The 115,343-nt window shown below is 73.1% G+C and carries 99 protein-coding genes and 1 riboswitch (1 of these 100 running past the window's edge); of the genes, 68 read left to right on the top strand and 31 right to left on the bottom strand.

Features of this window, described 5'->3' with window-relative positions; genetic code table 11:
• Positions 1-156 carry the 5' portion of a hypothetical protein gene (locus ABD358_RS12490; protein WP_344631017.1) on the bottom strand. 1,077 nt of this gene lie to the left of the window's left edge, so the window shows 156 of its 1,233 coding nt (coding positions 1-156); its start codon is at positions 154-156; its stop codon lies off the left edge, out of view.
• Between ABD358_RS12490 and ABD358_RS12485 the strand changes: the two genes are divergently transcribed.
• From ABD358_RS12485 to ABD358_RS12470, 4 genes are all read left to right on the top strand, one after another.
• Positions 146-835 (top strand): ATP-binding protein, encoded by a 690-nt coding sequence (locus ABD358_RS12485; RefSeq protein ID WP_425576311.1) that lies wholly within the window; start codon positions 146-148, stop codon positions 833-835. The genes ABD358_RS12490 and ABD358_RS12485 overlap by 11 nt on opposite strands.
• Entirely contained in the window at positions 832-1,959 is a 1,128-nt protein-coding gene (gene dprA / locus ABD358_RS12480; RefSeq protein WP_344631016.1) for a DNA-processing protein DprA, read from the top strand. The genes ABD358_RS12485 and dprA overlap by 4 nt, the downstream gene beginning before the upstream one ends.
• A gap of 269 nt (positions 1,960-2,228) precedes the next feature.
• A complete protein-coding gene (whiG, locus tag ABD358_RS12475) occupies positions 2,229-3,071 on the top strand; it encodes an RNA polymerase sigma factor WhiG (protein WP_344631015.1) in 843 nt (280 codons plus the stop codon).
• 53 nt (positions 3,072-3,124) lie between these two features.
• Complete coding sequence (locus tag ABD358_RS12470) at positions 3,125-3,682, top strand: TetR/AcrR family transcriptional regulator (RefSeq protein WP_344631095.1); 558 nt, start codon at positions 3,125-3,127, stop codon at positions 3,680-3,682.
• Positions 3,683-3,784: 102 nt separating this feature from the next.
• Here the strand turns inward: ABD358_RS12470 and ABD358_RS12465 are convergent, their stop codons facing one another.
• Positions 3,785-4,477: a murein hydrolase activator EnvC family protein gene (locus ABD358_RS12465; protein WP_344631014.1), complete on the bottom strand. Its 693-nt coding sequence runs from the start codon at positions 4,475-4,477 to the stop codon at positions 3,785-3,787.
• 359 nt (positions 4,478-4,836) lie between these two features.
• On the opposite strand from ABD358_RS12465, the gene rpsB reads away from it, so the two are divergent.
• From rpsB to ABD358_RS12440, 5 genes are all read left to right on the top strand, one after another.
• Positions 4,837-5,715 carry a 30S ribosomal protein S2 gene (rpsB, locus tag ABD358_RS12460; RefSeq protein WP_344631013.1) on the top strand — a complete coding sequence of 293 codons (879 nt, stop codon included), beginning with the start codon at positions 4,837-4,839 and terminating at the stop codon, positions 5,713-5,715.
• Between the two features lie 109 nt (positions 5,716-5,824).
• Positions 5,825-6,661, top strand: a complete 837-nt coding sequence (gene tsf, locus ABD358_RS12455; RefSeq protein WP_344631012.1) for a translation elongation factor Ts — start codon at positions 5,825-5,827, stop codon at positions 6,659-6,661.
• 184 nt (positions 6,662-6,845) lie between these two features.
• The gene (gene pyrH / locus ABD358_RS12450; RefSeq protein WP_344631011.1) at positions 6,846-7,616 is read left to right on the top strand and encodes a UMP kinase; all 771 of its coding nucleotides are present in this window, start codon (positions 6,846-6,848) and stop codon (positions 7,614-7,616) included.
• Between the two features lie 171 nt (positions 7,617-7,787).
• Entirely contained in the window at positions 7,788-8,345 is a 558-nt protein-coding gene (gene frr / locus ABD358_RS12445; protein ID WP_324920576.1) for a ribosome recycling factor, read from the top strand.
• A 13-nt stretch (positions 8,346-8,358) separates the two neighbouring features.
• Positions 8,359-9,489, top strand: coding sequence for a phosphatidate cytidylyltransferase (locus tag ABD358_RS12440; protein ID WP_344631010.1), 1,131 nt, complete (start codon positions 8,359-8,361; stop codon positions 9,487-9,489).
• Here the strand turns inward: ABD358_RS12440 and ABD358_RS12435 are convergent.
• The gene (locus ABD358_RS12435; protein ID WP_344631009.1) at positions 9,410-10,471 is read right to left on the bottom strand and encodes an aminoglycoside phosphotransferase family protein; all 1,062 of its coding nucleotides are present in this window, start codon (positions 10,469-10,471) and stop codon (positions 9,410-9,412) included. The two genes, ABD358_RS12440 and ABD358_RS12435, sit on opposite strands and share 80 nt — an antisense overlap.
• A gap of 562 nt (positions 10,472-11,033) precedes the next feature.
• On the opposite strand from ABD358_RS12435, the gene rlmN reads away from it, so the two are divergent.
• From rlmN to ABD358_RS12415, 4 genes are all read left to right on the top strand, one after another.
• Positions 11,034-12,140, top strand: coding sequence for a dual-specificity RNA methyltransferase RlmN (gene rlmN / locus ABD358_RS12430; protein WP_344631008.1), 1,107 nt, complete (start codon positions 11,034-11,036; stop codon positions 12,138-12,140).
• A 44-nt stretch (positions 12,141-12,184) separates the two neighbouring features.
• Positions 12,185-12,318: riboswitch (TPP riboswitch) on the top strand.
• On the top strand, positions 12,313-13,389 hold the full coding sequence (locus ABD358_RS12425; protein WP_344631007.1) for a thiamine ABC transporter substrate-binding protein: 1,077 nt from the start codon (positions 12,313-12,315) through the stop codon (positions 13,387-13,389). Its footprint overlaps the riboswitch before it by 6 nt.
• Positions 13,390-13,445: 56 nt before the next feature.
• On the top strand, positions 13,446-15,065 hold the full coding sequence (locus tag ABD358_RS12420) for an ABC transporter permease (protein ID WP_344631006.1): 1,620 nt from the start codon (positions 13,446-13,448) through the stop codon (positions 15,063-15,065).
• Positions 15,066-15,067: 2 nt separating this feature from the next.
• A complete protein-coding gene (locus ABD358_RS12415; RefSeq protein WP_344631005.1) occupies positions 15,068-16,129 on the top strand; it encodes an ABC transporter ATP-binding protein in 1,062 nt (353 codons plus the stop codon).
• A 34-nt stretch (positions 16,130-16,163) separates the two neighbouring features.
• Here the strand turns inward: ABD358_RS12415 and ABD358_RS12410 are convergent, their stop codons facing one another.
• Complete coding sequence (locus ABD358_RS12410; RefSeq protein WP_344631004.1) at positions 16,164-17,336, bottom strand: hypothetical protein; 1,173 nt, start codon at positions 17,334-17,336, stop codon at positions 16,164-16,166.
• Positions 17,318-18,052: an ABC transporter ATP-binding protein gene (locus ABD358_RS12405; protein WP_344631003.1), complete on the bottom strand. Its 735-nt coding sequence runs from the start codon at positions 18,050-18,052 to the stop codon at positions 17,318-17,320. Before ABD358_RS12405 ends, ABD358_RS12410 begins: the two co-directional genes overlap by 19 nt.
• 295 nt (positions 18,053-18,347) lie before the next feature.
• Between ABD358_RS12405 and ABD358_RS12400 the strand changes: the two genes are divergently transcribed.
• A complete protein-coding gene (locus ABD358_RS12400; protein ID WP_344631002.1) occupies positions 18,348-19,796 on the top strand; it encodes a gamma-aminobutyraldehyde dehydrogenase in 1,449 nt (482 codons plus the stop codon).
• 986 nt (positions 19,797-20,782) lie between these two features.
• Here the strand turns inward: ABD358_RS12400 and ABD358_RS12395 are convergent.
• Entirely contained in the window at positions 20,783-21,859 is a 1,077-nt protein-coding gene (locus ABD358_RS12395) for an adenosine deaminase (protein WP_344631001.1), read from the bottom strand.
• Positions 21,860-22,253: 394 nt separating this feature from the next.
• Between ABD358_RS12395 and ABD358_RS12390 the strand changes: the two genes are divergently transcribed.
• Positions 22,254-22,592 carry a DUF4190 domain-containing protein gene (locus ABD358_RS12390; protein WP_344631000.1) on the top strand — a complete coding sequence of 113 codons (339 nt, stop codon included), beginning with the start codon at positions 22,254-22,256 and terminating at the stop codon, positions 22,590-22,592.
• A gap of 43 nt (positions 22,593-22,635) precedes the next feature.
• Positions 22,636-23,493, top strand: coding sequence for a DUF4190 domain-containing protein (locus ABD358_RS12385; RefSeq protein ID WP_344630999.1), 858 nt, complete (start codon positions 22,636-22,638; stop codon positions 23,491-23,493).
• Here the strand turns inward: ABD358_RS12385 and ABD358_RS12380 are convergent.
• Both ABD358_RS12380 and gabT read right to left on the bottom strand, forming a co-directional pair.
• Positions 23,474-24,064, bottom strand: a complete 591-nt coding sequence (locus tag ABD358_RS12380) for a phosphatase PAP2 family protein (protein WP_344630998.1) — start codon at positions 24,062-24,064, stop codon at positions 23,474-23,476. The genes ABD358_RS12385 and ABD358_RS12380 overlap by 20 nt on opposite strands.
• Positions 24,065-24,386: 322 nt before the next feature.
• A complete protein-coding gene (gene gabT / locus ABD358_RS12375) occupies positions 24,387-25,739 on the bottom strand; it encodes a 4-aminobutyrate--2-oxoglutarate transaminase (protein ID WP_344630997.1) in 1,353 nt (450 codons plus the stop codon).
• 209 nt (positions 25,740-25,948) lie between these two features.
• On the opposite strand from gabT, the gene ABD358_RS12370 reads away from it, so the two are divergent.
• Positions 25,949-28,108, top strand: a complete 2,160-nt coding sequence (locus ABD358_RS12370; RefSeq protein ID WP_425576312.1) for an ATP-binding protein — start codon at positions 25,949-25,951, stop codon at positions 28,106-28,108.
• Positions 28,109-28,336: 228 nt separating this feature from the next.
• Positions 28,337-30,022 (top strand): PucR family transcriptional regulator, encoded by a 1,686-nt coding sequence (locus ABD358_RS12365; protein WP_344630995.1) that lies wholly within the window; start codon positions 28,337-28,339, stop codon positions 30,020-30,022.
• A 30-nt stretch (positions 30,023-30,052) separates the two neighbouring features.
• Here the strand turns inward: ABD358_RS12365 and ABD358_RS12360 are convergent, their stop codons facing one another.
• Complete coding sequence (locus ABD358_RS12360) at positions 30,053-31,384, bottom strand: M14 family metallopeptidase (protein WP_344630994.1); 1,332 nt, start codon at positions 31,382-31,384, stop codon at positions 30,053-30,055.
• Between the two features lie 244 nt (positions 31,385-31,628).
• Here ABD358_RS12360 and ABD358_RS12355 point away from each other — a divergent pair, with 244 nt between their 5' ends.
• The 3 genes from ABD358_RS12355 (at position 31,629) to ABD358_RS12345 (ending at position 34,324) form a co-directional block, all read left to right on the top strand.
• Positions 31,629-33,083, top strand: coding sequence for an aldehyde dehydrogenase family protein (locus ABD358_RS12355; protein WP_344630993.1), 1,455 nt, complete (start codon positions 31,629-31,631; stop codon positions 33,081-33,083).
• A gap of 97 nt (positions 33,084-33,180) precedes the next feature.
• On the top strand, positions 33,181-33,747 hold the full coding sequence (locus tag ABD358_RS12350; protein WP_344630992.1) for a TetR/AcrR family transcriptional regulator: 567 nt from the start codon (positions 33,181-33,183) through the stop codon (positions 33,745-33,747).
• Positions 33,748-33,757: 10 nt separating this feature from the next.
• Complete coding sequence (locus ABD358_RS12345; protein ID WP_344630991.1) at positions 33,758-34,324, top strand: DUF4865 family protein; 567 nt, start codon at positions 33,758-33,760, stop codon at positions 34,322-34,324.
• Between the two features lie 118 nt (positions 34,325-34,442).
• Here the strand turns inward: ABD358_RS12345 and ABD358_RS12340 are convergent, their stop codons facing one another.
• Positions 34,443-37,337 (bottom strand): glycoside hydrolase family 3 C-terminal domain-containing protein, encoded by a 2,895-nt coding sequence (locus ABD358_RS12340; protein WP_344630990.1) that lies wholly within the window; start codon positions 37,335-37,337, stop codon positions 34,443-34,445.
• A 318-nt stretch (positions 37,338-37,655) separates the two neighbouring features.
• Here ABD358_RS12340 and ABD358_RS12335 point away from each other — a divergent pair, with 318 nt between their 5' ends.
• From ABD358_RS12335 to ABD358_RS12310, 6 genes are all read left to right on the top strand, one after another.
• The gene (locus ABD358_RS12335) at positions 37,656-39,320 is read left to right on the top strand and encodes an extracellular solute-binding protein (protein ID WP_344630989.1); all 1,665 of its coding nucleotides are present in this window, start codon (positions 37,656-37,658) and stop codon (positions 39,318-39,320) included.
• A gap of 82 nt (positions 39,321-39,402) precedes the next feature.
• Complete coding sequence (locus ABD358_RS12330; RefSeq protein WP_344630988.1) at positions 39,403-40,524, top strand: ABC transporter permease; 1,122 nt, start codon at positions 39,403-39,405, stop codon at positions 40,522-40,524.
• A gap of 44 nt (positions 40,525-40,568) precedes the next feature.
• On the top strand, positions 40,569-41,450 hold the full coding sequence (locus tag ABD358_RS12325; RefSeq protein WP_344631094.1) for a carbohydrate ABC transporter permease: 882 nt from the start codon (positions 40,569-40,571) through the stop codon (positions 41,448-41,450).
• 57 nt (positions 41,451-41,507) lie between these two features.
• Positions 41,508-43,751 (top strand): 1,4-beta-glucanase, encoded by a 2,244-nt coding sequence (locus tag ABD358_RS12320; protein WP_344630987.1) that lies wholly within the window; start codon positions 41,508-41,510, stop codon positions 43,749-43,751.
• The gene (locus ABD358_RS12315; protein ID WP_344630986.1) at positions 43,748-45,814 is read left to right on the top strand and encodes a beta-galactosidase; all 2,067 of its coding nucleotides are present in this window, start codon (positions 43,748-43,750) and stop codon (positions 45,812-45,814) included. The genes ABD358_RS12320 and ABD358_RS12315 overlap by 4 nt, the downstream gene beginning before the upstream one ends.
• Before the next feature lie 47 nt (positions 45,815-45,861).
• A complete protein-coding gene (locus tag ABD358_RS12310) occupies positions 45,862-46,695 on the top strand; it encodes a GH12 family glycosyl hydrolase domain-containing protein (RefSeq protein WP_344630985.1) in 834 nt (277 codons plus the stop codon).
• A gap of 94 nt (positions 46,696-46,789) precedes the next feature.
• On the opposite strand, the gene ABD358_RS12305 is transcribed toward ABD358_RS12310, so the two are convergent.
• Positions 46,790-48,838: a glycoside hydrolase family 31 protein gene (locus ABD358_RS12305; protein WP_344630984.1), complete on the bottom strand. Its 2,049-nt coding sequence runs from the start codon at positions 48,836-48,838 to the stop codon at positions 46,790-46,792.
• Positions 48,839-48,882: 44 nt separating this feature from the next.
• The gene (locus ABD358_RS12300; protein ID WP_344630983.1) at positions 48,883-49,896 is read right to left on the bottom strand and encodes a LacI family DNA-binding transcriptional regulator; all 1,014 of its coding nucleotides are present in this window, start codon (positions 49,894-49,896) and stop codon (positions 48,883-48,885) included.
• A gap of 230 nt (positions 49,897-50,126) precedes the next feature.
• Here ABD358_RS12300 and ABD358_RS12295 point away from each other — a divergent pair, with 230 nt between their 5' ends.
• The 3 genes from ABD358_RS12295 to ABD358_RS12285 all read left to right on the top strand — a co-directional run bounded on the left by ABD358_RS12295 (position 50,127) and on the right by ABD358_RS12285 (position 54,084).
• Positions 50,127-52,043 carry an acyl-CoA dehydrogenase family protein gene (locus tag ABD358_RS12295; protein WP_344630982.1) on the top strand — a complete coding sequence of 639 codons (1,917 nt, stop codon included), beginning with the start codon at positions 50,127-50,129 and terminating at the stop codon, positions 52,041-52,043.
• 104 nt (positions 52,044-52,147) lie between these two features.
• Entirely contained in the window at positions 52,148-52,828 is a 681-nt protein-coding gene (locus ABD358_RS12290) for a hypothetical protein (RefSeq protein ID WP_344630981.1), read from the top strand.
• Complete coding sequence (locus tag ABD358_RS12285; RefSeq protein ID WP_344630980.1) at positions 52,825-54,084, top strand: hypothetical protein; 1,260 nt, start codon at positions 52,825-52,827, stop codon at positions 54,082-54,084. Before ABD358_RS12290 ends, ABD358_RS12285 begins: the two co-directional genes overlap by 4 nt.
• On the opposite strand, the gene ABD358_RS12280 is transcribed toward ABD358_RS12285, so the two are convergent.
• Both ABD358_RS12280 and ABD358_RS12275 read right to left on the bottom strand, forming a co-directional pair.
• Positions 54,081-55,034, bottom strand: coding sequence for a hypothetical protein (locus ABD358_RS12280; RefSeq protein ID WP_344630979.1), 954 nt, complete (start codon positions 55,032-55,034; stop codon positions 54,081-54,083). The two genes, ABD358_RS12285 and ABD358_RS12280, sit on opposite strands and share 4 nt — an antisense overlap.
• Positions 55,035-55,054: 20 nt before the next feature.
• Positions 55,055-55,465, bottom strand: a complete 411-nt coding sequence (locus ABD358_RS12275) for a hypothetical protein (protein ID WP_344630978.1) — start codon at positions 55,463-55,465, stop codon at positions 55,055-55,057.
• Between the two features lie 785 nt (positions 55,466-56,250).
• On the opposite strand from ABD358_RS12275, the gene ABD358_RS12270 reads away from it, so the two are divergent.
• The gene (locus ABD358_RS12270) at positions 56,251-56,799 is read left to right on the top strand and encodes a GNAT family N-acetyltransferase (protein WP_344630977.1); all 549 of its coding nucleotides are present in this window, start codon (positions 56,251-56,253) and stop codon (positions 56,797-56,799) included.
• Positions 56,800-56,945: 146 nt separating this feature from the next.
• Here the strand turns inward: ABD358_RS12270 and ABD358_RS12265 are convergent, their stop codons facing one another.
• Positions 56,946-57,443 carry a MarR family winged helix-turn-helix transcriptional regulator gene (locus tag ABD358_RS12265; RefSeq protein ID WP_344630976.1) on the bottom strand — a complete coding sequence of 166 codons (498 nt, stop codon included), beginning with the start codon at positions 57,441-57,443 and terminating at the stop codon, positions 56,946-56,948.
• 85 nt (positions 57,444-57,528) lie between these two features.
• On the opposite strand from ABD358_RS12265, the gene ABD358_RS12260 reads away from it, so the two are divergent.
• Together ABD358_RS12260 and ABD358_RS12255 are read left to right on the top strand one after the other, a co-directional pair.
• The gene (locus ABD358_RS12260; RefSeq protein WP_344630975.1) at positions 57,529-58,449 is read left to right on the top strand and encodes an EamA family transporter; all 921 of its coding nucleotides are present in this window, start codon (positions 57,529-57,531) and stop codon (positions 58,447-58,449) included.
• A 5-nt stretch (positions 58,450-58,454) separates the two neighbouring features.
• Complete coding sequence (locus tag ABD358_RS12255) at positions 58,455-59,099, top strand: NAD(P)-dependent oxidoreductase (protein ID WP_344630974.1); 645 nt, start codon at positions 58,455-58,457, stop codon at positions 59,097-59,099.
• 29 nt (positions 59,100-59,128) lie between these two features.
• On the opposite strand, the gene ABD358_RS12250 is transcribed toward ABD358_RS12255, so the two are convergent.
• The gene (locus ABD358_RS12250) at positions 59,129-59,656 is read right to left on the bottom strand and encodes a GNAT family N-acetyltransferase (RefSeq protein WP_344630973.1); all 528 of its coding nucleotides are present in this window, start codon (positions 59,654-59,656) and stop codon (positions 59,129-59,131) included.
• A 229-nt stretch (positions 59,657-59,885) separates the two neighbouring features.
• Here ABD358_RS12250 and ABD358_RS12245 point away from each other — a divergent pair, with 229 nt between their 5' ends.
• The 3 genes from ABD358_RS12245 (at position 59,886) to ABD358_RS12235 (ending at position 62,509) form a co-directional block, all read left to right on the top strand.
• A complete protein-coding gene (locus ABD358_RS12245; RefSeq protein ID WP_344630972.1) occupies positions 59,886-60,311 on the top strand; it encodes a hypothetical protein in 426 nt (141 codons plus the stop codon).
• Positions 60,311-61,372: a hypothetical protein gene (locus tag ABD358_RS12240; RefSeq protein ID WP_344630971.1), complete on the top strand. Its 1,062-nt coding sequence runs from the start codon at positions 60,311-60,313 to the stop codon at positions 61,370-61,372. The genes ABD358_RS12245 and ABD358_RS12240 overlap by 1 nt, the downstream gene beginning before the upstream one ends.
• Positions 61,373-61,933: 561 nt before the next feature.
• On the top strand, positions 61,934-62,509 hold the full coding sequence (locus ABD358_RS12235; RefSeq protein ID WP_344630970.1) for a hypothetical protein: 576 nt from the start codon (positions 61,934-61,936) through the stop codon (positions 62,507-62,509).
• Positions 62,510-62,761: 252 nt separating this feature from the next.
• Here the strand turns inward: ABD358_RS12235 and ABD358_RS12230 are convergent, their stop codons facing one another.
• Positions 62,762-63,010, bottom strand: a complete 249-nt coding sequence (locus tag ABD358_RS12230) for a Scr1 family TA system antitoxin-like transcriptional regulator (RefSeq protein ID WP_344630969.1) — start codon at positions 63,008-63,010, stop codon at positions 62,762-62,764.
• 63 nt (positions 63,011-63,073) lie between these two features.
• Here ABD358_RS12230 and ABD358_RS12225 point away from each other — a divergent pair, with 63 nt between their 5' ends.
• From ABD358_RS12225 to ABD358_RS12185, 9 genes are all read left to right on the top strand, one after another.
• Positions 63,074-63,613, top strand: coding sequence for a PadR family transcriptional regulator (locus ABD358_RS12225; RefSeq protein WP_344630968.1), 540 nt, complete (start codon positions 63,074-63,076; stop codon positions 63,611-63,613).
• A complete protein-coding gene (locus ABD358_RS12220) occupies positions 63,610-64,308 on the top strand; it encodes an ABC transporter ATP-binding protein (RefSeq protein ID WP_344630967.1) in 699 nt (232 codons plus the stop codon). Before ABD358_RS12225 ends, ABD358_RS12220 begins: the two co-directional genes overlap by 4 nt.
• 8 nt (positions 64,309-64,316) lie before the next feature.
• Positions 64,317-65,864 (top strand): ABC transporter permease family protein, encoded by a 1,548-nt coding sequence (locus ABD358_RS12215; RefSeq protein ID WP_344630966.1) that lies wholly within the window; start codon positions 64,317-64,319, stop codon positions 65,862-65,864.
• A gap of 63 nt (positions 65,865-65,927) precedes the next feature.
• Complete coding sequence (dxr, locus tag ABD358_RS12210) at positions 65,928-67,196, top strand: 1-deoxy-D-xylulose-5-phosphate reductoisomerase (protein WP_344630965.1); 1,269 nt, start codon at positions 65,928-65,930, stop codon at positions 67,194-67,196.
• The gene (locus ABD358_RS12205) at positions 67,193-68,497 is read left to right on the top strand and encodes a M50 family metallopeptidase (protein WP_344630964.1); all 1,305 of its coding nucleotides are present in this window, start codon (positions 67,193-67,195) and stop codon (positions 68,495-68,497) included. The genes dxr and ABD358_RS12205 overlap by 4 nt, the downstream gene beginning before the upstream one ends.
• A 215-nt stretch (positions 68,498-68,712) precedes the next feature.
• The gene (gene ispG, locus ABD358_RS12200) at positions 68,713-69,867 is read left to right on the top strand and encodes a flavodoxin-dependent (E)-4-hydroxy-3-methylbut-2-enyl-diphosphate synthase (protein WP_344630963.1); all 1,155 of its coding nucleotides are present in this window, start codon (positions 68,713-68,715) and stop codon (positions 69,865-69,867) included.
• Positions 69,868-69,951: 84 nt separating this feature from the next.
• Positions 69,952-70,797, top strand: a complete 846-nt coding sequence (locus ABD358_RS12195) for a GNAT family N-acetyltransferase (RefSeq protein WP_344630962.1) — start codon at positions 69,952-69,954, stop codon at positions 70,795-70,797.
• Between the two features lie 76 nt (positions 70,798-70,873).
• Positions 70,874-71,407: a GNAT family N-acetyltransferase gene (locus ABD358_RS12190; RefSeq protein WP_344631093.1), complete on the top strand. Its 534-nt coding sequence runs from the start codon at positions 70,874-70,876 to the stop codon at positions 71,405-71,407.
• Positions 71,408-71,535: 128 nt separating this feature from the next.
• Positions 71,536-73,245, top strand: a complete 1,710-nt coding sequence (locus ABD358_RS12185; protein ID WP_344630961.1) for a proline--tRNA ligase — start codon at positions 71,536-71,538, stop codon at positions 73,243-73,245.
• A 69-nt stretch (positions 73,246-73,314) separates the two neighbouring features.
• Here ABD358_RS12185 and ABD358_RS12180 read toward each other — a convergent pair whose 3' ends face one another.
• Genes ABD358_RS12180 through ABD358_RS12170 form a run of 3 tightly spaced genes read right to left on the bottom strand, consistent with a single transcriptional unit; the run spans position 73,315 to position 75,285 of the window.
• A complete protein-coding gene (locus ABD358_RS12180) occupies positions 73,315-74,217 on the bottom strand; it encodes an aminoglycoside phosphotransferase family protein (RefSeq protein ID WP_344630960.1) in 903 nt (300 codons plus the stop codon).
• Positions 74,218-74,245: 28 nt separating this feature from the next.
• Positions 74,246-74,758, bottom strand: a complete 513-nt coding sequence (locus ABD358_RS12175; RefSeq protein WP_344630959.1) for a ferritin-like domain-containing protein — start codon at positions 74,756-74,758, stop codon at positions 74,246-74,248.
• Positions 74,758-75,285: a hypothetical protein gene (locus tag ABD358_RS12170; protein WP_344630958.1), complete on the bottom strand. Its 528-nt coding sequence runs from the start codon at positions 75,283-75,285 to the stop codon at positions 74,758-74,760. Before ABD358_RS12170 ends, ABD358_RS12175 begins: the two co-directional genes overlap by 1 nt.
• A gap of 260 nt (positions 75,286-75,545) precedes the next feature.
• Here ABD358_RS12170 and rimP point away from each other — a divergent pair, with 260 nt between their 5' ends.
• The 8 genes from rimP (at position 75,546) to ABD358_RS12130 (ending at position 83,849) form a co-directional block, all read left to right on the top strand.
• Positions 75,546-76,097 carry a ribosome maturation factor RimP gene (rimP, locus tag ABD358_RS12165; RefSeq protein ID WP_344630957.1) on the top strand — a complete coding sequence of 184 codons (552 nt, stop codon included), beginning with the start codon at positions 75,546-75,548 and terminating at the stop codon, positions 76,095-76,097.
• A 2-nt stretch (positions 76,098-76,099) separates the two neighbouring features.
• Entirely contained in the window at positions 76,100-77,089 is a 990-nt protein-coding gene (gene nusA / locus ABD358_RS12160; RefSeq protein ID WP_344630956.1) for a transcription termination factor NusA, read from the top strand.
• Between the two features lie 76 nt (positions 77,090-77,165).
• A complete protein-coding gene (locus ABD358_RS12155) occupies positions 77,166-77,444 on the top strand; it encodes a YlxR family protein (protein ID WP_344630955.1) in 279 nt (92 codons plus the stop codon).
• Positions 77,445-77,611: 167 nt separating this feature from the next.
• Positions 77,612-80,638 carry a translation initiation factor IF-2 gene (gene infB, locus ABD358_RS12150; protein ID WP_344630954.1) on the top strand — a complete coding sequence of 1,009 codons (3,027 nt, stop codon included), beginning with the start codon at positions 77,612-77,614 and terminating at the stop codon, positions 80,636-80,638.
• A gap of 175 nt (positions 80,639-80,813) precedes the next feature.
• A complete protein-coding gene (locus ABD358_RS12145; RefSeq protein ID WP_344630953.1) occupies positions 80,814-81,107 on the top strand; it encodes a DUF503 domain-containing protein in 294 nt (97 codons plus the stop codon).
• A gap of 42 nt (positions 81,108-81,149) precedes the next feature.
• Positions 81,150-81,629 (top strand): 30S ribosome-binding factor RbfA, encoded by a 480-nt coding sequence (gene rbfA / locus ABD358_RS12140; protein ID WP_344630952.1) that lies wholly within the window; start codon positions 81,150-81,152, stop codon positions 81,627-81,629.
• A gap of 3 nt (positions 81,630-81,632) precedes the next feature.
• Complete coding sequence (gene truB, locus ABD358_RS12135; RefSeq protein WP_344630951.1) at positions 81,633-82,535, top strand: tRNA pseudouridine(55) synthase TruB; 903 nt, start codon at positions 81,633-81,635, stop codon at positions 82,533-82,535.
• Between the two features lie 375 nt (positions 82,536-82,910).
• On the top strand, positions 82,911-83,849 hold the full coding sequence (locus tag ABD358_RS12130; protein ID WP_344630950.1) for a bifunctional riboflavin kinase/FAD synthetase: 939 nt from the start codon (positions 82,911-82,913) through the stop codon (positions 83,847-83,849).
• A gap of 95 nt (positions 83,850-83,944) precedes the next feature.
• Here ABD358_RS12130 and ABD358_RS12125 read toward each other — a convergent pair whose 3' ends face one another.
• From ABD358_RS12125 to eccE, 3 genes are all read right to left on the bottom strand, one after another.
• Positions 83,945-86,536 (bottom strand): SCO5717 family growth-regulating ATPase, encoded by a 2,592-nt coding sequence (locus ABD358_RS12125; protein WP_344630949.1) that lies wholly within the window; start codon positions 86,534-86,536, stop codon positions 83,945-83,947.
• A 226-nt stretch (positions 86,537-86,762) separates the two neighbouring features.
• Positions 86,763-87,500, bottom strand: coding sequence for a hypothetical protein (locus tag ABD358_RS12120; protein WP_344630948.1), 738 nt, complete (start codon positions 87,498-87,500; stop codon positions 86,763-86,765).
• Positions 87,500-88,822, bottom strand: a complete 1,323-nt coding sequence (gene eccE, locus ABD358_RS12115) for a type VII secretion protein EccE (protein WP_344630947.1) — start codon at positions 88,820-88,822, stop codon at positions 87,500-87,502. Before eccE ends, ABD358_RS12120 begins: the two co-directional genes overlap by 1 nt.
• 193 nt (positions 88,823-89,015) lie before the next feature.
• On the opposite strand from eccE, the gene eccB reads away from it, so the two are divergent.
• From eccB to ABD358_RS12085, 6 genes are all read left to right on the top strand, one after another.
• Positions 89,016-90,524, top strand: a complete 1,509-nt coding sequence (gene eccB, locus ABD358_RS12110; protein WP_344630946.1) for a type VII secretion protein EccB — start codon at positions 89,016-89,018, stop codon at positions 90,522-90,524.
• A gap of 19 nt (positions 90,525-90,543) precedes the next feature.
• Entirely contained in the window at positions 90,544-91,827 is a 1,284-nt protein-coding gene (gene mycP, locus ABD358_RS12105) for a type VII secretion-associated serine protease mycosin (RefSeq protein ID WP_344630945.1), read from the top strand.
• Between the two features lie 151 nt (positions 91,828-91,978).
• The gene (locus ABD358_RS12100) at positions 91,979-92,401 is read left to right on the top strand and encodes a hypothetical protein (protein ID WP_344630944.1); all 423 of its coding nucleotides are present in this window, start codon (positions 91,979-91,981) and stop codon (positions 92,399-92,401) included.
• Positions 92,402-93,013: 612 nt separating this feature from the next.
• On the top strand, positions 93,014-94,129 hold the full coding sequence (locus ABD358_RS12095; RefSeq protein WP_344630943.1) for a S8 family serine peptidase: 1,116 nt from the start codon (positions 93,014-93,016) through the stop codon (positions 94,127-94,129).
• 71 nt (positions 94,130-94,200) lie between these two features.
• Positions 94,201-94,533, top strand: a complete 333-nt coding sequence (locus tag ABD358_RS12090; RefSeq protein WP_344630942.1) for a WXG100 family type VII secretion target — start codon at positions 94,201-94,203, stop codon at positions 94,531-94,533.
• A gap of 29 nt (positions 94,534-94,562) precedes the next feature.
• The gene (locus ABD358_RS12085; RefSeq protein WP_344630941.1) at positions 94,563-94,850 is read left to right on the top strand and encodes a WXG100 family type VII secretion target; all 288 of its coding nucleotides are present in this window, start codon (positions 94,563-94,565) and stop codon (positions 94,848-94,850) included.
• Between the two features lie 85 nt (positions 94,851-94,935).
• Here the strand turns inward: ABD358_RS12085 and ABD358_RS12080 are convergent, their stop codons facing one another.
• The 6 genes from ABD358_RS12080 to eccCa form a co-directional block, all read right to left on the bottom strand.
• Positions 94,936-95,169 carry a DUF397 domain-containing protein gene (locus ABD358_RS12080; RefSeq protein WP_031508379.1) on the bottom strand — a complete coding sequence of 78 codons (234 nt, stop codon included), beginning with the start codon at positions 95,167-95,169 and terminating at the stop codon, positions 94,936-94,938.
• A 335-nt stretch (positions 95,170-95,504) separates the two neighbouring features.
• A complete protein-coding gene (locus tag ABD358_RS12075; protein WP_344630940.1) occupies positions 95,505-96,290 on the bottom strand; it encodes a hypothetical protein in 786 nt (261 codons plus the stop codon).
• A 41-nt stretch (positions 96,291-96,331) separates the two neighbouring features.
• Positions 96,332-97,057, bottom strand: a complete 726-nt coding sequence (locus tag ABD358_RS12070; protein ID WP_344630939.1) for a hypothetical protein — start codon at positions 97,055-97,057, stop codon at positions 96,332-96,334.
• Between the two features lie 70 nt (positions 97,058-97,127).
• A complete protein-coding gene (locus ABD358_RS12065; RefSeq protein WP_344630938.1) occupies positions 97,128-98,558 on the bottom strand; it encodes a putative T7SS-secreted protein in 1,431 nt (476 codons plus the stop codon).
• Positions 98,555-98,908 carry a type VII secretion target gene (locus tag ABD358_RS12060; protein ID WP_344630937.1) on the bottom strand — a complete coding sequence of 118 codons (354 nt, stop codon included), beginning with the start codon at positions 98,906-98,908 and terminating at the stop codon, positions 98,555-98,557. Before ABD358_RS12060 ends, ABD358_RS12065 begins: the two co-directional genes overlap by 4 nt.
• 71 nt (positions 98,909-98,979) lie before the next feature.
• Positions 98,980-102,948 (bottom strand): type VII secretion protein EccCa, encoded by a 3,969-nt coding sequence (gene eccCa, locus ABD358_RS12055; protein ID WP_344630936.1) that lies wholly within the window; start codon positions 102,946-102,948, stop codon positions 98,980-98,982.
• Positions 102,949-103,192: 244 nt separating this feature from the next.
• On the opposite strand from eccCa, the gene eccD reads away from it, so the two are divergent.
• The 6 genes from eccD (at position 103,193) to ABD358_RS12025 (ending at position 110,345) form a co-directional block, all read left to right on the top strand.
• The gene (gene eccD, locus ABD358_RS12050; RefSeq protein ID WP_344630935.1) at positions 103,193-104,668 is read left to right on the top strand and encodes a type VII secretion integral membrane protein EccD; all 1,476 of its coding nucleotides are present in this window, start codon (positions 103,193-103,195) and stop codon (positions 104,666-104,668) included.
• 214 nt (positions 104,669-104,882) lie between these two features.
• Positions 104,883-105,170 (top strand): 30S ribosomal protein S15, encoded by a 288-nt coding sequence (gene rpsO, locus ABD358_RS12045; RefSeq protein WP_162466452.1) that lies wholly within the window; start codon positions 104,883-104,885, stop codon positions 105,168-105,170.
• A gap of 265 nt (positions 105,171-105,435) precedes the next feature.
• Positions 105,436-107,670 (top strand): polyribonucleotide nucleotidyltransferase, encoded by a 2,235-nt coding sequence (locus ABD358_RS12040; protein ID WP_344630934.1) that lies wholly within the window; start codon positions 105,436-105,438, stop codon positions 107,668-107,670.
• Positions 107,667-109,082 carry a M16 family metallopeptidase gene (locus ABD358_RS12035; RefSeq protein WP_344630933.1) on the top strand — a complete coding sequence of 472 codons (1,416 nt, stop codon included), beginning with the start codon at positions 107,667-107,669 and terminating at the stop codon, positions 109,080-109,082. Before ABD358_RS12040 ends, ABD358_RS12035 begins: the two co-directional genes overlap by 4 nt.
• Before the next feature lie 34 nt (positions 109,083-109,116).
• Positions 109,117-109,869 carry a 4-hydroxy-tetrahydrodipicolinate reductase gene (gene dapB, locus ABD358_RS12030; RefSeq protein WP_344630932.1) on the top strand — a complete coding sequence of 251 codons (753 nt, stop codon included), beginning with the start codon at positions 109,117-109,119 and terminating at the stop codon, positions 109,867-109,869.
• A gap of 5 nt (positions 109,870-109,874) precedes the next feature.
• Positions 109,875-110,345, top strand: a complete 471-nt coding sequence (locus ABD358_RS12025; RefSeq protein WP_344630931.1) for a hypothetical protein — start codon at positions 109,875-109,877, stop codon at positions 110,343-110,345.
• A gap of 54 nt (positions 110,346-110,399) precedes the next feature.
• Here ABD358_RS12025 and ABD358_RS12020 read toward each other — a convergent pair whose 3' ends face one another.
• Together ABD358_RS12020 and ABD358_RS12015 are read right to left on the bottom strand one after the other, a co-directional pair.
• Positions 110,400-110,960: a hypothetical protein gene (locus tag ABD358_RS12020; protein ID WP_344631092.1), complete on the bottom strand. Its 561-nt coding sequence runs from the start codon at positions 110,958-110,960 to the stop codon at positions 110,400-110,402.
• Positions 110,961-111,011: 51 nt separating this feature from the next.
• On the bottom strand, positions 111,012-111,251 hold the full coding sequence (locus tag ABD358_RS12015) for a hypothetical protein (protein WP_344630930.1): 240 nt from the start codon (positions 111,249-111,251) through the stop codon (positions 111,012-111,014).
• A gap of 244 nt (positions 111,252-111,495) precedes the next feature.
• Between ABD358_RS12015 and thyX the strand changes: the two genes are divergently transcribed.
• The 3 genes from thyX to ABD358_RS12000 all read left to right on the top strand — a co-directional run bounded on the left by thyX (position 111,496) and on the right by ABD358_RS12000 (position 115,050).
• A complete protein-coding gene (gene thyX, locus ABD358_RS12010) occupies positions 111,496-112,188 on the top strand; it encodes an FAD-dependent thymidylate synthase (protein WP_344631091.1) in 693 nt (230 codons plus the stop codon).
• 168 nt (positions 112,189-112,356) lie between these two features.
• A complete protein-coding gene (dapA, locus tag ABD358_RS12005) occupies positions 112,357-113,256 on the top strand; it encodes a 4-hydroxy-tetrahydrodipicolinate synthase (RefSeq protein ID WP_344630929.1) in 900 nt (299 codons plus the stop codon).
• Positions 113,257-113,364: 108 nt separating this feature from the next.
• Positions 113,365-115,050, top strand: coding sequence for a ribonuclease J (locus tag ABD358_RS12000; RefSeq protein ID WP_344630928.1), 1,686 nt, complete (start codon positions 113,365-113,367; stop codon positions 115,048-115,050).
• The last annotated feature ends 293 nt before the right edge of the window (positions 115,051-115,343 follow it).

The raw sequence follows: 115,343 nt of genomic DNA, 5'->3' as shown, positions 1-115,343 counted from the left end.
CACGTCCGCCAGTCGACGGCCAGTGAAGCTGAAGCCGAGACCGACCACGGTCCCGTGCCAGGCGTTGCCCTCCTTGCGCGCCGTTGCGATGCGCTGCCCGTTGCCGTTGGTGGCGAAGTAGTGCCCCGCTGCGGCCTTGTGCCAGGTGAGTTCCATCGTCAGTCCCCTTCGATCGGGGAGTAAGTCCGACTCACTCGACGAGGCCGCTGAATGCAGCGCACGGGTGCTCGACGCCCTCCGGCAGCCGCTGGAGTCCGGCCAGGTCGTCGTGGCCCGGGCCCAGGGCCTGATGCGCATGCCCGCCCGCTTCCTCCTCGTCCTCGCCGCCAACCCCTGCCCCTGCGGGCGGCACGGCTCCAGAGGAGGCGGCTGCGAATGCCGGCCCTCCTCGGTCCGGCGCTACCGCGCACGCCTGTCCGGACCGCTGCTGGACCGTGTCGACCTCCGGGTGACCGTCGAACCCGTCACCCGTGCCGAACTGACGAACCCCGGCGTCCACGGGGAATCCACAAAAGCCGTGGCGGCCCGCGTACGCGCCGCGCGGGAGCGCGCCGCCGCCCGCTACGCCGGAACCCCCTGGCAGACCAACAGCGAGGTGCCCGGACACGAACTGCGGACCCGGTGGCCGGGATCGCCCGGAGCGCTGGGCCGGGCGGAGGAGGACATGGAGCGCGGGCTGCTCACCGCGCGCGGACTGGACAGGGTCCTCAGGGTCGCCTGGACCCTCGCCGATCTCGCCGGGCACGACCGGCCCACCGCCGACGACGTCGACGGGGCACTGGAACTGCGCACGGGCGTACGGCGCGGCGCGGCACTCACCGGAGGCCGGCCATGACCGAGGAGGAACGCCTGGCCAGGGCGGCGCTCACCAGGGTCGGGGAACCCGGGGACGAGGCCGTGAACAGATGGCTCGACCGGTACGGCGCCGTGGACACCCTCAAGGCCCTCGGTTCGGAGACCCCGCTGCCCGGCGTGTCCCGGGCCCGCTGGGCCGGGCTGCGTCAGCGGGCCCGCGGACTCGACCCCGAAGCCGACCTGAGGGCCGTCGACGGAGCGGGCGGACGCTTCCTCTGCCCGGGCGACCCCGAATGGCCGAGCCAACTGGACGACCTGGGGGACGGGCGCCCCGTCGGACTGTGGGTGCGCGGCAGAGCCTCGCTGAGGCTGTGGGCGCTGCGCTCGGTCGCCGTGGTCGGCGCCCGGGCGTGCACGGACTACGGCGCCCACGTCGCGGCGACGCTCGGCTCCAGTCTGGCCGCCCGGGGGTGGACGGTGATCTCCGGCGCGGCGTACGGCGTGGACGGCGCGGCCCACAACGGCGCCCTGGCGGTGGACGGGGCCACCGTCGGGGTCCTGGCCTGCGGAGTCGACGTGGCCTACCCGCCGGGCAACGGGTCGCTGATCCACCGCATCGGGGAGCAGGGTCTGCTGGTCGCCGAACTCCCGCCCGGCGACCACCCGACCCGCAGCCGGTTCGTGCTGCGCAACAGAGTGATCGCGGCCCTGGCCCGGGGCACCGTCGTGGTGGAGGCCGAACTGCGCAGCGGGTCGCTGGTCACCGCCCGGCGCTCGCTCGCCCTCGGCAGGGTCACGATGGGCGTTCCCGGCCCTGTGACCAGCGGTCTGTCGGCGGGAGTCCACCAGCTCCTCCGCGGCGAGGGCATCGTCGTCACCGACGCGGCCGAGATCATCGAGCTGGTCGGCAGCATCGGTGAGCTGGCTCCCGAGAAGCGCGGGCCGATCCTGCCGCGCGATCTGCTGGCGCCGGAGGCGGCACGTGTTCTGGAGGCCCTGCCAGCCCGGGACGCGATCGGCACGGCGGAGGTGGCGCACGCCGCGGCCCTCACAGAGGAGCGCGCACTCGTCCGCCTCCAGGAGCTGAGGTCGCTCGGTTTCCTCGAACACAGCGGCGGCCGCTGGCAGCTGGCCCGACGGGCGAGCGGACACCCCAAAAGGTGACGAGGCGGTCCTTGAACCGGGGCGATCGGGTGAAAGGGTGAAAAGCATGATCGCTGAATGGTTCGTTCCGCAGGGTCTCACGGGCCGCTCCGACCGCCGGAATACCCCCGGAGCGCGGGCAGCGGAACGTATCTGCGTATGTCCGATCGACCACTCCTCGCACTGAGCGACACTTCGGTCACGCTACGCTCCGAAGGTTCCCACTTTCACGGTCCCAACGGCGTCAGTGCACAGATCACAGCTCACGGCAGAACGGCTCAAGACCAGGCATGCCCCACCACACCCCCGGGCCCGACCGCACGGCCATGGCAGAACCGACCGCAGCCGGCGACGCTGCGCACCCTGCCCCGCCCAGATCGCTCGACGAGCTGTGGCGGTCGTACAAATGCACGGGCGACGAGCGGCTGCGGGAACAGCTGATCCTCCACTACTCGCCTCTGGTCAAGTACGTGGCCGGACGCGTCAGCGTCGGCCTGCCCGCCAACGTGGAGCAGGCCGACTTCGTCTCCTCCGGAGTGTTCGGACTGATCGACGCCATCGAGAAGTTCGACCCGAGCCGCTCGATCAAGTTCGAGACCTACGCCATCACCCGCATCCGCGGGGCCATGATCGACGAACTGCGGGCACTGGACTGGATCCCCCGCTCCGTGCGGCAGAAGGCCCGTGCCTTCGAACGGGCCCACGCCGCACTGGAGGCGACCCTGCGGCGCACGCCCTCGGAGGCCGAGGTCGCGGACGAGATGGGGATCCCCCTGGAGGAACTCCACGGCATCTTCAGCCAGCTCCCGCTGACCAACATGGTCGCCCTGGAAGAGGTGCTCCACGCCGGCGGGGAGGGCGGGGACCGCCTCAGCCTCATGGACACCCTGGAGGACACGGCCGCCGACAACCCCGTCGAGATCGCCGAGGACCGTGAACTGCGACGGCTGCTGGCCCGCGCGGTCAACACCCTCCCGGAGCGGGAGAAGACCGTGGTCACCCTCTACTACTACGAAGGGCTCACCCTGGCCGAGATCGGGCAGGTCCTGGGGGTGACCGAGAGCCGGGTCAGCCAGATCCACACCAAGTCCGTGCTGCAGCTCCGGGCCAAGCTGGCCGACGTCAGTCGCTGAATCGGTACTCCCCTCCATAGAGTGGACCCGTGCCAAGGATTCGAGCGGCCTCCGTGGCCGAGCACCGGAGGATGCAGCGCGACGCCCTGCTGGAGGCGGCCAGGTCCCTGCTGTCCGAGGGCGGTACGGAAGCACTGACCTTCCCCGCCCTGGCCGAGCGCACGGGGCTGGCGCGTTCCTCCGTGTACGAGTACTTCCGCTCCCGCGCGGCCGTCGTCGAGGAGCTGTGCGCCGTCGACTTCCCGGTGTGGGCGGCCGAGGTGGAGGCCGCCATGGAACGGGCGGAAACCCCCGAGGCGAAGGTCGAGGCGTACGTACGGCGGCAACTGGACCTGGCGGGCGACCGCCGCCACCGGGCCGTCGTCGCCATCTCGGCCGGCGAACTGGACGCGGGCGCCCGGGAGAAGATCCGTGCCGCCCACGGGGGACTGATCACCATCATCGTGGATGCCCTCGAAGCCCTGGGGCACGACGAGCCCCGGCTGACCGCCACCCTGCTGCAGGGAGTCGTGGACGCCGCGGTCCGCCGCATCGAACTGGGCGCCGCGGAGGACCCGGAGCGGATCACCCGGGCCGCGGTGTCGATGGTGCTCCACGGCGTCGGGGCCTGACCCCCGCCCCGTCCTCCGCGTCCTGGTCGTCCGCCGGTGCGCCGGCCCGCGCCGACGTGCGGGAACACCACGGGTACGGGGCCGCCCGTGCTCCGGTCCGGCTCACGGACGCGGGTCCCCGCCGCGCGGGCGGGTGCGGCGGCGGTGGGCCCAGACGGCTGCCACGGCCAGCGCCGCCGCACCCGCGGCGGCCGTGCCGGCGGAGGAGGACTCGCCGGCCGCCGTCGGCCGGAGCGCATCCGTGCCGCCCGGTGCCGTTCCGGACTCCGGCGGCAGCGGAACACCCAGCACCGGAAGCAGCCGCGAAGGACCGCGCCGCAGCAGGGAGAGCGGATCCAGATAGGCGTCCCCGCGGCGCAGCCCCCAGTGGAGGCACCCCGCCGGGCAGTGGAGACCCTCCGGCTCCAGCACCCCCACCACATCCCCCGCCGCGACCCGGTCCCCAGCGCGGACGCCTGCCCGGACCGGCTCGTACGTCGTGCGCAGCGGCGGATCCCCCGTGGCCGCCAGCTCGATCGAGACCACCCCGCGCCCGGCGACCCTCCCCGCGAACGAGACCCGGCCCGCCGCCGCGGCGCGCACCGGATCCCCCGGACGCGCGGCGAGGTCCACACCGCGATGGCCCGCCGTCCACCGGACGGGCGGCGGCTCCCAGCCGCGCTCCACTGCCCCCGGCACCGGCCGGACCCGTCCGGCCGGTGCCGGATCGCCGCCGGGGGCCGCCCGGACCGGAGCCGCCCCGGCGGCCAGGAGCGGCAGACAGCACAGCAGCACCACACCGAGTCGAAGTCCCATGGGCACAGGGTGACGGCGCTGGGGGACCCGCGGGGATCCCGGCCGGGAGCTGTGGACCACCGGCCGGTTGTGGACAAGTCCGTCACCCGGCACACCGTCCGGCCGCCTTCTCCGCCGCCGTCCGGCACGGTGGCGCGTGCGGCCCATGCGTGTCGCCCGCCGGTTCCCCGGTCCCGTACACTTCTGGTGCGATCCGGGTCACCGGGTCGACTTCGCACGCCCCGCCACCCGTGTTCGGTGGCCGCGCATCTCGGTCCTCGGAGACGGTCCCCGGACCCATCCGCAGGCAGCGCGCCGGGGCGTCAGGAACGGCGGTCACCCGGCCGCCGCGGACAACCGAGCACCAAGGAGATACGGCCATGGCCGTCGTCACGATGCGGGAGCTGCTGGAGAGCGGCGTCCACTTCGGGCACCAGACCCGCCGCTGGAACCCGAAGATGAAGCGCTTCATCTTCACCGAGCGCAACGGCATCTACATCATCGACCTGCTCCAGTCGCTGTCGTACATCGACCGCGCCTACGAGTTCGTCAAGGAGACCGTCGCCCACGGCGGCTCCATCATGTTCGTCGGCACCAAGAAGCAGGCCCAGGAGGCCATCGCCGAGCAGGCCACCCGCGTGGGCATGCCCTACGTCAACCAGCGCTGGCTCGGCGGCATGCTCACCAACTTCTCGACCGTCCACAAGCGTCTGCAGCGCCTGAAGGAGCTCGAGCAGATCGACTTCGAGGACGTGGCCTCCTCCGGCCTCACCAAGAAGGAGCTGCTGGTCCTCTCCCGCGAGAAGGCCAAGCTGGAGAAGACGCTCGGCGGCATCCGCGACATGCAGAAGGTGCCCAGCGCCGTCTGGATCGTGGACACCAAGAAGGAGCACATCGCCGTCGGTGAGGCGCGCAAGCTCAACATCCCGGTCGTCGCCATCCTCGACACCAACTGCGACCCCGACGAGGTCGACTACAAGATCCCGGGCAACGACGACGCGATCCGCTCCGTCACCCTGCTCACCCGCGTGATCGCCGACGCCGTGGCCGAGGGCCTCATCGCCCGCTCCGGCGCCGCCGGCGAGGGCAAGGGCGAGAAGGCCGCCGGCGAGCCGCTCGCCGAGTGGGAGCGCGAGCTGCTGGAGGGCGACGCGAAGAAGGCCGCCGAGGGCGAGCAGACCGCCGAGGCCCCGACCGAGGAGAAGGCCGCCGAGGGCGAGCAGCCGGCCGAGGCCGACAAGCCCGCCGAGCAGGCCTGAGCACGCAGCACAGTGGTACGGCCGGGGGCGGTGCCATGAGCGCCGCCCCCGCCGTGCACCTGTAGATCGATCCATCCTCATCGACTTTTCGGGAAGAGATTCACCGACCATGGCGAACTACACCGCCGCTGACGTCAAGAAGCTCCGCGAGCTCACCGGCGCCGGCATGATGGACTGCAAGAAGGCGCTGGACGAGGCCGAGGGCAGCGTCGACAAGGCCGTCGAGATCCTCCGGGTCAAGGGCCAGAAGGGCGTCGCCAAGCGCGAGTCCCGCACCGCCGAGAACGGCGCCGTCGTCTCCCTGATCGCCGACGACCAGAAGTCCGGTGTGCTGGTTGAGCTCAAGTGCGAGACCGACTTCGTCGCCAAGGGCGAGAAGTTCCTCGCGGTCGCCGACGCCATCGCCGCCCACGTCGCCGCCACCTCCCCGGCCGACGTCCAGGCGCTGCTGGACTCCGAGATCGAGTCCGGCAAGACCGTCAAGACCTACGTGGACGAGGCCAACGCCGCGCTCGGCGAGAAGATCGTCCTGGACCGCTTCGCGCAGTTCTCCGGCGGCTACGTGGCCGCCTACATGCACCGCACCAGCCCGGACCTGCCGCCGCAGGTCGGTGTCCTGGTCGAGCTGGAGCAGGAGAACGCCGAGATCGCCAAGGACGTGGCGCAGCACATCGCCGCGTTCGCTCCGAAGTACCTCTCCCGCGAGGACGTCCCGGAGGAGACCGTCGCCAACGAGCGCCGTGTCGCCGAGGCCGCCGCCCGCGAGGAGGGCAAGCCCGAGCAGGCCCTTCCGAAGATCGTCGAGGGCCGCGTGAACGGCTTCTTCAAGGAGAACTGCCTCCTGGACCAGCCCTTCGCGAAGGACAACAAGAAGACCGTCCAGAAGGTGCTGGACGAGGCCGGTGTCACGCTGAAGCGCTTCGCCCGCTTCCGCGTCGGCGCCTGATCCGCAACGCCGTAACTTCCACGGCGGACCGGCCGTACCCGGCCAGGGACGGCCACGGGGCCCGTCCCGGTGCGTCGCCCACGGACGGACGACCGCAGTTGTGACGAGGAGGCCATTGCCGCTTTCAGGGACCGAGAGGAACCACCGGCGATGGCCTCCTCCGCATGTGCACGAGGAGATCAGCATGAAACAGGGCATCGACCCCGGAGGTACAGCCTCCGACAAACACCGCAACCGCCGCCGCTTCCTGCTGAAACTCTCCGGAGAGGCGTTCGCGGGCGGCGGAGGGCTCGGAGTCGACCCCGACGTCGTGCACAAGGTCGCCCGTGAGATCGCCGCCGTGGTGCGGGACGGCGCCGAGATCGCCGTCGTCATCGGAGGCGGCAACTTCTTCCGCGGCGCCGAGCTCCAGCAGCGCGGCATGGACCGGGCCCGCTCCGACTACATGGGCATGCTCGGCACGGTCATGAACTGCCTCGCCCTCCAGGACTTCCTGGAGAAGGAGGGCATCGACTCCCGTGTCCAGACCGCCATCACCATGGGGCAGGTCGCCGAGCCGTACATCCCCCTGCGGGCCGTGCGGCACCTGGAGAAGGGGCGCGTGGTGATCTTCGGAGCCGGCATGGGCATGCCGTACTTCTCCACCGACACCACTGCCGCCCAGCGCGCCCTGGAGATCGACGCCGAAGCACTGCTGATGGGCAAGAACGGCGTGGACGGCGTCTACGACTCCGACCCCGCCACGAACCCCGACGCGGTGAAGTTCGACGCCCTGGAGTACGGCGAGGTCATCGCCCGCGAGCTGAAGGTGGCCGACGCCACGGCCATCACCCTGTGCCGCGACAACAGGCTGCCGATCCTCGTCTTCGAGCTGCTGGCCGAGGGGAATATCGCGCGGGCGGTCAAGGGTGAGAAGATCGGCACGCTCGTGAGCGACCAGGGCTCCCGGGCCTGACCCCTCGCCGGCACGACACGACGTCCGTACGGCGACGCGGCCACCCACGGCGCCGTACGGCAACTCCGTGCCGCACGATGGGCACGGTACGGGGATGGACAACAACCTGCCGGTGGGACACCGTGCAGGAATCAGGGCTTTCCGGCTCAATCAGCGAACCAGGAGCACGTGGTGATCGAAGAGACCCTCCTCGAGGCCGAGGAGAAGATGGAGAAGGCGGTCGTCGTCGCCAAGGAGGACTTCGCCGCGATCCGCACCGGCCGTGCGCACCCTGCGATGTTCAACAAGATCGTGGCGGACTACTACGGCGCGATGACCCCGATCAACCAGCTCGCGTCGTTCTCGGTGCCCGAGCCGCGGATGGCCGTGGTCACCCCCTTCGACAAGAGCGCGCTGCGGAACATCGAGCAGGCCATCCGCGACTCCGACCTCGGCGTCAACCCCTCCAACGACGGCAACATCATCCGGGTCGTCTTCCCGGAGCTGACCGAGGAGCGCCGCCGGGAGTACATCAAGGTGGCCAAGGGCAAGGCCGAGGACGCCAAGATCTCCATCCGGAGCGTCCGCCGCAAGGCCAAGGAGGCCATCGACAAGGCCATCAAGGACGGCGACATCGGCGAGGACGAGGGGCGCCGCGCCGAGAAGGAGCTCGACGACACCACCGCCAAGTACGTCGCGCAGGTGGACGAGCTGCTCAAGCACAAGGAAGCCGAGCTGCTCGAGGTCTGAGGCTGCGATATTCGTGAATGACTCATCCTGGGGAGCACCACCGCCGAGTGCCGGGCATCCCGGCCACTCGGGATACTGGAGCCCCCCCGAACAGGGGTACTCCTCCCCGCTTCGCGCGGAGGTGGCGCCGGCACCGGCGGGTTCCGTGCACGACGGCGGCGATGCGTCGCAGACTCGGCGTATGCCCATCGTGCCCGATGCCCCCGGCGGTGACCAGGACGATCGCGACCATCGAGCGGCCGGGCGCCCGCCCGGAGGCCCGGTTCCCGGCGGCGACCCGTCCGAGCAGCAGACCGGTCCCGTGACCCCGGGGCGTGCGCGCGGCCGCAAACGGGCCGGCCGCAACCTGCGCGCCGCGATAGGGGTCGGTCTGGGGCTGGGCGCCGCCGTCGTCGCCTCGCTGTTCGTCTACAAGCACGCCTTCGTCGGCGTGATCGTGGTCGCGGTCGTGGTCGGGCTGTGGGAGCTCACCTCCAGACTCGCCGAGCACAAGCAGATCCGGGCCCCCCTGGTGCCGCTGGCGATCGGCGGCGCGGCCATGGTCGTCGCCGGATACGTCCGCGGCGCCGAGGGCGCCTGGGTGGCCGCGGCGCTCACCGCCCTGGCCGTGCTGGTGTGGCGGATGACGGAGGACCCCAGGGACTACCTGCGGGACGTCACGGCGGGCGTCTTCGCCGCCTTCTACGTCCCCTTCCTGGCCACCTTCGTCGCCATGATGCTCGCGGCCGACGACGGACCGTGGCGGGTGTTCACCTTCCTGCTGCTCACCGTCGTCAGCGACACCGGGGCGTACGCCGTCGGCTGGCGCTTCGGCCGCCACAAGCTCGCCCCGCGGATCAGCCCCGGCAAGACCCGCGAGGGGCTGCTGGGAGCGGTGTCCTTCGCCATGGCCGCGGGCGCGCTGTGCATGCACTTCCTCATCGACGGCGGCACCTGGTGGCAGGGCCTGCTGCTGGGACTGGCCGTGGCCATCAGCGCGACCCTGGGCGACCTCGGCGAATCCATGATCAAGCGGGACCTGGGCATCAAGGACATGGGCGCCCTGCTGCCCGGCCACGGCGGCATCATGGACCGGCTCGACTCCCTGCTGCCGACCGCCCCCGTGGTCTGGCTGCTGATGGTGGTCTTCGTCGGCGCCGGCTGACGGCCCCCGCCCCGGTGAGGGGCGCCGGTGACCGCTCCCGGCCCGGTTCCACCGGGAACCGGGCGCGCGGATCGTCACGGTGCGCCCGGGGCCCGGGGGCCGCCATCAGGGCGGCAAGGACCCGGCACCAGCCCAGGACCCGGTCGGGGGACAGCCCGGGGACCAGGTCCGCCGGCGCCGCGGCCCTCCGCTCCGGCCCAGCCGGGTCGGCTGCGCCGGTTGCGTCGGCTGCCTCGGCAAGGACCCAGTCCACCGCGTCGAAGTCGGGGTCCCCCCACGCCGGCCGCGGGTCGATCGCCACCATGCGGCCGCTGGGACCGGACAGCACGTTGGCCGGGTGGAGATCGCCGTGCACCAGCCCCACGGGGCCGCCGGAGGCGAGCTCCAGAGCGGCCGCCCGCGCCCGGCCGAGCGCCACCCCCCACTCCGGCGACCCGCTCGCCGCCGCTCTGCGGCCGGCCAGGTCGAAGAGGAAGCCGACCCGCTGCGGCAGCGGTCGCACCGCGGTGCACCGCCCCGGTGCGGGAGAGGAGGCCCTGAGGTCCCGGAGCAGCGCCGCGACCTCGGACAGCCGCCAGCCGGACCGCTTCACCGGCACTCCCGGCTCCACGCCCTCCAGCAGCAGGGCCCCGGCGGAGAGATCCTGCGCCACGAGGCCGACGACCGACGGGGTGCCCGCCCACGCGCGCAGGGCCTCGGCCTCCTCGGAGGCGACCCGGGGATCCGGGGTGAGCTTCAGCCACACGGAGGACCCGCTGCCGCGCCGCCTGCAGCGGAACACCCGCGAGGTGCCCCCTCCGCCCGCCTCGACGGGCTCCAGGTCCCACCGGACGGCGAGGTCGTCCACCAGGGCCGGCAGCGCGTCGCACCAGGCGTGCGCTCCGGCGCCGAACCGCACGGCGAGCCGGTCGCGGACCTCCGGTGCCACAAGGGCCAGGCCGCTCATCGCCTTCCCCTCTTCCTCGCGTCTTCCTCGCGGCACCGGAAGGAACTCCCCCCGCACCGGGAGAACCCGTGTGCCGGGAAGTGACGGTAGCCCCTCCGCCGGCGGGCTCTCCACGGGCGGGGAGCGGCGAGGAAGCCGACCGGGTGCGGTGCGGCCCTTCGGCGGGAAGGAGCGGCGACGAGCGTTCGCACACGGAAGCCGTGCCGCGACGACGAGATCGGCGGTCTCGTCCTCGAAGGCGCCGACGTGTCCCGGCACGACCGCCGGTTCGAGCCGTCAAGGGGCCCGCCCGCCGCCGGACCCCTCTTCGAGGCCGCTCGTGCGGCATGGGAGCGGGAGGACGCCGACGCCGCCCCGGAGGCCGGCGGAGCCGCCCGTGCGCCGGGTCTTGAACCGGCCCCGGAGGACGGGAGCGGACCCGTCACGGACGTCCCGCCGCGCATCGGCGGGGACCTCGCGCGGTTCCGGTACCGACGCCCGGACCGCCCCCGGGCCGTGCGGGGACGGACGAACGGCGACGGGGGACGGCCGGGGGCGACCACGGCCTCCCCGCTCCGGTCCCGTGCCGCCGCAGTCGATCTGCGACACTGGAAGGACCATGCCTGCACCCGGAGAACTCACCTTCGTCGCGCCGCGCGGGGCCGTCAAGCCGCCGCGGCACCTCGCCGACCTCACCCCCGCCGAGCGCCGCGAGGCGGTCGCCGCCATCGGCGAGAAGCCCTTCCGCGCCCAGCAGCTCTCGCGCCACTACTTCGCCCGCTGCGCCACCGACCCCGCCGCCTGGACCGACATCCCGGCCGCCGCGCGCGGGAAGCTGGCCGCCGAGCTGCTGCCCGAGCTGATGACCGTGGTGCGGCACGTCACCTGCGACGACGGAGCCACCCGCAAGACGCTGTGGCGGCTGCACGACGGAACGCTGGTGGAGTCCGTGCTGATGCGCTACCCGGACCGGGTGACCATGTGCGTCAGCTCGCAGGCCGGCTGCGGCATGAACTGCCCCTTCTGCGCCACCGGGCAGGCCGGGCTGGACCGCAACCTGTCCACCGCCGAGATCGTCCACCAGATCGTCGAGGGCATGCGGGCCCTGCGCGACGGGGAGGTCCCCGGAGGACCGGCCAGACTGTCGAACATCGTCTTCATGGGGATGGGCGAGCCCCTGGCCAACTACAAGCGGGTCATCGGCGCCATCCGCCGCCTCACCGACCCCGAGCCCGACGGCCTGGGCCTGTCTCAGCGAGGCATCACCGTCTCCACCGTCGGACTGGTCCCGGCGATCCACCGCCTCGCCGACGAGGGCCTCAAGTGCCGGCTGGCCGTCTCCCTCCACGCCCCCGACGACGAACTGCGCGACACCCTGGTGCCGGTCAACACCCGTTGGAAGGTCCGCGAGGTCCTCGACGCCGCCTGGGAGTACGCGGAGAAGTCCGGCCGCCGGGTCTCCATCGAGTACGCCATGATCCGCGACATCAACGACCAGGCGTGGCGGGGCGACCTCCTGGGGAGGCTGCTGGCGGGCAGGAGGGCGCACGTCAACCTCATCCCCCTCAACCCCACCCCCGGCTCCAAGTGGACCGCCTCCCGGCCCGAGGACGAGCGGGCCTTCGTCGCGGCGCTGGAGGCGCACGGCGTGCCGGTGACCGTCCGCGACACCCGCGGACAGGAGATCGACGGCGCCTGCGGGCAGCTCGCCGCCACCGAGCGCTGATCGCGCGGCCGGCCCTGATACCGTAGCGATCGCACACAGTATCGACATACCGACAGGGGAGCGCGTACAGCGCTGAGAGTGCGGTGTCGCCGATCCGGCCCACGGGCCGGCCGGTGAGCCGCAGACCCTCGAACCTGATCCGGTTAGTACCGGCGTAGGGAGTCAGCACACCGTGGTCACGACCCTCCGGCGCGCCCTGGGCGTCGCCGTCCTCGGCACGTTCGCCTTCTCCGCCCTGACGGCCTGCGGCGGCTCCCAGCCCTCGGGCGGGGAGGAGAAGAAGACCGTCACCCTCGTCGGCCACGACTCCTTCGCGGCCTCCGAGAAGGTGCTGGAGAAGTTCACCGAGGAGACCGGCTACAAGGTGAAGGTGCTGCGCGGCGGCGACGCCGGCTCGGCCCTCAACCAGGCGATCCTCTCCAAGGACAACCCGCAGGGCGACGTCTTCTTCGGCGTCGACAACACCCTCCTCTCCCGCGCCCTGGAGAACGGCCTGTTCACCCCGTACGAGGCCGAGGGGCTGGAGAAGATACCCGCCGAGTACCGGCTCGACGCCAAGCACCGCGTCACCCCCGTCGACACCGGCGACGTCTGCGTCAACTACGACCGCGCCTGGTTCGACGAACGCGGCATCGAACCGCCGGAGACCCTGGACGACCTCACCGAGCCCGAGTACGAGAACCTCCTGGTCACCGAGAACGCCGCCACGTCCTCGCCCGGCCTGGGCTTCCTGCTGGCCACCGTCGCCGAGTACGGCGACGAGTGGCAGGACTACTGGAAGAAGCTCAAGGCCAACGGCGTCGAGGTCGTCGACGGCTGGGAGCAGGCGTACTACGACCGCTTCTCCGGCTCCGCCGGCGGCGAGAACGGCGGCGACCGCCCGCTGGTCGTCTCCTACGCCTCCAGCCCGCCCGCCGAGGTCCTCGAAGCCGACCCCGCCCCGAAGCAGGCCCCCACCGGAGTCGCGACCGGCACCTGCTTCCGGCAGATCGAGTTCGCCGGACTCCTGACCGGGGCGGACAACCCCGAGGGCGGCAAGGCGCTGCTGGACTTCCTGGTGAGCGAGACCTTCCAGGAGGACATGCCGCTGCAGATGTTCGTCAACCCCGTCCGCGAGGGCACCGAACTGCCCGAGGTGTTCACGGAGTACGGCGAGACGGTCTCCGACCCCCACACCATGGCCCCGGAGAGGATCGCCGACAACCGCGAGGCGTGGGTCGAGACGTGGACCTCGCTCGTCGTGAGGTGAGCGGCGGACCCGGCACGGGAAGCGACGCACGCCGCACAGCGGTCCGGCTCGGCCTGATGGCCGTGCCCGCCGTGTTCCTCGCCCTGTTCTTCGCCTACCCCGTCGCCGCCATCACCGCCCGCGGCCTCCACGACGGCGGACGGTGGCACCCGGAGCGATTCGCCCAGGTGCTCACCGACCCCGGCATCGGGGGCGTGCTGTGGTTCACGCTCTGGCAGGCGGCGGCCTCCACCGCGCTCACCGTCGCGCTGGCCCTGCCCGGCGCCTACGTCCTGGCCCGCTACGACTTCCCCGGCAGACGGGTGGTGCGCGCGGTCGTCACCGTGCCGTTCGTGCTGCCCACCGTCGTCGTCGGCTCGGCGTTCCTGGGACTGCTGGGCCGGGGCGGACTGCTCCAGGAGTGGGGACTGCCGCCGGTCGGCGGCCCGCCCGCGATCCTGCTCGCCCACGTCTTCTTCAACTACGCCGTGGTCGTCCGCGTCGTCGGAGGGCTGTGGGCACAGCTCGACCCCCGTCAGGAGGAGGCGGCGCGGGTGCTCGGCGCGAGCCGCTGGGCCGCCTGGCGCGCCGTGACGCTCCCGGCACTGGCCCCGTCCGTGGCGGCCGCCGCGCTGACGGTCTTCCTGTTCACCTTCACCTCCTTCGGCGTCGTCCAGATCCTCGGCGGCCCCCGCCACGCCACCCTGGAGGTGGAGATCTACCGGCAGACCGCCCACCTGCTGGACCTGCCCACCGCCGCCGTCCTGACCCTGGTGCAGTTCGCCGCGGTCGCCGCCCTGCTCGCCGGCCACGCCCGCACCGTCCGGCGGCACCGGGGCACCCGCGGACTGGTCGACGCGGCCGGCACCGCCCGCCGCCCGCGCGGAGCACGCCAGTGGGCACTGCTGACGGCCGTCCTGGTCCAGATCGCCGTACTGCTGGTCACCCCGCTCGCCGTGCTCGTCGAACGCTCCCTCAACGGCCCCGACGGCTACGGCCTGGCCCACTACCGGGCCCTGGCCTCGGCGGAGGGCGGGACGTTCGCGGTCGCCCCGCTGGAGGCGATCGGCAACTCCCTGGCCTACGCCGCCGTCGCCACCGGCATCGCCCTCGTCGTCGGCGGCCTGGCCGCCGTCGCGCTCACCCTCCCCGAGTCCGGCCGCCGGGCCGGACGGCTGGTGCGCGGCTTCGACGCGCTGCTGATGCTGCCGCTGGGCACCTCCGCGGTCACCGTCGGCTTCGGCTTCCTCATCGCCCTCGACGAGCCCCCGCTGGACCTGCGCTCCTCGTGGATCCTGGTCCCGCTGGCCCAGGCCCTGGTGGGGGTGCCGTTCGTCGTGCGGACCCTGCTGCCGGTGCTGCGGGCCGTGGACGACCGGCTGCGCGAGGCCGCCGCCGTGCTGGGCGCCTCGCCCGCGCGGGTGTGGCGCGAGGTGGACCTGCCGCTGGTGCGGAGGGCGCTGCTGGTCGCGGCGGGCTTCGCCTTCGCCGTCTCCCTGGGGGAGTTCGGCGCCACCGTCTTCATCGCCCGCGCCGACGCGCCCACCCTGCCCGTCGCCGTCGCCCGCCTCCTGGGACGGGCCGGAGAGGCCAACTACGGCCAGGCGATGGCGCTCAGCACCGTCCTGATGCTGGTGTGCGCGGCCGTCCTGCTGGCGCTGGAGAGCGTCCGCACCGACCGATCGGGAGAGCTGTAGAGATGGCGTCGCTGCGACTGGAGGCGGTCACCGTGCGCTTCGGCGACCGCACGGCCCTGGACGCGGTGGACCTGGACGTCGCCGACCACGAGATCGTCTGCGTGCTCGGCCCCTCCGGCAGCGGCAAGTCCACCCTGCTGAGGGTCGTCGCCGGGCTGCGCGAACCGGACGCCGGGCGTGTCCTGCTCGACGGCCGCGACCAGCTGGGCGTCGCCACCCACCGCCGCGGAGTGGGGCTGATGTTCCAGGACCACCAGCTCTTCCCGACCCGCGACGTCGGCGGCAACGTCGCCTTCGGCCTGCGCATGCACGGAACACCCCCTGAGGAGGCCGAGCGGCGGGTCGCCGAACTGCTGGACCTCGTCGGACTCCCCGGCGCCCGGCGCCGCCCGGTCACCGCCCTGTCCGGCGGCGAGCAGCAGCGCGTCGCGCTCGCCCGCGCGCTGGCCCCCCGCCCGGGACTGCTGATGCTGGACGAACCGCTCGGCCAGCTCGACCGGTCCCTGCGCGAACGGCTCGTGGTCGAACTGCGGCAGCTCTTCCGCCGCCTGGGCACCACCGTGCTCGCCGTCACCCACGACCAGGGCGAGGCGTTCGCGCTCGCCGACCGGGTGGTGGTGATGGACCGGGGACGGATAGCCCAGACCGGCAGCCCCGTCGAGGTGTGGCAGCGTCCCGCCTCCGAGTTCGTCGCCCGCTTCCTGGGATTCACCAACATCGCCCCGGCGACCGTGCGCGGCGGCGGCACCGCCGACACCCCCTGGGGCGAGGTGCCCGTACCGCCCGGCACCCCGCCCGGCCCCTGCACCCTGCTGATACGGCCCGCCGGAGTGCGGCAGGCGGACGCCCCCGGGCGGGGACTGCCCTGCACCGTCACCGCCCGCACCCTGCGCGGCGGCGGTTCCTCGGAGATCTCCCTGCTGCTCGACCCCGGCAGCGGACCCGTCCTGGAGGCGTCCTGCCCCCTGCGCACGGCGCCCGAGCCGGGCACGACCGTCGCCGTCGCCTTCGACGCCGGCGAGGTGGTCGTCCTCGGACGGGACACCGGAGACGGCACGGCCTGAGGAGGGACGCGGGCCGCGGACGGGACCGACGTCCTCACCGCACCAGCGGCAGCGCGGCCAGCTCCGCGATCAGCCAGGCCAGCGGCGCCAGCACGGCCAGCAGCGCCGCCACCCGCAGCGCCGCCGCGGCACGCAGCGCCCTGCGGGGGACACCGACGCGGCGCAGACCGTCGGTGGCGGACGCCCGCGCGGCCCGGAACTCCGCCGCCGCGCTCAGTGCGCCGGCCACCGCGCACACCACGACCACCGCCGTGCCCAGCACGGTGAGCGGCCCCGCCGCGGGACCGCCGCCGGGCGCCCCGTACAGCCTGGCCGTCGCCAGCGCGCCCGCGGCCACCGCGCACAGCATCCCCAGGGAATGGCCGACGCGCGGCGCCTCCTCCCGCAGCGCCCGGCCCGACAGCAGCCGCAGCGCGCCGGGCCGCCCCACGGCCAGCAGCAGCCCGCACAGGTGGACCAGGCCGGGCCCGGCGAGCACCAGTCCCAGGGTGATCAGCAGCCAGCCGCCGACGACCCCCGGGCCGAGCCCGTCCAGGGAGCCCGGCAGCGGCACGTCCGGGCCCGGGCGCGAGGCGGCCCGGTCGGCGGCGTAGGTCTCCACGGCCAGCCCGACCGCCGTGACCGCCACGCCCCACGGCAGCCCCACGGGCGCGGGCGGCGGCGTACGGGGCTGCGCCGCGGTACGGGCGGACGGAAGCGCGCGCAGCCGCGTCGCCACCGCGCTGGCCGCGGCCGCGGCCAGCGGCGGCACGGCCAGCAGCGTGGCCACGGCGGCCCGCGGCAGCTCCCGGCCGGAACCCAGCAGCTCCGCCGCGGCCCCGGCCGGCGGCGCGCCGCCCAGACCCTCGCGCAGACCCGTGAAGGCGAGCAGGGCCAGCGCGCAGCCCGCGGTGCAGGACAGCGCCGTGGACACCGCGGCCAGCAGCGGAAGCCGCGCCGGCCCCATCCCGACCGCGTCCAGCCCCTCCCGGGGGCGTACGCACGGATCGGTGCGGGCCGCGGAGGCGGCGAACTGGACGCACGCCAGCAGCGGCACCGCGCACCACAGCAGCCGGGACAGCGCCGCGCCGGGGCGGTCGGGATGGGCGACGGCGTAACTCAGAGCGCTCAGCAGCAGGAAGCCGACGGCCCCGGCCGCGCCGGCGACCAGCGACCGCTGTGCCAGGGCCGTGGGGCGGAAGGTGCGGACTAGACGGAGAGCGAACACGCTGCCCTGCCTTCCGGGCCGGTCGGGGCGGTCGGGGAGTCGGCGCCGACCCGGCGGCCGTCCACGAGCGTGACCGTGCGGTCCGCCACGGCCGTCACCCGGTCGTCGTGGCCGGCCAGCACCACCGTGATGCGGTGCGTGCGGGCGGCGGTGGTCAGGGTCCGCAGCACCTGGGCGCGGTCGGCCTGGTGCAGCGGCGCGGTGGGCTCGTCGGCGAACACGATCGCGGGGGAGTGCGCCAGCGCGCGGGCGATGGCCACCCGCTGCCGCTGCGACTGCAGCAGCGCCCCCGGCCGCATCCGGGCGCAGTCGCCGACGTCCAGCCGCTCCAGCCACTCGCACGCGGTGCGCCGGGCGGCGCGGTGGCCGGCGCCGGCGAGCAGCAGGGGCAGCGCGGCGTTCTCCCAGGCGGTCAGTTCGGGAAGGAGCTGCGGTTCGCTGCCGACCCAGCCGAAGCGGTCGAGGCGCAGCCGCTCGCGGGCGGACTCGGACAGGGTGTGCAGGGGGACCCCGTCGAACCACACCTCGCCGCGTCCGGGCGCCAGCCGCCCCGAGAGACACCCCAGCAGGGTGGACTTGCCGCAGCCGCGCGGGCCGGCGACGCAGAGGATCTCCCCCTCGCGGACCTCGAGGGAGACGTCCCGCAGCGCGGGCGACCCCTCGTGCTCGTAGTGCAGCCCGCGTGCCCAGAGCAGATCCTCGGGTGCGGCCACCATGACGGGCACCTCCGCTCGTCCTCGGGGTCGTGCCTCCACCTGACGGGGTGAACGAGTGCCAGGGGCATCGGTCACTGGCACCGTACGGACCGATACCCCGGCAAAGACGGCCGCCGGGCACGGGAACGGCCCGGTTTCCACCGAATGGGCCTTCGGCCGCCCGCCGTCCGTGGAGCGCGGGGGTCCGTCCGCGGCACCGGGGAGGAAGCCCCCGATGAGCGGGTATGTCGAAGAAGGGCTCCGATGGTTAGGGTGGGTGTCTCATCTATCGGACACCAGGGCAGGAGGTCGCGAAGTGGCCAGTGAACTGCGTCGGCTGCGCAACCACATCGGCGGAGAGTTCCGGGACGCCGCCGACGGGCGTACCAGCGAGGTGGTGAATCCGGCGACGGGTGAGGCGTACGCGACCGCGCCGCTGTCGGGGGCGGCCGACGTGGACGCGGCGACGGCCGCGGCCGAGGCGGCCTTCCCGGTGTGGCGGGACGCCACCCCCGGCACCCGGCAGCAGCTCCTGCTGAGGATCGCCGACGCGATGGAGGCACGGGGCGAGGAACTGCTGGCGGCCGAGTGCGAGAACACCGGCAAGCCGCTGGAGATGACCCGCACCGAGGAACTGCCGGTGATGATCGACCAGGTGCGGTTCTTCGCCGGGGCGGCGCGCATGCTGGAGGGCAAGGCGGCCGGGGAGTACATGGCGGGCATGACCTCGTTCGTCCGGCGGGAGCCGGTGGGGGTGTGCGCCCAGGTGACGCCGTGGAACTACCCGATGATGATGGCGGTGTGGAAGTTCGCCCCGGCGCTGGCGGCCGGCAACACCGTGGTCCTCAAGCCGTCGGACACCACGCCGGCGTCCACGGTGCTGCTGGCGGAGATCATCGGCGGGGTGCTGAGGGACATGGGCCTGCCGGGCGGGATCTTCAACGTGGTCTGCGGCGACCGGGAGACCGGCCGGCTGCTGGCGGAGCACCCCGTTCCGGCGATGGTGTCGATCACCGGCTCGGTCCGCGCCGGAACCGAGGTGGCCGGCAGCGCGGCCCGGGACGTCAAGCGGGTCCACCTGGAGCTGGGCGGCAAGGCGCCGTGCGTGGTCTTCGAGGACGCCGACATCGCGGCGGCGGTGGAGGGCATCCGCGACGGAGGGTTCTTCAACGCCGGACAGGACTGCACCGCGGCCACCCGGGTGCTGGTGCACGAGGCGGTGCACGACGAGTTCGTCGCGGCGCTGGCCAAGGCCGCCGCGGAGGTCAGGACCGGCGACCTCGACGACCCGGAGTGCTTCTACGGGCCGCTGAACAACCCCGGCCACCTGGCGAAGGTCACCGGCTTCATCGAGCGCCTGCCCTCCCACGCGAAGGTCGAGACCGGCGGCGAGCGGGTGGGGGAGAAGGGCTTCTTCTTCGCCCCCACCGTGGTCTCCGGGCTGCGGCAGGACGACGAGATCGTGCAGAACGAGGTGTTCGGCCCGGTCATCACCGTGCAGAAGTTCACCGACGAGGCCCAGGCGGTCGAGTGGGCCAACGGGGTGGAGTACGGGCTGGCCTCCTCGGTGTGGACGAAGGACCACGCCCGGGCGATGCGGATGTCGAGGGCGCTGGACTTCGGCTGCGTGTGGATCAACACCCACATCCCGCTGGTCGCCGAGATGCCGCACGGCGGGTTCAAGAAGTCCGGCTACGGCAAGGACCTCTCCGCCTACGGTCTGGAGGACTACACCCGTGTCAAGCACGTCATGACGGCGTTCTGACGCACCAGCGGCACACCGCTGCCGGCCCCCGCGTCCCCTTCCGGGGCGCGGGGGCCGCGACGCGCACCCGCCCGGGGGCGTGTAGTCGGCCGGCAACGCGGGGCGACCGAGCGGGGGAACGGACGGGGTGCGGCCGTGCGGTCCGGCCCCGTGCACAGGACGCGGTCCGGCACGGCGGCGGACGGCACGCGCACCACGGGGGAGCCGAAGACGTGAACACGCTCCCGCAGCCGCACCGGCCCGCAGACCCGCCCCCGCACACCGGCACGCCGGTACCGGGCGGGTGGTCCGGGCCGCCCCCGGTGACGCCCCCGCCGCGGCGGGGGCGGCGCGGGCAGGGGGATCGCCCTCGTCACCGCCGTGCCGGCACGTACCTCCTGTTCTGGGGAATCGCCGAGGCCCAGCGGCGGAACACACCGTCGCCCCCGGCCTCCGGCCCGGCCCGGGGCACGTCCTCACCCTGCCCCGGACCGTCGAGGACGGCAGGCTGTCCCCCACCGAGGACCTGGACGACACCTTCCGGAGGACCACCGGGTGGGGCGTGACGGTGGTGGCTGGACGCTACGGCGACGAGTCCGGTGGGGAAGAGGTGATGTACGCCGGGTTCCCCGGAGCCGTCGGCCGCTCGGAGGAGGCGCAGGAGAGCGTGCCCGACGGCCCGGAGGGGGTTCCTCCACGGACGTGGCCGTGCCCCGCCGGGAGATCGTCCCGGCCGGGTCCGGCGAGCCGCTGACGTGCGAGGTGCTGGTCAAGTCCGAGGGCGGCGGGGAGTGCACCGTCCCCGTGTGCGCCTGGGACGACCCCGGGGCCGTGGGCCCCGTCCTGGACGACAGCCACGGCACCCGCGCCCTGGCCGCCCGGGGACGTGGACCTCGGCGCCTTCGCCGAGCGGGCCGACGGCATCCGGGGCGAGGTGCGCGCGCAGGTCCGGTGACCCGGCCCCGGCCCCGGCTCGGGACCGGGGCAGGGATGGGCGTCCGCCCGGGTCAGGCCTGCCAGGAGGCGAGGTGCGCGTCGATCTCGGCGAGGAGGGACGTCTTGACGGCATCGGGGGCGAAGGAGGCCGTCACGGCGTTCTTCGCCAGCGCCGCCACTCCCGCCGCGTCCAGCCCCAGCAGGCGTGCGGCGATCTCGTACTCGGTGCACAGGTCGGTGCCGAACATCGGGGGGTCGTCGCTGTTGATCGTGACCAGGACGCCCGCCTTGACCATCTCCGTCACCGGGTGCTCGTCCAGCGAGGCGACGGCGCGGGTGGCGAGGTTGGAGGTCGGGCAGACCTCCAGCGGAATCTGGTGCTCCGCCAGGTACTCCAGCAGCTTCGGATCGCGCGGGGCACTGGTGCCGTGGCCGATGCGCTCGGCGCGCAGGGAGGTCAGGGCGTCCCAGACGGTCTGCGGGCCGGTGGTCTCGCCGGCGTGCGGGACGCTGTGGAGGCCGTTGGCGATGGCACGGTCGAAGTACGGCTTGAACTGCGGGCGGGGCACCCCGATCTCCGGGCCGCCCAGCCCGAAGGAGACCAGGCCCTCCGGCCGCAGCTCGCAGGCCAGCCGGGCGGTCTCCTCGGCGGACTCCAGGCCCGCCTCGCCGGGGATGTCGAAGCACCACCGCAGGACGACGCCCAGCTCGGCCTCGGCGGCCCGGCGGGCGTCCTCGATCGCCTCCATGAAGGCGACCTCGGGTATCCCGCGCCGCGTCGAGCTGTAGGGGGTGACGGTCAGCTCGGCGTAGCGGATGTTCTGGCGGGCCATGTCCCGGGCGACCTCGTAGGTCAGCAGCCGGACGTCCTCGGCGTCGCGGACCAGGTCCACCACCGACAGGTAGACCTCGATGAAGTGGGCGAAGTCACGGAAGGTGAAGTACTCCGCGAGCGCCTCCGGATCGGTCGGAACCGCCGGATCCGGGTGCCGGGCGGCCAGCTCGGCGACGATGCGGGGAGAGGCGGAGCCGACGTGGTGGACGTGCAGTTCGGCCTTGGGGAGACCGGCGATGAAGGCGGACAGGTCGCCGGTGCCGGTGCCGGGGTTGGACAAGGTTCCTCCAGACGGAAGCGGAAGCCCGGCCATGGTAGGCGGGCGACGGGGAGCCGCACACGGGGAGCACCCGCGGGACCGCCCCCGCGCCCGCGCGTACGATGACCGGACGCGCCATGAGGAGGGGGACATGCCGGACAGCCGGAAACCACCACGGTACGACGCACCGGGGGACGGCCCCGGCCCGGGGACACCCCCCGGCGGGCCGCCGCAGCCGCACGGGGGCCCGCCCGCCGGACCCCCGCCGTACGGGACCGGCCCCCGGCCGGCTCCCTCCGCGCCCGTGCCGCCGCCCGCGCCCGTCCCCGGTCACGGCGCCGGCGGGTACGGGCCGAGCGGATACGGCCCCGTCCCCGGCCACGGATACGGTCCCGGCTGGGCGCCGCTCCCGCCGCCACCGCCGACCAGCGGCATCTGCACCGCGGCGATGGTCGTCGGCGTCGTCGGCGTCTTCCTGGTCACCACCGTCTACTTCGCGGTCTTCGCCGTCATCGTCGGACCCGTCGCCGTCGGGCTGGGGATCTCGGCACGCCGCAAGGTCAAACGGGGCGAGGCGCACGGCAGCGGCTTCGCCACGGCCGGGCTCGTCATGGGGATCGTCTCCTCCGTGATCGGCGCCGCGGTCATCGCGCTGATCGTCATCGCCTTCGCTCTCGCGGGAGACGGCGGGGGGAGCGGCGACCCGTGGGAGGACGGCGGCACCTTCCGCGCGGGAGCCGTCGCCGCCGACCGGGACGCGGAGCGGGGGCCGACGGCCAGGGTGTGACCGCACCCCTCATAAGCTGGGGCTTTCGTGGAGGAGGTCCCCCGTGACACCCGAGCAGCACCCGAACGTGTTCGCCGCCCCCGACCCGTACCGGCACCCCCACGAGGCGGCCCGGACGGCCCCTTGGGGCGGGGCGGCCCACGGAGGGTACGGCTGGGCGCCTCCGCCGCGGCCGCGCAATGGCCTCGGTCTGGCCGCGCTGGTCACGGGCGCCGTCGGAGCCGGTGTGGGGATGACGGTCGTCCTCAGCCCGCTCGGAGTGGTACTCGGCGCCGTGGCCATGGTTCTGGGCGTCCTCGGACTGCGGCGCGTCAGGACGGGAGCGGCCGACAACCGCGGACAGGCGATGGCCGGGCTGTGGACGGGCGCGGGCGCGACCCTGGTCTCGGCGGCGCTGTCGGTGGTACTGGTCCTCGGTGTCGCCGGCATGTTCGACTTCGTCGAAGTGTCCTCCGACGCCGGTACCGCCGACATCCCGGCAGTGGCCGGGGAGACCGTGGTCTACGACGACGGACTCACCGTCGTGGCCGCCGAGGCGGCGGTGGAGCCCGGGCCCGAGGAGGCCCGCGTCGTGCTCACGCTCACGCTCGCCAACGACGGACGGGAGACGGCCGACCTGCGGGACGGCGACCTGGAGATATACCTCGACGGCTCCCTGGTGCCGGCCGGCGGCATCGCCCAGCCCGTGCCCGCCCCGGCCGAACTGGCGCCCGGCGCACGGGCGACGGTGGAGCTCGCCCTCCAGGCACCGGAGGACACGGGACTCCTGGGCCTCGACTACGCCCCCGGCCTCGACTACGACTACGGCTTCTGGGAGTTCGACCTCCCCGGCGGGGACGGCACGGGGGAGACCGGCGGACAGGACGGGGAACCCGACGAGGTCACGGCCGTCTCCCTGTGAACGTCCCCCGGTGACGGGAGCCGGCCCGGACGGCCGCCAGCAGCGGCACGCCCAGGCACCAGCTGCCCAGCACGTCCAGCGGCCAGTGGTACCCGCGCCACACCAGCCCCGCGCCCACCGCCGCGCAGACCAGCACGGCGAGAGCCGCCAGCAGCCGCCGCACGCGTGAGCGGACGTACGGCAGCACCAGCAGCACGGCGCCGCCGTACGCCACCACGGCCGTCGCCGCGTGTCCCGAGGGGAAGTACTCCGTGCCGCCGAGCGGGCCGGGCCGGCCGGTCAGCGCCTTCAGCGGCGCCACCACGGCCGGTACGGCCGCCATGGCGAGGGCAGCCGCCAGCGGCGGACCCCACCGGCGTTCCCGCACCCCCGCCCAGAGCAGCGCCGCGGCCAGGACGGGCAGCGCGACCTCCACATTGCCCAGATCGGCGAGGAACTCGGCGAAGGGGGACGGCGGGGCGCCCGACCTCAGCCGGCGGGCCAACCGCTCGTCCGCGTCCGCCAGCGGCCCGTCGGCCACCACCTGCCAGGCGACGGCGGCGAAGAGCAGCAGGGGCAGCAGCACCGGCACGACCGCGGACCGGACGGGGGGCGGGGCGGGGACAGCACGGGACGGCGGCCCCGGAACAGGGGGGAGGGTTCCGGGGCCGCCGTGACGACCGGTCACCGCACGCCCCGGGGGGTATGGGGCGGGCGGCTGTCCGATCGGTGAGGAACGTGCGCGAGGGCACGGCCGGACCGGATGAGGGGAATCACCGGCTCGGCACCGCCCGCGGTCGCCCGCGGACGGGGCACTGCGTTCTTCCGGGAAAGACCGTACGACAGGCGGCGGGCGGTGGACAGGCATGTCACCGCAAGGCCATCGCCCTCCCACACATTCTTCACGCGGCTCCTCACTCCAGGCCGGCGAAGGCCTCCTCCAGCACGTCCAGGCCCTCGTTCAGCAGATCCTCGCCGATGACCAGGGGCGGGAGGAAGCGGATCACATTGCCGTAGGTGCCGGCGGTCAGCACCAGCACACCGGCCTGGTGGCAGTGGCCGGCGACGGCGGCCGCGGCCCCCGGGTTCGGCTTCTTGGTGCCCGGCTCGACCAGCTCGACGGCGAGCATGGCACCCCGGCCGCGGACGTCGCCGATGATGCCGAACTTCTCCTGCAGCGCGGTCAGGCGGCCCTTCATGACCTCCTCGATGCGCCGGGCCCTGGCGTTGAGGTCCAGTTCGCGCATCGTCTCGATGGCGCCCAGCGCCGCGGCGCAGGCCACCGGGTTGCCGCCGTAGGTGCCGCCCAGCCCGCCGCCGTGCACGGCGTCCATGATCTCGGCGCGCCCGGTGACGGCCGCCAGCGGCAGGCCGCCGGCGATGCCCTTGGCGGTGGTGATCAGGTCCGGGACGATGCCCTCGTCCTCGCAGGCGAACCACTGGCCGGTGCGGCAGAAACCGGACTGGATCTCGTCGGCGACGAAGACGATCCCGTGGTCCGCGGCGAACTGCCGGATCGCGGGCAGGAAGCCCTTGGCCGGCTCGATGAAGCCGCCCTCGCCCAGGACCGGCTCGATGACGATCGCGGCCACGTTCTCGGCCCCGACCTGCTTGACGATCCTGTCGATCGCCTCCGCGGCGGCCTCCTCCGCGCAGTTCTCCGGGCCGGTGGGCCAGCGGAAGGGGTAGGCCACCGGCACCCGGTAGACCTCGGGCGCGAACGGCCCGAAGCCGTTCTTGTAGGGCATGTTCTTCGCCGTCAGCGCCATGGTGAGGTTGGTGCGGCCGTGGTAGGCGTGGTCGAAGACGACGACGGCCTGCCGCCCGGTGTACGCCCGGGCGATCTTCACGGCGTTCTCGACGGCCTCGGCACCCGAGTTGAACAGGGCCGACTTCTTGGCGTGGTCGCCGGGGGTGAGCTTCGCCAGCTCCTCGCAGACCTCGACGTAGAGCTCGTACGGGGTCACCATCGCGCAGGTGTGGGTGAACAGCTCCAGCTGGGCGGAGGCCCGGCGCACCACGGCCTCCGCGCTGTTGCCGACCGAGGTCACGGCGATGCCGGAGCCCAGGTCGATGAAGGAGTTGCCGTCGACGTCCTCCAGGACACCGCCCCCGGCGCGGGCCGCGAACACGGGCAGGGTGGTGCTGACACCCCCCGCCACGGCCGCCTGCTTGCGAGCCATCAGCTCCTGCGACTTCGGCCCGGGGATCGCGGTGACGACGCGGCGCTCCTGGGGGAGGCCGGGGCCTCCGGACAGTTCGGTCATGGCGGGCTCCTCGGTATGAAGGGGTGCTGCTCCTCCGCAGGCTAGGGGGAGGGAAACGGCACTGGCATGCACCGCCGAGGAGAAGTGACCGTGTCGTGTTGGCCGCTGTGGACATGACCGGCTCCGCACGGCGGTCAACTGCCCGGCCCGGAGACTAGATTGGGACGGTGGACGGGCGAGGACGTGCCGGACGAGGAGCAGAGCTGCGGATGGTCGGCGACGGGGCGTACGGAGCAGGGGACGCACGGGACTCGCGGGGGGCGCGGGGAGGAGCGGAGGCCGTACCGGCGATGCCGCCGGTCCCGCCGGTGCCCCCGATGCCGCGGCAGGCACCCGCCGCCGGGCCGCCCCTGGACGAGTGGCTGCGCACTCCGCGGCCCGAGGCCGGACCGGGCATCTGGCGGTACGGGCACCGGCCGAGGCCGCCGGAGGACCCCGACCGGCTGGACGACCGGCAGCTGCTGGGGGGCGCGGCGCTGGCGCTGCTGTGCGGACTGCTGGTGTGGTCGCTGTGTTGGAACGGCTACATCAAGGTGTGGCTGTGGCCGTTGCTGTGGACCACACCCGACTCCTGGCGTGAACCTGGAGGGGACCACGCCGCTTGGACCCGTGCCGCGCAAATTTACGAGTACGCATTCACCATCATTTACTTCCTGGTCGTTGTGAAAATTGCCCGTGGCGGCGAGGTATGGCGCCGCTACGTACGCCCGCGGCTGTCCGGCCGGGCCGGTGGGCCCGCCGGGACCGACGCCCCGGTGGCCGTGCCCGAGGGCGGCCCCGGCGATCCGGCTCTGTGGCCCCGGCTGAGGGCCGTCGGTGAGCACGCCGCCGCGGACCGTTTGGCCGCCGAGGTCCACGCCGGGCGGATGAACGACGTGGACTACGTCCGCATCGATCGCGCCTGGCAGTCGGTGCGGGCGCAGCCGGCCCACCTGCCGGCCTTCGCCGAGGCCGTGCTGGGACAGGGCGCCGCCGCCTTCGTCCATCCTTCCGGCGACCGGGACCTGCCCGTCCGGGCGGCGCGGCACGATCTGCTGACCGGGCAGGTGCGGCTGGGGGCCGCGCCCGACGAGGACCGCAACCCGTACGCCTACCGGGGTGTCTCCCTCGCGCTGGAGCCCGCGCTGCTGAGCACCTCGATGCTGGTGGTGGGGCCCTCGGCCGCGGGGAAGACCAGCCGTGTGGTGCGGCCCGTGGTGGAGTCCCTCGCCCTCCAGGCGCTCGCCGGGCGGGCCGCGGTGGTCGCCGTGGGCGCGGCGGGGGCCGGGCTGGGCCCGGACGGCGCCTACGACGTGGTGGTCCGGCTCGGCAGTCCCGATTCCTCCCACGACCTGGACCTCTACGGCGGCACAGAGGACCCGGACGAGGCCGCCGCCGTCCTGGCCGAGGCGCTGGTCGGCGACGCGCCGGGCGGTCCGGGCGTCCAGGGGAGCGAGGCCGACACCCGCCGTGCCGCCACCGCGCTCGCCCAGTTGATCGGTCCCTACCGGGCCGCGCACGGACGTTTCCCCTCCGTGCCCGAACTGCGCGAACTGCTGGACGGGGTACCGGTGGCGCTCGCCTCGCTGCGCCAGGCGTGCGAGGCCGCCGGGGACGGGGCCGCCCTGCGCGAACTGGACGCGCGGGAGCGGCAGTCCGGGCGGCCGGGTGACCCGGGGCCGCTGCTCGCCGACCGGATCGCGCTGCTGGACCGGCCGGCGTTCGCCGGTTTCTTCGACACCAGCGGTACCACCCGCCCCTTCGCCATGCGGGATCTGGAGCATCCGCTGAGAGTGCGGATCGACCTGCCCGAGCGCGGGCACGCGGAGGCGTCCCACCTGCTGGCCCGGCTGCTGCTGGCCCAGTTCACCGCCTGTGCCCGGACCCGCGACGAGCGTTCGCTCTTCGCCTGCCTGGTGCTCGACGACGCCGCGCACACCCTCACGCCCTCCTCGGTGCGCGCTGTCCAGCGGCTGCGGACGGCGAACGCGGGTGTGGTGCTGGCGCTGCGCAGTCTGGACGAGGTGCCCGAGCCGCTGCGGGCGGCGGCGGTCGGGGCGGTCGGCTGCCGGGTGGTGCTCTCCGGTGTGAGCACCTGGGACGGCGAGGTGTTCGCGCAGGCGTGGGGCCGGGAGTGGGTGAAGACCGAGGACGTCACCCACAATCCCGACTTCTCCGGAGGGCTGCTCAAGCGCGCTGTGCGGGGCGTCCGCGCCCTGTTCACGGGGGTGCGGGCGACGACGAAGTCGGTCACGGTGCGCACGGTGCAGCGCGAGCGGTGGTCCGCCTCGGACCTGGCGCACAAGGTGCCGCCGGGCCATGCGGTGGTGTCGCTCACCACCGTCCGCGGTGAGGCGAGTCCGCCGGTCCTGGCCAGGCTCGGGGAGTGACCGGGGCGGGAGCCGGAGGGCGGCGGGGGAGAGGCGGGGGAGAGGGGGCCGCGGAGCGCGAGGGGGGCGCGTGGGGGTGCGGGCGGCTGTACGGTTGGGCATGGTCCGGCCCTGTCCTCACTGCTGTTCGTCCATGAAGTCACGTCCGAGAAGCCGTCACGCCCCATCCCGCCTGCCGGGTGCCGCAGCGGAAGGCGGCGGTCCGCCGGAAAGGGCACCAGATCGGCCATGCCTCTCACCCTCGCCTCGCTGGTCCAGCGCTCCGCCCTCAGACTCACCGTCCTCGCCGGCGAGAGCCGGCTGGACACCCCCGTGCGCTGGGCGCACGTGAGCGAGCTGGTCGATCCCGTGCCGTATCTGGAGGGCGGGGAGCTGCTGCTGATCACGGCGATGAAGCTGGACGTGGAGGACCAGGACGCGATGCGCCGCTACGTCGGGCGGCTGGACTCCGCCGGCGTGGTCGGGCTGGGCTTCGCGGCCGGGGTCAGCCACGAGAAGGTGCCGCGGACGCTGGTCACGGCCGCGCGGGAGGCCGACTTCCCGCTGCTGGAGGTGCCCCGGCGCACTCCTTTCCTGGCCATCAGCAAGGCGGTCTCGGCGGCCGTGGCGGCCGACCAGTACCAGGCGGTCACCGAGGGCTTCGAGGCGCAGCGCGAGCTGACCCGTGCCGCGCTGTCCGCGGAGGGCCCGGCCGCCCTGCTGGCGAGGCTGGCCGCCCAGGTCGACGGCTGGGCCGCGCTCTACGACGTCTCGGGCGCGCTGGTCGCGGCCGCCCCCGGCTGGGCGTCCCGCCGCGCCGCTCGGATGACCGGCGAGGTGGAGCGGCTGTGCGACCGGCCCGCGCCCGCGAGCGCCGTGGTGAGCGAGTCCGGCGGCGACGGTGTGGACGACCGGGTGGAGTTGCAGTCGATCGGGTCCGGGCGGCGGCCCCGGGCGGTGCTCGCGGTCGGCACGGGCGCGCCGCTGGGCACCGCCGAGCGGTACGCGGTCAACTCCGCCGTGGCCCTGCTGACTTTGACCACCGAGCGGTCCCGTGCCCTGCAGGAGGCCGAGCAGCGGCTGGGCGCGGCGGTGCTGCGGATGCTGATGGCCGGGGAGGCCGACCACGCCAGGGCGGTCGCCGGCTCGCTCTACGGGGGGTTGCTGGACGCTCCGCTGCGGGTGGTCGTGGCGGAGGGCGCCTCCGCCGCCGGGCGGCGGCGCTCCTCCAAGGGCCCGAAGGGCCGCGCGGGCGGGCTGGAGGCCGGGACCGCCGGGGAGCGGGAGGAGGCGGGCGGTCTGCCCGCGGGGGTGGAGGCGCTCGCCGACCGGCTGGAGGCGGCCGCCGCCCGGGCGGGGGAGCCCGTCCTGCTGGTGCCGCAGGGCGACCGGCTGACGGGGCTGGTGGCCGACGGCGGGGCGGCGGCGGCCGCCTGCGCGGAGTTCGCCGCCGGGGCCGGGACGGCCGGCAAGGGCGGCCCGGAGTACGGCGCGGTCGTCGGTGTCTCGGCGCCCGCCGGGCTCTCCGCCGCGGCCGCCGCCTTCAGACAGGCCCAGCAGGCGCTCTCCGTGGCCCGCCGCCGGGGCCGGGTGCTCGTCGAGCACGAGGACGTGGCCTCCGGGTCGGTGCTTCCGCTGCTCGCCGACGACGCCGTACGGGCCTTCGCGGACGGTCTGCTGCGGGCGCTGCACGAGCACGACGCGCACGGCCGCGGCGATCTGGTCGCCTCGCTGCACGCCTGGCTGTCGCGGCACGGGCAGTGGGACGCGGCCGCCGACGACCTCGGCGTCCACCGGCACACCCTCCGCTACCGGATGCGGCGGGTGGAGGAGATCCTCGGCCGGTCGCTGGACGATCCGGACGTGCGGATGGAGCTGTGGCTGGCGCTCAAGGCGACGGCGGCGGTGCCGCCCCCGTCCCGGGAGGACCGCTGAGGTCCGGAGGGACGGGAGCGGGGAGCCGGGTCAGGAGGCGCAGTACTGCGCCGCCTTGCCGATCGAGCGGTACATGCAGTCGGCGTTCTCCAGCAGCAGGAGGACGGCGTCCTCGTTGCGGCTGGTCTCCCGCTCGATCACCTCGTCGGGCGGGTAGAAGCCCTCACGTCCGTTCGGCCCGGGGTACATCTCGAACGTGTAGCTGAAGACGCGGTGCACGCCCCACATCCAGTCGTTGACGGAGCCGTCCGTGATGTACAGGTCGCTGGACTGCTGGGGGGTGTAGCCGTTGCTGGCGGCCATCGCCCGGCCGACGGCGGCGAAGGCGTCGCGGTCGTCCCGGGTGAGGCCCTCGGCGGTGTCGTCGTAGGTGTAGCCGTAGGGCCACAGCACCAGCTCGCTGTAGGTGTGGAAGTCGATGTGCGCCCTGATCTGCTGCTTGCCGCCGACGACCCGGCTGTTGACGAAGCCGGCGACGACCTTCACCTCGGTGCCGGAGCCGGCGGACGGGCCGCGGTAGGTGGCGCTGGAGGGGCTGGAGGAGGAGCCTCCGCAGCAGCCCCACTTGTAGGGCCAGTTGCGGTTGAGGTCGGTGCCGACGTAGGAGGAGCCGGGGGTGGGCTGGCGGTTCTTGCGCCAGCTCCGGTAGCTGCCGGCGGCGATGTCGTACTCGCCGCCGTCGGGGTTCAGGTCGGGGATGATCCACAGCTCGCGCTGGTTCACCATCCGGGTGATGCGGGAGTCCGAGCCGTACCGTTCGCCGAACTCGCGGATCACGTAGAGCGCCATCTCGACGGTGAGGTGCTCGCGGGCGTGCTGGTGGTGGGTGAACAGCACCTCCGGTTCGTTCTCGTCGGCGGCGGCGTTGTCGCTGATCTTGACGGCGACGATGTCGCGGCCCTGGTGGGACTTGCCGATGACCTTCTTGGTGATGATGTCCGGGTACTTCCGGGCGTACCCGTCGATCGCCGCGGTCATCTCGGCGTAGTTGTGGTAGCCGGAGTCGGCGGAGGGGAAGTCGAGGGTGTTCGCCTCTCCCTTTGCCGCCGTCCGGTCCGGCGGTGCGGGGAGCGGGGTGAGGCGGTGGCCCGCCTTCCGCAGCTTCTCGGCCTGCGCGGCGTCGGCGGTGACCACCACCGAGTGCTCGCGGACCGCGTCGATCGCCGCGCCGGTGCGGGCGATGGCCGTGCGCCGGCCGGGGTCGGCGACCCCGGTGATCTCGTACTGCCGCTCCCCGGCGGCGGTCCGCCGGTCGTCGTCGCCGGGGGCGGCGGTGGCCTGCGCCCCGAGCGGTACGGCCAGTGCGAGGCCGAGGAACAGGGCCGCGGTGGTGAACCGCCGCCGGTGGGGGTGTCTGCGCATCGCGTCTCCTGGGGTGTCCAGTCCGACGGGTGGGGGTGGTGCGTGCGGTGTCATGCTCGCGGCAAACAAAGCGGGGGGCAACCGCACCGTTCCGCCAAAGCGGTGCAAGAGGAGGCCGGACTGCGACGCGCCGGACAAGGATCCCTCGCGGGCGCGGCCCCTACGGTGGGACCGGGGCCCGCCGCACCGTGGCCGGGCCGACCACCGTTCACCGCACACCACCTGGGAAGGGCCGGGATACGCAGTGACCACAGCGACACCCACGCACGCGTTCTGGCTCGCCGGCCGCGAGGCGACCGGCGACGAGACCTTCGAGGTCACCTCGCCCTGGGACGGCCGGACCGTCGGCACCGTCGGCGTCCCCACCGAGGCCCAGGTCGAGCAGGCCGTGGCCGCCGCGGCCGAGTCGGCCGCCGAGTTCGCGGCCACCCCCGCGCACGTGCGTGTCGCAGCCCTGGACCACGTCGTACGGCGTCTCACCGAGCGCGCCGAGGAGGTCGCACGGCTGATCTCCGCCGAGAACGGCAAGCCCGTCAAGTGGGCCCGCGGCGAGGTCGCCCGGGCCGTGTCGGTCTTCCGCTGGGCCGCCGAGGAGGCCCGCCGCTTCAACGGCGGCACCGCCCAGCGGCTGGACACCGACGCGGGCGGCACCGGCCGCCTCGCCCTGATCCGCCGTTTCCCGCGCGGCCCGGTGCTGGGCATCGCGCCGTTCAACTTCCCCCTCAACCTGAGCGCCCACAAGGTGGCCCCGGCCATCGCGGTCGGCGCGCCGATCATCCTCAAGCCCGCCCCGGCGACCCCGCTGTCCTCGCTGCTGCTGGGCGAGCTGCTGGCCGAGACGGACCTGCCCGCCGGCTCCTGGTCGGTGCTGCCCGTGCCCAACGACCGCATGCCCTCCCTGGTGCGGGACGAGCGGCTGCCGGTGGTCTCCTTCACCGGTTCGGGCCCCGTCGGCTGGTCCATCCTGGACTCCGTGCCCCGCAAACGGGTCACCCTGGAGCTGGGCGGCAACGCCGCGGCCGTGGTGCTGGCCGACTGGTCCTCGGAGGCCGACCTGGACCGGGCCGCGCAGCGCATCGCGACCTTCTCCAACTACCAGGGCGGCCAGTCCTGCATCTCCGTCCAGCGCGTCATCGCCGACGCCTCGGTGTACGACCGCCTGGTGCCCAGGATCGTCGCCGCGGTCGAGGCGCAGGTCACCGGCGACCCGTCGGACGACGCCACCGACGTCGGCCCGCTGATCAGCGAGGACGCCGCCAAGCGCGTGGAGTCCTGGGTGGACGAGGCGGTCGCCGCCGGGGCGAGGCTGCTGACCGGCGGCAAGCGCGACGGCGCCTCCTACGCCCCCACCGTGCTCGCCGACGTCCCCGCCGACGCCACGATCGCCTGCGAGGAGGTCTTCGGCCCCGTGCTGACCGTCGCCTCCGCCGACGGCGAGGAAGCCGCCTTCGCCGCGGTCAACGAGTCCCGGTACGGCCTTCAGGCGGGTGTGTTCACCCATGACGTGCAGGCGGCCTTCCGTGCCCACCGCGCCCTGGAGGTCGGCGGTGTGATCATCGGCGACGTGCCCTCCTACCGCGCGGACCAGATGCCCTACGGCGGCGCCAAGGAGTCCGGCGTCGGGCGCGAGGGCGTGCTGTACGCGATGGAGGACTACACCTACGAGCGGGTCATGGTCCTCACCGGCCTGGAGCTGTAGCGGGATCCGCGTTCCGCGCCGGCCGGGACGCGCACACCGCCCGTCCCGGCCGCTTCCGTCTTGACGATCTGTACATACCAGTAGGTACAGTCCTGGTGTGAGCACCGCGGAGAGACTGATCGAGGCCACGCAGGAACTGCTCTGGGAGCGCGGGTACGTGAGCACCAGCCCCCGGGCCATCCAGCAGCGCTCGGGCGTCGGCCAGGGCAGCATGTACCACCACTTCGAGGGCAAGCCCGCCCTGGCGCTGGCCGCCGTCCGCCGCAGCGCCGAGCAGCTGCGCGCCGCCGCCGAGGCCGACCTGGGAGGGGAGGGGAGCGCGGCCGGCCGCGTCCGGGCGTACCTGCGGCGGGAGCGCTCCGTCCTGCGCGGCTGCCGCATCGGCGGGCTGGCCCAGGACCCGGACGTCGTCGCCGACCCCGAGCTGCGCCGCCCCCTGGAGGAGACCTTCGGCTGGCTGCGCGGACGGATCGCCGCCGTACTCGAAGAGGGCCGCCGGCGCGGGGAGTTCACCGCGCCGCTCGATCCGGCCGCCACCGCGGCGGCGATCGTCGCGGTCGTCCAGGGCGGGTACGTCCTCGCCCGCTCCGCCGCGTCCCCCGAGCCCTTCCGGCAGGCCGTCGAGGGACTGATCGCCCTGCTCGACGCCCACACCGCCCCCTGAGGAGGCACCCGTGCACGCCATGCAGTACGAGATCACCCTGCCCGCGGACTACGACATGGACATCGTCCGCGAGCGCGTCGCCACCCGGGGCCGCGCCCTCGACGGCCACCCCGGGCTCGCCTTCAAGGCCTATCTGATCCGTGAGCGCGGCACGGCGGGATCCCCCGTCAACCAGTACGCCCCCTTCTACCTCTGGCACGACCCCGGTGCGCTGACCGGCTTCCTGCGCGGCTCCGGCTTCCGCGGGCTCAGCGCCGACTTCGGACGCCCGGCCGTACGGAACTGGCACGGCCTCGCCCTGGAGCCCGGCCCCGCGCAGGGCGCCGCTCCGCGCGCCGCCGAACGACTGACGTACGCGATCGGGGAGGACGAGGACGCCGCCGAGCGCGTCGAGCGGGCGCTGGAGGAGACGCGCGAGGCCGCCCGCGAGCCCGGGACGCACTCCGTCGTGCTCGGACTCGACCCGCACCGCTGGGAGCTGGCCCGCCTCGTCCTGCTGGAGGGGAGGCGGGAGGAGCGGGGCGCGTCCCAAGGCGCCCGCTACGAGGTCCTCCACCTGTCCGAGGGAACGCGCTGAGGGCGGTCCGGGGCCCCGCGGCGTCCGTGCGGCGCCGTGACGGCGGGGAGTGCGCGGAACCGCCGCGGTCCGGCCCCCGAAGGAGCACGGGCCGGACCGCGGCGCGGCCCGTCCGGCGTCAGGTCGCCTCGGCGGTCGGGCCGCCGCCGAAGCCCAGACGGGCCAGTCTCAGGGGGCCGTGCAGGGTGACGCGCAGGTCGTGGACGCCCGTGGGCGGATCGGGCAGGGCGGCCCGCACGGTGGTGTAGGCGTAGCGGTCGCCGGTGGAGGGAACGGTGAGCGAGGCCAGGACGCGTCCGCCGGCCAGGCGGAGGACGACCTCGGCCGCGCCCGGCTCCTCGCGGGCGGCCGTCACGGCGACGCCGGCCGGACCGTCCCCGAAGTCGCAGGCGTGGAAGGCCAGTTCGCCCGGCTCCGGTCCGGTCGGGGCGACCGCGTCGCCGCGCTCCCGGCTCAGGTCCACCAGGTGGGTGCCCCGCTGCTCGTCCCAGTCGGCGGCCCGGACGCTCGTCACCGGGCGCGGGGCGGGCGGTTCGCCGTCGACGCGGACGGACGCCGTGGCGCGGATGTCGGCGCTGGAGGCGCCGACGTCGACGCCGTAGACGCCCGGGGCCACCGTCCAGCGGCGGTGGGCCACGTCCCAGAAGCCGAGCGCCCCGGCGAGCGGGACGGCGAACTCCACCTCGTGCGAGGCGCCGGGCGCCAGGCGGATCCGCCGGTGGGCGGCCAGGGCGCGGTGCGGGCGGGGGAGGGCGCGGCCGGCGACGTCCTCGGCGCGGACGTAGAGCTGGACGACCTCGTCGCCCCCGGTCCGGCCGGTGTTGGTCACCGTGCAGCGGGCGGTCAGCGTCTCGCCGTCGTGGGAGACCGACAGGGCGCCGTAGGAGAAGGACGTGTACGACAGCCCGTGCCCGAAGGGGTACAGCGGCGTGCCGTCGAAGTACAGGTACGTGGTGCGGGCGCCGATGATGTCGTAGTCGAGCAGGCCGGGCAGGTCGGCGTCGGAGGCGTACCAGGTCTGCGGCAGCCGTCCGCCGGGCGAGACGTCGCCGGCCAGCACGGCGGCCAGGGCCTGCCCGGCCGCCTGGCCGCCGTGGGCCGTCCACAGCAGGGCGGGCAGGGCGGCGTGGGCGTCGGCCACCGCGTACGGGTAGGCCGAGGCGAGGACCAGCGCGGTGCGCGGGTTGGCGGCGCGGGCCGCGCGCCAGAGCCGGTCCTGGTGCGGGGGCAGGGCGAGGGTGGTGCGGTCCTCGGTCTCCCGCCCGTTGATGTGCGGGTCGTTGCCCGCGACGACGACCACCACGTCGGCGTCCGCGGCGGCGGCGGCCACCGCGTCCTCGCCGCGTTCGACGGTCTCCACGGTGAACACCGTGCCTTCTTCGCCGTCCCCGGCAACCTTGACGCCGTCCGCGGCCACCTTCAGGTAGCGGTCCGTCCCCCGGTGCCTCAGGAGGTGTCCCCCGCCGTGCGGTCGGAGTTCGAAGGTCTCCTGCACCACCCAGCCGCCCGGCTGCTCGGCCGAGGCCCGTACGAAGCCGTCGTCGGCCACCGACAGGTAGCGTCCGCACGCCGCGCGGAGGGTCAGCACCCCGCCGCCCCAGTCCACCAGGGCGAACTCGCCCGCCTCGCCGGGGGCGGCGGAGGCCACCAGCGGCGGCAGGTCGGTGCGGCCCCGCAGCAGGGCCGGGTCCAGGGCTCCGGCCGCCGCCGGGTCGCCGGCCTCCCCGGGACCGGCCTCGGGCACGGTCAGCAGACCGCCGGAGCAGCGCAGCCGCACCCGGTCGGCGCCCTCGGCGTACGTCACGCGGCCGGCGCCGAACCGCTCGCGCAGGCCGTCCAGCGGGGTGGAGCGGCGCAGGAGGGCGCCGCTGTACCAGTCGAGCTTGCACTCGTCGGCCAGCAGGCCGACGACCGCCACCTGCGCGCCCTCCGGCAGCGGCAGCAGTCCGTCGTTCTTCAGCAGCACGATCGCCTGCTCGGCGGCCTCGCGGGCCAGTTCCCGGTGCCCGGGGGTGTCGAACGCGGCGTCGGCGGCGTCCTCGCCCCCCTCGGGCTCCGGGTCGAACTCGCCCAGGGCGCAGCGCATCGCCAACAGCCGCCGTACCGCCGTGTCGACGTCGGCGGGCTTGATCAGGCCGTGCTCCAGCGCGCCGCGCACCCGGGCGGTGATGGCCGAGGAGTCCTCGCCGTGGTCGGTGAAGCTGTCCACGCCCGCGCGCAGGGCGGCGGCGGTGGCCTCCTCGTGGGTGTCGAAGTACGCCTGGGAGCCGGCGAGGTTGCTGGGCGCGCCCGCGTCCGAGCACACCACCAGGTCGTGGTCGCACCAGGTGCGCAGGTGCTCGGCGAGCAGCGGGGAGAGGTGGTTGGGACGGCCGTTGACCAGGTTGTAGGCGGGCATCACCCCGGCCACCGAGCCCGCCTCCACCGGGCCGCGGAACGCGGGGAGCTCGTACTCGTGCAGCACCCGCGGCGGCACCGACGCCGAGGAGGTGTCGCGGTCGGTCTCGTTGTTGTGCGCCAGCCAGTGCTTGAGCACCGGGGCGGTGCGCCAGCGGGTGGGGTGGTCGCCGCGCAGGCCGCGGGTGTAGGCGGTGGCGATCGCCGCGGTCAGGTGCGGGTCCTCGGCATAGCCCTCCTCGTTGCGGCCCCACAGCGGGTGGCGCAGCAGGTTGACCGTGGGCGACCAGACGTTCAGCCCCACCCGCGGATCGCGCGCCCGCATCGCGCGGACCTCGCGTCCGACGGCCTCGCCGACGCGGCGGACCAGCTCGTCGTTCCAGGTGGCCCCCAGCCCCACCGCCTGGGGGAAGACGGTCGCCGGCCCCATCCAGGCCACACCGTGCAGGGCCTCCTGGCCGGTGCGGAAGGCCGCCACGCCCAGCCGCTCCACCGCGGGGGCGAACTGGTGGAGCATCGCGACGCGCTCGTCGGGCGTGAGCCGCCCCAGCAGGTCCTCGGCGCGTTCGCGGACCGGGAGCCCCGGGTCGCGGAAGGGCGGCTGATCGGTACTCACGGACAGGTCCCCTCCGGGTGGGTGTGCGCGACGAAGGACGCCACGGCAGTTCACGATTCGAAGCGCTTCGATGCTGAAGTGGCGGAGGGGCGAGTGTCAAGGCACCGGACCGCAACAACCGCCTTCTGGCGCGAACTTGCTGGGACGAGAGGAGGTCCAGGCACTTTGACGTTTCTTCGCCCCGACCCTTGCGCGGTATGACCCCCACACTTAATCTCGGCGCAATATCGAAGCGCTTCGACCAATCTGCCTGACCGGCGGGACGCAGCCAGCCGTCCCGTTCGTCCCGCCGACGCGCCGCCATGAAGGGTTGCCACCATGTCCCAGACCCACAGCCCGAGCCGGAGAACGTTCCTCGCCTCCACGGCCGTCGCCGCCGCCGTGGCCGGCGGTGCGCCGCTGCTGTCGGCGTGCTCCTCCGGGGGCGAGGGCAGCAAGGAGGGCACGACGACGAAGAAGGAGGCGGAGAAGATCCTCCCGGCCTACAGGGCCTCGGACGTCGTCGAGCCGGACATCCCCAGCGAGAACGGCTCCCGCCCCGGCTTCACCGGCAAGGCGGAGCCCTACGGGAAGCTGCCGGCCTCGGTCCCCGAGAAGATGGGCAAGGGCGGCAGGGTCACCATCATGAGCCCGCTGTGGGGCACCCCGCCGAAGAAGGACTGCGCCTACTACCGGGCCGTCGACGAGGCCATCGGCGTGCACGTCGACTGGCGGACCCAGGACGGCAACACCTACGGGGAGAAGCTCGGCGCGGTGCTCGCCTCCAGCGGCATCCCCGACATGGTGGTGATCCCCAGCTGGGAGATGCAGGGCAAGATCCCCAGCGCCATCGACAGCCGCTTCGCCGACCTCGGGCCCCACCTGTCGGGCGACAAGGTCGGGAAGTACCCCAACCTCGCCGCCATCCCCACCGCCGCCTGGCAGATGTCCATCTTCGGCGGGAAGCTGAAGGGCCTGCCCATCCCGTCGGGCGCCGTCGACATCGTCATCCCCTACTACCGCCAGGACGTCTTCGAGGACAAGGGCTGGGAAGTCCCCGCCAGCGCCCAGGAGTTCATGGACCTCGCCAAGGAGATCACCGCCCCCAGGGCCAAGGTGTGGGCCTGCGAGGACATGAAGTGGACGGCGTTCAACGTCTTCGGAGTGCTGCCGGACAAGCCGTACTGCTGGGAGCGGCAGGGCGAGAAGCTGGTCCACCGCATCGAGACCGACAACTACCTCGAAGCGCTGGAGTGGACCCGCAAGCTCTACGCCGCCGGGGTCGTCCACCCCGACGCCATGGCCGTGCGCGGCGACGCCGGCACCCGGTTCACCGCCGGCCAGTCGATGATCATCAACGACGGCAACGCCAAGTGGTACGGCTGGACCTTCGAGCAGAGCGGCAAGAACCCCGGCTTCCGCGTCTCGGGCATGGACATCTTCGGCCACGACGGGGGCGACCCGCAGCTGTACTTCGCCAACCCGGCCGGCATCTGGGCGTTCATCAACAGGAAGGCCTCCCGGGAGACGATCGAGGAGTGCCTGGCCATCGCCAACTTCGCCGCCGCCCCCTACGGCACGAAGGAGAACCGCCTGGTCCGGTACGGCGTCGAGGGCACCCACTACACGCTCAAGGACGGCGTGCCCACCAAGACCGAGCAGGGCGTCACCGAGGTCCAGGACACCTACTTCTTCACCGCCAGCGCCGAGGCCGTCGCCGCCTTCCCCGACCACCCGCACGTGGTGGAGGACTGGTGCGGCTGGCAGCAGCGGATGGGCGCGTTCATGAAGAAGCCGCTGCTGTACGGCATGCAGGTCCGCGAACCCAACCGGTGGGCCAACCTCGGCGACCAGTTCGAGGACCTGGAGGACGACGTCGTGCGCGGCCGCAAGAAGGTCTCCGACATGCAGCAGGCCGTCGAGGACTGGCGCAAGGCCGGCGGCGACGAACTGCGCGACTGGTACCGGAAGCTGATCGACGAGGCCGGCGAGTCCGCCGCCTGACCCACCCGAGCACCCAGGCAACCGGCCCGGCGCGGCGTCCCGCGCCGGGCCGGGGCGGAACGAGGCTGACGAGGAGAGACCCGTGTCCCACAGCACGGCCCCGGGCGAGGCACCGGCCGGAGGCGACGGCCCCACCGGCATGACCCCGGCGCCCCACATCGCACCGGTCGCACCGGCCGACTCGCCGACGGCGGACGGAACCCCGCCGGACGGCGGCCCGCCGCGCGGACGGCGCACGGGCCGGAAGGGGGCCAAGGCGTCCGCGCCGCCCGGCGGCATCACCTGGCGGCACCGGCTGCGCCGCGACCGCGCCCTGGTCCTGATGACCCTCCCCGCCCTGCTGCTGGTGCTGGTCTTCGCCTACGTCCCGCTGCTGGGGAACGCCGTCGCCTTCAAGGAGTTCGACCCCTACATCGGGGAGTCGTTCTTCGAGAGCTTCGAGCTGAGCCCCTGGATCGGTGCGGAGAACTTCCAGCGGATGTGGGAGGACTCCTACTTCTGGGCGGCCGTCGAGAACACCCTGCTGATCTTCCTCATCCAGCTGGTGTTCTTCTTCCCCGTCCCCATCCTGCTGGCCCTGCTGATCAACAGCATCATCAGCCCGAGGGTGCGGGCCTGGGCACAGGGCGTCCTGTACCTGCCGCACTTCTTCTCCTGGGTGCTGGTCATCACCGTCTTCCAGCAGATCCTCGGCGGCGCCGGGCTCATCGCCCAGACCATGCGCGAGCAGGGCTGGGGCGACGGGTTCGACCTGATGACCGACCCCGGCTTCTTCAAGTTCCTCATCACCCTCCAGGCGATCTGGAAGGACGCCGGCTGGGGCATCATCGTCTTCCTCGCCGCCCTGGCCGCGGTCAACCCCGACCTGTACGAGGCCGCCGCCGTGGACGGCGCGGGCCGGTGGCGGCGGATGTGGCACGTCACCCTGCCCGCCCTGCGCCCGGTGATCGCGCTGCTGCTGGTGCTGCGCGTCGGCGACGCCCTCACCGTCGGCTTCGAGCAGATCCTGCTCCAGCGCCCGGCGGTGGGCACCGGCGCCGCCGAGGTCCTGGACACCTACGTGTGGAACGTCGGCCTGGAGAACGGCGACTTCGGCTACGCCGCGGCCGTCGGCATCGTCAAGGGCGTCTTCGGACTGCTCCTGGTGCTGGCCGCGAACAAGACCGCCCATCTGCTGGGCGAGCAGGGGGTGTACAAGAAGTGAGCGTCCTGACCGAGGACCGCGAACAGGAGGGCGCGGGCGCCCGGATGCGCCCGGCCTGGGAGGAACCGCCCAGCCCCGTCGGCCTCGCCGCCAAGGGCGCGGTGCTGGCCGCCGCCTGCCTGGCGATCCTCTTCCCGCTGTGGATCGTGGTCGTCACCAGCCTGTCGTCGGCCGAGACGATCCGCGAGGCGGGCGGCCTGGTGATGGTGCCCGACGGAATCACCTTCGAGGCGTACCGCGAACTGCTCAGCGGCGGCCAGGTCACCCGGGCGACGGCCGTCAGCGTCTGCGTCACCGTCGTCGGCACGGTGTTCAGCATGACCGTCTCGGTGCTGTGCGCCTACGGCCTCTCCCGCCCCGGTTCCTTCGGCCACCGGCCGATGCTGATGACGCTGCTGGCCACCATGTTCTTCGGCGCCGGACTGATCCCCACCTACCTGCTGGTGCAGGCCCTCGGCCTGATCGACTCCTACGCGTCGCTGATCCTGCCCAGCGCGGTGAGCGTGTTCAACATCCTGGTGCTGCGCGGATTCTTCATGAACACCGCGCCGGAGCTGATCGACAGCGCCCGCATCGACGGCGCGGGGGAGTTCCGCATCCTGTGGAAGATCGTGATGCCGCTCTCCAGGCCCGTGCTGGCGGTGATCTCGCTGTTCTACGCGGTCGGCTACTGGAGCGCCTGGTTCAACGCCTCCATCTACCTCAACGACCAGAGCAAGATGCCGCTCCAGGTCGTGCTCAACCAGATCGTCCTCAAGGGGGAGCGGCCGACGGGGATGTCGCAGGTCATCAACACCGGGCAGATCCACACCCTGTCGGTGCAGATGGCGGTCATGGTGCTGGCCCTGGTGCCGGTCGCCGTGCTCTCGCCCTTCGTCCAGAAGCACTTCAAGAAGGGCATGCTCATCGGCGCCGTCAAGGGCTGACCCGGCGCGCCCGCCCCCCATCCCTCCCCCGTCCCCCAGGCAGCGAGGTCCACCCCCATGACACACCGTCCCCAGGCCGAGGGCGCCCCCGCGACGAGGCGCTCCGTGCTGCGCGGCACCGCCGCCGCGGCGGTCACCGCCGCGGCGGGCGCGCCGGCGGCGACGGCCGCGCAGTCCGCCGGCACCGCACCCGCCCGGCCGCCCGCGGGGGGCGCGAAGGAGCAGCCCTACCGCTGGCGGAGCGTCGCCATGGGCGGCACCGGCTTCGTCCCCGGCATCCTGTTCCACCCCCGCGTCCGCGGACTGGTCTACGCCCGCACCGACATCGGCGGCGCCTACCGCTGGGACGACCGCCGCGCCCGCTGGACCCCGCTGACCGACCACATCGGCTGGGACGACTGGAACCTGCTGGGCGTGGAGGCCGTCGCCGTCGACCCCGCCCACCCCGACCGCCTCTACCTCGCGCTCGGCACCTACGCCCAGCCCTGGGCGTCCAACGGGGCCGTCCTGCGCTCGGACGACCGGGGCACCACCTGGCGCCGCGCCGACCTGCCCGTCAAACTCGGCGCCAACGAGGACGGCCGGGGCACCGGCGAACGCCTCCTGGTCGACCCCCGCGACAGCGGCACCCTGTGGCTGGGCACCCGCCACGACGGGCTGTGGCGCTCCACCGACCGGGGCGCCACCTGGGAGCGCGACCCCTCCTTCCCCGCCGAACCGGACCCCTCCGGTCAGGGCGTCACCGCCCTGGCCGCCGCCGGACGCACCCTCTACGCCGGCTGGGGCGACGGCGGCGGGACGGGCCCCGCCCTGTACCGCACCACCGCGGGCGGCGGCTGGGAGGCCGTGCCCGGGCAGCCCGCCGGTTCCGCCACCGCCGTACCCCAGCGCCTGGCGTACGCCCACGGCGCCCTGTACGTCACCTACGCCGACGCCCCCGGCCCCAACGGGCAGACCGACGGCGCGGTCCACCGGCTCACCGTCGCCACCGGCGAGTGGCGGGACGTCACACCGGTCCGCCCCGGCGGCGACGACACCTTCGGCTACGCCGGACTCGCCGTCTCCCCCCGCCGGCCCGGCACCGTAGTGGTCTCCACCAACAACCGCTGGGCGAAGGTCGACACCGTCTTCCGCTCCACCGACGGCGGCGCCACCTGGACCTCGCTGCGCGAGCGGGCCGTCCTGGACGTCTCCGAGACGCCGTACCTCGCCTGGGGCGAGGAGCGCCCGAAGTTCGGCTGGTGGATCCAGGCCCTCGCCCTCGACCCGTACGACGACGAGCACATCCTGTTCGGCACCGGCGCCACGGTCTACGGCACCAGCGACCTGACGCACTGGGCCCCGCGGATCCGGGGCCTGGAGGAGGCGTCGGTGCGCAAACTGGTCAGCCCGCCCACCGGCCGCGCCCACCTGCTCTCCGCCGTCGGCGACATCGGCGGCTTCCACCACGACACCCTCACCGCCTCGCCCGCCCGGGGCTTCTACACCGATCCCGTCTTCGGCACCGCCACCGGCCTGGACCTGGCCCCGCTGAAGCCCTCCCACGTCGTGCGCACCGGCTGGGGCGACCGGGGCAACGGCGCCCTCTCCCGCGACGGGGGACGCACCTGGGAGCCCTTCGCCTCCCAGCCGCCCATCGCGAAGGACGCGCCCGGCCCGATCGCGATCACCGCCGACGCCGGGGCGCTGATCTGGTCCTTCGTCCACTGGGACGGCACGCCCCACCCCGGCTGGCGCTCGGAGGACGACGGCGCCACCTGGACCGGGATCCCCACCTTCCCCGCCGGCGCCACCCCGCTCGCCGACCCCCTCGACCCCCGGGCGGTCTACGCGTACGACACGGCCGGCGGCACCGTCGCCGTCTCCCGCGACGCCGGCCGCACCTTCGCCACCGCCGCCCGCGGGCTGCCCGCCGGGGACCGGGAGTACCAGCTCGCCGCCACCCCAGGACGCACCGGAGAACTGTGGCTGTCGGCCAAGGACCGCGGACTGTTCCGCTCCGCCGACGGCGGCCGCACCTTCACCCGCGACACGGGGATCGCCGCCTCCCACACCCTCGGCTTCGGCAGGGCCGCCCCGGGCCGCCGCCACCCGGCCGTCTACCACGTCGCCCGGCTCCACGGCTCGGACCTGACCGCCGTGTACCGCTCCGACGACGGCGGCCGCACCTGGACCCGCATCAACGACGACGCCCACCAGTGGGGCTGGACCGGCCAGACGATCACCGGCGACCCGCGCCGGTACGGCCGCGTCTACCTCGGCACCAACGGCCGCGGCGTGCAGTACGGAGACCCCCGGTGACGCCCTCGCCCAGGCCCTCTCCCAAGTCCTCTCCCAGGCCCTCCCTGAACGACGTCGCCCGCGGACGCCTGCTGTACGGCGGCGACTACAACCCCGAGCAGTGGCCCGAGTCCGTCTGGCACGAGGACGTGGCGCTGATGCGCGAGGCCGGGGTGAACCTCGTCACCGTCGGCGTCTTCTCCTGGGCCCGGCTCGAACCCAGACCCGGCGCCCGCGACTTCGGCTGGCTGGACCGCGTCCTGGACCTGCTCCACGAGAACGGGATCGGCGTCTGCCTGGCCACCCCCACCGCCTCCCCGCCGCCCTGGATGGGCGCCCGCCACCCCGAGACCCTGCCGCGCGACGAGACGGGCGCGACCGTCTGGTACGGGTCGCGCAACCACTTCTGCGCCTCCTCGCCCGTCTACCGCGAGCACGCCCTGCGCATCGCCGCCGACCTCGCCGACCGCTACGGCGCCCACCCCGCGCTGCGGCTGTGGCACGTGAACAACGAGTACGGCACCTCCTGCTGGTGCGACGAGACGGCCCGCCACTTCCGCCGCTGGCTGCGGCGGCGGTACGGCGGCCTGGACGCGCTCAACGACGCCTGGGGCACGGCCTTCTGGAGCCAGCGCTACGACGACTGGGAGGAGATCGTCCCGCCCCGCCGGGCCCAGTACCTGCCCAACCCCGCCCAGACGCTGGACTTCCGCCGCTTCACCAGCGACGCCCTGCTGGAGTGCTTCACCGCCGAACGCGACGTGCTGGCGGAGCGCACCCCGCGCATCCCCGTCACCACCAACTTCATGCCGCTGTTCGCGGGCCAGGACGGCTGGGCCTGGGCGGAGCGGGAGGACGTGGTCTCCGTCGACCTCTACCCCGACCCCGCCGCCCCGGACGGCCCCGACGGAGCCGCGCTGGGCGCGCTGGTGCAGGACCTCACCCGCTCCCAGGCGGGCGGCCCCTGGCTGCTGATGGAGCAGGCCGCCGGCGCCGTCAACTGGCGCGGCGTCAACCACCCCAAGCCCGAGGGGCTGATGCGGCTGTGGTCGCTGCAGGCCGTGGCGCGCGGCGCGGACGGGATCTGCTTCTTCCAGTGGCGCCAGTCCCGGCAGGGCAGCGAGAAGTTCCACTCCGCGATGCTCCCCCACGCCGGGAGGCGCGGCCGCACCTTCCGGCAGGTCCGCGAACTGGGCGCCGAACTGGGCGCGCTGGAGGAGGTCACGGGCGCCCCCGTCCCCGCGGGGGCCGTCGTCCTGCACGACTGGAACGCCTGGTGGGCCACCCTCCAGCAGGGCCGCCCGTCGAACCGCCTGACCTACGAAGAACCCCTGCGCACCTGGCACCGCGCCCTGTGGGAACTCCATCTGACCTGCGACTTCGCCCACCCCGAGGCGGAGTTGGGCGCCTACCGGCTCGTCGCCGTGCCCCACCTGTACCTGCTCACCGACGCGGCCCTGGACAACCTCGCCGCCTACGTCCGCGGCGGCGGCACCCTGGTGTGCGGCTTCTTCACGGGGGTCGCCGACGCCGACGACCGGATCCGCGAGGGCGGCATGGACGCCCGGCTGCGCGAGGTGCTGGGCATCGACCTGGTCCACGAGTGGTGGCCGATGGGCGAGGACGAGGTCCAGCACCTCACACCCGTCTCCGTCACCGCCGCCGGCGCCGCCGCCCGCCTGTGGCGCGAGGACCTGGAGACCTCCGGCGCCGAGACCGTGGTCTCCTACCGGGGCGGCGAACTCGACGGACGCCCCGCCGTCACCCGCCACTCCTTCGGCGCCGGCACCGCCTGGTACCTGAGCACCCTCCCCGACCCCGGCACGCTGCGGGCCCTGCTGGGCCGCGCGGCCGGCGAGGCGGGCGTACGGCCTCCCCTTCCCGGCCTGCCCGCGGGAGTGGAGGCCGTACGCCGCGGCGGGCTGCTGTTCGTCCTCAACCACCGCCGCGAGCCGGCCGCCGTCCCCCTGAACGCCCCGGCGACCGACCTGCTCACCGGGCGGCGGTACGAGCGGAACGTCCCGCTCGGCCGCCACGGCGCCGCCGTCCTGCGCGAGGACCCGCCCGCGCGGGACGGCCGCTGACACCGGACCCCACCAGATCCCCATCCCCCACGACGAAGGGATCCCCCGTGAACGACCGAACCCCCCGCACCCGCCGGCGCCGCTCCCGCACCGGCACCCGGACCGCCACGGCCGTCGCCGCGGCGCTGGCCGTGGCGGCGTCCCTCACGGCCACCTCCACAGCCTCCACAGCCTCCGCCGCGCCGGCGGCGCCCGCGGCGAGCACCTGCGAGGCCTTCGGGACGATCCCGATGGGCAAGTACTACGTGAACAACAACCTCTGGGGCCAGAACTCCGGCCAGGGCCGGCAGTGCGCCTGGGACACCTACCGCAGCGGCGACACCGTCGGCTGGGGCACCGAGTGGGAGTGGTCCGGGGCGCAGCACGAGGTGAAGTCCTTCACCAGCACCGTCCTGGGCTGGCACTGGGGCTGGCAGTCCGACGCCACCGAACTGCCGGTGCGCCTGTCCGCGAACAGGCCCGTGGTCACCTCGTGGGACTACACGGTCAGCGCCAACCCCGGGACGATGAACGTCGCCTACGACCTGTGGCTCCACGACAAGGCCGCCGAGGACTGGGAGGACCAGCCCACCGACGAGGTGATGATCTGGACCTACCGCTCCGGCGGCGCGGGCCCGCTGGGGCAGAAGACCGGCACCGTGACCGTCGGCGGCGCCACCTGGGACCTCTACCAGGGCGACATCGGCTGGAAGGTCCACTCCTTCGTGCGGACCTCCAACACCACCTCCGTCGACCTGGACCTCAACGCCTTCCTGCGGGAGCTCCAGCGGCGCGGCTCGCTCGCCTCCACCAAGTACCTCTCCAGCGTCCAGGCGGGCACCGAGGTCTTCGCCGGCAAGGGCCGCCTCGACACCACGGCCTACTCGGTGGACGTCCGCTGACGGGACGCCCCGCGACCGCGGGGACGCCGACGGCGCCGGCGGGATCCGATCCCGCCGGCGCCGTCCGCGCGCCGCCGTGCCGCCGGGTGCGCCGTCAGCCCTCCCGGACGGGCAGCTCGGCACCGTCCCGCAGGAACAGCGGGATCCGCTCCAGCGGAGCCGGCACGGTGACGGACCCGCCGCCGGGGTACGTCTCGCCCGTCCAGGCGTCCGTCCACTCCGCGCCCGCCGGGAGGCGGACGGCGCGCTCCCGGGCGCCCATCTCCAGCACGGGCGCCACCAGCAGGTCGGGGCCCAGCAGGAAGGCGTCGGCGACGTCCCAGGCGCCGGGGTCGCCGGGGAACTCCAGGAACAGCGGCCGCATCGGCGGCAGCCCCTCGGTGTGGGCGGTGCGCATCTGCTCCAGCAGGTAGGGCTTGAGGCGCTCGCGCAGCCGCAGGTAGGAGGCCATGATCTCCCCGGCCTCCGCGCCGTAGGACCACACCTCGTTGGGGCCGCCCGTCATCTCGGGGCCGAGCGGCATCCCGGGCTCGCGGAAGCCGTGCAGCCGCATCAGCGGGGAGAACGCGCCGAACTGGAACCAGCGCACCATCACCTCGCGGTACGCCGGGTCGTCCGGGTCGCCGCCGTGGAAGCCCCCGATGTCGGTGTTCCACCAGGGGATGCCCGACAGCGCGGTGTTGAGCCCCGCCGCGAGCTGGCGGCGCAAGGTGGCGAAGTCGGTGCCGATGTCGCCGGACCACAGGGCCGCGCCGTAGCGCTGGGAGCCCGCCCACGCCGAGCGGTTGAGCGTGATGATCTCCGTCTCGCCCTCGGCGGCCAGGCCGTCGTGGATGGTGCGGGCGTTCTCACGGGGGTAGAGGTTGGCCACCTCCAGGCCGGGGCCGGCGTGGTAGCGCAGGTTGGCGGAGAAGCCCGGCTTGAGCTCCGGCTCCCCGGCGTCCAGCCAGAAGGCCGTGATGCCGTGCGCCACGTAGTTCTCCCGGATGCGGGACCACACGAAGTCGCGGGCGCCGGGGTTGGTGGCGTCGTAGAAGGCGACCTGGACCGGCTCGGCGACGCCCTTGTCCGGCCAGTCGGCGTGTGCCAGCGGACCGTACTCGGTGCCGATGAACAGCCCCTGGTGCTCCATCGTCCGGTGGTTCTCGCTCAGCGGCGAGACCGAGGGCCACACCGAGACCACCAGCTTGACGCCCAGCTCCTCCAGCTCCCGGACCATCGCGGCCGGATCGGGCCACTCGGCGGGGTCGAACTTCCACTCGCCCAGGTGCGTCCAGTGGAAGAAGTCGCAGACGATCGCCGAGATCGGCAGGTCTCGCTTGCGGTACTCGCGGGCCACCGACAGCAGTTCCTCCTGGGTGCGGTAGCGCAGCTTGCACTGCCAGAAGCCGGCCGCCCACTCCGGCAGCATCGGGGTGCGGCCGGTGGCGGCGGAGTAGCGGCGCTGGGCGTCGGCCGGGGCCCCGGCGGTGATCCAGTAGTCGATCTGGCGGGCGGAGTCGGCGACCCAGCGGGTGCCGTTGTGCGCCAGCTCCACCCGGCCGACGGCCGGGTTGTTCCACAGCAGGGTGTAGCCGCGGGACGAGGTGAGGACGGGGATGGACACCTCGGCGTTGCGCTGGACGAGGTCGATCACCGTGCCCTTCTGGTCCAGCAGGCCGTGCTGGTGCTGGCCCAGCCCGTACAGCCGCTCGCCCTCGTACGCCGCGAAGCGCTGCTCCAGGCGGTGGTAGCCGTTGCCGGTGGCGGTGTGGAGCCGGGAGCCGGGCCACCAGAAGTGGGCGCGGTCCTCCGCCAGCAGTTCGGAGCCGTCGTCGGTGCGCAGGAAGCGGACCATGCCGTCGGCGCTGACGACGGCGGTGACGGCGCCGGAGGTCACCAGGGCGTATCCGTCCTCGACGCGGATCTCGGCCCCCTCGGCGGGCGGCGGCTCCTCCAGCAGCGCGCCCGGCAGCCCGTCGAGGACGGGGCCGCCCAGCCGGGCCCGGACCCGGACGGCGTCCGGGCCCCAGGGCTCCAGGCGGAGGGTCTCCTGCCGCCCGCTCCACTCCAGCGCGCCGTCGCGCGTCCGGAAGGTGCCGTGGGTGGGGGAGGGCTGGGCCAGGGACGACGGCGGGGGGGAGAAGAGGGCGGGTGTGGACACAGTGCTCCTGGGGTTCGTCGGCGGGACTGGTCGGACGGGACGTGTCAGCGGGGGGCGGGCGCCGGGCCGGAACTGGCCCGTACGGTCAGCCGGGGCGGCAGCAGGTCGAGCAGGTCCTTCTTCTCGCCGCGCGCCTTGTCCATCACCAGCTCGACCGCCCGACGCCCCATCTCGGAGGCGGGGATGGCGACCGAGGTCAGGCGCACGGACGCCTGGACGGCCACCTGGTCGGGGCAGATGGCGACCACCGAGACGTCCTCGGGCACGGCCTTTCCGAGCTGGCGCAGCAGGCTCAGCAGCGGTTCGATGGCGGCCTCGTTCTGCACGATGAAGCCGGTGGTGCCCGGGCGCTCGTCGAGGATCCGGGAGAGCGTCCCGGCCATCGCGGCGTAGTCGCCCTCGCACGAGCGGTGCAGCAGCCCCACCCCCAGTTCGGCGGCGCGGGCGCGCAGCCCGTCCCGGGTGCGCTCGGCGAAACCGGTGTGGCGCTCGTAGACGGCGGCGGCCTCGCCGATGACGGCGATGTCGCGGTGGCCCAGTTCGGCCAGGTGCTCCACGCACAGCGCGCCGGTGGCGGTGAAGTCCAGGTCGACGCAGGTGAGGCCGGTGGCGTCGGCGGGGACGCCGATCAGCACGGCGGGGCGTCCCGCCTCGCGCAGCAGCGGCAGCCGGGCGTCGTCCAGCTCGACGTCCATCAGGATCATGGCGTCGGCCAGGCCGCTGCCCACCACGCGGCGCACGGCCGCGGGCCCCTCCTCGCCGGTCAGCAGCAGGACGTCGTGGTCGTGGGAGCGGGCGGTGGTGGCGACGGCCAGGGCGATCTCCATCATCACCGGCACGTACATGTCGGTGCGCAGCGGCATCATCAGGGCGATGATGTTGGACCTGCTGCTGGCCAGGGCCCGCGCGCCGGCGTTGGGGTGGTAGCCCAGCTCGCGGATGCTCTGCTCCACGCGTTCGCGGGTGGCGGCGGAGATGGAACGCTTGCCGCTGAGAACGTAGCTCACGGTGCTGGCGGAGACTCCGGCGTGCCGGGCGACCTCGGCGAGAGTGACCATGGGCTCTCCAGGGCGGTGCGGGAAGCGATGGTGAAGCGCTTCGACAAAGAATCTGGGGACCGACCCTAGACCGGAGCCGACCGCCTGTCCAGATGCTCTACCTACCCCTGTCGAAGCGCTTCAACTGAATAGCCGCCCTCAGTGCATAGCGCACAAGAACTGTTACATACCGTACGAAATGGGTACATACGCTCGGGTAACACCCGTCGGTAGTGCGAGGTGAGCCCGCGATGACCGTCTCCGAACGCGAAGCACGACAGGTGGCCGAGGCCGCGAGGGAGCGGCACTGGCGCAAACCCAGCTTCGCGAAAGAACTCTTCCTCGGCCGCTTCCGCCCCGACCTGGTCCACCCCCACCCGCGGCCCGCGGCGGAGGACGTCCGGCGCGGCGAGGAGTTCCTCGCCCGGCTGCGGGAGTTCTGCGAGACCTCGGTGGACGGCCTCCTCGTCGAACGCGAGGGACGCATCCCCGACGAGGTGGTCAAGGGCCTGAAGTCCATCGGCGCGTTCGGTATGAAGATCGACCCCGAGTACGGCGGCCTGGGCCTGAGCCAGCTCCACTACAACCGGGCCCTGGCCCTGGCCGCGTCGGCCGCCCCCGCCATCGGCGCGCTCCTCTCGGCCCACCAGTCCATCGGCGTCCCCCAGCCGCTGAAGCTCTTCGGCACCGAGGAGCAGAGGAGGACCTTCCTGCCGCGCTGTGCCGGCGGCGACATCTCGGCCTTCCTCCTCACCGAGCCGGACGTCGGCTCCGACCCGGCCCGGCTGGCCACCACCGCCACACCCGACGGCGACGCCTACGTCCTGGACGGCGTGAAGCTGTGGACCACCAACGGCGTCGTCGCCGACCTGCTCGTCGTCATGGCGCGCGTCCCGGAGTCCGAGGGGCACCCCGGCGGCATCACCGCCTTCGTCGTCGAGGCCGGCTCCGAGGGCATCACCGTGGAGAACCGCAACGCCTTCATGGGCCTGCGCGGCATCGAGAACGGCGTCACCCGCTTCCACCGCGTCCGCGTCCCGGCCGCCAACCGGATCGGCCCCGAGGGCGCGGGCCTGAGGATCGCGCTGACCACCCTCAACACCGGACGCCTCTCCCTGCCCGCGATGTGCGCGGGCGCGGGCAAATGGTGCCTGAAGATCGCCCGCGAGTGGTCCGCGGCCCGGGAGCAGTGGGGCAAGCCGATCGCCCACCACGAGGCCGTCGGCACCAAGATCTCCTTCATCGCCGCGACCACCTTCGCCCTGGAGGCGATCCTCGACCTGTCCTCCCTGATGGCCGACGAGGACCGCAACGACATCCGCATCGAGGCCGCCCTCGCCAAGCTCTACGCGTCGGAGATGGCGTACAGGATGGCCGACGAACTGGTCCAGATCCGCGGCGGACGCGGCTTCGAGACCGCCGACTCCCTCGCCGCCCGCGGAGAGCGCGGCGTACCGGCCGAGCAGATGCTGCGCGACCTGCGCATCAACCGCATCTTCGAGGGATCCACCGAGATCATGCACCTGCTCATCGCCCGCGAGGCCGTCGACGCCCACCTGTCGGTCGCGGGCGACCTGATCGACCCGGACAAGACGCTCGCCGACAAGGGGAAGGCAGCCGTCCGCGCCGGCGGCTTCTACGCCCGCTGGCTGCCGAGGCTCCTCGCCGGCCCCGGCCAGCTCCCCGGCGCCTACCGCGAGTTCCACCCGCCCGGCCATCCGGACCTGGCCGTCCACCTGCGCTACGTCGAACGCGCCTCCCGCCGCCTGGCCCGCGCCACCTTCCAGGGCATGTCCCGCTGGCAGGCGAAGCTGGAGGCCAAACAGGGCTTCCTGGGCAGGATCGTGGACATCGGAGCCGAACTGTTCGCCATGAGCGCGGCCTGCGTCCGGGCCGAGATGCTGCGCTCCGACGGCGAGCACGGCCGCGCCGCCTACCAGCTCGCCGACGCCTTCTGCCGCCAGGCCCGCATCCGCGCTGAGGAACTCTTCGGCCGGCTGTGGACCAACACCGACGACACCGACCGCAAGGTCGTCCGCGGCGTCCTCGGCGGCGTCTACACCTGGCTGGAGGACGGCGTCCTCGACCCCTCCACCCCCGGCCCCTGGATCGCCGAGACCGCCCCCGGCCCCTCCACGAGGGAGGACGTCCGCCGCCCCATCGGCTGACCCCCGACCGACCGCCGATCGCGCCGGATTCCCCTTTCCGGGATGCCCGCGGACCGTTCCGCGGGCATCCTGTCCGGGGAAGATCGCGAAGGGCGGGGGCGGCGATGCGGTTACGGGTCAGGGTCGGGATGTGGACGGCGTTCGCCGCGGGCGTGGTGCTCCTCGCCCCGGCCACACCCCCATACGGCCCGGTCGACGCGTCGGTCCCCGGCCCCCACCTGCGTTCCGAACCGCTGGACGACCGTTGCCTGCGGAGTTGGGTCCTGCCGGCCGACGCCCCACGGGCGCCCGAGGTCGTCCCGCCGTTCGAGGACGACCGCCTCCACCAGAGCTGGCTGCGGCACACAGGCGCGGCCTTCCCCGGAAAGGCCGAAACCGTCATCACCCTGACGGGGGACAGCCGCCGGACCGTACGCCTCCTCTCGGTCGAGGTGACGGTGACCGGGCGGTCCGCCCCCCTGGACGGACCCGTGGTGTCGCCCGGCGACTGCCCGGCCTCCCCACCGCCCCTGGCCCCGGTGATCGCCGTCGACCTGGACGACCTGCCGCTCGGCCGCGCGGTCTCGGCCGCCCCCCACGCCGGCGTCGACCTTCCCCGGGACGTCGCGCCCGGGGAGAGCCTCACCCTGCGGCTCTCGGGCTCCACACGGCGGCACGTCTGCGACTGGACCGCCACTCTCCGCTGGTGGGACGGCACCGGGACGCGGAAGCGGACCATCGACCACCGAGGTCGCCCCTTCCGGGTCACCGCCCCCGTCGCCGAAACCGGGGAGGCCGCCCGATGAGGCTCCCGTTCCCGCCGGTCCGCGGTGGGCACACCGCGGCCTGCCTGCTGGGGTTCGCCGCCGCCGAGGTGCTCGCCGTCCTGCCCGGACAGGTGGGCTGGGCCCTGAACGGCGGCTTCGCCGAAGAGGGCGCCGCCGCGCGCTTCCGGCTGCTCACCGTCTCCCCGGCACTGCTGTACCACGCGGGCGGCGGCTGGGAGGCCGCCCGGTACGAGGCCGTGCGCATGCTGGTGTTCACCGCGCTCCTGGTGTGGGCGGCGCGGTGGGCCGCGCCCCGCATCGCCCCGGTCGGGCTGAGCGCCCTGGCCTGGCCGCCGGTGCTCCTGCTCTCGGCCGCACCGGCGAACCTGCTCGCCCTGGCGGTGACGAACCTGCGCCCGCTGCTGTCCGGCGCGGCACCGCCGGGGCGACTGCTGGAGCAGGTCGCGGCGGACGCCCGGGCCTTCACCGGCCACGCCACCTGGCTGGCCCTGTGGGCCGGGCTGGCGGTCGTCGCCCGGGAACTGCTGAGCACCACCGAGGCCGGGGAGGAGCCGGACCTCCCCGGCTCCGGCCCCGGCGCCCTGCTGGAGTGGCTGCGCGTCCGGTTCGCCTCGCCGTTCGGCCTGGCGGCCCAACTGGCCCTCTGCCTGGCCCTGGTGGCGGTGTGCACGGCCACCCTCGTCCTGCTGCGCGACCACGTGCCCGCCGGGCCGCAGACCTTGTGCGGGCCCCGCGCCCCCTGCGAACGGGGCGAGTTGGAGGAGGCGTTTCACCAGGCGTGGTCGTGGCGCTGGGAACCCTGGGAGGGCGTGCCCCACGCCCTGCGGGAGCGGCGGGCCGCCGAAATCGCCGCCGCGCTGCCGACCCTGCTGGCCGTGCTGGTCCCCCTCGCCTGCCTGCCGTCGACCTTCTTCGGTCTGCGGTTGCTGGCGACGGCCCGTTCCAGGGGCCTCGCCGCCTTCGTGTGGGGCTGGGGCGTGTACGTCCACACCTGCGTGCTGTACGCGTTCGGCACGGAGGTGGTGCTGCTGTACCACCGGTACGGGGAGTTCTCCCTCGCGCTGCCGGTTCAGGCCCTCTCCCCGCCCGCGGGGCTCGTCCACGCGGCCGTCTGGGGGTGGGTGGTCGGTCTGACGGCCGCGGGGGTGGTCCGTCTGCTGTGGCGCACCGGGAAGGACGGCCGGGGGACGGTCGCGGGAGACGACGAGGGGAAGGGCGGGGAGGACGGCCGGAAGGACGGCACGGACGACAGGGGGGAGACGGTCGGCCGTTAGTCGGACGGGACGCCGTCGGTGTGGGTGTACACGGGCGGGTCGCCCCGCATCCGGTACACCCGTTGGTAGCGGGAGTCGTCGAGCTGGGCGCTGATTTCGAACGGCCCCGGTGTGGAGCCGGACTCCAACCAGCCGCGGCCGTAGGAGGGGTCCTTGATCGTCATCGTCCGCGACTCGCCCGTGGCGTCGAGGTACTGGGCCTCCAGGAAGAAGCGGCAGAAGGACTTCTCGATCTTCATGTCGATGAAGATGTCGAAGGCGTCGCCAGGGGGCAGGGGCACCGAGTAGTTGCGGAAGTAGTCCTTCCCGTCGGCCATCAGGCGCGGGTTCTCGCTGTCCAGGTCCAGCACCGCGTAGACCGCCTCCTCGCCCTCGGCGCCGCCGATCGGGTAGTACAGCACTTCGTCGATCGCCGGCTCGCAGCGGAGCGAGGAGGGTCTGATGTCCACCAGGCGGATCCGGGAGTCCCCGGTGTTCACCACCGACAGCTTGAAGGAGTCCGCCACCTTCACCGGGTGCTGCCGTTCCCGGAAGGCGGCGGCGTCGGGGGTGTCCTGGTTCCGGTAGGGGTCGTGGAGGTGGGCGCGGTCCTCCCGCTCGGTGGGGAGGTACTTCGACACCGTGAAGACGCCGGTGTCGCGCAGGGTCATCGTCGCCCGAAGGGCACCGGCCTCCCCGGCCGGGTCGGAGTGCCCGGCGGGCTCCTCCGGTCCGTTCGGCCCCGGGGCCCCCTGCCCCGAGGCGTCGTCGTCCGCCGGTTCGGTACGGGCCACCACGTAGAAGGCCAGCAGGCCGGCGAGCACCACGGCCAGGGCCCCCATGAGCAACCGGGCCACGGCACCGCCGGACAGGCCGACGGTCATCGTCCCCCCGGCCTGGTAGACCCTGCCGTGTTCCTCGGCCCTGCCGTCCTGCCGGGTGGTGGTCCGGCCGGTCTCCTCCGCGCCCACGTCCGCGCCGCCCGTACCGGTCAGTTGACGGTCATGTCGCGGCCGGCCTGGTAGACACGGGACTTCCCCGTCGCGTGGGCGTTCTGCACCACGGTCGTGCCGCCCGCGCCGGCCGCCTGAGGCTCGAAGTGCCGGACGAACTCCCGCAGGACGTCGGCGGCCTCGGGCTCGTCCCGCACCAGGCGCCGGATCCGGCCGCTCCACTCGCCGCGGATCTCCCCCTCGGCCTCACCGTCGTCCGCCTGCCGGGCCTGCGCCAGATCGTCGGCCGACGCGTCGAGCTGCCGGGAGACCGAATCCGCCTGCTCGGGCCGGAAGCGGCGCCACACGCCCACCATCCGGTCCCTGGCCTGTTCCCAGGCGTCGGTCAGCATCAACGCGACGAGCGTGTTCGCCGACGCCGTGGCCACCTGCATCCACTCACCGCTCACGGTTCCCCCGTATCTCCTCGAACCCGGCGCCGTGCCGGGGCGGTTGACGTCCACCGATCGTAGTACCGCGATCACGTCCGAGGGAGCGGGCGGCGAGACCACCGGGCCACGTCGGTACCGCTGCCCCGCTCGTGCCCTCCGACGGTTCGGCCCGCGCGACGGCGGCGGTCGGACGCCTCCCGTCCAGCAGTTCGGGCCGGACGGCCGCGCTCATCGCCGCGCACGCTCCCAACGACCGCCCAGCCGACACGATCCGGTCCGCGTCGCCGCCGAACCCGCCCGCCCGCCCGCTCCCGGACGGACCGCACCGACGCCGACAGGCGCCCCGGCCGCCGTCGGGCGCGTCCGGGCGCCAGTCGGGCACCACGACTGTCAGACCCAGCGCGGCGGCCTGGCGGCGAGCGGCGCGAGCACGTCCCGCTCGTCCGCCCCCTGCCGTGCCAGAGGAGAACGGTGGGCGTGGCGGCCGGGGTGCGGACGGGCCGGTGGATGTCCAGCAACCGGCCGCCGGGTTCGTTGACGACGTCCTGCCCGGTACGGGCAGTGGTCCCGTTCACCCCCGGTCGGACGGCCCGGAGTGGGCGGAGGTGCCGCGCGGGGCGGGGTCGTCCGGGTCGTACGCGCAGCCGCGCGTGGCCCTGACCGGACACGCCGGTGGAGGAGCCCCGCGTCCGACTCGGACCGGGTGGGACGCGCGCCGCCCGCGTGTCGTCGATCTCCCGGGACCGCACAAGCGGGCTTTCTCCTCCGGACCACTCCCACGGGTGTGCGGTAGGTTGCCCGCCATGACCGGACTCGGACCCGTCGCCTGGCCCCCTGCCCCGATCAGGACCGAGCGGCTCGTGCTCCGCGAGTCCGAGGCCCGGGACCGTGCGGCGTTCATCGAATTGTTCGCCTCGCCCGAGGTGCACGCCTACCTCGGCGGCCCCCGGCCGCGCGACGAGCTCGAACGCGCGGTGCCCGAGGTGCCCGGACGGCGCCCCGGCCTTTTCGTGGTCGATCTCGACGGAGCGATGATCGGCACGGTCGCGCTCGACCGGCGCGACGCGGAGCGTCCCGGTCATGTCCGTCCGGAAGCCGGGGAGGCCGAACTCGGTTACCTGTTCCTGCCGAAGGCGTGGGGACGCGGGTACGCCGCCGAGGCGTGCGCGGCGGTACTCGACCGGCTCGCCGGCGTACTCCCCGGCGAGCCGGTGGTGCTCTGCACCCAGACCGCCAACGACCGCTCGGTGCGCCTCGCGGCGAAGCTGGGGTTCACCGAGGTGGAGCGGTTCGAGGAGTGGGGCGCCGAGCAGTGGTTCGGCGTGTGGTCCCCGGTCGCGCCGTCCGGTTGAGACGGCCGGTTCCCGGGCTCGTGACGCCGGCCGGATGACGCCGGCCGGACGGCCGGGCCCGACCCGCCGCGCGGCGGAGGCGGCCCGGGACCGTCCGGGGATGTGGGGCGGGGACGCGCCGAGGCGGCCGTCGGCGGCGGGCGCGGTCAGTCCACCCGGTCGCCGAGCGACTCCAGCAGCTCGCGCAGCAGTCCGGCGAGTTCACCGCGCCGGGCATCGGTGAGCCCGGCCAGGACGCGGTGCTCGGTGGCGAGGTGGTCGGGCAGGACCCGGTCGATCAGGGCGCGCCCCTCCTCGGTGAGGGTGACGTGCACGACGCGGCCGTCCGTCTCGCTGGGGGAGCGCACCACCAGGCCGCGCGCCTCCAGCCGGTCCAGGCGCTGGGTGATGGCCCCCGAGGTGACCATGGCCGACCGCATCAGCTCGGCCGGGTTCAGCCGGTACGGCGGTCCGCTGCGGCGCATGGTGGCCAGGACGTCGAACGACGCGTGGTCCAGGCCGTGAGCGGCGAACGTACGGCGCAGTTCGGCATCGACCAGCCGGGAGAGCCTTCCCAGCCGCCCGATCACTCCCATCGGGGAGACGTCCAGGTCAGGGCGTTCGCGGGCCCACTGCTCCAGCACTCGGTCGACGTGATCGGTCACGGTCTCACCCTACGGGATGCCTTAGCGGTGAGATACACGTCACATGCCGTGGCCAAACCTCTTAGCGCTGAGATACTTTTACTTAGTGCTAAGCAATCGAGTCGGAATCCTGCTGATCACCGCCCTGGCCCCCGCCATCTGGGGCACCACCTACCTCGTCACCACCGAACTGCTGCCCCCCGACCGCCCGTTACTGGCAGCCGTCCTGCGCGCGCTGCCCGCCGGGCTCCTCCTCCTGGCCCTCACCCGGCGCCTGCCCACCGGGCAGTGGTGGTGGCGTGCGGCCGTGCTCGGCGCCCTCAACATCGGGGTGTTCCTCGCGCTGCTGTTCGTCGCCGCCTACCGGCTCCCCGGCGGTGTCGCGGCCACCGCCGGAGCGATCCAGCCCCTGATCGTCGCGGGACTCTCCGCCGCCGTGCTGGGCGAGCGGTTCACCGCCCGCACCGCGCTCGCCGGGGTGGCGGGCGTGGTCGGCGTCGGCCTGCTCGTCCTGCGGGCCGACGCGCGGCTGGACGCGGTCGGCGTCGCCGCCGCGCTCGGCGGCGCGGCCGTCATGGCCGCCGGCGTCGTCCTCAGCAAGCGGTGGACCGCGCCCGCGCCCCTGCTCGCCGTCACCGGCTGGCAGCTCGTCGCGGGCGGAGCGCTGCTGCTCCCCGTCGCCCTGGCCGTCGAGGGGCCGCCGCCCGCCGGGCTGACCGCTCAGAACCTGCTCGGCTACGGCTATCTGTCGATCGTCGGCGCGGCGCTCGCCTACGCCCTGTGGTTCCGGGGGATCCGCGCCCTGTCGCCCACCTCCGTCACCTTCCTGGGTCTGCTCAGCCCGCTGGTCGCCACCGTGCTCGGCTGGCTGGTGCTCGGCCAGTACCTGACCTGGGCGCAGACGGCGGGCGCGCTCACCGTCCTGGCCGCCCTCGTCGCGGCCCAGACCCGGCCCCGTCCCGCCACCGCGGAACCCGCCCCCGCCGCCCCCGTCGACACCGGCAAGCCCGAACTCCAGAGGAGCTGACAGACATGAACATCACCGTCTTCGGAGCCACCGGAAGCGTGGGCGGCCACGTGGTGGCCGAGGCGCTGGCCCGGGGCCACGAGGTCACCGCCGTCGTACGTGATCCGGCCCGCCTGTCCGGACTGCCCGCCGCGGCCCTGGGTCGCACCGGCGATGCCCGAAGCGCCGAGGACGTGGCCGACCTGAGTGCCGGCCGGGACGTGGTGGTCGGCGCCACCCGCCCGGCACCCGGCCGCGAGCGCGAACTCGCCGCCGTCACCCGGACCCTGCTGGCGGGCGCGGCCGCAGCAGGAGCCCGGTTACTGCTCGTCGGCGGCGCCGGAAGCCTGACCGTGCCCGGTACCGGCGGCCGCACCGTCCTCGACGACCCCCGGTACCTCCACCCCGACTGGCGGGCCATCGCCGAGGCCGGAGCCGAGCAACTGGCGGTCTGCCGGGCCGACACCTCCACAGCGGACTGGACGTATCTCAGTCCGCCCGCCCAGCTGGAGCCGGGCGAGCGCACCGGCCGGTACAGGCTGGGCGGCGACGAACTGGTCACCGATGCCGGGGGCGTCTCCCGCATCACGGTGGCCGACCTGGCGGTAGCCCTGCTGGACGAGGCGGAGAACCCCCGGCACCGCCGCAGGCGGTTCACGGTGGCGTACTGACGCGGGGCCGCCGGGTGTCCAGCGGTCCGTCAGACGCGGTCGAACGGCTCGGCGTAGGCGAAGGTGCCGTGCAGCGCGGGGTCCTCAGGTCCGTACGCGGCCAGCGTGCGGACCTGGAAGTACCGCCCCCAGGCCGGATCGGGCGGGTCGATGCCGTACTCCGTGCTGGTGCGGAAGCCGAATCGTCCGTAGTAGGCGGGATCGCCGAGCAGGGCCACCAGCGGCTCGCCGAGCGCGTCGGCCGCGCCGAGCACGGTGTGGACCAGCGCCGAGCCGATGCCGCGCCGCTGGTGACCGGGGTGGACGCTCAGCGGGCCCAGGCCCAGTGCGGGCCGCTGCCCGACGTGCCCGCGGGTGCACACCACATGGCCGACCACCGCACCGTCCGCCCCCTCGGCCACCAGCGACAGCGCGGGCAGCCATCCGTCGCAGCCGCGCAACTCGTCCAGCAGGGTGACCTCCACCGGCACGGGCGTTTGCGCCCGCCCGGCGAACGCCGCCCCGGTGACGGCGCGTACGGAGGGGACGTCGGCGGGGGTTTCGCGTCGGATCAGCACCGCGGCAGTCTGCCGCGCCTCGGCGGGCGCGGCAACGGGACTGCGTCCGCGCGGCCCTCCGGCCACACGGAACCGGCACCGGCGTAAGGCCGAAAACCGGCCACTACCCCTTTGCTCCCTGCCCGGCCTGCGTGACAGGGTGCCGCCGCACCGCATTGCTGTTCGAGGGCCAGGGCCGTACGCACGACCGCGCACGGCCCTGACCGGACGCTCCGGCGGAGGAGGGGGCATGTCGTTCGACGAGGAGTGGAACCGCCTGGTGGCGGAGGCGGGCCGCAGACGCGAGGTTCAAACGCGGCTCGCATCGGCCAAGGGCGACGCACCGGGGGGAACCGGATTGGAGAACGCGGACTTCGGCCTGGACGACGGACCGGTCCGCTCAAAGGCGTCAGGCATTCGCACGGTGAACGCGGAGGCCCGTTCCAAGTCGAAACTGGCCGACGCGCAGGCGGCGGGGAAGAGCCACCCCGGCTGGTTCGCCGGGGCCGCTAGCGACGAGCGCGTGGAAGCCTGGCAGCATCAGCTCCACAAGCTCGGCGACCTGGTCGAGGACGCGGCCGACGGGCTGACGAAGGCGATGGACCAGCAGATCGGCCACGACCGCTCCATGGCGGCTCGACTGCGCGCCTCGGCCCGCTGGCTGGAGGGCGCCTGATGGTCTCCGTCCCCGAACTCGACTCCGCCCAGCCCCAGAAGTGGCGGGACGCCGCGGACGACGCGGTGAGCGCCGCCAAGCAGTGCGACAGCCTCGCCGCCTACGCTCGCGACGAGGTCGCCGCCACGCTCCGGACCTGCTGGGTGGGCGACACCGGCAAGGCGGCCCGCGAGCGCTTCGTCAAACACGCCGACGATTACGAGGCGGCGGCCGCCTCGTTACGCGCCCTGGCCCGGGTCTACGACGGCCTCGCCGATGACATCACCGACGCCCAGCGGGACCTGCGCAGCGCCCTCGACTACGCGAGCCGGCACGGTCTGAAGGTGGACGACAGCGGCCGCGTGCGGCCTGCCCAGGAGGTGATGGAACCGCCCGGCGGGGGTGACTCCCGAGAATCGGTGAAGCACGCTTACGACATCATCTCCAGCGCGCTGATGAGGGCGACACGGGCGGATATTGAAGCTACCCGGGCGCTTCGTGCCATTGAGAAACTCACCACCATGGAAAACCCGGATCTGGTGCGGGAGGCGCTCAAGGACAACAGTCCTCTGGGTATCGCGCTGCGTATCTCGGACGGACTGGACGGACTCCACAGGGTCAACGTCCCGCCGACGATCCTTGCGGCGGTCGACCGGGCTTCTCTGGAAACCGGAGTCAGCAAGAAGCTCTTGCTGGCCATTTTGTGGCAGGAACAGCAGTGGTACCAGAACTACGAATCGAGTCTGCGTGGGCCGCTGACGGAGGCCGGCAGGTTGTTGAATTGGGGATCTCTGACAGTCGGAGTCTTTCCGGATAAATCCCTTGGTATCACCCATGTGAAACTGGATACCGCGCGCGAAATCATCAAGAATCACCCTCAGGCATTCTGTTTGGATGACGGTGGAATTCTTTCAGATGTGAGCGACACGCAACTCGCTGCTGAGATCGAGGCGAACCCGGAGTTGAACGTGCGCCTCAGTGCGTATTACCTGTTGGACCTTGGGGAGAACCCGTACGGAGCCAGGAGCGAGAAAGATCTTTTTTGCTCTACTCGGCCGATACTCCTGCGGTCAGGGAATTGAACGAGCGTTATGGGCCGGAGTCGGATCCGCGTGGGGGCTCCATCAAGTCGCGGTCGGAGAATTGGGACAGGATCGAACCCCATCTTGAGGATGCCATGGCGTGGGAGGCTCTGAGTGAAGAGGAACGTGCTCGGGCCATCAATCAACTGAAATCGGAGGTGCCTGCTGGGCGTGAGGTCAATATTGAGCCGATCTACAGTGCTGAGAGTCCGATTTTCGACGTTGGTGCGGACTCCTCCGAGCCCGGATACGGAGCGGTCAGGCCTTCGCCGCGTCCAGGTCCTCCGCCGACTCCCCCTGGGGGGAGCTGACAAGATGCGGAGTTTTTCGACAGGTCTTTCCGTCTGCTTGGTGATCATACTCCTCGGAGCATGCGGAAAGTCTTCCTTCAGTGCCCCGGTGTCGAGGGAAAAAATTCCGGAGAATGTTCCTTCTGGGCCTCGGTTTTCAACTGCGGACGAACTGCTTGAAGCGCTTTCCGAGGGAGGGGTGGGATGTGAAGTTCTGCGCCGGAGGAAGGGGCAGGCGAACTCCGGGACCAGTCTCGACTGCATCGCTGAGGTGAACGGCGCACGATTCGAGAACGAGGTGTCGGTTTTCAACACCAAGGTTGTCGAGGAGGGGGAAATCGGGAATTCCATCGCCAGCCGGCGGAAGGAGCCGTACAGTCACACCCTGGTCGCCGCCGGAAACTGGTACATCCGCGTGCTGAATCCCATCTACGCGCCCCGGATCGCCGAGGCGCTCGACGCCGTCGTCCTCCCGCCGCTCTTCCCGCTGCCCGACATCCCGGACGAGCCGCGCTACACGGACCCGGACGCCCTCGCCGATGCGCTCGACGGATCCGTCGGCTGCGCGGAGCGGAAGCCCGAGAAGGGATCCGCGAACGTGATGACGTGCGTGACGGAGAAGCCCGGGGAGAAACCGTGCGCCCGTCTCGAACTGCACGGTTCGGCCGCTGCCCGTGACGACGCGCTGCGCCAACTCATGAGTGTGCCGGAACTGCCGAGGTTCGTCGTCACCGCCGCCAACTGGTCCGTCCAGTTCTGCGACGAGTCCGTGGGGCGCGCCGCCGCTCGCGATCTGGGCGCGGCCGTGGTGGACCATGAGGGGGGCTGGCCGGTGCTGGACCCCTGAGCGCCGGTCCGCGGCGGCGAGCTCACCGAGTCGGGCCGAGTGCCGGTGAGCCGGTCCCGCGCGCATCCCGTCCGGGAAGACGGACCGGGCGCCCCGTCCGGCACCGGTACCGGCCGGGGCGGGCTGCCCGGAGTCCCGTACGGCGGTTCCACCCGCCTGCCGGGGCGGTGGTCCGGGCGCGGTCGGCGCTGCCGCCGTGCGGCGGGGCGGTCCGTCCGGGGCCGGGCCCGGAACCGCCGGTGCTGTGCCCGGTCATGAGGCCTCCTCCTTCAGGCGGCGGATCAGCCGGAGCGAGGCGTCGTGGGGGGGCGCGTTCGCGGTGATGCGCCCGAAGGCCGCCGAGCAGCGCTCCACTTCGGTCTTCTCCTCGACGTACCGGGAGTCCGTCAGGTGCTCCAGCAGCACCACGTCGTGGTCCGGGCCGTCGGTGGAGATGACCTCGCGGGCGTAAGCGGCGGTCTGGAAGAGCCCGGGGACGAGACCGCACTCGTACGTCCGCACCGCGCAGGCGCTTCCCGGGGAGCGGCTTGACGCCAACTATTCTCTCAGGGAATAGTCACGGCCATGTCGACCGCAGCCCATGTACTGCTCGCCCTGCTGGCCGCCGGGCCGATGCACGGCTACGACCTCAAGAAGGCTCACGACCAGCGCCTTCCCCAGGCCAAACCGATCGCCTTCGGCCAGGTCTACGGCACGCTCGGCAGGCTGGAGCGCGACGGCCTGGTGGAGAAACGGGGGCAGAGCCGGGAAGGGGGTCCGGACCGCACCGAGTTCGCCCTCACCGACACCGGCCGGGAGAAGCTCCGCGCCTGGCTGGGGACGGTCGAGACGCCGGCCCCGTACGTCACCAGCACCCTGCTGGCCAAGGTCGTCGTCGCCCTTCTCGTCGACGGGGCCGGCCAGGCCCGCGACTACCTCACCGCACAGCGCCGGGCGCACACCGCCCGGCTGCGGGAGCTGACCGCCATCAAGACCGACCCGGCGTCCTCGCCCGGCGACGTGATCGCCGCGGACTACGCCATCGCCCATCTCGACGCCGATCTGCGCTGGTTGCGCACCACGCTGGAGCGCGTCGCCGACCTGCACCGGGAGGTGCGCTCATGACGCTCCTGCAAGCCCGCGGACTCATGAAGTCATACGGACCCACGCCCGCTCTCCGCGGCGTCGACCTGGACCTGGCCGAGGGGGAGATCCTCGCCGTCACCGGTCCCAGCGGCTGCGGCAAGTCCACGCTGCTGCACTGTCTGTCGGGCATCCTGCGCCCCGACGCGGGCGAGGTGCTGTACGGGGGGCAGCGCCTCGACACCCGCTCGGAGGCCGACCGGTCCCGGCTGCGGCGCACCGACTTCGGGGTGCTGTTCCAGTTCGGGCAGCTCGTCGCCGAGCTCACGGCCGCGGAGAACGTCGCCCTGCCGCTGCTGCTCGCCGGGCAGGGGCGGCGCGAGGCCCGCACCGCCGCGCTGGACTGGCTGGAGCGGCTGGGCGTGGCGGACGTGGCGGACGTCCGGCCGGGGGAGATGTCCGGAGGCCAGCAGCAGCGGTGCGCCGCGGCGCGGGCCCTGGTCACCGGGCCGAAGGTGCTCTTCGCCGACGAACCCACCGGCGCACTGGACGCCCTCGCCGGGGAGCGGCTGATGGCGCAGCTCACCCAGGTCGCCCACGAGCGGCGCACCGGCGTCGTCCTCGTCACCCACGAGGACTCGGTGGCCGCCTACGCCGACCGCGAGATCGCCCTGCGGGACGGCGCGGTGGACCCGACCGGCCTCGGCGCCGACGTGCCGGCGGGCGGTCGCCCGTGAAGCCCGCCGTGCTCCTCCGACTGGCCCTCGCCGGAACCCGCACCGACACCCTGCGGGTGGTGCTCACCGCGCTCAGCGCACTCCTCGCCGCCCTGGCGGTGTTCTCCGCGCTGAACGTGCTGGCCATCCCCGACCCCGGAGCCCCGCAGGACGCGGGCGCTCCCCTGAACGACCAGTACGCCAACGCCCTCCTCCGGGAACCCGGGCTGCACATCGGCGTGGTCACCGCCCTGCTGCTGCTCACCGTCCCGGTGCTGGTTTTGGCCGGGCAGTGCGCCCGGCTCGGCGCCCCCGCCCGCGACCGCCGGCTCGCCGCGATCCGGCTGGCCGGCGCCACCCCGCGCCAGGCCACCGCCGTCGCCGCCGCCGAGACCGGGGTGGCGAGCCTGATGGGCACCTGCGCCGGACTCGTCGTCTACCTGGTCGGGCACGAGGCGCTGCACCGGCCGGACGCCCAGGGCAGGCTGCGCCTCCCCACCGACGTCCTGCCCCCCGTCCCCGTGCTCGCCGTCGCGGTGCTCGGGCTCCCGCTGCTCGCGGCCCTCGCCGCCGCGGTGATGCTGCGCCGGATGACGGTGGACCCGCTCGGCGTGACCCGGCGGACGCGCCCGGAGGGGGCGCCGAAGCCGTGGCCCGCCGTCCTGATCGTGCTCGGCGTCGGCGCGTTCTTCGCCTTCGAGATGCTCCGGGAGGGATACGAGGGGTCCGGCGACCCCGCCTTCCTCTCCGTACTGCCGTTCGTCCTGCTCTTCGGAGGCGGACTCCTCGCCGCCCTCGGCGTCGTCCTCGGTACCGGCTGGGTCTCCCACACCGCCGGCCGGGTGCTGCACCGCCTCGCCCGCCGCCCCGCCCCGCTGCTGGCCGCCCGCAGGCTGCTCGCCGACCCCTGGCACGGCAGTCGCACCCAGGCGGCCCTGCTGGTGGCCGTGGTCTTCGGCTCCGGAGCGCTGGCCGTACGCGCCCACTTCGCCACCATGCTGGAGGCGAGGCAGGAGGTACAGCGCTTCTACGACGAGGCGGCCGGCCGCGAGACGACGAGCGGGTACGGCTCGGACAGCTTCTACCTGGAGACCATGGACCTGGTGGACGTGGCCGTGACCGTGGCGCTGGTGATCGCGGTCGGCGGGATGCTGGTGGCCGTCGCCGAGGCCGTCGTCGCCCGCCGCCGCACCCACGCCGCCCTGACAGCCTCCGGCGTGCCCCGGGCGGTGCTGGGCCGGGCGGTGCTGTGGCAGACGTTCGCGCCCCTGGTCCCGGCCGTGCTGCTGGCCATGACCGTGGGCACCCTGATGGGCCGGGGGTACTTCGGCCCGGAGGTGAAGGAGTTCGGGGGCCAGGCGCAGACCTGCGACGCGGACCCCGCCCTGTGCGCCGAGAACTTCGAGAAGTACAGCCGCCTCGTCGAGGTGCCCGACGTCGTGCGCGCCGTCCCCGTCCCGTTCGGCGACCTGGCCCTCCAGGGCCTGGGCGTGCTGGCCCTCGCGCTGGCCGCCACCGGCGTCGGGCTGCTGCTCCTGCGTCCCGCCACGTCGGTGGAGGAGCTGCGCACCGGGTGACGCCCCGGGGGCGCGGTGCGACGCGGTGTCCGGCCCGTCCCGCGGACCGGACACAATGGGGGAATGACCGACAGTCCCGCTCCCCTCGCCGACCCGCACCTGCGCCGGCCGGCCGGCACCGCCGACACCACCGCCGACGGACCGCGCGACATCGTGATCCTGGGGTCCACCGGATCGATCGGCACCCAGGCCGTCGACGTGGTGCTCGGCAACCCCGACCGCTTCCGCGTGACCGGACTCTCCGCCGCGGGCGGACGGGTGGAACTGCTGGCCGAGCAGGCGCACCGGCTGGGGGTCCGCACCGTCGCGGTGTCCCGCGCGGACAAGGCGGACGAGCTGCGCGAGGCCCTGCGCGCGCGGTACGGGGCCGGGGAGCCCCTGCCCGAGGTGCTGGCCGGACCGGACGCGGCCACCGAGCTGGCCGCGTCCGAGTGCCACACCGTCCTCAACGGCATCACCGGCTCCATCGGGCTGCGCCCCACGCTGGCCGCCCTGGAGGCCGGGCGCGTCCTGGCCCTGGCCAACAAGGAGTCGCTGATCGTCGGCGGGCCGCTGGTGAAGGCCCTGGCGGAGCCCGGCCAGATCGTCCCCGTCGACTCCGAGCACTCGGCGCTGTTCCAGGCGCTGATGGGCGGCACCCGGGCTGAGGTCCGCAAGCTGCTGGTTACCGCCTCCGGCGGCCCCTTCCGGGGACGCACCCGGGAGGAACTCGAGGACGTCACGCCCGAGGACGCCCTGGCCCACCCCACCTGGGCCATGGGCCCGGTGATCACCGTCAACTCGGCGACCCTGGTCAACAAGGGCCTGGAGGTCATCGAGGCGCACCTGCTGTACGACATCCCCTTCGACCGCATCGAGGTCGTCGTCCACCCGCAGTCCTACATTCACTCGATGGTGGAGTTCACCGACGGCTCCACGCTCGCCCAGTGCGGCCCGCCCGACATGCGGCTGCCCATCGCGCTCGGCCTCGGCTGGCCGCACCGGGTGCCCGACGCGGGCCCCGTCTTCGACTGGTCCAAGGCGATGAGCTGGGAGTTCTTCCCCCTGGACGAGAAGGCCTTCCCGTCCGTGGCGCTGGCCTGCCACGTCGGCGAGCTCGGCGGCACCGCCCCGGCGGTGTTCAACGCCGCCAACGAGGAGTGCGTCGAGGCGTTCCTCTCCGGCAGGCTGCCGTTCAACGGCATAGTGGATACGGTCGCGGCGGTGGTCGCCGAACACGGCGCCCCGAAGGGAACCGGCCTGTCCCTCGACGAGGTCCTCGACGCCGAGGACTGGGCCCGCGCCCGCGCCCGCGAACTGGCGGCCCGTACGACAGCGGAGGTACGCGCATGACGACGGTGATGACCATCCTCGGCATAGTCGTCTTCGTCGTCGGCCTGCTGTTCTCCATCGCCTGGCACGAGCTGGGCCACCTGTCGACGGCCAAGATGTTCGGCATCCGCGTGCCGCAGTACATGGTCGGCTTCGGCCCCACCCTCTGGTCGAAGAGGGTGGGCGAGACGGAGTACGGCATCAAGGCCGTTCCGCTCGGCGGCTACATCCGCATGATCGGCATGTTCCCGCCCGGCGAGGACGGCGCCGTCCGGCAGCGCTCCACCTCCCCCTTCCGGGGCATGATCGAGGACGCCCGCGCGGCGGCCTTCGAGGAGCTCCAGCCGGGCGACGAGAAGCGGCTGTTCTACACGCGCAAACCCTGGAAGCGCGTGATCGTGATGTTCGCCGGGCCCTTCATGAACCTGGTGCTGGCCGTGGCGATCTTCCTCGCCACGCTGATGACCTTCGGCATCAGCACCCAGACCACCACCGTCGCCACCGTCTCCGACTGCGTGATCAAGGCCTCCGAACGGACCGACACCTGCCCGAAGGACGCCCCCGACTCCCCGGCCAAGGCGGCCGGCCTGAAGCCGGGCGACACCATCGTGGCCTTCGACGGGGCGGAGGTCACCGAGTGGGGCGACCTCCAGCAGCGCATCCGCGGCACGGTCGGCCCGGCCACCATCACCGTCGAGCGCGACGGCGAGCGCCGGGTCCTCCACGCGAACCTGGTGGAGAACCAGGTCGCCAAGTCCGACGGACGCGGCGGCTACGTCGAGGGCGAGTACGTCACCACGGGCTTCCTCGGCTTCTCCCCGGCCACCGGCGTCGTCGAGCAGTCCTTCCCGCAGGCCGTCGACCGCATGGGCGACATGATGATCAGCGGCGTCGAGGCCCTGATCGGGCTGCCGGAGAAGATCCCGGGCCTGTGGAACGCCGCCTTCGCCGGCGCCGAGCGCGAACAGGACTCCCCGATGGGCGTGGTGGGCGCGGCCCGGGTCGGCGGCGAGGTCTTCGCCCTGGAGATCCCGGCGGAGCAGCGGGTGGCGGTGATGCTCTTCCTGGTGGCGGGCTTCAACCTGTCGCTGTTCCTGTTCAACATGCTGCCCCTGCTGCCGCTGGACGGCGGCCACATCGCGGGCGCCCTGTGGGAGTCGGTGCGCCGGGGCTTCGCCAAGCTCCTGCGCCGCCCCGACCCCGGACCGTTCGACGTGGCGAAGCTGATGCCGGTGGCGTACGTGGTGGCGGGCATCTTCGTCTGCTTCACGCTGCTGGTGCTCATCGCCGACATCGTCAACCCGGTGCGCCTCACCGGCTGACCGGCGGCCGGCAGGAGGGACGCCGGGCGGCGGCCGGACGCACGTCGTCCGGCCGCCGCGGCGTGCCGGCCGCGTGTCCGCCGCCCGCGCCGCCCCTCCCGGCCGCGTACGGCGGACCGGGGTGTGCCCGGCGCATCCGGCGTACCGTAATCTCAGAGGCCGGAGCCCGCGGCCGAACGGGGCCCTCGAACCACAGCTTGGGGTTGCACACCACAATGACAGCGATTTCGCTCGGAATGCCGTCCGTACCGACGAAGCTGGCCGACCGGCGGGTGAGCCGGAAGATCCAGGTGGGTTCCGTGGCCGTCGGAGGCGACGCCCCGGTGTCCGTGCAGTCGATGACCACGACCGTCACGGCGGACATCGGCGCCACCCTCCAGCAGATCGCCGAACTGACCGCCGCCGGCTGCGAGATCGTCCGCGTGGCCTGCCCGTCCCAGGACGACGCCGACGCCCTGCCGGCCATCGCGAAGAAGTCCCAGATCCCGGTGATCGCGGACATCCACTTCCAGCCCAAGTACGTCTTCGCGGCCATCGACGCCGGCTGCGCCGCCGTCCGGGTCAACCCCGGCAACATCCGGCAGTTCGACGACAAGGTCAAGGAGATCGCCAAGGCGGCCTCCGACGCGGGCATCCCCATCCGCATCGGCGTCAACGCCGGCTCCCTGGACAAGCGGCTGCTGGCCAAGTACGGCAAGGCCACCCCCGAGGCCCTGGTGGAGTCCGCGCTGTGGGAGTGCTCCCTGTTCGAGGAGCACGGCTTCCGCGACATCAAGATCTCGGTCAAGCACAACGACCCGGTCGTGATGATCAACGCCTACCGGATGCTCGCCGAGAGGTGCGACTACCCCCTCCACCTGGGCGTCACCGAGGCCGGTCCGGCCTTCCAGGGCACCATCAAGTCCGCCGTGGCCTTCGGCGCCCTGCTCAGCGAGGGCATCGGCGACACCATCCGCGTCTCGCTGTCGGCGCCCCCGGTGGAGGAGGTCAAGGTCGGCCTCCAGATCCTGGAGTCCCTCGGCCTGCGGCAGCGCCGGCTGGAGATCGTCTCCTGCCCCTCCTGCGGCCGTGCCCAGGTGGACGTCTACAAGCTCGCCGACGAGGTCACCGCCGGCCTGCAGGGCATGGAGGTCCCGCTGCGCGTGGCCGTCATGGGCTGCGTCGTCAACGGCCCCGGCGAGGCCCGCGAGGCCGACCTGGGCGTCGCCTCCGGCAACGGCAAGGGCCAGATCTTCGTCAAGGGCGAGGTCATCAAGACCGTGCCCGAGTCCAAGATCGTCGAGACCCTCATCGACGAGGCCATGAAGATCGCCGAGGAGATGGAGAAGAACGGCACGCTCTCCGGTCCGCCCCAGGTCTCCGTTAGCTGACGTGCGCTCCCGCGGCGGCCTGGAGGTACAGTGCGGGACATCCCATCCGCACACCCCTCCGGGCCGCACGGTGAGGCATCCCACGTGTTGACGACCACGACCACCCGAGTCGTCGAGCCCCACGAGCTCGAGAACGCCCTCGCGGTGCTCGACCGAGAGCCCGTCGACAACGCCTTCGTCGCCGCCCGCGTCCGGGTTTCCGGACTGGACCCCTGGCGGCTCGGCGGCGAGATGTGGGGCTGGTACCACCGCGGACGGCTGGAGGCCCTGTGCTACTCCGGGGCCAACCTCGTGCCCGTCTGCGCCGGCCCGGACGCGGTGCGCGCCTTCGCCGAGCGGGCCCGCCGGCAGGGCCGCCGCTGCTCGTCCATCGTCGGCCCCGCCGGGCCCACCGCCGCCCTGTGGGCCCACCTGGAGCCGCACTGGGGACCGGCCCGCGAGGTCCGCGCCCACCAGCCGCTGATGGCCACCGACCGCATGCCCGAGGACATACGGCCCGACCCCTACGTGCGCCGCGTCCGCAAGGACGAGATGGACGTGCTGATGCCCGCCTGCGTGGCGATGTTCACCGAGGAGGTCGGCGTCTCGCCGCTGGCCGGGGACGGCGGGCTGGTCTACCAGGCCCGGGTCGCCGAACTGGTCGGCGCGGGCCGGTCCTTCGCCCGGATCGAGGACGGCAGGGTGGTCTTCAAGGCCGAGATCGGCGCCGTCACCCCGCAGGTGTGCCAGATCCAGGGCGTGTGGGTCGCCCCCGAACGCCGCGGCGAGGGCCTCTCCGTCACCGGCATGGCTGCGGTGCTGCGCTACGCGCTGGCCGAGGTCTCCCCGGTCGTCAGCCTCTACGTCAACGACTACAACACCCCGGCCCGCGCGGCGTACCGGAGGGTGGGCTTCCGCGAGGTCGGGGCGTTCATGAGCGTGCTGTTCTGAGCCCCGGGCCGCCCGGCACGGCCGCCCCGCGGGCGTCCGGTGACTGTTCCGGCACTCTCCAGTAGGGTCGATGACCATGGAAGACGTCGTGGTCGGTCCCCTGGACCTCGCCGCCCGGGTGGACGAGGCGCTCGCCGTGCAGGCGCTCGCCTTCGGACTGACCGACGAAGAGGTCAACGTGCGCCGCCACATCGTGCTGCGGCACCTGGCCTCCCCCGGAGCCCGCGCCCTGGGCGCCACCACGCCGGACGGGCGGCTGGTCGGCTTCGTCTACGGCATGCCCAACGACCGCGCGCAGTGGTGGTCCACCGTCGTCGAGCCCTACCTGCGGCGGGCCGGGCACGCCGACTGGCTCGACGACGTCTTCGCCGTCACGGAGCTGCACGTCCACCCCGCCCACCAGAAGCGCGGCATCGGCCGGGAGCTGATCACCAGGATCACCGACGAGGCCCGGGAGCCGCGCTCCATCCTCTCCGCGATCGACACCGAGAGCCCGGCCCGCGCCCTCTACCGCTCCCTGGGCTACCGCGACCTGGCCCGCCGCGTGCTGTTCCCCAGCGCCCCGAGCCCGTACGCGGTGATGGGGGCGACGCTGCCGCTGCGGCGGTGAGGCCGCCCGGCCGGGAGCCCGGTGCCCGGGCCCGCGGACGGCGACGGGGCGACGGGTGCGGCGCCGCCGCGGCGGCGCGGGTACCCTCCGGAGGGTCGCAGTCCGCACAACCCCGCAGGAGAGACCCCATGGCAGCCCGTGTCCAGCGCATGTCCCGTCTGATGGTGAAGACGCTGCGCGAGGACCCTGCCGACGCCGAGACCCTCAGCCACCGGCTCCTGGTCCGGGCCGGCTACGTCCGCCGCACCGCCGCCGGGATCTGGACCTGGCTCCCGCTGGGCAAGCAGGTGCTGGAGAACGTCACCCGGATCGTCCGCGAGGAGATGGACGCCATCGGCGCCCAGGAGGTCCTGCTCCCGGCCCTGCTGCCCAAGGAGCCCTACGAGACCTCCGGACGCTGGGAGGAGTACGGGGACCTGCTGTTCCGGCTGAAGGACCGCAAGGGCGCCGACTACCTGCTCGGCCCCACCCACGAGGAGATCTTCACCCAGGTCGTCAGGGACCAGTGCACGTCCTACAAGGACCTGCCGGTGATGCTCTACCAGATCCAGACCAAGTACCGGGACGAGGCCCGCCCGCGCTCGGGCATCCTGCGGGGCCGGGAGTTCCTGATGAAGGATTCCTACTCGTTCGACGTCTCCGACGAGGACCTGGCCGAGTCCTACCGGCTGCACCGCGAGGCGTACGTGCGGATCTTCGCCCGGCTCGGGCTGGAGCACCGGATCGTCTCCGCCGTCTCGGGCGCGATGGGCGGCTCGGCCTCGGAGGAGTTCCTCGCCCCGGCCGCCGCGGGCGAGGACACCTTCGCCGACTGCCCCTCCTGCGGCTACGCCGCCAACACCGAGGCCGTCACCTTCCCCCTCAAGCCCGCCGACCCCATGGGCCACCCGCCGGTGGAGGAACTGGACACCCCCGGCACGCCCACCATCGAGACCCTGGCCGAGCACCTGGGCGTACCCGCCTCCGCCACCCTGAAGAACCTCCTGGTCAAGGTGGACGGCGAGATCACCGCCGTCGGCGTCCCCGGCGACCGCGAGGTCGACCTGGGCAAGCTCGCGGAGCACCTGGCGCCCGCCACCGTCGAACTGGTCACCGCCGAGGACTTCACCGGCCGCCCCGCCCTGGTGCGCGGCTACGTCGGCCCGCAGGGGCTGGCGGGCGCCGCCTTCCGCTACATCGCCGATCCGCGGGTGGCCCCCGGCACCTCCTGGATCACCGGCGCCAACAAGCCCGACACCCACGCCCGCAACGTGGTGTGCGGCCGGGACTTCGAGGTCGACGAGTACCTGGACGTGGTCACCGTCGAGCCGGGCGACCCCTGCCCGTCCTGCGGCGCCGGGCTGAAGCTGGACCGGGCCATCGAGATCGGCCACATCTTCCAGCTCGGCCGCAAGTACGCCGACGCCTTCGGGCTGGACGTGCTGGGGCGGGACGGCAAGCCCGTCCGCGTCACCATGGGCTCCTACGGCATCGGGGTGTCGCGCGCGGTGGCCGCGCTCGCCGAGCAGACGGCCGACGACAAGGGCCTGTGCTGGCCGCGCGAGGTCGCCCCGGCGGACGTCCACCTCGTCGCGGCCGGCAAGGGCGCCCAGACCGAGCTGGCCCTGGAACTGGCGGACCGGCTGGCCGCCGCCGGCGTGCGCGTCCTGGTGGACGACCGGGCGGGCGTGTCGCCCGGTGTGAAGTTCACCGACGCGGAGCTGATCGGCGTGCCGCGGATCCTGGTGGTGGGCCGGGGCGCCGCCAAGGGGCTGGTGGAGCTGAAGGACCGGCGCACCGGCGAGCGCGAGGAGGTTCCGGTGGACGAGGCGGTGGAGCGGCTCGCCCGCCGCAGCTGAGCCCGGGGCGGGGCGCCCCGCCCCGCCGTCCCCGGTGCGTCCGGCGGCCCGGCCGCCGGACGCACCGGGTCACAGCCAGCCGGCGAACTCCAGCAGCATCTCGCCGTCCGCGCGGTTCCCGGCGGCGATCTGCCGGGAGGCCGACTCCACCGCCCGGTACAGGCACCAGCCGCGCAGCCGGTCGCGGTCCACCTCCAGGGAGTCCGCCAGCTTGCGCACCCTGCGCCGGGTGAGGGAGGCGGCGCCGGAAGTGGCCCCCAGGTCGTGCAGCCGGTCGCGGACCAGCCGGGCCAGGTCGTAGGCACGCTCGCCCACCAGCGGCTCCGGTCCGATCGCCAGCCAGTGGGCGCGCCCCGGGTCCGCCGAGAGCACCGCGCCCTGCCGGAAGTCGCCGTGCAGCAGCAGTTCCTCCGTGGCGTCGGCGAGAAGCGCCGAACGCAGCTCCAGCGCCTCCCCGGCCAGCGGCCGGGCCTCCTTTGGGATGTGCTCGCGGATCCTGTCCACGGCCCGGGCGGTGTGCTCGGCCACGGTCGTGAAGGGGTGCGCGGCGCCGGGAGGGGCCGGGGGCACCCACAGCCGCCGCAGCGCCGAGACCGCCTCCAGATTGGCCTTCGCCTCGGGCAGGGAGCGCAGCGAGATCTCCGCGTGCAGCCGCTCCAGCAGCAGCGCGCCCGTCTCCGGCGCCGCGTCCAGCAGCCGCACCGCACCGTGCCCGTCCCAGCGGGCCAGGGCCGCGGCCTCCGCCCCGGCGCCCGCCGCGCACAGCTTCAGCGCCGCCGGGGCGCCGTCCGCCCGGCGCACCAGGAGGACCAGGCTGCCGCGGCCGCCGGGGGCGACCACCCGCTCGACCGTCAGGTCCCAGCGCGTCATCGACTCCCGCACCAGCTCCGGGAGTTCGGCCAGCCAGGGGGAGTCCGCGCCCAGGGAGCGCACCAGTCGCTGCGGGGGTTCGACGTGCGGAGCGGGTGCCATGTGCCCGGGCCCGTGCCTTTCCGTGGGGTCAGAAGGTCTCCGGGGACGCCGACGCGGCGCGTTCGGCGAGCCCAGGGAAGGGTACGCCCGTGCCGCGCCACCGCACCGCGCGGACCGCCGCTTCCCGCAGCGCGCCCGCCGCCTCCCGCCGCAGGTCGCCCTCGCTCGCCCGCACCAGATCGGCGTAGACGGCGGCCAGCCGCTCCTCCAGCTCCGCGGCGAGCCGCACCGCGGCCGGGCCGTCCGGAACGGCGAACGGCAGGGCGTAGGCCGCGGCGGCGGCCGCCGGCTCGCCCCCCAGCCTCCGGACCGTGCGCCGCAGGGCGTCACGGCGCGCGCGGTGCGCGTCATGGGCCTGGCGCGCCTCGGCACGCCGGTCCTCGGAGATCCGCCCGCCGACCACGCCGTAGCCGTAGACGGCGGCGTGCTCGGCGGCGAGCGCGGCCTGGACCGCCGCGAGCGCGCCGCCGCCGGAACCGGTGGCGGCGGACGGGGCGGAGGTCCTGGCCGGGGTGGAGGCCGGGGTCGTCGTTCGGGTCATCACTCGCCGTTCGTGAGCAGGTACGCGTGGACCGCTCCCGCCGCCGCGACGGACGCCAGCAGCCGCGCCAGCTCCGGCGGGGCGTCGAGGAGCGCCCGGGTGCGGGCGTCGGCCGCCGCGCGCTCGGCGTCCGCCAGCGCGGTCAGCGCGCGCCCGGCGTCCCCCGGTACGGCCGTGCCGGTCCCGCCGTCCCGGGCGGTTTCGGGGCCGGCCGGGGAACCGGGGCTCGTCCGGCCCCCGGGGCCGGGGGACGCCGGGCCGCCGAGGGCCTTCACGTGCCGCGCCACGTCCGCCCGCAGCGGCTCCAGCCGCTCGGCGAGCGAGGGGTGCGCGGCGATGGTGCGGTCGTAGCGGTCCAGCAGGTCGGCGCTGTCGCGGGCCGCCCTGCGCCGCAGCCGCTGTGCTCGGGAGGCGCGTTCGGCGGTCTCCCGGTCGCCGCCGGAGCATCCGGTGAGGACCAGCGCGGCGGCGCCCGTCACCCCGGTGGCGAGCAGGCTCCTCCGGCGCGGACGCGGGTCGATCGGCACGGGCGCTCCCTGGGGAGGTGGTTCGGTGGTGCGCGGGGACGGCGGCGATCACCGCCCTGCGAGCGTACCCGTGTTCGTACCGTCCCCCGAGACGGGGCACGGCCGTGCCCCGCGCGTGCCCCGGCCGGGGGACGGCCGCCCGGCGGAGCGTCCGGTGATCGTCTGGTCGGCGGGACCCGCCGCAGACGATAGGCTTGACCCCCGTACCCCCAGGACAGGATGTTTCCCACAACAGCACACGCGGCCGAGGAGTCACCCGGATGAGCACCACCCAGAGCGAGAGGCTGCGAGTACTGCTGGAGCCGCTCGTCACCACCAGGGGCCTCGATCTGGAAGAGGTCACCGTGACCCCGGCGGGGCGGAGGCGCGTCCTGCGCGTTGTGGTGGATTCCGACGAGGGCGTCCAGCTCGACACCTGCGCCGAGCTGAGCCGCGCGGCCTCGGAGGCGCTGGACGAGACCGACGTGATGGGCGGCGCCCCCTACGTCCTGGAGGTGACCTCCCCCGGCACCGACCGTCCGCTGACCGAGCCGCGGCACTACCGCCGCGCCGTCGGCAGGCTGGTCAAGGCCCAGCTGACCGAGGAGGCGGGCGGCGGCGAGCTGGTCGCCCGGATCCTCGGCGCGGACGACGACGGCGTGGAGGTGGAGGTGCCCGGCGTCAAGGGACGCAAGCCCACCACCCGCAGGATCGCCTTCACGGAGATCGCCAGGGCCCGGGTGGAGATCGAGTTCAACCGCAAGGCCGCCGAGAAGGCCGGGAAGGCACGTCAGGCTGCGGCCTCTGACGACGAGAGCCAGGAGGAGGCGTAGCCGTGGACATCGACATGAGTGCCCTGCGGGGCCTGGTGAGGGAGAAGGAGATCTCCTTCGATCTGCTGGTGGAGGCGATCGAGGCCGCTCTCCTGATCGCCTACCACCGCACCGAGGGCAGCCGCCGGCAGGCCCGTGTGGAGCTGGACCGCGAGACCGGGCACGTGACGGTGTGGGCCAAGGAGGACGCGGACGACCTTCCGGAGGGCGCCGAGCCGCGCGAGTTCGACGACACCCCCTCCGGGTTCGGCCGGATCGCCGCGACCACCGCCAAGCAGGTCATCCTCCAGCGGCTGCGGGACGCCGAGGAGGAGGTCACCTTCGGCGAGTACGCCGGCCGCGAGGGCGACATCGTCACCGGGGTCGTCCAGCAGGGGAAGGACCCGCGCAGCGTCCTCGTCGACATCGGCAAGCTGGAGGCGATCCTGCCTCCGCAGGAGCAGGTGCCGGGCGAGGACTACTCCCACGGCACCCGGCTGCGCAGCTACGTCGTCCGGGTCGCCAAGGGCGTCCGCGGCCCGTCGGTCACGCTCTCGCGCACCCACCCCAACCTGGTGAAGAAGCTCTTCGCCCTGGAGGTGCCGGAGATCGCCGACGGCTCGGTGGAGATCGCCGCCATCGCCCGCGAGGCCGGGCACCGCACCAAGATCGCGGTGCGGTCCACCCGGTCGGGCCTGAACGCCAAGGGCGCGTGCATCGGCCCGATGGGCGGCCGGGTGCGCAATGTCATGGCCGAGCTCAACGGTGAGAAAATCGACATCGTGGACTGGTCGGACGACCCGGCCGAGATGGTGGCCAACGCCCTCTCCCCGGCCCGGGTGAGCAGGGTCGACATCGTCGACGCCGCCGCCCGGTCGGCCCGCGTGACCGTGCCCGACTACCAGCTCTCGCTGGCGATCGGCAAGGAGGGGCAGAACGCCCGGCTCGCCGCCCGGCTGACCGGCTGGCGGATCGACATCCGCCCCGACACCGAGCAGAGTGGTGAGCGGTGACCGGCACGGAGCCGGGTGCCGACCACCTTCCGTCCCCCACCAACGGCGTAATCGGCGCCAGGAGGTAGACTAGACAGTGTCTGGCCGGACACGTGCCCGCGCACGCCCTGAACGCACCTGCGTGGGCTGCCGGGAACGGTCGGACAAGAGCGCCTTGCTGCGTGTGGTGTTGGTCGAGGGTCGATGTGTGCCCGACCGGCGCGGTACGCTGCCCGGCCGGGGTGCTTATCTGCACCCCACACCGACCTGTGTCGACCTGGCGGTCCGCCGCCGGGCGTTCCAGAGGGCCTTCCGGGCCCCGGGGACGCTCGATACCGCGGAGCTGCAGCAGGCAGTGCCGCGGGCAACACCGTAAGACAGCAAGCCAGCACAAACGGCCCGCACGGCATCCCGTGCGGGACAGGTACCTCGCGAGTTGGAAGTAGGTCGAGATTGCGATGAGCACTCGATGAGTACGCGATGAGTACGCCCATGAAGTAGCGAAGGTCCGGCGGACGATCCCCCCGGACCGTAAGGAGCGAAGTGGCTAAGGTCCGGGTATACGAGCTCGCCAAGGAGCTTGGAGTCGAAAGCAAGGTCGTCATGGCCAAGCTCCAAGAACTCGGTGAATTCGTCCGTTCGGCGTCCTCGACCATCGAGGCGCCGGTCGTACGCAAACTGACTGACGCTTTGGACGCGGGCAACGGCGCGGGAGGCGCCAAGAAGTCCGCCGCCAAGCCCGCCGCGCCGCGCAAGGCGGCACCCCCCAAGCCGGGCGCCCCCAAGCCGGGCGCGGCTGCGCCCAAGCCGGGCGCCCCCAAGCCCGCCGCGCCCAGGCCGGCGGCCCCGGCGCCCACGGCCGACACGGCCAAGAGCGCGCCCCCGAAGAACGCCCCGACCCCGGGACCGGCGAAGAGCGCCCCCACCCCCGGGCAGCAGCGGCCCACCCCGGGCAAGCCGGGTCCCGCGCAGCCCGCGGCTCCGGGGAAGCCGGAGTTCACCGCGCCGCCGGCCGCTCCCGGCGCGCCCCGTCCGGGTGCCCCCAAGCCGGGCGCCCGTCCGGCGCCGGCCGGTCAGGGTGGCCAGGGCGGCCGCGGCCAGGCCGCGCCCCGTCCCGGCGCTCCCAAGCCGGGCGCCCGTCCGGCCGGACCGCGTCCGGGCAACAACCCCTTCACCTCCGGCGGCTCCACCGGCATGGCGCGCCCGCAGGCGCCCCGGCCGGGCGGCGCCCCGCGTCCCGGCGGCGCAGGCCAGGCCGGTCCCCGGCCGCAGGCTCCCGGAGGTCCCAGGCCTCAGGCTCCGGGCGGTTCCCGTCCCAGCCCGGGCAACATGCCGCGTCCGCAGGGCGGTGCGGCGGGCCCGCGTCCGGGCGGTCCCCGCCCCAACCCGGGCATGATGCCGCAGCGTCCCGCCGCGGGCCCGCGTCCGGGTCCCGGTGGCCGCGGTCCCGGCGGCGCAGGCCGTCCGGGCGGTGCCGGACGTCCCGGCGGCGGCGGCTTCGCCGGCCGTCCGGGCGGTGCCGGACGTCCCGGCGGCGGTGGCGGCGGTTTCGCCGGCCGTCCCGGTGGCGGCGGCGGTGGCGGCGGTTTCGCCGGCCGTCCCGGCTTCGGCGGCCGTCCCGGCGGTCCCGGTGGCCGCGGCGGCACCCAGGGCGCGTTCGGCCGTCCCGGTGGCCCGGCGCGCCGTGGCCGCAAGTCGAAGCGGCAGCGGCGCCAGGAGTACGAGGCCATGCAGGCCCCGTCCATCGGCGGCGTGATGCTGCCGCGCGGCAAGGGCGAGGTCGTCCGGCTGTCGCGCGGTGCGTCGCTCACCGACTTCGCGGAGAAGATCAACGCCAACCCGGCGTCGCTGGTCCAGGTGATGTTCAACCTGGGCGAGATGGTCACCGCGACCCAGTCGGTCTCCGACGAGACGCTTCAGCTCCTCGGCGAGGAGATGAACTACACCGTCCAGATCGTCAGCCCGGAGGAGGAGGACCGCGAGCTGCTCGAGTCCTTCGACATCGAGTTCGGCGAGGACGAGGGCGGTGACGAGGCCCTGGCGCCGCGTCCGCCGGTGGTGACCGTCATGGGTCACGTCGACCACGGAAAGACGCGTCTGCTGGACGCGATCCGGAAGACCAACGTCATCGAGGGCGAGGCCGGCGGCATCACCCAGCACATCGGTGCGTACCAGGTCGCCACCGAGGTCAACGGCGAGGACCGCAAGATCACCTTCATCGACACCCCGGGTCACGAGGCGTTCACCGCCATGCGTGCCCGCGGTGCGAAGTCGACCGACATCGCGATCCTCGTGGTGGCGGCCAACGACGGTGTGATGCCCCAGACGGTCGAGGCGCTGAACCACGCCAAGGCGGCCGACGTGCCGATCGTGGTCGCGGTCAACAAGATCGACGTCGAGGGCGCGGACCCGACCAAGGTGCGCGGCCAGCTCACCGAGTACGGCCTGGTGGCCGAGGAGTACGGCGGCGACACCATGTTCGTCGACATCTCCGCCAAGCAGGGTCTGAACATCGACCAGCTGCTGGAGGCCGTGATCCTCACGGCGGACGCCGCCCTCGACCTGCGGGCCAACCCGGACCAGGACGCCCAGGGCATCGCGATCGAGGCCCACCTCGACCGCGGCCGCGGCGCCGTGGCCACGGTCCTGGTCCAGCGCGGCACGCTGCACGTGGGCGACACGATGGTCGTCGGCGACGCGTACGGCCGTGTCCGGGCGATGCTCGACGACCGCGGCGAGAACCTCCAGGAGGCGGGTCCGTCGACCCCGGTCCAGGTGCTGGGTCTGACCAGCGTCCCGGGCGCCGGCGACAACTTCCTGGTGGTCGACGAGGACCGTACGGCCCGCCAGATCGCCGAGAAGCGCGCCGCCCGCGAGCGGAACGCCGCGTTCGCCAAGCGCACCCGCCGGGTGTCCCTCGAGGACCTGGACAAGGTGCTCAAGGCGGGCGAGGTGCGTCAGCTCAACCTCATCATCAAGGGCGACGCGTCCGGTTCGGTCGAGGCCCTGGAGTCCTCGCTGCTCCAGCTCGACGTCGGCGAGGACGTGGACCTGCGCGTCCTGCACCGCGGTGTCGGTGCGGTCACCGAGACCGACATCGACCTGGCCACGGGTTCCGACGCCATCGTCATCGGCTTCAACGTGCGCGCCGAGGGGCGTGCCACGCAGAAGGCCGAGCGCGAGGGCGTGGACGTCCGGTACTACTCGGTCATCTACCAGGCGATCGAGGAGATCGAGGCGGCCCTCAAGGGCATGCTCAAGCCGGAGTACGAGGAGGTCGAGCTGGGCACCGCGGAGATCCGCGAGGTCTTCCGCTCGTCCAAGCTCGGCAACATCGCGGGTGTCATCATCCGCTCCGGCGAGGTCAGGCGGAACAGCAAGGCGCGCGTCATCCGCGACGGCAAGGTCGTCGCGGAGAACCTCACCATCGAGGGCCTGCGTCGCTTCAAGGACGACGTCACCGAGATCCGCGAAGGCTTCGAGGGCGGTATCAACCTCGGGAACTTCAACGACATCAAGGTCGACGACGTCATCGCGACGTACGAGATGCGGGAGAAGCCCCGCGCCTGACACCCACCGGTGGGCCCACCGGTGACGGCCACGGAGCCTCCCGCCCCGGCGGGAGGCTCCCGGCCGTTATTCACGAGATCGACGAGGACCGGTGCGTGTACGGTTCTCGTGTCCCGCCGGGAGCCGGCGGGGTTCCACATCACGAGGCCTCACGGGTCGGCTGGACCCGCATCGTATGTACGTAGGCACACTCTCCTTCGACCTGCTGCTCGGCGACGTACGGTCGTTGAAGGAGAAGCGGTCGATCGTCCGCCCGATCGTCGCGGAGCTGCAGCGCAAGTACGCGGTGAGCGTCGCGGAGGTCGGGGACCAGAACATCCACCGCAGGGCGCTGATCGGCCTGGCGGTGGTCTCCGGTGACGCGGGGCACGTCACGGACGTGCTCGACCGGTGCGAGCGGCTGGTGGCCGCGCGCCCGGAGGTGGAGCTGCTGTCCGTGCGGCGGCGTTTCCACGGCGAGGACGACTAGTGCACCCGAACGAAGGCATCCGAAACAGAAAGAAGCAAACACATGACCGACACCGCGCGGGCACGCAAACTCGCTGACCGCATCCGGGTCGTGGTCGCGGAGACCCTCCAGCGGCGGATCAAGGACCCGCGGCTCGGCTATGTGACGATCACCGACACCCGGGTCACCGGCGACCTGCGGGAGGCGACCGTCTTCTACACGGTCTACGGGGACGACGAGGAGCGGGCGTCCTCCGCCGCGGCCCTGGAGAGCGCCAAGGGCGTCCTCCGCTCGGAGGTGGGGCGGCAGACCGGTGTGCGTTTCACGCCGACGCTGACGTTCGTGCCGGACGCGCTCCCGGAGAACGCCCGGACCATCGACGACCTGCTGGCGAAGGCCAGGGCCTCGGACGCCCAGGTGCGCCAGGTGTCCTCGAACGCCACGTACGCGGGCGACGCCGACCCGTACCGCAAGCCCGTCCGCGACGAGGACGAGGAGCCGGACGGCGAGGCGGACGGCGGCACGGACGGCGAGGGCTCCTGACCCGTGGCACGCACAGGCAACCAGGGACCGGGCGGGCTCGTCATCGTCGACAAGCCCGCCGGGTTCACCTCCCACGACGTCGTCGCCAAGATGCGCGGCATCGCCCGCACCCGCCGGGTCGGGCACGCGGGCACGCTGGACCCGATGGCCACGGGCGTCCTCGTCCTGGGCGTCGAGAGGGCGACCAAGCTGCTGGGCTACCTGGCGCTGACCGAGAAGGAGTACGTCGGAACCGTCCGGCTCGGCCAGAACACGGTCACCGACGACGCGGAGGGCGAGACCACCTCCTCCACCCCGGCCGCCGGCATCCCGCGCGAGGCGATCGACGAACAGGTCGCCAAGCTGACCGGCGACATCCTCCAGGTCCCCTCCAAGGTCAGCGCCGTCAAGATCGACGGCAAGCGGGCATACGCCCGGGTGCGCGGGGGAGAGGAGGTCGAACTGGCCGCCCGGCCGGTGACCGTCTCCTCCTTCCTCGTGCACGACGTGCGCGAGGAGACCGCCGGGGACGGCACCCCCGTGACCGACCTGCTGGTCTCGGTCGTGTGCTCCTCCGGCACCTACGTCCGGGCGCTCGCCCGCGACCTGGGAGCCGCTCTGGGCGTCGGCGGCCACCTCACCGCGCTGCGCCGCACCCGTGTGGGCCCTTACGGCCTGGACTCGGCGCGCACCCTGGAACAGCACCAGGAGTCGCTGACGGTCACACCCCTGGGCGAGGCCGCGGCGGCGGCCTTCCCCCGCTGGGACGTGGACGAGCGGCAGGCAGGGCTGCTGGCGAACGGCGTGCGGATCGCCATGCCGCCCACCCCGTCCGGGCCGGTCGCCGCCTTCGGGCCCGGCGACCGCTTCGTCGCCCTGGTCGAGGAGCACAAGGGCAGGGCCAAGAGCCTGGCCGTGTTCGCCTGAGACCGCTCCCGGAACTCCCGGGACGGCCGTGTGGACGAGGAGGGGTAACGCGCGCGGCGGCCCGCCGCCGGCGCACCGTGGGACGGGCACCCCGAGGGCGCCCGCCCCACGATCCCCCTCCTGTGCGCACCTACCTCCCTATCCACGGAAGGTCCCGTACTCACCCGGCGGACCGGGCGCTCGGGGTGAAACGCGGCGCACACGGGGCGCTTTGAATTTCCCGTGCGCTCCCGGGGCGGTCCGGCCGGCCCGGGGGACCTCCGAACCCGGACGGGCGCGGGGCCCGTGCGAAGCACCGGGGGCGCCATGGCACCCTTGGACCGGCAGCATCCGACTGGTTATTTCCGACTGGTATCTCGGCGAGGAGCGGGCACTGTGCAGCGCTGGCGTGGCTTGGAGGACATCCCCGAGGACTGGGGGCGCAGCGTCGTCACCATCGGCTCCTACGACGGGGTGCACCGCGGGCACCAGGTGATCATCGGCAGGACGGTGGAACGCGCCCGCGAGCTGGGGGTGCCCGCCGTCGTCGTCACCTTCGACCCGCACCCGAGCGAGGTGGTGCGTCCCGGCAGCCACCCGCCGCTGCTCGCCCCGCACCACCGGCGCGCCGAGCTGATGGCCGGGCTGGGGGTGGACGCGGTCCTGGTCCTCCCCTTCACCGAGGAGTTCTCCAGGCTCTCGCCGGCCGAGTTCGTGGTGAAGGTGCTGGTCGACAAGCTCCACGCCCGCACGGTCGTGGAGGGCCCCAACTTCCGCTTCGGCCACCGGGCCGCCGGCACCGTGGAAACCCTGGCGGAACTGGGCGGGACGTACGACTACGACGTGATGGTCGTCGACCTGTTCGTCCGCGGGGAGGCGGGCGGCGGGGAGCCGTTCTCCTCCACCCTCGTCCGGCGGCTGGTCGCCGGGGGCGACATGGCCGGCGCCGCGGAAGTGCTGGGCCGCCCGCACCGGGTGGAGGGCGTGGTCGTCCGCGGCGCGCAGCGCGGGCGCGAGCTGGGCTACCCGACGGCGAACGTCGAGACCCTGCCGCACACCGCGATCCCCGCGGACGGCGTCTACGCCGGATGGCTGGTCGTGGAGGGCGAGTCGATGCCCGCCGCGATCTCCGTCGGCACCAACCCGCAGTTCGACGGCACCGAGCGGACGGTGGAGGCGTACGCCATCGACCGTGTGGACCTCGACCTGTACGGGCTCCACGTCGCCGTGGACTTCCTCGCCTACATCCGCGGCCAGGAGAAGTTCGCCACTCTCGACGAACTGCTGGAGCGGATGGCCGAGGACGTGCGGGTGGCGAAGGAACTGCTGGCCTGACAGGCCCGGCCCAGGTTTTTGGACGGCCCGCCGTCCCCGGTCGCGCACCGGGGACGGCGGGCCGTCTCATGTCGTGGGACCGCCGTCCGGCGTCCTCACCGCTCCGGCTGCTGCCACTGTTCCGGAGGTGTCTGCGGCTGCTGCTGCCACTGTTCCGGAGGCGTCTGCTGCCACTGCTGCCCGGGCACGGGCGGTGCCGTCGCGCCGGGCTGCCAGCCCTGCGGGGCACCGGGCTGGGACTGCCCGGGGTGGCCCGGCTGGGGCTGCGCGTACGGCTGCCCGGGCTGCGGCGGATACGGCGCCTGCGGCGCGGCGCCGCCGGCATGGGGCTGCCCGGGCTGCGGCAGGCCGGGCATCGGAGGCGCCACGTGCGGCGGGTTGCCGCCGGGCGACCACAGGCCCTGCTCCTGCTGGTGGCGCGCGAAGTCCTCGGCCACCAGCGCGGCGAGGTTGAAGTACGCCTCCCGCGTCTTGGGACGCATCATGTCCAGGTCCAGCTCGGCGCCGGCCGCCAGGTGCTCGTCGAAGGGGACGACCACCACCTCGCGGCAGCGCGTCTTGAAGTGCGCCACGATGTCGTCCACCTTGATCATCTTCCCGGTCTCGCGGACCCCGGAGATGACCGTGATGCTGCGCTGCACCAGGGCTCCGTAGCCGTGGGCGGAGAGCCAGTCCAGCGTCGTGCTGGCGCTGCTGGCGCCGTCCACGGAGGGGGTGGAGATGACGATCAGCTGGTCGGCCAGGTCGAGGACTCCGCGCATCGCGCTGTAGAGCAGACCGGTGCCCGAGTCGGTGAGGATGATCGGGTACTGCCTGCCCAGCACGTCGATGACGCGGCGGTAGTCCTCGTCGTCGAAGGTCGTGGAGATCTCCGGGTCCACGTCGTTGGCGAGGATCTCCAGACCGGAGGGCGCCTGCGAGGTGAACCGGCGGATGTCCATGTAGCTGTGGAGGTACGGGATCGCCGTCACCAGGTCGCGGATCGTCGCACCCGTCTCGCGCCGCACCCGGCGCCCGAGCGTGCCCGCGTCCGGGTTGGCGTCGATCGCGATGACCTTGTCCTGCCGCTCGCTGGCGAGCGTCGCGCCGAGCGCCGTGGTGGTCGTCGTCTTGCCGACACCGCCCTTGAGGCTGATCACCGCGATGCGGTAGCAGGACAGCACGGGCGTGCGGATGAGTTCCAGCTTGCGCTGCCGCTCGGCCTCCTCCTTCTTGGCGCCGATGCGGAACCGGGAGCCGCCGCCGCGGCTGCTCTGCGGACGGGGCTTCTTCTTCTGGTTCAGCAGGCGGTCGGAGGACAGCTCGACCGACGCGGTGTACCCCAGCGTGCCGGGCTGGGCCGGCGGCTGCTGCCGCGGATCGGCGGGCCAGGCGGTGCCGGCACGGGGGTCCTGCGGCTGCACGGGCGGCTGCGGGGCGGCCGGGGGGAGGGGCTGGGACGGTCCTGCGTGGGGCTGCGCGGGCGGCTGCGGTGCCGCCGGGGGCTGGGCCGGTGCCGTGTGGGGCTGTGCGGGCGGCTGCGGGAAGCCGTAACCGCCCTGCGGCGCCGCCGGGCCGACCGGGGCCGGGGCGTCCGAGGGGGGCGGCATGGGCATCCCGCCCTGCGGCTGCGGCTGGGCCTGGGGGAAGCCGTAGCCGCCCTGGGACGCGGCCTGGTCGGGCGCCGGGGGGAGGGGCTGGGACGGTCCTGCGTGGGGCTGCGCGGGCGGCTGCGGTGCCGCCGGGGGCTGGGCCGGTGCCGTGTGAGGCTGTGCGGGCGGCTGCGGCAAGCCGTAACCGCCCTGGGGCGCGGACGGGGCTGGAGGCTGCTCCGGGCCACCGGGCCGGTCCGCAGCCGGTGCCGGTGTCCCGGCCGGAGGGGTGGCGGGCCGGAAGTGCGGGGGCAGCGGCGGCAGCCCCGCGGGAGCACCGCCCTCCGGCGCGGGCTGCCACGCCGGGGGGAGGGGCTGGGACGGTCCTGCGTGGGGCTGCGCGGGCGGCTGCGGTGCCGCCGGGGGCTGGACCGGTGCCGTGTGAGGCTGTGCGGGCGGCTGCGGGAAGCCGTAACCGCCCTGGGGCGCGGCCTGGTCGGGCGCGGACGGGGCGGGGGACCGCGGCCCCGAACTCCGCGACTCGCCGTCTGCCTGCTCCCCGGGCCCGTCGGTCGCCCCGGCCTCCCCGGCCTCCCCGGCCTGAGCGGTCTGCGCGGTCCCTCCGGTCCCCCCGCTCTCGTCGGACTTCCCGGCCTCGTTCGGCGGTGCGGAACCGGACGCGCCGCTCCCGCCCTCCGGCGACTCCGCGGAGGCTTCCCGCTCGGCGATCTCCCGGCGCAGCGCGGCGGCGGAGAAACGCATGGTGGCGCCGCTGTCGACGGCCCCGTCCCCGAGGCCTTCCCCCGGGCCGCCCCGGAGGTCCTCGTCCGTCCGCCCGCCGTCCCCGTCAGGAACACCGGACGCGGGCACGGCCGGGGGAACAGGCGGGGGCACGGGGAACGCCGGCGGCGCGGCGGCGCCCGCCCCCGTGTCGCTCCCGCCGGACGCCCCGTCGGCGGCCGTCGGCGACTGCGCCGCGGAATCGGCGTTCCGCGTGTACCAGGCAGGCGGTGTGTAGTCGATGGTGAACTCGCCCGTGGCGTCGGTGTCGTCCTCGGGCAGGTCGTCGCCGGGTGCGATCCCGTCGACGCGGATCTCGTCCCGGTCGCTGTTCACAATGCCTCCTGCTGATCTGGTCGGGCACCCCGGTCGGGCCGCGCGGACCGTCCGTACGCGGACGACCGGCTCCCCCCGCCGCCACGGCCTGGGCCGGTTCCCTCGGACTGTCCTGCCGCGAGCACGCCCACCCTAATCGCCGCGGGCGCCGATGCGGGATGCCGGTCCCGTCCCACTCGGACAACGGACCGGTGACGGCGGCCGGTTGCGGGAGGTCCGTCCCGGATCAGTCCAGCCGCCGGGCCGCGCCCAGCAGGCCCAGCTCCGCGTCGGTGGGCCGGGTCAGCACGAACTGCCGGTCCCGTCCCGCGCACCACAGCGTCACGCCGTCGGCGAGGGTGGACAGCGCCTCCGTCTCCTGCTGGGTGAGCGAGAGGATCCGCCCGACCTGCCGCGCCTCCTCCGGCGAGACCTGCTGGATGCCGGCGAGCGAGGCACCCCGGAGCAGCCGGGGCGCCGCCGGGCTCAGATAGGGCAGCAGCGTCAGCACCGACTGCCAGGGACCCGAGGAGACCCGGCCGCGCGGCGGCTTCATGCCGCAGTCCCGGATCACCACCACCGGCGAGACGGCCGTCGCGCCCAGCGGAGGCACCCGGCCGACCTCGTGGAGCGTCATGCACTGCTGGTCGCCGCCCGCGGCCCGGGCCAGGCCCGTCCACACCTGGGGGCGGCCGGTCTCGACGGCCACCCGCGCCCCGGTGCCGGCCGCGCGCAGCGCCAGCACCTGAGCCGTCCACAGACCGCCGACCAGCACGACGTCGTACGGGACCGGACGGTGCAGGCCGAGCACCGCCGGACGCTCCTGCACGTCCACGCCGGCCACCACGCCGTCGTCCCCGAGCGGCAGGGCGAGCGCGTCCACCTGTTCGAGGGGCAGCACCTGACGGGGCGTCCGGGGACCGCGCAGCCCGAACCCCAGCCGGAGCCGCGGGGAGGTGCGGACGGAATCCGTGGAACCGGGCATCAGCGCGTCCCTCCCAGCGGCAGCGTGGCCAGCACTCCGGGTACCTGCTCGCGGTCCAGCCGGGCGAGCCCGAGCCGGCTCTCGCGCGACAGCCGCTCCAGCGTGTGCCGGGCGGCGACCAGCTCGCCGTCGCTGCGCGCGGTGATCCGTACGTGGCCGCGCACCGCCACGGAGCGGCGCTCGCCCCGGCTCAGGGTCAGGCTGAACGTCGTGGCCAGCGCGCGCAGCCCCGTCAACCGCGCCACCAGCGACGGCAGCGAGGCGGCGCCGGGCCCGAACTCGGGCCAGCGGGACACCCCGTACGTGGTGTGCCAGCGGTCGTCGCACCGCCAGGCACGCGCCTTCTCCTCGGTACGCCGTGCGGGCGGGGCGTCGGGCCGCCCGGCCCGCGCCGTGGCCATCGGGCTGGCCCCGGCCGAGGTGGCGAGCGCCGTGACCAGCTCCTGCTCCGACAGCAGCGTGGCCCGGAAACCCGCCCCGGCCAGCCTGCTCGCCAGGTGGTCCGCGGCCCGCACCAGGCACCGCTGCGCGCCCTCGACGCCGTCACCGCGCGCCTGGACCGCCTCCCGGCACAGCTCGGGGTCCAGCTTGAGCGCGACCCAGGTCAGCCGCACGGCCGGAGCGCCGCACGCCGCCTGCAGGGGGCCGTAACTCGTGGCGGCCACCGACTGCGCGGGCAGGTGCGGAGCGGGCGCGGGCTGGGTGTACTGCACGGCCTGCACCGACTCCAGCCGGATGCCGTCCACCTCCAGGACGTCGGCCAGCAGCCGCAGCGGCAGCGGACGCTCCGCGGGACCGGAGCGCAGGGCCGCGGCCCGCGGCTCGACGCGCAGCACGGCCGTCAGGAACGTGCCGTCCCCGACCATGCCGATGCCGCGCCGGTCGCGGTCGGTGTAGGACAGGCTGCGCAGGGCCGGGTCGCACTCGACGGCGGGAGCGAGACCGGGATCGGTGTCCGGCGGCAGCACCTCGGAGGCCGCCCGCCGCCTGCGGCGGCGCAGCTCCATGACGGTGCCCAGCCACTCCAGGAACGGTCGGCCGCGTCTGCGCACCACCGAGACCAGCACCAGGAGGACGGCGACCACGGCCGCGGGGATCACGAGGATCCGGTCGACGGCGGCCGCTCCCAGCACTCCCGCGGCGGCCACCTCCAGCACCACGAAGTGCCGTAGCCGCAGCGGCCCCAGCCCGCGGTGGCGCGCCTCCGCGCGGAGCACGACCGTACGCGCCGCCCGCGACCGCGCGGACGCGGGACGTGCGCCGTCCGGCGCCGGATTGTCGGGCACGGACGTGGCGGTCCGGGCCCGCGTGGCGGTCCCCATCCCCTGCAAATCCCCTTGTGTCCGTAATCGCCCCGGCTTCCAAGGGCGTTGGGTCGGGCGATCACCCTACCGGAGCAGCGGAGGGCGAACACCAACGGGCATAGTAGGGGCCGGTCCGACCATCGGCACCCGTGGCGGTGCCCCGCATCTTTCCGGGGACGCCGGGCCGACCAGTGGGGAGAAGCATCCAGACATGGCATCACGGCGGGACGAGCTCAACGCCTACACCTTCGCGAAGAAGCGGCTGGTATCGGCATTCCTGCAACCCTCGCCGACCGGCACCGAGGAGGGAGCGCCGCGCCCGCTGCGGGCGGTGCTTCCCGGACTCGTCGTCGGAGCCGTGATCCTGGCGGGCTTCGGAGCCTGGGGCATGTTCAAGCCCAAGGCCCCCAAGGGCTGGGACAACCCCGGCGAGAAGGTCATCATCGGCAGCAAGTCCACCACGCGCTACGTCGTCCTGGAGACCAAGGGCAAGAAGCAGCTCCACCCGGTGCTCAACCTGGCCTCCGCCAAACTCCTCCTCGACCCCAGCAAGTTCGGGATCGTCGAGGTCGACGAGAAGATCCTGGACAGCGGGAAGATCCCGCACGGGGCCACCATCGGCATCCCCTACGCCCCCGACCGGCTGCCCGAGAGGGCCGAGGCGACGAAGGCCAAGCGCTGGGCCGTGTGCACCCGCCCCGGCGACGACGGCGCGCAGAAGGCCGTCTTCGTCCTCGCCGACCGGGACAAGGACAGGGTCGAGGGGAAGAACCGCCTGCGCGGCGGCGACGTGATGTACGTACGCGCCGGCGACGGGCTCCACATCGTCGACGCCCGGGGCACCGCCTACGAGATCGCCGCGGACGACACGCTGCTGCGCACCGTCGTCGGCGACACCCGGCCGCAGCAGGTCACCGAGGACTGGCTGAGGACCCTCAAGAAGGGCGACGAGATCCAATTCCCGCAGGGCATCGAGAACATCGGCGCCCCGGCCGGCGCCCCCGGGAACCTGGACCCCGACGCCAACCGGATCGGCATGGTGCTGCGCGCGCCCTCCGGCACCGGCCTCCAGCACTACGTCGTCCTCGAGAACGCGGTGCGGCCGGTCACCGACTTCATGGCCAAACTCCTGCTGAACGCCCCGGAGGCCACCCCGCTCGGACAGCAGGGGAAGCCCATGGACGTCAGCGCCGGCGCCATCCGGACCGAGGGCACCCCCTACGGCGGCGACCTGAGGTGGCCCGAGCGGGAGGCACGGCCGGTCAACACGGCCGACAGCGGCCGGAACACCCTGTGCAACGTACTGCGTGACGTGGACGAGAAGAGGGGCACCACCACGCTCAGCACCTGGGCCGCCGACGACTACCCCGCCGTCCTCCCCAGCGGCGCCACCAACACGTACGTCACCCCCGGCTCGGGGCTGCTCTTCCGGCAGGTCAAGGGCCGGGACACCGGCTCCGGCGGCGTCTTCCTGGTGACCGACACCGGCCTGCGCTACGCGGTGCAGGCGAACACCGACAGCGGCCAGGACGAGTCCGGGATCGGAACGGACGGCAAGAAGAAGGACGCCCAGGAGGCCGCCCAGGCGGGCAACCTGGCGCAGCTCCGGCTCGGCTACGACGGCGTCCGGCCCGTACCGGTGCCCGCCACCTGGTCGGGCTTCCTGCCGACCGGACCGCGGCTGAGCACGAACGCGGCGCGGCAGCCGCAGGGCTCCTGACCCGAGGGAGACACACGCCATGAAAGCCAGGACCAGCGAAGCCGCCGGACCCCGGCCCGCCGCGGGCACGTTCCGCGACCGGTGCCGCAGGTGGACGGCGCTCCCCGCGGCCGTGGCCCTCACCGCCGTCGGACTGCCCGTGGCCTGGGCGCCGCCGGCCGCGGCCGACGTGGGGCAGTGCACCTTCCCCGCCAAGCCCTACGAGGGCCGTCCGTGGTCGCTCAAAAGAGTGCTTCTGGAGGAGCTCTGGAAGAACACCAGGGGCGAGGGCGTCCGGGTCGCGGTCATCGACACCGGGGTGGACGACGACCACCCGCAGCTCAAGGAGGCGGTCGACGCCGGGAGCGGCAGGAGGTTCCTGAAGGACCCGGAGAAGGACGAGTACGGCAACGCCCCCGAGCCGCTCGCGAAGAACGGCACGGACGACCTCGTCGGCCACGGCACCAAGGTCGCCGGCATCATCGCGGCGCGCCCGGCCGACGACACCGGCTTCGTCGGCATAGCGCCCGAGGCCACCATCATCCCGATCCAGCAGAACGACGCCGAGGGCAGGGGCACCTCGAAGACCCTGGCCGCCGCCATCGACTACGCCGTGGGCGCGGACGCGGACGTCATCAACATCTCGCAGGACACCGCGGGCGCCGTCGAACCCGACCCCTCGCTCAAGGAGGCGGTCGACAGGGCGCTGGCGAAGGGGGTCGTCGTCGTGGCCTCGGCGGGCAACGACGGCCAGGGCGGCAACGTCAAGGAGACCTACCCGGCCTCCTACGAGGGGGTCATCGCCGTCGCCTCCTCCGACCGCAACAACGAGCGGGCCCCCTTCTCCCAGTCCGGCGACTTCGTGGACGTCGCCGCCCCGGGCGTCGACATGATCTCCACGGTTCCGGGAGGCGGCCACTGCGCCGACAACGGCACCAGCTTCTCCGCCCCGTACGTCGCGGGCGTCGCGGCGCTGCTGGTGGCCGAGCACCCGGACTGGGAACCGCGCCACATCGCCGCCCAGATCATGCAGACCGCCGAGCGCTCCGTCCCCGGACACGACCGCCACGTCGGCTGGGGCGTCGTCGACCCCGTCCGCGCCCTCACCGAGGACGACAGGCGGATCGACGAGCCGGTGGCGCGCGAGGGCCTGGACAAGGGCGAGCCGCCCACCCCGGCGAAGCTCCACCTCGGCGAGACCACCCGGGAACGCAACGAACGCCTCGGCACGTACGCGGTGATCGGCGGCGGCGTCCTGGTGTCGGTGATCGCGGGCGGCTCCCTGGTCCACCGCGACTGGCGGCGCCGCCGCGCCGCCGGTTAGGGTCCCGTGCCCGACGGGAAGGGCACGCCTTCCCCTCGCCACGCCAATCCCCCCGCGCGGATTCGCCGTTGGAACTGTCGGAGGCGGTGGCTAGAGTGAGGGCGGCGCAGAACCGGATGCACGCGCGTTCAACGGGGGGAGGGGGAGCCTGATGGGGGTGCCCGCCGGCAAGCTCAAGGGCGGACTCGAGTCGCTCGAGGACTTCAAGAAGCGGGTCGGCGGCATTCTCGGCGACCTGGAGAAGTCCCCGGCCTCTCCCACCAGGATCGGGCAGCAGGAGGTGGGACGCTCCTCCTTCGGGGGCGAGCTCGCCGAGGCCGACGGCGTCTACACCCAGAACAACCGGGTCCACGCCCGGCCCACCGGCCTCTCCCGGGTGCTCGGAGCCCAGATCGAGGCCATGGGCATCGCCGTCCACGGCGCGGACGTGGGCTTCGGAAACCCGGAGGACGACCTGAAGCGGCGCTTCTGGAAGCTCCAGGGCCGGGCGCTGGAGCACCGGCAGCAGCGGGAGGCGGAGAAGCGGTCCGGCGACCGGAAGCCCAAGGACGAGGCCACCGAGGTCACCTACTGATCGGGGGGAGGCAGGGACGTGACCGACAAGGACAGCGAGCAGAGGCCCGAGGAGCCGGAGTCCGGCCCGATGCCGAACCCCGGCCAGCCCGGTACGGGCCGGGCGGACGGCGCGTCCACCGTGCCGCCGGTGAGCAGCGCGGCCCCCCGCCCCGTCACGGGGTCCGGCGGTACCCCCGCCGCCAAGGCGCCCATCACGGCCACGCCGCCGGTGGGCCAGGGCGGCGACATCTACGGCGGCACTCCACAGCAGGGCGGAACGGCGGGCAACGGCCCGCACCTTCCCCGGGGGGCCGTGATCGGAGCGGAGCACGGCATGACCGGACGGCCGCCCGGAGGACCCATGGGCGCGGGGGCTGTCGGCCCCGGCACGGGAAGCGGTTCCAACCGGACGCAGGCCGGTCGCGGGCACCGGCGGCGGTGTCGTCGGCGCTCCCCGCAACGGTCCGGGACAGGGAGCCCCGGCACGCCCGTTCACTCCAGGAGGCACCGGGCTGACGGGAGGCGGCGCCACGGCCGGGACAGGATTCCGTCGCGAGGCATGCGGCGGCGCCTGCTCTCCGTGCTGGCCGCAACCGGCGCGTGGGCCACGTGCCTCGCCGGATCGGCACCGATGGCCCGTGCGGACGACGTACGTTCGCAGCAGTGGTACCTGGACGCCATGCGGGCCGAGGAGATGTGGAAGGTCAGCACGGGTGAGGGCATCAAGGTGGCGGTCGTCGACAGCGGTGTCGACGCCTCCACCGGCGCACTGCGAGGTCAGGTCCTGCCGGGTGAGGACATGACCGGCGTGGCAGGAGGAGCCACCGGCGATTACACCGGCCACGGAACGGCCATAGCCGAGATCATCGCGGGCACCGGCAAGAACGGGAGCGTGAGGGGACTGGCGCCCGGGGCGAAGGTCATCCCCTGTCGGATTCCCCTGAAAGGGCTCGGCAGCGAGATCAAGGCCGACGGCTATGTGAAAGCGATCCGGACAGCGGCGGACAGCGATGCGGAGATCGTCAACATGTCCTTCGGCGGGCCGTCCTACGATTCCGAGGGAACGAAAGCCGTCGAGTACGCGCTCAGCAAGGGGAAACTGCTCTTCGCGGGCGTTGGAAACGGTGCGGAGAAAGGAAACGAGCGACAGTACCCGGCCTCGTACACCGGCGTGGTCGGTGTAGGCGCCACCGATAGGCGGGGAAAGGTGGCCGGCTTCTCCCAGCACGGCCTCAACGTCGATCTGTCGGCACCCGGGGACGAGATGCCCTCATGGTGCGACGAGACCTTCCGGAAGTACTGCGTGCGCGACGGCGGTACCGGTTCCGCCACTGCCATCGCCTCCGCCTCGGCGGCCCTGACCTGGTCCAAGCACCCTGACTGGACGGCCGATCAGGTCCTCCGCGTCCTGGTGGACACCGCCGGACGCAGGGACGCCTCCAGCGTCCACATCGGCTACGGCGCCGTCCGACCCCGCATCCACCTGCTCGAAGGCGAGGGCGGTCCGGGGAATCCGGACGTGAACCCGATCGAGGCCACGGAACCGACGCCGTCGCCCTCCGCGTCCTCCCCCGAGGGGAAGAGCGGCGCGGAAAACGAGAACGGGACGGCGGGAGAACGGGTGGGGAAGGCGAGTTCCGAGTCCGGGAACAGCAACCACCCGTGGGTCTACCTGGGAGCGGGCGCCGCGGTGGCCGCCGTCGCGGCCGGCGCGTTCGCTCTCGTGCGGAGGGCGCGCCGCACCTGATGGGCACCGCCTGTGGCACGCCCACGACAGCCACCCCGTAAACGCAGCAACTCACAACCAAGGAGGGCAACATGTCCGGAAACGGCGACTTCCAGTCAAGCGAATCAGATCTCAATGACCTGATCCGCGATGTCCGGAGCATGCAGGAGAAGCTGAAGAGCAAGATCAACAACCTGAACAACGTGGTCGACACGATCGAGGCCGGCTGGAAGGGCGATGCGGCCAGGTCCTACGACCACCTCCAGCGCCAGACGAACGACTACGCCCAGAAGCTGGACCGCCAGCTCCAGCTGATGGAAGAGGCTCTCAGCGCGAGCAAGGACGGGTTCAGCAACAACGAGATCGAGCAGATCCAGAAGTTCAAGACGCTCAGCGCCGGAAGCCCGATCAGCGACTTCGCATAACGGATATCGAGAAGAGAGGAGGAGCGGAAATGACGATCAAGGTCACTTACGCTTTCGTCGAGAACGCCGCGAATGACATCCGCAACGTGGCCAAGGAGCTCGACACCCAGCTCACCGATCTGGAAAGGCGCGTCAACGCCGTGGTCCAGACGTGGGAGGGTGAGACCAAGCAGGTCTACGAGAACAAGCAGCAGCACTGGAACAGGAACGTCAAGGGGCTGAACGACACGCTCGAGGCCATCGCCCGAGCCCTGGACGGCGCGACCGACGGCTACAGGGGCACGGACAAGAAGGCCGCGGCGCAGTTCGACTTCTGAGCCCTCCGGTTCCGCTCCGAACGCTTCAGGCGGGCGCCCGACGCACTGCGCGGGGCGCCCGCCTGCCGTTTCCCGTCGAGGCGGTTCAGGGCTTGAGGTCGAACTCCCCGTCGCGCACGCCCAGGACGAAGGCCCGCCACTCCGCGGCGGTGTAGCGCAGCACGGTGTCGGGGTCCTTGGAATTGCGCATGGCCACGGCCCCGCCCGGCAGATGGGCGATCTCCACCTTCTCGTCCTCCGGGCCGCCCGGAGCGCTCTCCCACACGGCGTCGGAGATGTCCATCGCGTACAGCTCGTCCTTCTCCTGCTGAGTCCCCATCAGCGTTCTCCCCTTCGTGGATGGTGGCGACGGGGGGTGCTCCCACGCCGCACTGTGCGCGGCTCTGCGGCGGCGATGACGATCGGGAATCCCGGCGGAAAGTCCCGCATCCCGGGCCATCGAGCAAGATAACAGCCCGGCGCGGGCCCCGAGCGAAATCGCGGGAGACCCAGGCCAAAGGAGGACGGGCAGGCGCGAAAGCCTGTTCGCCCCATGCACGGTGGGCACCGCTCCGATCCCTTTTCGGTGCGCGCTGCCCGTCTTCCGCCCGCAATGCACGACGCTCCCGGGCACCTGGCTGCCGTGGATCCCCGGCGGCTCCGTGACCGGGTCCGCTAGGAGACGAAGAAGGAGATGGGGCTTGTGCCGGGAGTCTGGGAGAGGGGGTTCGCCATGGGCTGTCCGTACGGCGGGCCGGACACATCCGGGGAGGCGAGGGGACGGGCGACCACCTCCACCGTGTCCACGATCCCGGAGAGCATGTGCACGTACCAGGGGAAGTCGGCCGTCGACGGGGTGCTCAGACTGAACACCAGGAGCCGTGATATCCCGGGCAGGGGGCAGTAGACGTCGATCTGGGCGGTCACGAGCGGCGGCACGGGGGCGGACGGAGCGGGGAGGAGCCCGATGGCCTCCTCCTCCCCGGTGGGCGACAACAGGTTGCCCGAGAAGGAGATGACGACCGGTCCGCAGTCGGCCTCGGTCCGGTGGACCTCCTGAGCGGGATCGTTGGACAGGAACTCCTCCAGGGCCGTGGCGGCCACATGCGCGTCGGCGCTGTCGACCTGTTCGCAGCGTATGACGAGGGAGGCGATGCTCAAGCGGTCGTCGTCGGTGGAGAACAGCCCGATCCCGGCGTACACGGCCTCGTCCCCGGCGGCCACGGAGGAGACCTCCCGGTACCAGGACGCGATGGTGTCGTGCTGTTCCCCGGTACCCCCCGGCCAGATCCGGACGGCGAGCTCGGAGAGGTGGGCCTCACGCCGCTCGTCGTCGTACTCGAGGCCGAGCGAGTGGAATTCCGCCGGTACTTCCCAGTACAGCTCGGGAGCGTCGGGCTCGGGCCAGTCGGGTGGGAGGGACGGTGCGCCGTCCCCCGGGTTCTGCTCGGAGGTGTCCATGATCGATTCTTCTCGCGGGCCGGGAAGGGGAGGGGGCGGGGTCAACTCATCTGGTCGAGGACCGCCTGCGCATAGGCGATGCGCACGTCGAGGCGCTGCTCGTCCCGGCGGTACCTCTCCCTGCGGCAGTCCAGGACGGCCGGTGCGACGGTGAGGCCGGAACGGGGACGCCACACGGTGCGGCGGGGCGGCCCCCAGGTCAGGCCGTCCCAGGCGCCTCCCGATTCCAGGACGGCGACCACGACGCTGACGACCGTGAGGGGGATCCACAGGGGAAGGAAGAGGGTGAACAGCAGCCAGCCCGCCCAGGTGCCGCGGTATCCGACGAAGGACTCCCGCGCGCCTTCCGGCTCGATCGTCCAGGCGCGGCGCAGGCCCAGAGGGGACCTTCCTCCGGCGATGCGGCACAGCGGGCGTCCCAGGGCGTCGTTCACCACGTAGGCCTCCTTCTCCCGCCCTCCGGGGTCCACGGGCCGCACGGAGCACAGGGGGCGCGAGGGGGAGGACTTCGCGAAGAGGGTGAAGGCCGGACGCTTGCCGTCGATCCGGTCGCGGTGCGCCTTGGCGACCTGCTGGAGGATCTGCCGGGGACCGTCGGCCGGCCCGTCGGGGTCAGAGCCGGCCTCTCCGGGAGGCCCGGCCGTGGCGGGTTCGCCGTAGGCGACCCAGGCCCCGGCGGCCCCGGAGGCGTTTCCCTCCTCTTCGCTCACCGACAGCCAGACGCTGTACGGCAGTTTCCTGGCGGCCTCGGCCGTCTCCCTGTCCATGGGAAGCGTGATGCTGAAGTGGGGCACCGGTGTGTCCGATCGTTCATGGGCGTGTACGGCGGCCGTGCCGTCATCTGGTCCCCGCGGCCGGCGGGTCCGGGGTGACGACGTCCGCCACCTTGATACTCCCGGTGAGGAGGTCCCCGCCCATCTGGGGGCCCCGTGACCACCACGACAGCGGATCCAGGGTGCCGTCGGCCCTGATGGCGTCCTCGAGTCCCGGAAGGCTGCGGAGGGGGGTCTTCGTCAGCGCGGTGCCGTAGAGAGTTCCTTTGACGGAGGTCTCCGTCGTCTCCGCCATGTGGGCGGTCCAGGCCAGGTTCACCCTGTTGCCGAAACCCTTCGGGGTGAACTTCGCGACGTCGTCGGCGCCTCCGAGCCGGCTGAACTTCCCCGGGGACAAGGTGAGCTTCGTTCCCGCGGGCGCCGCGTCGGCGACCTTGGTGAAGGTATTGGCTCCCTTGAGCATCAGGTCACCGTGCTTGCCGAACTTCAGGCCGACCTTGACCCCCGTGGACACCCCCTTGACCAGCTTGCCGAAGGGCAGGACTCCGATGCCGTCGAATATCAGGGTGGACGCCTTGATGTCGGCGCCGCCGTACTTCGCCGCGCCGTGGGTGGCCAGCGCTCCCAGGGAGGTGACCCCGCCTGCCAGGGCGAGGGCGCCGGAAAGCGGCGGGAACCAGACGGTGGCCAGGGCCAGGATGCCCAGGGCGGTGGAGGCGATGCTGAGCCAGTCGCCGATTGTCTTGAGCAGGTCGGCGTGCTCCTCGCACCACTCCTGGAACTTGTTGCCGAGCTTCTTGAACGCGTCGGCGACGCTTTCGAAGAAACCGGTGTCCGGGGCGTTGCCGTTGGCCTTCCTGAGCCGGGAGGCGATCCTCCGTGCACAGTCCTGGTGCTCTTCCAGGAGGTCCTCGGCCTTCTTGATGAGGGCCTCCAGCTCCTCCTTGGCCTTCTCGACCTTCCCGGTGGCGGTGTCGAGGGCGTCGCCCGCCCGGCGCAGCCGGTCCGCCGCCGCGTCGTACCGGGCCTGGGCCTTGTTCAGGGCGTCCTGGTCGGTGTAGATCTGCCCGGCGTAGCCCAGCGCGGGGTCGTTAGCGGCGGAGTCGTACGCCGTGACGGCCTTGGAGCGCTCGGCTTCTGCGGCGGTCTGCCGGTCCTTGGCGGCCTTGGCCCTCGCCTCGTAGTCGCGTGCCGTCTCCTGGTACTCGGCGAGTCTGGCGCGCCAGTCCTTCAGGTGCTTCGCGGCCTTGCTCAGCGCGTCGTGGCTGTCGTCGAGGTATTTGGGCAGTTCGCCGACCTTCTTGGAGAACGCCTCGGCGGCCTCGCCCTCCCAGGCGGAGCCCTGTCCTCCGCTCTTGCCGATCTCCACCAGGGTGTCGTGCGCCTTCTTCAGGCCGTCGGCGGTCTTCGACAGTTTTTCCGTCAGGTCGTCTATGCTGCTCAGCTTTCCCGGGGCCGGGTCGAAGCCGATGGTCGGAAAGTCCTCGGCGCTCACGGACGCTCTCCTGACGGCCGGGGCGAGGGCCGGGGCGAGGGCTGGGGCGAGGGCTCCTTCGCGGCCTTCTGGAAGGCTTCCTTGATCGCCTGCTCGGTCGCCGCGTAGTTGTCCTTGGTGGACTTGAGCATGTCCTCGATCGCGTCGGTGCCGTCGGCGATCTTGTCGATGGCGTCGTCCCAGCTGTCGTGGATCTCCTCGCAGGCGTTGTCCAGCGCCTTGCTGCCCGTGCTCTTCGGGCCGATGTCCCGCAGGGCGTTGAGCGCCTTGCGCATCTGGGTCCGGCTGGAGTTCAGCTGTTTCAGCAGGCGGTCGAGCTCCTGCTGCTCGACCGTAAGGCGTCCGCCCATGTTCGCCTCCGCGGGGAGTCGTCGGTTCCGGATCGTCCGGCGGGGAGACCGCGGCCTCCCCGCCGGGGGTGTCAGCGAGCGGGCAGCCAGCCCACCTGCACCAGCGGGTTGCCCCGCCGGCGGGAGACGAAGTAGCCCCGGCCCGGCGGCATGGGACGGGCCCGGACACTGCCGAGGAGCTCGCCCTCGGAGGGATCGCCGGAGAGGATCACGCCCTGGGCGCCGAGCTCCTTCATGCGCTGCATGAACGGCTCGTAGGAGGCCCGGGAGGCGCCGGCGGCGCTGCGGGCGATGATGAAGCAGACGCCGATGTCGCGCGCGAAGGGCAGGTGCTCGGTGAGCATGGCGAGCGGGTTGCCGCTGGAGGTGGAGACCAGCTCGTAGTCGTCGATGATCATGAACATCTTCGGGCCGGCCCACCAGCTCCGGTCGCGCAACTGCTGCGGAGTGACGTCCTCCGGCGGGGTGCGCTTCTCCATCAGGTCCTTCATCGCCGCCATGTGCGTCTCCATGGCGTTGGACATGGCGGCGTAGACGATCAGGTGGGAGTCCGGGATGTTGCTCAGCAGGGAGCGCCGGTAGTCGGCGACGACGATGCGCGCCTCGTCGGGTGTGTAGCGCTCGCAGATCTGCTTGGCCAGCAGCCGCAGCAGCGCGGTCTTGCCGGACTCGCTCTCGCCGAAGACCAGGAAGAAGGGGTCGGTCTCGAAGTCGACGAAGACGGGCTGCAGGGTGTTCTCGTCGATGCCGAAGGCGACACCGTGCTGCGGGTAGTCGCCGCCCTTCGGCAGCCGGTCGGCGGGCAGCTCGCGGGGCAGCAGCCGGACCGGCGGGGCCGACGGCCCCCGCCAGGCCTGCGCCACCGCGCGGTTCAGCGCGGCGGTGGCGTCGGACAGCTCCTCGTCGGAGGAGACGCCGTCGATGCGGGGGACCGCGGTCATGAAGTGGAGCTTCTCCGGGGTCTGGCCGCGGCCGGGGACGCCGGCCGGGACGTTCGCGGCGACCTTGCGGTCGAACTCCGAGTCCATGGTGTCGCCGAGCCGCAGCTCCAGCCGGTTCAGCAGCTGGTCCTTGAGCGCCGGGCGCACCTCCATGTAGCGGGAGGCCGCCACGACGACGTGGACGCCGTAGCCCAGACCGCGGGAGGCGATGTCGGTGACGACGGCCTCCAGCATGTCGTACTCCTGCCGGAACGCGCCCCAGCCGTCGACGACCAGGAAGACGTCTCCCCAGGGCTGGTCGGTGATCTCCCCGCGCGCCCGGCGGCGCCGGAAGGTGGCGATGGAGTCGATGCCGTTCGCGCGGAAGTACTCCTCGCGCTGGTTGAGCACCCCGGCGACCTCCGCCACCGTCCGCCGGATCCGCTCGGGGTCGAGGCGGGAGGCGACGCCGCCCACGTGCGGCAGGTCCGCCACGGCCGACATGCCGCCGCCGCCGAAGTCCAGCCCGTAGAACTGGACCTCCTGCGGGGTGTGGGTGAGGGCGAAGGACGTGATCAGGGTGCGCAGCAGGGTCGACTTGCCGGACTGGGGGCCGCCCACGACCAGCATGTGGCCCGCGGCGCCGGAGAAGTCGCGCAGCAGGGTCTCGCGCCGCTGCTCGTACGGCTTGTCCACCAGCCCCAGGGGCACCACCAGCCGGCCCGCGTGGGGGTAGTCGGGCTGGGTCAGGCCGCGGCCCTCGACGACCGCCAGGCCGGGCAGCAGCTCGTCCAGCGGCGGAGCCTGGTCCAGCGGCGGCAGCCAGACCTGGTGGGCCGCGGGGCCCTGGTTCTCCAGCCGGCGCACGATGACGTCCAGGACGGTGTCCGCCAGCGCGTCGTCGTCCTCCGGGGCGGCGGGCGACGGAGCCGCGGGGACGGGGGCGGCCTGCCGTACCGGCACCGGCACCGGCGCGGCGGTGAAGAGCACCGGCCGGCGGTCCGCCGGCAGCGGCCCGGCGGGGGCGTCCTCGCCGGAGGAGTTCGAGCGGTAGACCCCCGAGACGTAGGCGGCCTTGAAGCGGACCATCTCGTCGGTGCCGAACTTCAGGTAGCCGGACCCGGGCACCGACGGCAGGTGGTAGGCGTCCGGCACGCCCAGCGCGGCACGGGACTCGGCGGCGGAGAAGGTGCGCAGACCGATCCGGTACGACAGGTACGTCTCCAGGCCGCGCAGCCGGCCCTCCTCCAGGCGCTGCGAGGCCAGCAGCAGGTGCACGCCCAGCGAACGGCCGATGCGGCCGATCTGGATGAACATGTCGATGAAGTCGGGCTTGGCCGTCAGCAGCTCGCTGAACTCGTCGATGACCAGGACCAGCGAGGGGAGCGGAACCAGGGGGGCGCCCGCCGCGCGCGCCCGCTCGTAGTCGTGGATGTTGGCGTAGTTGCCCGCGTCGCGCAGCAGTTCCTGGCGGCGGTTGAGCTCGCCGCGGATCGAGTCGCCCATGCGGTCGACCAGGGAGAGGTCGTCGGCCAGGTTGGTGATGACGGCCGCCACATGCGGCATCTGGGCCATGCCGGCGAAGGTGGCGCCGCCCTTGAAGTCCGCCAGGACGAAGTTCAGCGTCTCCGAGGAGTGCGTGACCGCCAGGCCCAGGACCAGGGTGCGCAGCAGCTCCGACTTGCCGGACCCGGTCGCGCCGACGCACAGGCCGTGCGGGCCCATGCCGTCCTGCGCGGCCTCCTTCAGGTCCAGCATGACCGGCTGGCCGTCCTCGCCCACGCCGATGGGGACGCGCAGCCGCTCGGCCGTCGACCGCGGCCGCCAGGTGCGCCGCACGTCGACGGAGGCGGCGTCGCCCAGGTTCAGCAGATCGGTGAACTCCAGGTTCGCCAGCAGCGGTTCGTCGTCGCCGCCGCCCGAGCCCATCCGCAGCGGGGCGAGCTGCCGGGCCAGCGCCTCGGCGGCCTCCGGGGAGAGGAAGTCGGGCCGTCCCTCGTACACCGCGCCGTGCGCCGACTCCAGCCGCAGCCGGTCGGGCCGCACGACCACCGACAGGCCGCCGCGCGGGCTGCCGATGTCGCCGGGCACCACCTCGACGACCGTGACGCCCTGCAGGCCCTCCGCGGAGGCCAGCACCGACGTCGGGGGCACCGTCGCGCCGCCGTCCAGCACGACCAGCACGTGCGGCTGGTCCAGCACGGGCTGCCCGCCGGAGTTGAAGCGCGGCCGGCCCTCCAGCCGGGACCCCAGCAGGGTCTCCAGCTCCGTCACGCCGGCCGTTATCAGCCGCCGGCTGCCCGCACCGTCCGTGGCGCCGGGGGCCTGGACGTGCGGGAGCCACTTGGCCCACTCCCAGCGCTCCAGCGCGTCGTGCCCGGTCACGACCCCGACCACCAGGTCGTCGGGGGAGTGGAGGGAGACCAGCGAGGCCACCATCGCGCGGACGCCGCCGTGCACCGAGTCGGGGTCGCCGCTCACGGTGATGTGGTAGAAGGCGCGCAGCGACACGGCCATCGGCAGCCCGTCGACGGTGCTGTGCGTCCTGATGAACTGGTGCATCGCCCCGGCCGTCAGCGGCTCCAGTTCGTCCACGGGGGCCGTCTCCGGCGCCACCAGCGGCGTCGCGAGCCGCTGCGTCCCCAGACCGACGCGCACGTGGACGAAGTCGTCGTCCCCGGCGCGGCGCTCCCACACCCGGCTGCCCTCGGCGACCAGGGCCCACAGCTGCTCCGGCGCGGGGTGGAGGTAGAACTGGGCGTCGCGCTGCAGACCGGCCGTCCTGCGGACCTTGCGCCGGGTCTGCGCGAGGTACTTGAGGTAGTCCCGGCGCATCTGCGCCATCTCCCCCTGCGTGCCCCGGCGGAAGCGCACGATGGTGGCGATGAGCATCGCGACGGTGGACGCGATCATGATCATGCCCATGATGCGCATGAACGGCGCGGGCGACAGGAAGAAGAACACGACCGATCCGCCCATGCCGAGCATCGGCAGGAGCTGGAACAGCACCCCTTCCTGCTGCCCGCGCGGCAGTTCGGGCGGGGGCTCGAGCCGCAGATCCTCGCTGGGCACGCTGGGTGGCAGAACCCGTGGCGGACGCTTGACGACGATCTGACTCACGGCGCATCAATCCCTCGGGCAGACGGGACAGTTCCTGCCGACGCCCCCATGGCGACGGACGCCGTCCGCGCGGGGCGATCCTACTGGGACTGCCGGACCACCGAGGGCGGTAGGGTGTCGCGCGACAATGCGCAGCAGCGAACGAACAGCCGCCGGTGGAGAACCGCGGGAGATCGCGGGGGGCCCTGTGAACGGCCCGTGCGCACTGTGGAGCCAGTGAGCAGCCCATGAGGGGGATCTCAAGGTGAGTACGACTGCACCGGCAGCCGCCACCGGCTTCTGCCGGGTCACCATCGTCGCGCCCGACAGCCGCATCGACGTGGCCCTCCCCGAGGACATCCCGGTCGCGGACCTGTATCCCGAGATCCTCCGACTCAGCGGCCAGACGCCCGCGGAGGGCGCCCCCGTCGGCTACCACCTGGTGCGCCGCGACGGCAGCGTGCTCGACAGCGCCCGCTCCTTCGCCGCGCAGCGCGTCCTGGACGGGGAGGTCCTGAGCCTCCGGCCGTTCGCCGAGTCGCTGCCCCCGGCCGTCTTCGACGACGTCTCCGACGCGGTGGCCTCCGCGGTGAGCCGGGACCGCAAGCTGTGGAGCGACGACCTGATGCGGGCCGCCGGGCTGGTCGGCGGCGTGGTGCTGCTGGCGCTCATGGCCTTCGTGCTGTGGTTCGCCGACCCGGTCCGCCACGACATGCACGGCCTGCCGGGCGTCCTCGCCGCCGTGACCGGAGTGCTGCTGATCGGCTTCGCGGCGGTGCGGGCACGGGTGTACGACGACCGCCCCTCCGCGGTCGCCCTCGGGCTCGCCTCCCTGCCGCACGTGATGATCGCGGGATCCGGGCTGCTGCCGCTGGAGGAGGGAGGCGGTGTCGGCAGGCTGCAGTTCCTGCTGGGATGCGTGGCCGTCCTGGTCGCCTCCGCCGCCCTGATCGCCGTCACGCCCAGCGGCGACGGCCCGTTCGTCGCAGCCGCCTTCGCCGCGACCGTCGGCACCCTGGTCACCTTCGTCGCCGTCCTGACCGACATCCGTCCGGTGGAGACCGCGGCCCTGTGCGTTCCGGTGGCGGTCGGGGCCATCGCGTTCCTGCCGGGACTGTCCTCCCGCTTCGCCCGGCTCCCCATCGGCTACAACGCGCCGCGGTCCGGCGCCATGCGGTACGACGAGGATCCCGACGCCGCCCCCGACACCGACGGCCCCGTCGACGCGGACCGCATCGCCGCGCAGGCCCGCCGCGGTCACGAGATGCTCCTCGGCCTCGTCGGCGGATGCGCGGCCGTCGTCGTCGGCGCGGCCGCGGTCCTGGGGTTCTCCGACTCCGGCTGGGGCCAGCTCCTCGCCCTCGCCGCCGGACTGGGCATGCTGATGCGCGCCCGGCTCTTCCGCTACACCGTCCAGGTCGCCTGCGCGCTCGCCGCGGGCCTGGCCGCCCTCGCCCTCCTCGCCCTCGGCCTGGCCCTCAACCCGCCGGCCGACCTGCTGCGGAAGCTGCTCATGGGAGACGACGGCGCCCTCGACCTGCGGACGATCTGGCTGTCCGCCGCCCTGGCCGCCGCTGCGGCCCTGATCACGGCCATCGGACTGGTGGTGCCCAGGCGCGGTGTCACCCCCTTCTGGGGGCGCTTCCTGGACATCGCCGAGAGCGCCGTCCTGCTGTCGCTGGTCCCGCTCTGCCTGGCCGTGCTGGACCTCTACACCGCCGCCCGGAGCATGACGGGCTGAGCGGCGGCCGCCGGTCCCCGGCGGGACGGATGACCGGCGGTGAACGTCCCGTCGCGCGACTGGTAGGCTGATGGGCGGCCGTTTGCGTACGCGTCTTCCGGAGTGCCTGGAGACTGCGCCCAGCGGACCCCGCCTCCCGAGTCGTGAAAGATCCCCTGCACAGCGGGCCAGGGGCACTCGGTGGCCTCGACGAGAAGAATCCAAGGAGTATCGCGTGTCGCTCGACGCCGCTACGAAGAAGCAGATCATGGCCGAGTTCGCCACCAAGGAGGGCGACACCGGCTCCCCCGAGGTCCAGGTCGCGCTGCTCACCCGCCGCATCTCGGACCTCACCGAGCACCTGAAGACCCACAAGCACGACCACCACTCCCGCCGGGGTCTGCTGCTCCTGGTCGGCCAGCGCCGCCGCCTGCTGCAGTACCTGGCGAAGAAGGACATCCAGCGCTTCCGCGCCCTGGTCGAGCGTCTGGGCATCCGCCGCGGCGCCGCGGGCGCCCGGTAGCACCCGTCGAAGGGAGCGGTTCCCACCGTGGGGACCGCTCCCTTCGCCGTACTCACCGGGACTCACGGTGAGTGAAAGCTTTGTAGTCTGGTTACACAACGACATAGAGAACGAGGCGGGGCGCCTTCACGCCGCCGGTCCTCGGTAGTGGCTCCCGGGCACTCAGCCCCGGGAGCTTCGATCGAAGACCGGCCCGCACGGGAAGACGCTCCACCGCCACCGTCCTCGCCACAGGGGCGAGGACGCAGACGAGGAGAATTTCCTGGTGGAGAACGAGACCCACTACGCCGAAGCCGTCATCGACAACGGTTCCTTCGGCACCCGCACCATCCGCTTCGAGACGGGCCGGCTCGCCCGCCAGGCCGCCGGCTCCGCCGTGGCCTACCTGGACGACGACACCATGGTGCTGTCGGCCACCACCGCCTCGAAGCAGCCGAAGGAGCAGCTGGACTTCTTCCCCCTGACCGTAGACGTCGAGGAGCGGATGTACGCCGCCGGGAAGGTCCCCGGCTCCTTCTTCCGCCGCGAGGGGCGCCCGAGCGAGGACGCGATCCTCACCTGCCGCCTGATCGACCGGCCGCTGCGCCCGTCCTTCCAGAAGGGCCTGCGCAACGAGATCCAGATCATCGAGACGGTCATGGCGCTCAACCCCGAGCACCTGTACGACGTCGTGGCGATCAACGCCGCCTCCTGCTCCACGCAGCTGGCGGGCCTGCCCTTCTCGGGCCCGATCGGCGGCACCCGCGTCGCCCTGATCCGCGGCCAGTGGGTGGCCTTCCCCACCCACTCCGAGCTGGAGGAGGCCGTCTTCGACATGGTCGTCGCCGGCCGCGTCCTCCCCGACGGCGACGTGGCGATCATGATGGTCGAGGCCGAGGCCACCGAGAAGACCGTCGAACTGGTCAAGGGCGGGGCCCAGGCCCCGACCGAGGAGGTCGTCGCCGCCGGTCTGGAGGCCGCCAAGCCCTTCATCAAGACCCTGTGCAAGGCCCAGTCCGACCTCGCCGCCAAGGCCGCCAAGCCCACCGCCGAGTTCCCGATCTTCCTGGACTACCAGGACGACGTGTACGAGGCGCTGAGCGAGGCCGTCCGCGACGAGCTGGCCCAGGCGCTCACCATCGCCGCCAAGCAGGAGCGCGAGGCCGAGCTGGACCGCGTCAAGGCGCTGGCCGCCGAGAAGCTGCTGCCGCAGTTCGAGGGCCGCGAGAAGGAGATCTCGGCGGCGTACCGCTCGCTGACCAAGTCCCTGGTCCGCGAGCGCGTCATCAAGGAGAAGAAGCGCATCGACGGCCGCGGGCTCACCGAGATCCGCACCCTGGCCGCCGAGGTCGAGGCGATCCCGCGGGTGCACGGCTCGGCGCTCTTCGAGCGCGGCGAGACCCAGATCCTGGGCGTCACCACCCTCAACATGCTCCGCATGGAGCAGCAGCTCGACACCCTCTCCCCGGTGACGCGCAAGCGCTACATGCACCACTACAACTTCCCGCCCTACTCCACCGGTGAGACCGGCCGCGTCGGCTCCCCCAAGCGCCGCGAGATCGGCCACGGCGCCCTGGCCGAGCGGGCGATCGTCCCGGTGCTGCCCTCGCGCGAGGAGTTCCCGTACGCCATCCGCCAGGTCTCCGAGGCGCTGGGCTCCAACGGCTCGACGTCCATGGGGTCGGTCTGCGCCTCCACCATGTCGCTGCTGAACGCCGGTGTGCCGCTCAAGGCCCCCGTCGCCGGCATCGCCATGGGCCTGATCTCCCAGGAGATCGAGGGCGAGACCCACTACGTCACCCTCACCGACATCCTCGGTGCGGAGGACGCCTTCGGCGACATGGACTTCAAGGTCGCCGGCACCCGTGACTTCGTCACCGCCCTCCAGCTCGACACCAAGCTGGACGGCATCCCGGCCTCCGTGCTGGCCGCGGCCCTCAAGCAGGCCCGCGACGCCCGTCTGCACATCCTCGACGTGATGATGGAGGCCATCGACCGGCCGGACGAGATGTCCCCGAACGCGCCGCGGATCATCACCGTGAAGATCCCGGTGGACAAGATCGGCGAGGTCATCGGCCCCAAGGGCAAGATGATCAACCAGATCCAGGAGGACACCGGCGCCGACATCACCATCGAGGACGACGGCACCATCTACATCGGCGCCGCCGACGGGCCGGCGGCCGAGGCGGCCCGCGCCGCCATCAACGCCATCGCCAACCCGACGATGCCGGAGGTCGGCGAGCGCTACCTGGGCACGGTCGTGAAGACCACCACGTTCGGCGCCTTCGTCTCCCTCCTCCCCGGCAAGGACGGCCTGCTGCACATCTCGCAGATCCGCAAGCTCGCCGGCGGCAAGCGCGTGGAGAACGTCGAGGACGTGCTCGGGGTCGGCCAGAAGGTCCAGGTCGAGATCGCCGAGATCGACCAGCGCGGCAAGCTGTCGCTGATCCCGGTCCTGGACGAGGAAGGCGGCGAGGAGAGCGCCGAGAAGACCGACACGAAGGACGCTGCGACCAAGTGACGCGCACGCCCCGTACGACGGCCCGCCCCACCGCCGCGGTGGGGCGGGCCGTCGCCCATCACCGGAAGCCCTCCCACCCGCTCGCCCGGCGGTCGGCCGCAGCCTCCCCGGGGGGCGGGAACGGCGCGGGCACCGTCCGCAAGACCGTCCTCCCCGGCGGCCTGCGGGTCGTCACGGAGTCCGTGCCGACCGTCCGCTCCGCGACCTTCGGGATCTGGGTGCGGGTCGGTTCCCGCGACGAGACGCCCTCGCTCAACGGCGCCACCCACTACCTGGAGCACCTGCTCTTCAAGGGCACCAGGCGGCGCAGCGCCCTGGACATCTCCGCGGAGATCGACGCGGTCGGCGGTGAGATGAACGCCTTCACCGCGAAGGAGTTCACCTGCTACTACGCCAGGGTCCTGGACACCGACCTGCCGCTGGCGATCGACGTCGTCTGCGACATGCTCACCGGCTCGCTGATCCGCTCCGAGGACGTCGAGGCCGAGCGCGGCGTCGTCCTCGAGGAGATCGCCATGACCGAGGACGACCCGGGCGACTGCGTCCACGACCTGTTCGCGAAGACCATGCTGGGGGACACCCCGCTGGGCCGCCCGGTGCTGGGCACGAACGAGACGATCAACGCCCTCACCCGCGACCGCATCGCCCGCTTCTACCGCCGCCACTACGACCCGACCCACCTGGTCGTCGCGGCCGCGGGCAACCTCGACCACGACACGGTCGTCCGCCAGGTGCGGGAGGCGTTCGAGAGGGCCGGCGCGCTGAAGGACGCCGACGCCGAACCCGTCGGTCCCCGCACCGGCTCGCGCCGCATCCGCACCGCGGGCCGCGTCGACCTGCTGGACCGCGGCACCGAACAGGCCCACATGGTCCTGGGCATGCCCGGCCTGTCCCGCATGGACGAGCGCCGGTGGGCGCTCGGGGTGCTCAGCGCGGCCCTGGGCGGCGGCATGAGCTCGCGCCTGTTCCAGGAGGTCCGCGAGAAGCGCGGCCTGGCCTACAGCGTGTACTCCTACACCTCCGGCTTCGCCGACTGCGGCCTGTTCGGCGTGTACGTCGGCTGCCGCCCGAACCTGGTCCACGACGTGCTGAAGATCTGCCGCGACGAGCTCGGACACGTCGCCGAGCACGGTCTGGGCGACGAGGAGCTGCGGCGCGCCGTCGGGCAGCTCTCCGGATCGACGGTCCTGGGCATGGAGGACACCGGCGCGCTGATGAACCACATCGGCAAGGGCGAGCTGTGCTGGGGCGAGCAGTTGTCGGTCGACGACATGCTCGCGAAGATCTCCTCCGTCACCCCGGACGACGTGCGCTCGGTGGCCCGCGAGATCCTGGGGCAGAGGCCCTCGCTGTCGGTCATCGGGCCGCTGACCGACCGGCAGAGCGCCCGGCTGGACGAAGCCGTCGCCTGATCCGATCCCACGTACCCGTGAAGGAAACACGCACATGAGCAAGCTCCGCGTAGCAGTCCTCGGCGCCAAGGGCCGGATCGGCTCCGAGGCCGCACGCGCCGTGGAGGGCGCCGACGACCTGGAACTCGTCGCGGCCCTGGACAAGGACGACGAGCTGGAGAAGCTCACCGAGGCGGGGGCCCAGGTCGCGGTCGACCTGACCCACCCCGACTCGGTGATGGGAAACCTGGAGTACTGCGTCGGCCACGGCATCCACGGCGTCGTCGGAACCACCGGCTGGACCGAGGAGCGGTTCGGCCGGCTCCGCGGCTGGCTGGAGGCGTCCCCGGGCACCGGCGTGCTGGTCGCGCCGAACTTCTCCATCGGCGCCGTCCTCACCATGCGCTTCGCGCAGCAGGCCGCCCGCTTCTTCGAGTCCGTCGAGGTCGTCGAGCTGCACCACCCCAACAAGGCCGACGCGCCCTCCGGCACCGCCACCCGCACCGCCCAGCTCATCGCCGCCGCGCGGGCCGAGGCGGGCTGCCCGCCGCAGCCGGACGCCACCACCTCCGCCCTCGACGGCGCCCGCGGCGCGGACGTGGACGGGGTGCCGGTGCACGCGGTGCGGCTGCGCGGGCTGCTGGCACACCAGGAGGTGCTGTTCGGCGACACCGGGGAGACCCTCACCATCCGCCACGACTCGCTGCACCACAGCTCCTTCATGCCGGGCATCCTGCTGGGCGTACGGCGCGTGGTCGACGCGCCCGGCCTGACCGTGGGGCTGGAGCACTTCCTGGACCTGGACTGAGGACCATGGGCGGAAAGATCACCTACGCCTTCCTCTCCACGGCGCTGATCGTCGTCTTCGCCGTGGTGGTCCTCCAGGGCGTGCTGCTGCTGAGGACGGGCGAGCCCGCCGCGATGGGGATGGGAGCGGTGGCCTTCGTGCTGCCGTGCGTCGGCGCCTGGTTCCTGTGGCACAACACCCGGTTCGCCCGGAACGCGAACCGCCTGGCGAGGGAGCTGGAGGCCGAGGGCGGACTGCCGGAGGAGGATGCCTCCAGGACCCCGGGCGGGCGCATCGACCGCGCGGCGGCCGACGAGATCTTCGCCCGGCGCAAGCGCGAGGCCGAGGCCTCGCCGGACGACTGGCGCTGCTGGTTCAGGCTGGCCGTCGCCTACCACGACGCCCGCGACACTCCGCGCGCCCGCAAGGCCATGCAGCGGGCCATCGCCCTCCACGACGGCGGGTCCGCCCCGGACGGGCGGAAGACGGCGGCCTGACCGTCCAACCCGCACAGGGCTTCTTCCCCGGCGCCCGGCACCGGGGAAGAAGCCCTACGGGTGCTGCGGGTGGCGGTGCTCCGCGGCCCAGGCCTCCAGCACGTCGGCGGCGCGGTCGAAGGCGTCGGGCCGCGCCAGGAAGTCGGCGTTGTGGTCGGTGAACACCGTCCGCAGGGCCTCCCGGCCGCGCGGCTCGACGAGCAATGCCTGCCCCTGCACGGTGCGCGGAGTGCCGAGCCACTTCACCGGCTGCTGCGCCGTCCGTACCGCGGCCACGTCCTGCCAGGCCAGTGTCGTCGTCGTGAACAGGCCCACCTGCCGTATCCCGCGGGAGCTGACCCACACTCCCGCGCGCAGCAGACGCAGCGCGTACGCGATCACCAGGGCGGCCCCCGCCAGGCACACGAGCGCTTCCACGAGGGTGCCGGCCATGGCGATGATCAGGGTGGACATCAGCATGTACGAGGCGAGCAGCAACAGCAGCGCCGCTCCGCCCACCCTCCAGGGGCCGGGGCGGTAGGGGCGCCGCCACCGCTCGCGTTCCTCGTACGGCAGGGGCGTGTCCGACGGCGCGGTGTCCAGCCCGTCGTCGGCTGTCAGGAAGTGCAGGGGCACGGGATCCTCGCTCACGGGCGCGGTCGGTGGGGCCTGTGAGCGAGGAGATTATCAGCGGCTCTCGGCGGTGGCGGGCCGGTCCGGCCCGCCACCGCGGGAATCCGGCGTCTCCAGGGCGGGTATCCCGAGCAGCAGGGAGCCGACGAGCCCGGCGATCACGACCAGTCCCAGCAGCACGCCGCCCAGCGTCTCGGAGGGCGTCCGGCGCCGGCGAGGGGGAGCGACGGTGCTGTGGAAGTGCCCGGATTCGGCGGCGGAGGCGAAGCTCGGGAACTCTTCGCGGCGGTCCATGTGCGGCTGCTCCTTCGGTGACGGTCTGCGCTCTCACGGATGGAACGTCCGTTCGTCCGGTGAAGTGCCCGGTTTCGGGTGCTTGCGGCGGAACGCCGGCGGTCGTGCGGCCGCCCGGGGGCCGACACCGCGTGCCGGGAGCGAGTCGCCGCCGCCATAGGCTGTGCACCGCTCCAGAACCGATGTGACACGACTGGAAGGAACCCCGGTGTCCGACGCTCCCGACCTCCGCTTCCGCAGCGACATGACCGTCGAGCTGGTCAAACACTCCGCCGCCGACACCGACGTGCTGTGGGCGGCGCGGGTCTCCACCGCGGGCGAGCAGTCGCTGGACGAACTGGAGAAAGACCCGGAGCGCTCCAAGGGCTTGATCAACTTCCTGATGCGCGACCGGCACGGCAGCCCGTTCGAGCACAACTCGATGACCTTCTTCATCAGTGCGCCGATCTTCGTCTTCCGCGAGTTCCACCGCCACCGGGTGGGGTGGAGCTACAACGAGGAGTCCGGCCGCTACCGCGAGCTGGAGCCCGTCTTCTACGTCCCGGACGCCTCCCGCAAGCTGGTGCAGGAAGGGCGCCCGGGCAAGTACCGGTTCGTCGAGGGCACCCCGGAGCAGCACCGGAGCGTCACCGAGACCCTGGAGTTCTCGTACCGGCGTTCGTACGAGGCGTACCGGGAGATGCTGGAGGCCGGCATCGCCCGCGAGGTGGCGCGCGCCGCTCTTCCGGTCGGCCTGTACTCCTCGATGTACGCCACCTGCAACGCGCGCTCGCTGATGCACTTCCTGGGGCTGCGCACCCGTCACGAGTCGGCGAAGGTGCCCTCCTTCCCGCAGCGGGAGATCGAGATGGTCGCCGAGAAGATGGAGGCGCACTGGGCGAGGCTCATGCCCCTCACCCATGAGGCCTTCAACGCCAACGGACGAGTCGCCCCGTAGGGCCGGGGGGGCAATCCAGGGTTGTCCGGATTGCGACTTTCGCGGGCATTCGTCTAGGCTCATTCCACGGACCCGGCACTGTCTGAACCCCCGAGCGGACAGTGTCGGGCTCCACAACCGGCCTCCCGAGGGAGCATCGCACCGCAGCCTGCGAGTAGCGTGGGACCCATGGCTCCGACCTCCACACCGCAGACGCCCTTCGGGCGGGTCCTGACCGCGATGGTCACGCCGTTCACCGCGGACGGCGACCTCGACCTCGACGGCGCGCAGCAGCTCGCCGCCCACCTGGTGGACGCCGGCAACGACGGTCTCATCGTCAACGGCACCACCGGTGAGTCCCCGACCACCAGCGACGAGGAGAAAAGCCTGCTCGTGCGCGCCGTGGTCGAGGCGGTCGGGGACCGGGCCCACATCGTCGCGGGAGCCGGTACCAACGACACCCGGCACAGTGTGGAGCTGGCCCGCGCGGCCGAACGGGCGGGAGCCCACGGCCTGCTGGCCGTCACGCCGTACTACAGCAAGCCCCCGCAGGAGGGCCTGTACCGGCACTTCACCGCCATCGCCGACGCCACCGACCTGCCGGTCATGCTCTACGACATTCCCGGCCGCAGCGGGGTGCCGATCAACACCGAGACCATCGTCCGGCTGGCCGAGCACCCGCGGATCGTCGCCAACAAGGACGCCAAGGGCGACCTGGGCCGTGCGAGCTGGGCCATCGCCACCAGCGGGCTCGCCTGGTACAGCGGGGACGACATGCTCAACCTCCCGCTGCTGTCCGTGGGCGCCGTCGGCTTCGTGTCGGTGGTCGGCCACGTCGTCGCCCCCGAACTGCGCGCGATGCTGGACGCACACCTGAGCGGTGACGTCACCAAGGCGACGGAGATCCACCAGAAGCTGCTGCCGGTCTTCACGGGCATGTTCCGCACCCAGGGCGTGATCACCACCAAGGCCGCCCTCGCCCTCCAGGGCCTGCCCGCGGGACCGCTGCGCCTGCCGCTCGTCGAGCTGTCCCCGGAGGAGACCGAACAGCTCAAGCGCGATCTCGCCGCCGGCGGGGTACAGCTCTGAGACACGGACTTCACAACTACATACGGACCGAAAACAACTGCAAGTGCACGACGATCGCGCGCCACGTGCCCCGCGGGGGCGCGTGGCGCGCGTGGTGAGGAGAGTCTTTTGAGTCATCCGCATCCCGAACTCGGCCCGCCCCCGCCGCTCCCCGAGGGAGGCCTGCGGGTCACCCCGCTCGGCGGCCTGGGCGAGATCGGCCGCAACATGACCGTCTTCGAGTACGGCGGCCGGCTGCTCATCGTCGACTGCGGCGTCCTCTTCCCCGAGGAGGAACAGCCCGGCGTGGACCTGATCCTGCCGGACTTCAGCTACGTGCGGGACCGGCTGGACGACATCGACGGCATCGTCCTGACCCACGGTCACGAGGACCACATCGGCGGTGTCCCCTTCCTCCTGAGGGAGAAGCCCGACATCCCGCTGATCGGCTCCAAGCTCACACTGGCCCTGATCGAGGCCAAGCTCCAGGAGCACCGCATCCGGCCGTACACCCTTGAGGTGGCCGAGGGAAACCGCGAGCGCGTCGGCCCCTTCGACTGCGAGTTCGTGGCCGTCAACCACTCCATCCCGGACGCGCTGGCGGTCGCCATCCGCACCCCGGCGGGCATGGTCGTGCACACCGGCGACTTCAAGATGGACCAGCTCCCGCTGGACCGCCGCCTCACCGACCTGCCCACCTTCGCGCGTCTGGGCGAGGAGGGCATCGACCTGCTGCTGTCCGACTCGACCAACGCCGAGGTGCCCGGCTTCACCCCGCACGAGCGCGACATCTCCCAGGTGCTGCGCCAGGTGTTCGCGGGAGCGCAGAAGCGGATCATCGTGGCGAGCTTCGCCAGCCACGTCCACCGCATCCAGCAGATCCTCGACGCCGCCCACGAGTACGGCCGCCGTGTCGCGTTCGTCGGCCGTTCGATGGTGCGCAACATGGGCATCGCCCGTGACCTGGGCTACCTCAGGGTGCCCTCCGGGCTGGTCGTGGACGTCAGGGCCCTGGACGACCTGCCGGACGACGAGGTGGTGCTCGTCTGCACCGGATCGCAGGGCGAGCCGATGGCGGCGCTGTCGCGCATGGCCAACCGCGACCACCAGATCCGCATCGTCCCGGGCGACACGGTGATCCTCGCCTCCTCCCTGATCCCGGGGAACGAGAACGCGGTCTACCGGGTGATCAACGGCCTGACCCGGTGGGGCGCCAACGTCGTCCACAAGGGCAACGCCAAGGTCCACGTCTCGGGACACGCCTCGGCGGGCGAGCTGCTGTACTTCTACAACATCTGCCGGCCGAAGAACCTGATGCCCGTCCACGGCGAGTGGCGCCACCTGCGCGCCAACGCGGAGCTGGGCGCGCTGACGGGGGTGCCCAAGGATCACATCGTCATCGCGGAGGACGGCGTGGTGGTCGACCTGGTCGACGGCAGGGCCAAGATCGTCGGCAAGGTGCAGGCGGGATACGTCTACGTCGACGGCCTCTCGGTCGGGGACGTCACCGAGAGCTCGCTGAAGGACCGCCGCATCCTGGGCGAGGAGGGCATCATCTCGGTCTTCCTGGTGGTGGACAGCAGCACCGGCAAGATCACAGGTGGCCCGTACATCCAGGCCCGGGGGTCCGGCATCGACGACAGCGACTTCGAGTCGGTGATCCCCAAGATCGACGAGGCGCTGTCCAAGGCGGCCCAGGACGGCGTCTCCGAGCCCCACCAACTGCAGCAGCTCATCCGCCGGGCGGTGGGCCGGTGGGTGTCGGACAACTACCGCCGCCGCCCCATGATCCTGCCTGTGGTCGTGGAGGTCTGAGCCCTGCCGGAGGCGGGGCGCGCGGATTTGCATCCGGGCGCCCCGCTCCAGTACGTTTGAGGAACCGCCGAGGGGGGAACCGGAAGCAGTCCTGCTCCGGTACCCTTGGAAGCCAGAAGCGGTGAACGGCCCGGAAACGGACCGCAAACGCCTCTGGTAAGGTGGAAAAAACCGAAGGGAAGCGCCCGGAGGAGCTCCGGAAGGGGCGCCGAAGGAAGCGTCCGTTCCTTGAGAACTCAACAGCGTGCCAAAAGTCAACGCCAGATATGTTGATGCCCCGTCCCGAACCCGCC

The organism is Streptomyces glaucosporus (genome assembly GCF_039533345.1).
Lineage (GTDB): Bacteria > Actinomycetota > Actinomycetes > Streptomycetales > Streptomycetaceae > Streptomyces > Streptomyces glaucosporus.
This window is presented reverse-complemented; position numbering and strand designations above follow the sequence as displayed.

Coding starts and splice junctions, on each gene's coding strand:
- dprA (WP_344631016.1), top strand. CDS start 832: ATGACCGAGGAGGAACGCCTGGCCAGGGCGGCGCTCACCAGGGTCGGG.
- whiG (WP_344631015.1), top strand. CDS start 2,229: ATGCCCCACCACACCCCCGGGCCCGACCGCACGGCCATGGCAGAACCG.
- ABD358_RS12465 (WP_344631014.1), bottom strand. CDS start 4,477: ATGGGACTTCGACTCGGTGTGGTGCTGCTGTGCTGTCTGCCGCTCCTG.
- rpsB (WP_344631013.1), top strand. CDS start 4,837: ATGGCCGTCGTCACGATGCGGGAGCTGCTGGAGAGCGGCGTCCACTTC.
- tsf (WP_344631012.1), top strand. CDS start 5,825: ATGGCGAACTACACCGCCGCTGACGTCAAGAAGCTCCGCGAGCTCACC.
- pyrH (WP_344631011.1), top strand. CDS start 6,846: ATGAAACAGGGCATCGACCCCGGAGGTACAGCCTCCGACAAACACCGC.
- rlmN (WP_344631008.1), top strand. CDS start 11,034: ATGCCTGCACCCGGAGAACTCACCTTCGTCGCGCCGCGCGGGGCCGTC.
- ABD358_RS12420 (WP_344631006.1), top strand. CDS start 13,446: ATGGCCGTGCCCGCCGTGTTCCTCGCCCTGTTCTTCGCCTACCCCGTC.
- ABD358_RS12415 (WP_344631005.1), top strand. CDS start 15,068: ATGGCGTCGCTGCGACTGGAGGCGGTCACCGTGCGCTTCGGCGACCGC.
- ABD358_RS12405 (WP_344631003.1), bottom strand. CDS start 18,052: ATGGTGGCCGCACCCGAGGATCTGCTCTGGGCACGCGGGCTGCACTAC.
- ABD358_RS12395 (WP_344631001.1), bottom strand. CDS start 21,859: ATGGCCGGGCTTCCGCTTCCGTCTGGAGGAACCTTGTCCAACCCCGGC.
- ABD358_RS12390 (WP_344631000.1), top strand. CDS start 22,254: ATGGTCGTCGGCGTCGTCGGCGTCTTCCTGGTCACCACCGTCTACTTC.
- gabT (WP_344630997.1), bottom strand. CDS start 25,739: ATGACCGAACTGTCCGGAGGCCCCGGCCTCCCCCAGGAGCGCCGCGTC.
- ABD358_RS12370 (WP_425576312.1), top strand. CDS start 25,949: ATGGTCGGCGACGGGGCGTACGGAGCAGGGGACGCACGGGACTCGCGG.
- ABD358_RS12365 (WP_344630995.1), top strand. CDS start 28,337: ATGCCTCTCACCCTCGCCTCGCTGGTCCAGCGCTCCGCCCTCAGACTC.
- ABD358_RS12360 (WP_344630994.1), bottom strand. CDS start 31,384: ATGCGCAGACACCCCCACCGGCGGCGGTTCACCACCGCGGCCCTGTTC.
- ABD358_RS12335 (WP_344630989.1), top strand. CDS start 37,656: ATGTCCCAGACCCACAGCCCGAGCCGGAGAACGTTCCTCGCCTCCACG.
- ABD358_RS12325 (WP_344631094.1), top strand. CDS start 40,569: ATGCGCCCGGCCTGGGAGGAACCGCCCAGCCCCGTCGGCCTCGCCGCC.
- ABD358_RS12320 (WP_344630987.1), top strand. CDS start 41,508: ATGACACACCGTCCCCAGGCCGAGGGCGCCCCCGCGACGAGGCGCTCC.
- ABD358_RS12300 (WP_344630983.1), bottom strand. CDS start 49,896: ATGGTCACTCTCGCCGAGGTCGCCCGGCACGCCGGAGTCTCCGCCAGC.
- ABD358_RS12295 (WP_344630982.1), top strand. CDS start 50,127: ATGACCGTCTCCGAACGCGAAGCACGACAGGTGGCCGAGGCCGCGAGG.
- ABD358_RS12290 (WP_344630981.1), top strand. CDS start 52,148: ATGCGGTTACGGGTCAGGGTCGGGATGTGGACGGCGTTCGCCGCGGGC.
- ABD358_RS12285 (WP_344630980.1), top strand. CDS start 52,825: ATGAGGCTCCCGTTCCCGCCGGTCCGCGGTGGGCACACCGCGGCCTGC.
- ABD358_RS12270 (WP_344630977.1), top strand. CDS start 56,251: ATGACCGGACTCGGACCCGTCGCCTGGCCCCCTGCCCCGATCAGGACC.
- ABD358_RS12255 (WP_344630974.1), top strand. CDS start 58,455: ATGAACATCACCGTCTTCGGAGCCACCGGAAGCGTGGGCGGCCACGTG.
- ABD358_RS12245 (WP_344630972.1), top strand. CDS start 59,886: ATGTCGTTCGACGAGGAGTGGAACCGCCTGGTGGCGGAGGCGGGCCGC.
- ABD358_RS12240 (WP_344630971.1), top strand. CDS start 60,311: ATGGTCTCCGTCCCCGAACTCGACTCCGCCCAGCCCCAGAAGTGGCGG.
- ABD358_RS12225 (WP_344630968.1), top strand. CDS start 63,074: ATGTCGACCGCAGCCCATGTACTGCTCGCCCTGCTGGCCGCCGGGCCG.
- ABD358_RS12220 (WP_344630967.1), top strand. CDS start 63,610: ATGACGCTCCTGCAAGCCCGCGGACTCATGAAGTCATACGGACCCACG.
- dxr (WP_344630965.1), top strand. CDS start 65,928: ATGACCGACAGTCCCGCTCCCCTCGCCGACCCGCACCTGCGCCGGCCG.
- ABD358_RS12205 (WP_344630964.1), top strand. CDS start 67,193: ATGACGACGGTGATGACCATCCTCGGCATAGTCGTCTTCGTCGTCGGC.
- ispG (WP_344630963.1), top strand. CDS start 68,713: ATGACAGCGATTTCGCTCGGAATGCCGTCCGTACCGACGAAGCTGGCC.
- ABD358_RS12190 (WP_344631093.1), top strand. CDS start 70,874: ATGGAAGACGTCGTGGTCGGTCCCCTGGACCTCGCCGCCCGGGTGGAC.
- ABD358_RS12185 (WP_344630961.1), top strand. CDS start 71,536: ATGGCAGCCCGTGTCCAGCGCATGTCCCGTCTGATGGTGAAGACGCTG.
- ABD358_RS12180 (WP_344630960.1), bottom strand. CDS start 74,217: ATGGCACCCGCTCCGCACGTCGAACCCCCGCAGCGACTGGTGCGCTCC.
- ABD358_RS12175 (WP_344630959.1), bottom strand. CDS start 74,758: ATGACCCGAACGACGACCCCGGCCTCCACCCCGGCCAGGACCTCCGCC.
- rimP (WP_344630957.1), top strand. CDS start 75,546: ATGAGCACCACCCAGAGCGAGAGGCTGCGAGTACTGCTGGAGCCGCTC.
- ABD358_RS12145 (WP_344630953.1), top strand. CDS start 80,814: ATGTACGTAGGCACACTCTCCTTCGACCTGCTGCTCGGCGACGTACGG.
- rbfA (WP_344630952.1), top strand. CDS start 81,150: ATGACCGACACCGCGCGGGCACGCAAACTCGCTGACCGCATCCGGGTC.
- ABD358_RS12120 (WP_344630948.1), bottom strand. CDS start 87,500: ATGCCCGGTTCCACGGATTCCGTCCGCACCTCCCCGCGGCTCCGGCTG.
- eccE (WP_344630947.1), bottom strand. CDS start 88,822: ATGGGGACCGCCACGCGGGCCCGGACCGCCACGTCCGTGCCCGACAAT.
- eccB (WP_344630946.1), top strand. CDS start 89,016: ATGGCATCACGGCGGGACGAGCTCAACGCCTACACCTTCGCGAAGAAG.
- mycP (WP_344630945.1), top strand. CDS start 90,544: ATGAAAGCCAGGACCAGCGAAGCCGCCGGACCCCGGCCCGCCGCGGGC.
- ABD358_RS12100 (WP_344630944.1), top strand. CDS start 91,979: ATGGGGGTGCCCGCCGGCAAGCTCAAGGGCGGACTCGAGTCGCTCGAG.
- ABD358_RS12095 (WP_344630943.1), top strand. CDS start 93,014: ATGGCCCGTGCGGACGACGTACGTTCGCAGCAGTGGTACCTGGACGCC.
- ABD358_RS12090 (WP_344630942.1), top strand. CDS start 94,201: ATGTCCGGAAACGGCGACTTCCAGTCAAGCGAATCAGATCTCAATGAC.
- ABD358_RS12085 (WP_344630941.1), top strand. CDS start 94,563: ATGACGATCAAGGTCACTTACGCTTTCGTCGAGAACGCCGCGAATGAC.
- ABD358_RS12080 (WP_031508379.1), bottom strand. CDS start 95,169: ATGGGGACTCAGCAGGAGAAGGACGAGCTGTACGCGATGGACATCTCC.
- ABD358_RS12075 (WP_344630940.1), bottom strand. CDS start 96,290: ATGGACACCTCCGAGCAGAACCCGGGGGACGGCGCACCGTCCCTCCCA.
- ABD358_RS12070 (WP_344630939.1), bottom strand. CDS start 97,057: ATGGACAGGGAGACGGCCGAGGCCGCCAGGAAACTGCCGTACAGCGTC.
- ABD358_RS12060 (WP_344630937.1), bottom strand. CDS start 98,908: ATGGGCGGACGCCTTACGGTCGAGCAGCAGGAGCTCGACCGCCTGCTG.
- dapB (WP_344630932.1), top strand. CDS start 109,117: ATGAGCAAGCTCCGCGTAGCAGTCCTCGGCGCCAAGGGCCGGATCGGC.
- ABD358_RS12025 (WP_344630931.1), top strand. CDS start 109,875: ATGGGCGGAAAGATCACCTACGCCTTCCTCTCCACGGCGCTGATCGTC.
- ABD358_RS12015 (WP_344630930.1), bottom strand. CDS start 111,251: ATGGACCGCCGCGAAGAGTTCCCGAGCTTCGCCTCCGCCGCCGAATCC.
- thyX (WP_344631091.1), top strand. CDS start 111,496: ATGACCGTCGAGCTGGTCAAACACTCCGCCGCCGACACCGACGTGCTG.
- dapA (WP_344630929.1), top strand. CDS start 112,357: ATGGCTCCGACCTCCACACCGCAGACGCCCTTCGGGCGGGTCCTGACC.